General features: G+C 58.0%; 80 protein-coding genes (1 of these 80 only partly in view). 42 read left to right on the plus strand and 38 right to left on the minus strand.

The window, feature by feature from the left end; genetic code table 11:
- Window positions 1-778 carry the 3' portion of a zinc-binding dehydrogenase gene (locus SCM96_06990; GenBank protein ID MDW7760365.1) on the plus strand. It extends 374 nt beyond the left edge of the window, so only the last 778 of its 1,152 coding nucleotides appear in the window; its start codon lies beyond the left edge, outside the window; its stop codon occupies window positions 776-778.
- Between the two features lie 131 nt (window positions 779-909).
- Here SCM96_06990 and SCM96_06995 read toward each other — a convergent pair whose 3' ends face one another.
- The 10 genes from SCM96_06995 to hisG form a co-directional block, all read right to left on the minus strand.
- Window positions 910-1,317, minus strand: a complete 408-nt coding sequence (locus SCM96_06995; GenBank protein MDW7760366.1) for a PIN domain-containing protein — start codon at window positions 1,315-1,317, stop codon at window positions 910-912.
- Window positions 1,314-1,553, minus strand: a complete 240-nt coding sequence (locus tag SCM96_07000) for an AbrB/MazE/SpoVT family DNA-binding domain-containing protein (protein MDW7760367.1) — start codon at window positions 1,551-1,553, stop codon at window positions 1,314-1,316. The genes SCM96_06995 and SCM96_07000 overlap by 4 nt, the downstream gene beginning before the upstream one ends.
- A 138-nt stretch (window positions 1,554-1,691) precedes the next feature.
- The gene (hisD, locus tag SCM96_07005; GenBank protein MDW7760368.1) at window positions 1,692-2,987 is read right to left on the minus strand and encodes a histidinol dehydrogenase; all 1,296 of its coding nucleotides are present in this window, start codon (window positions 2,985-2,987) and stop codon (window positions 1,692-1,694) included.
- Window positions 2,984-4,249 carry a phosphoribosyl-AMP cyclohydrolase gene (hisI, locus tag SCM96_07010; protein MDW7760369.1) on the minus strand — a complete coding sequence of 422 codons (1,266 nt, stop codon included), beginning with the start codon at window positions 4,247-4,249 and terminating at the stop codon, window positions 2,984-2,986. The genes hisD and hisI overlap by 4 nt, the downstream gene beginning before the upstream one ends.
- Window positions 4,246-4,998, minus strand: coding sequence for an imidazole glycerol phosphate synthase subunit HisF (hisF, locus tag SCM96_07015; protein ID MDW7760370.1), 753 nt, complete (start codon window positions 4,996-4,998; stop codon window positions 4,246-4,248). Before hisF ends, hisI begins: the two co-directional genes overlap by 4 nt.
- A complete protein-coding gene (gene hisH / locus SCM96_07020) occupies window positions 4,992-5,591 on the minus strand; it encodes an imidazole glycerol phosphate synthase subunit HisH (protein ID MDW7760371.1) in 600 nt (199 codons plus the stop codon). The genes hisF and hisH overlap by 7 nt, the downstream gene beginning before the upstream one ends.
- Window positions 5,575-6,180 (minus strand): imidazoleglycerol-phosphate dehydratase HisB, encoded by a 606-nt coding sequence (gene hisB, locus SCM96_07025; protein ID MDW7760372.1) that lies wholly within the window; start codon window positions 6,178-6,180, stop codon window positions 5,575-5,577. Before hisB ends, hisH begins: the two co-directional genes overlap by 17 nt.
- On the minus strand, window positions 6,177-6,851 hold the full coding sequence (locus SCM96_07030) for an HAD hydrolase-like protein (GenBank protein MDW7760373.1): 675 nt from the start codon (window positions 6,849-6,851) through the stop codon (window positions 6,177-6,179). The genes hisB and SCM96_07030 overlap by 4 nt, the downstream gene beginning before the upstream one ends.
- On the minus strand, window positions 6,848-7,930 hold the full coding sequence (gene hisC, locus SCM96_07035) for a histidinol-phosphate transaminase (GenBank protein MDW7760374.1): 1,083 nt from the start codon (window positions 7,928-7,930) through the stop codon (window positions 6,848-6,850). The genes SCM96_07030 and hisC overlap by 4 nt, the downstream gene beginning before the upstream one ends.
- Window positions 7,927-8,778, minus strand: coding sequence for an ATP phosphoribosyltransferase (gene hisG / locus SCM96_07040; protein MDW7760375.1), 852 nt, complete (start codon window positions 8,776-8,778; stop codon window positions 7,927-7,929). The genes hisC and hisG overlap by 4 nt, the downstream gene beginning before the upstream one ends.
- A 326-nt stretch (window positions 8,779-9,104) precedes the next feature.
- On the opposite strand from hisG, the gene SCM96_07045 reads away from it, so the two are divergent.
- The 5 genes from SCM96_07045 (at window position 9,105) to hcp (ending at window position 15,811) form a co-directional block, all read left to right on the plus strand.
- Window positions 9,105-10,334 carry an aldo/keto reductase gene (locus SCM96_07045; GenBank protein MDW7760376.1) on the plus strand — a complete coding sequence of 410 codons (1,230 nt, stop codon included), beginning with the start codon at window positions 9,105-9,107 and terminating at the stop codon, window positions 10,332-10,334.
- Between the two features lie 324 nt (window positions 10,335-10,658).
- A complete protein-coding gene (locus tag SCM96_07050) occupies window positions 10,659-11,585 on the plus strand; it encodes a class I SAM-dependent methyltransferase (GenBank protein MDW7760377.1) in 927 nt (308 codons plus the stop codon).
- Window positions 11,586-11,643: 58 nt separating this feature from the next.
- Window positions 11,644-13,752 (plus strand): M3 family metallopeptidase, encoded by a 2,109-nt coding sequence (locus tag SCM96_07055; protein ID MDW7760378.1) that lies wholly within the window; start codon window positions 11,644-11,646, stop codon window positions 13,750-13,752.
- Window positions 13,753-13,762: 10 nt separating this feature from the next.
- Window positions 13,763-14,050, plus strand: a complete 288-nt coding sequence (locus SCM96_07060; protein ID MDW7760379.1) for a DUF1330 domain-containing protein — start codon at window positions 13,763-13,765, stop codon at window positions 14,048-14,050.
- Window positions 14,051-14,164: 114 nt separating this feature from the next.
- On the plus strand, window positions 14,165-15,811 hold the full coding sequence (gene hcp / locus SCM96_07065; protein MDW7760380.1) for a hydroxylamine reductase: 1,647 nt from the start codon (window positions 14,165-14,167) through the stop codon (window positions 15,809-15,811).
- 8 nt (window positions 15,812-15,819) lie between these two features.
- Here the strand turns inward: hcp and SCM96_07070 are convergent, their stop codons facing one another.
- The 3 genes from SCM96_07070 to SCM96_07080 all read right to left on the minus strand — a co-directional run bounded on the left by SCM96_07070 (window position 15,820) and on the right by SCM96_07080 (window position 25,606).
- Window positions 15,820-21,843: an alpha-2-macroglobulin family protein gene (locus SCM96_07070; protein ID MDW7760381.1), complete on the minus strand. Its 6,024-nt coding sequence runs from the start codon at window positions 21,841-21,843 to the stop codon at window positions 15,820-15,822.
- A 115-nt stretch (window positions 21,844-21,958) separates the two neighbouring features.
- Window positions 21,959-23,401: a S9 family peptidase gene (locus tag SCM96_07075; GenBank protein ID MDW7760382.1), complete on the minus strand. Its 1,443-nt coding sequence runs from the start codon at window positions 23,399-23,401 to the stop codon at window positions 21,959-21,961.
- 654 nt (window positions 23,402-24,055) lie between these two features.
- Entirely contained in the window at window positions 24,056-25,606 is a 1,551-nt protein-coding gene (locus SCM96_07080) for a M20/M25/M40 family metallo-hydrolase (protein ID MDW7760383.1), read from the minus strand.
- Between the two features lie 170 nt (window positions 25,607-25,776).
- Between SCM96_07080 and SCM96_07085 the strand changes: the two genes are divergently transcribed.
- On the plus strand, window positions 25,777-27,474 hold the full coding sequence (locus SCM96_07085) for a D-aminoacylase (protein ID MDW7760384.1): 1,698 nt from the start codon (window positions 25,777-25,779) through the stop codon (window positions 27,472-27,474).
- 20 nt (window positions 27,475-27,494) lie between these two features.
- Here the strand turns inward: SCM96_07085 and SCM96_07090 are convergent, their stop codons facing one another.
- On the minus strand, window positions 27,495-28,943 hold the full coding sequence (locus tag SCM96_07090) for a GWxTD domain-containing protein (GenBank protein MDW7760385.1): 1,449 nt from the start codon (window positions 28,941-28,943) through the stop codon (window positions 27,495-27,497).
- 149 nt (window positions 28,944-29,092) lie between these two features.
- Between SCM96_07090 and SCM96_07095 the strand changes: the two genes are divergently transcribed.
- The 7 genes from SCM96_07095 (at window position 29,093) to SCM96_07125 (ending at window position 42,602) form a co-directional block, all read left to right on the plus strand.
- Window positions 29,093-29,773, plus strand: a complete 681-nt coding sequence (locus tag SCM96_07095) for a GntR family transcriptional regulator (protein ID MDW7760386.1) — start codon at window positions 29,093-29,095, stop codon at window positions 29,771-29,773.
- A 130-nt stretch (window positions 29,774-29,903) separates the two neighbouring features.
- Window positions 29,904-32,642 (plus strand): TonB-dependent receptor, encoded by a 2,739-nt coding sequence (locus tag SCM96_07100; GenBank protein MDW7760387.1) that lies wholly within the window; start codon window positions 29,904-29,906, stop codon window positions 32,640-32,642.
- A gap of 651 nt (window positions 32,643-33,293) precedes the next feature.
- Window positions 33,294-34,778, plus strand: a complete 1,485-nt coding sequence (locus SCM96_07105; protein ID MDW7760388.1) for a S9 family peptidase — start codon at window positions 33,294-33,296, stop codon at window positions 34,776-34,778.
- Between the two features lie 172 nt (window positions 34,779-34,950).
- Window positions 34,951-36,579, plus strand: a complete 1,629-nt coding sequence (locus SCM96_07110) for a CocE/NonD family hydrolase (protein ID MDW7760389.1) — start codon at window positions 34,951-34,953, stop codon at window positions 36,577-36,579.
- A gap of 75 nt (window positions 36,580-36,654) precedes the next feature.
- Window positions 36,655-38,685, plus strand: coding sequence for a M14 family metallopeptidase (locus tag SCM96_07115; protein MDW7760390.1), 2,031 nt, complete (start codon window positions 36,655-36,657; stop codon window positions 38,683-38,685).
- The gene (locus tag SCM96_07120; protein MDW7760391.1) at window positions 38,682-40,451 is read left to right on the plus strand and encodes a M14 family metallopeptidase; all 1,770 of its coding nucleotides are present in this window, start codon (window positions 38,682-38,684) and stop codon (window positions 40,449-40,451) included. Before SCM96_07115 ends, SCM96_07120 begins: the two co-directional genes overlap by 4 nt.
- Before the next feature lie 84 nt (window positions 40,452-40,535).
- Window positions 40,536-42,602 carry a DUF5916 domain-containing protein gene (locus tag SCM96_07125; protein ID MDW7760392.1) on the plus strand — a complete coding sequence of 689 codons (2,067 nt, stop codon included), beginning with the start codon at window positions 40,536-40,538 and terminating at the stop codon, window positions 42,600-42,602.
- Window positions 42,603-42,630: 28 nt separating this feature from the next.
- Here the strand turns inward: SCM96_07125 and ppk1 are convergent, their stop codons facing one another.
- The 3 genes from ppk1 to SCM96_07140 are packed head-to-tail and all read right to left on the minus strand — an operon-like array spanning window position 42,631 to window position 47,295.
- Window positions 42,631-44,742 carry a polyphosphate kinase 1 gene (ppk1, locus tag SCM96_07130; GenBank protein MDW7760393.1) on the minus strand — a complete coding sequence of 704 codons (2,112 nt, stop codon included), beginning with the start codon at window positions 44,740-44,742 and terminating at the stop codon, window positions 42,631-42,633.
- Entirely contained in the window at window positions 44,732-46,315 is a 1,584-nt protein-coding gene (locus SCM96_07135; GenBank protein MDW7760394.1) for an HD domain-containing protein, read from the minus strand. The genes ppk1 and SCM96_07135 overlap by 11 nt, the downstream gene beginning before the upstream one ends.
- Window positions 46,312-47,295 (minus strand): ROK family protein, encoded by a 984-nt coding sequence (locus SCM96_07140; protein ID MDW7760395.1) that lies wholly within the window; start codon window positions 47,293-47,295, stop codon window positions 46,312-46,314. Before SCM96_07140 ends, SCM96_07135 begins: the two co-directional genes overlap by 4 nt.
- Before the next feature lie 159 nt (window positions 47,296-47,454).
- Between SCM96_07140 and SCM96_07145 the strand changes: the two genes are divergently transcribed.
- Together SCM96_07145 and SCM96_07150 are read left to right on the plus strand one after the other, a co-directional pair.
- The gene (locus tag SCM96_07145; GenBank protein MDW7760396.1) at window positions 47,455-48,132 is read left to right on the plus strand and encodes a histidine phosphatase family protein; all 678 of its coding nucleotides are present in this window, start codon (window positions 47,455-47,457) and stop codon (window positions 48,130-48,132) included.
- A 110-nt stretch (window positions 48,133-48,242) separates the two neighbouring features.
- Window positions 48,243-49,112 carry a CHAD domain-containing protein gene (locus tag SCM96_07150; protein MDW7760397.1) on the plus strand — a complete coding sequence of 290 codons (870 nt, stop codon included), beginning with the start codon at window positions 48,243-48,245 and terminating at the stop codon, window positions 49,110-49,112.
- Window positions 49,113-49,132: 20 nt separating this feature from the next.
- Here the strand turns inward: SCM96_07150 and SCM96_07155 are convergent, their stop codons facing one another.
- Window positions 49,133-49,936 (minus strand): polyphosphate kinase 2 family protein, encoded by an 804-nt coding sequence (locus SCM96_07155; protein ID MDW7760398.1) that lies wholly within the window; start codon window positions 49,934-49,936, stop codon window positions 49,133-49,135.
- A 182-nt stretch (window positions 49,937-50,118) separates the two neighbouring features.
- On the opposite strand from SCM96_07155, the gene SCM96_07160 reads away from it, so the two are divergent.
- On the plus strand, window positions 50,119-50,955 hold the full coding sequence (locus tag SCM96_07160) for a hypothetical protein (GenBank protein ID MDW7760399.1): 837 nt from the start codon (window positions 50,119-50,121) through the stop codon (window positions 50,953-50,955).
- 3 nt (window positions 50,956-50,958) lie between these two features.
- Here SCM96_07160 and SCM96_07165 read toward each other — a convergent pair whose 3' ends face one another.
- Together SCM96_07165 and SCM96_07170 are read right to left on the minus strand one after the other, a co-directional pair.
- Window positions 50,959-51,825, minus strand: a complete 867-nt coding sequence (locus tag SCM96_07165) for a nucleotidyl transferase AbiEii/AbiGii toxin family protein (GenBank protein MDW7760400.1) — start codon at window positions 51,823-51,825, stop codon at window positions 50,959-50,961.
- On the minus strand, window positions 51,818-52,483 hold the full coding sequence (locus SCM96_07170; protein ID MDW7760401.1) for a hypothetical protein: 666 nt from the start codon (window positions 52,481-52,483) through the stop codon (window positions 51,818-51,820). Before SCM96_07170 ends, SCM96_07165 begins: the two co-directional genes overlap by 8 nt.
- A gap of 212 nt (window positions 52,484-52,695) precedes the next feature.
- Between SCM96_07170 and SCM96_07175 the strand changes: the two genes are divergently transcribed.
- From SCM96_07175 to SCM96_07225, 11 genes are all read left to right on the plus strand, one after another.
- Entirely contained in the window at window positions 52,696-53,832 is a 1,137-nt protein-coding gene (locus tag SCM96_07175; protein MDW7760402.1) for an ATP-binding protein, read from the plus strand.
- Window positions 53,833-53,963: 131 nt separating this feature from the next.
- Window positions 53,964-57,299, plus strand: coding sequence for a UvrD-helicase domain-containing protein (locus tag SCM96_07180; GenBank protein ID MDW7760403.1), 3,336 nt, complete (start codon window positions 53,964-53,966; stop codon window positions 57,297-57,299).
- The gene (locus SCM96_07185; protein ID MDW7760404.1) at window positions 57,296-60,208 is read left to right on the plus strand and encodes a PD-(D/E)XK nuclease family protein; all 2,913 of its coding nucleotides are present in this window, start codon (window positions 57,296-57,298) and stop codon (window positions 60,206-60,208) included. The genes SCM96_07180 and SCM96_07185 overlap by 4 nt, the downstream gene beginning before the upstream one ends.
- 327 nt (window positions 60,209-60,535) lie before the next feature.
- The gene (locus SCM96_07190; GenBank protein MDW7760405.1) at window positions 60,536-62,803 is read left to right on the plus strand and encodes a P-loop NTPase fold protein; all 2,268 of its coding nucleotides are present in this window, start codon (window positions 60,536-60,538) and stop codon (window positions 62,801-62,803) included.
- A 77-nt stretch (window positions 62,804-62,880) separates the two neighbouring features.
- Window positions 62,881-63,903: an HNH endonuclease gene (locus SCM96_07195; GenBank protein MDW7760406.1), complete on the plus strand. Its 1,023-nt coding sequence runs from the start codon at window positions 62,881-62,883 to the stop codon at window positions 63,901-63,903.
- Window positions 63,904-64,264: 361 nt separating this feature from the next.
- Entirely contained in the window at window positions 64,265-65,368 is a 1,104-nt protein-coding gene (locus SCM96_07200; protein MDW7760407.1) for a hypothetical protein, read from the plus strand.
- 221 nt (window positions 65,369-65,589) lie between these two features.
- Entirely contained in the window at window positions 65,590-69,195 is a 3,606-nt protein-coding gene (locus SCM96_07205) for a DNA methyltransferase (protein ID MDW7760408.1), read from the plus strand.
- A 25-nt stretch (window positions 69,196-69,220) separates the two neighbouring features.
- Window positions 69,221-72,553 (plus strand): phospholipase D-like domain-containing protein, encoded by a 3,333-nt coding sequence (locus tag SCM96_07210; protein ID MDW7760409.1) that lies wholly within the window; start codon window positions 69,221-69,223, stop codon window positions 72,551-72,553.
- 15 nt (window positions 72,554-72,568) lie between these two features.
- Window positions 72,569-73,261: a hypothetical protein gene (locus tag SCM96_07215; protein ID MDW7760410.1), complete on the plus strand. Its 693-nt coding sequence runs from the start codon at window positions 72,569-72,571 to the stop codon at window positions 73,259-73,261.
- A gap of 535 nt (window positions 73,262-73,796) precedes the next feature.
- Entirely contained in the window at window positions 73,797-74,594 is a 798-nt protein-coding gene (locus SCM96_07220; GenBank protein ID MDW7760411.1) for a hypothetical protein, read from the plus strand.
- 262 nt (window positions 74,595-74,856) lie between these two features.
- Window positions 74,857-76,188 (plus strand): AAA family ATPase, encoded by a 1,332-nt coding sequence (locus SCM96_07225; GenBank protein MDW7760412.1) that lies wholly within the window; start codon window positions 74,857-74,859, stop codon window positions 76,186-76,188.
- Between the two features lie 62 nt (window positions 76,189-76,250).
- Here the strand turns inward: SCM96_07225 and SCM96_07230 are convergent, their stop codons facing one another.
- The 5 genes from SCM96_07230 to SCM96_07250 all read right to left on the minus strand — a co-directional run bounded on the left by SCM96_07230 (window position 76,251) and on the right by SCM96_07250 (window position 80,121).
- Window positions 76,251-77,255, minus strand: a complete 1,005-nt coding sequence (locus SCM96_07230; GenBank protein ID MDW7760413.1) for a tetratricopeptide repeat protein — start codon at window positions 77,253-77,255, stop codon at window positions 76,251-76,253.
- Between the two features lie 5 nt (window positions 77,256-77,260).
- The gene (locus tag SCM96_07235; GenBank protein ID MDW7760414.1) at window positions 77,261-77,557 is read right to left on the minus strand and encodes a nucleotidyltransferase family protein; all 297 of its coding nucleotides are present in this window, start codon (window positions 77,555-77,557) and stop codon (window positions 77,261-77,263) included.
- A gap of 367 nt (window positions 77,558-77,924) precedes the next feature.
- On the minus strand, window positions 77,925-78,167 hold the full coding sequence (locus tag SCM96_07240) for a hypothetical protein (protein ID MDW7760415.1): 243 nt from the start codon (window positions 78,165-78,167) through the stop codon (window positions 77,925-77,927).
- A 348-nt stretch (window positions 78,168-78,515) separates the two neighbouring features.
- Entirely contained in the window at window positions 78,516-79,694 is a 1,179-nt protein-coding gene (locus SCM96_07245) for a 6-bladed beta-propeller (GenBank protein MDW7760416.1), read from the minus strand.
- 235 nt (window positions 79,695-79,929) lie between these two features.
- On the minus strand, window positions 79,930-80,121 hold the full coding sequence (locus SCM96_07250) for a hypothetical protein (protein MDW7760417.1): 192 nt from the start codon (window positions 80,119-80,121) through the stop codon (window positions 79,930-79,932).
- 508 nt (window positions 80,122-80,629) lie between these two features.
- Between SCM96_07250 and SCM96_07255 the strand changes: the two genes are divergently transcribed.
- From SCM96_07255 to SCM96_07265, 3 genes are all read left to right on the plus strand, one after another.
- Complete coding sequence (locus SCM96_07255) at window positions 80,630-81,982, plus strand: ATP-binding protein (GenBank protein MDW7760418.1); 1,353 nt, start codon at window positions 80,630-80,632, stop codon at window positions 81,980-81,982.
- A gap of 219 nt (window positions 81,983-82,201) precedes the next feature.
- Window positions 82,202-83,413 (plus strand): 6-bladed beta-propeller, encoded by a 1,212-nt coding sequence (locus tag SCM96_07260; protein ID MDW7760419.1) that lies wholly within the window; start codon window positions 82,202-82,204, stop codon window positions 83,411-83,413.
- Window positions 83,414-83,730: 317 nt separating this feature from the next.
- On the plus strand, window positions 83,731-84,021 hold the full coding sequence (locus tag SCM96_07265; protein ID MDW7760420.1) for a hypothetical protein: 291 nt from the start codon (window positions 83,731-83,733) through the stop codon (window positions 84,019-84,021).
- A 12-nt stretch (window positions 84,022-84,033) separates the two neighbouring features.
- Here the strand turns inward: SCM96_07265 and SCM96_07270 are convergent, their stop codons facing one another.
- From SCM96_07270 to SCM96_07280, 3 genes are read right to left on the minus strand one after another with little or no spacing between them, the layout of a single operon-like run.
- A complete protein-coding gene (locus SCM96_07270) occupies window positions 84,034-84,336 on the minus strand; it encodes a type II toxin-antitoxin system RelE/ParE family toxin (protein MDW7760421.1) in 303 nt (100 codons plus the stop codon).
- 2 nt (window positions 84,337-84,338) lie between these two features.
- A complete protein-coding gene (locus SCM96_07275) occupies window positions 84,339-84,560 on the minus strand; it encodes an addiction module protein (protein ID MDW7760422.1) in 222 nt (73 codons plus the stop codon).
- On the minus strand, window positions 84,557-84,724 hold the full coding sequence (locus tag SCM96_07280; protein ID MDW7760423.1) for a hypothetical protein: 168 nt from the start codon (window positions 84,722-84,724) through the stop codon (window positions 84,557-84,559). The genes SCM96_07275 and SCM96_07280 overlap by 4 nt, the downstream gene beginning before the upstream one ends.
- 375 nt (window positions 84,725-85,099) lie before the next feature.
- Between SCM96_07280 and SCM96_07285 the strand changes: the two genes are divergently transcribed.
- From SCM96_07285 to SCM96_07300, 4 genes are all read left to right on the plus strand, one after another.
- Window positions 85,100-85,354, plus strand: coding sequence for a hypothetical protein (locus tag SCM96_07285; GenBank protein MDW7760424.1), 255 nt, complete (start codon window positions 85,100-85,102; stop codon window positions 85,352-85,354).
- A 48-nt stretch (window positions 85,355-85,402) separates the two neighbouring features.
- Window positions 85,403-85,636 carry a hypothetical protein gene (locus tag SCM96_07290; protein ID MDW7760425.1) on the plus strand — a complete coding sequence of 78 codons (234 nt, stop codon included), beginning with the start codon at window positions 85,403-85,405 and terminating at the stop codon, window positions 85,634-85,636.
- A gap of 3 nt (window positions 85,637-85,639) precedes the next feature.
- Complete coding sequence (locus tag SCM96_07295; protein ID MDW7760426.1) at window positions 85,640-86,266, plus strand: nucleotidyl transferase AbiEii/AbiGii toxin family protein; 627 nt, start codon at window positions 85,640-85,642, stop codon at window positions 86,264-86,266.
- A 120-nt stretch (window positions 86,267-86,386) separates the two neighbouring features.
- A complete protein-coding gene (locus SCM96_07300) occupies window positions 86,387-86,521 on the plus strand; it encodes a hypothetical protein (protein ID MDW7760427.1) in 135 nt (44 codons plus the stop codon).
- Window positions 86,522-86,700: 179 nt separating this feature from the next.
- Here the strand turns inward: SCM96_07300 and SCM96_07305 are convergent, their stop codons facing one another.
- Window positions 86,701-86,877 carry a hypothetical protein gene (locus SCM96_07305; GenBank protein ID MDW7760428.1) on the minus strand — a complete coding sequence of 59 codons (177 nt, stop codon included), beginning with the start codon at window positions 86,875-86,877 and terminating at the stop codon, window positions 86,701-86,703.
- 252 nt (window positions 86,878-87,129) lie between these two features.
- Between SCM96_07305 and SCM96_07310 the strand changes: the two genes are divergently transcribed.
- Complete coding sequence (locus SCM96_07310; GenBank protein MDW7760429.1) at window positions 87,130-87,843, plus strand: hypothetical protein; 714 nt, start codon at window positions 87,130-87,132, stop codon at window positions 87,841-87,843.
- Complete coding sequence (locus tag SCM96_07315) at window positions 87,840-88,259, plus strand: hypothetical protein (GenBank protein ID MDW7760430.1); 420 nt, start codon at window positions 87,840-87,842, stop codon at window positions 88,257-88,259. The genes SCM96_07310 and SCM96_07315 overlap by 4 nt, the downstream gene beginning before the upstream one ends.
- Before the next feature lie 65 nt (window positions 88,260-88,324).
- Here the strand turns inward: SCM96_07315 and SCM96_07320 are convergent, their stop codons facing one another.
- Both SCM96_07320 and SCM96_07325 read right to left on the minus strand, forming a co-directional pair.
- Window positions 88,325-88,747, minus strand: a complete 423-nt coding sequence (locus SCM96_07320; protein MDW7760431.1) for a type II toxin-antitoxin system VapC family toxin — start codon at window positions 88,745-88,747, stop codon at window positions 88,325-88,327.
- A complete protein-coding gene (locus tag SCM96_07325) occupies window positions 88,747-89,022 on the minus strand; it encodes a type II toxin-antitoxin system Phd/YefM family antitoxin (protein MDW7760432.1) in 276 nt (91 codons plus the stop codon). Before SCM96_07325 ends, SCM96_07320 begins: the two co-directional genes overlap by 1 nt.
- A 254-nt stretch (window positions 89,023-89,276) precedes the next feature.
- Between SCM96_07325 and SCM96_07330 the strand changes: the two genes are divergently transcribed.
- Window positions 89,277-90,422 carry a hypothetical protein gene (locus SCM96_07330; GenBank protein ID MDW7760433.1) on the plus strand — a complete coding sequence of 382 codons (1,146 nt, stop codon included), beginning with the start codon at window positions 89,277-89,279 and terminating at the stop codon, window positions 90,420-90,422.
- Window positions 90,423-90,568: 146 nt separating this feature from the next.
- Here the strand turns inward: SCM96_07330 and SCM96_07335 are convergent, their stop codons facing one another.
- Window positions 90,569-91,687: an ATP-binding protein gene (locus SCM96_07335; GenBank protein MDW7760434.1), complete on the minus strand. Its 1,119-nt coding sequence runs from the start codon at window positions 91,685-91,687 to the stop codon at window positions 90,569-90,571.
- Between the two features lie 439 nt (window positions 91,688-92,126).
- Between SCM96_07335 and SCM96_07340 the strand changes: the two genes are divergently transcribed.
- Together SCM96_07340 and SCM96_07345 are read left to right on the plus strand one after the other, a co-directional pair.
- Window positions 92,127-92,711 carry a prenyltransferase gene (locus SCM96_07340; GenBank protein MDW7760435.1) on the plus strand — a complete coding sequence of 195 codons (585 nt, stop codon included), beginning with the start codon at window positions 92,127-92,129 and terminating at the stop codon, window positions 92,709-92,711.
- Between the two features lie 157 nt (window positions 92,712-92,868).
- Window positions 92,869-94,740: a DUF4438 domain-containing protein gene (locus SCM96_07345; GenBank protein ID MDW7760436.1), complete on the plus strand. Its 1,872-nt coding sequence runs from the start codon at window positions 92,869-92,871 to the stop codon at window positions 94,738-94,740.
- 101 nt (window positions 94,741-94,841) lie between these two features.
- On the opposite strand, the gene SCM96_07350 is transcribed toward SCM96_07345, so the two are convergent.
- Both SCM96_07350 and SCM96_07355 read right to left on the minus strand, forming a co-directional pair.
- The gene (locus SCM96_07350) at window positions 94,842-95,684 is read right to left on the minus strand and encodes a metallophosphoesterase (protein ID MDW7760437.1); all 843 of its coding nucleotides are present in this window, start codon (window positions 95,682-95,684) and stop codon (window positions 94,842-94,844) included.
- 13 nt (window positions 95,685-95,697) lie between these two features.
- The gene (locus SCM96_07355; protein MDW7760438.1) at window positions 95,698-96,645 is read right to left on the minus strand and encodes a diacylglycerol kinase family protein; all 948 of its coding nucleotides are present in this window, start codon (window positions 96,643-96,645) and stop codon (window positions 95,698-95,700) included.
- A 70-nt stretch (window positions 96,646-96,715) separates the two neighbouring features.
- Here SCM96_07355 and SCM96_07360 point away from each other — a divergent pair, with 70 nt between their 5' ends.
- Window positions 96,716-96,976 (plus strand): hypothetical protein, encoded by a 261-nt coding sequence (locus SCM96_07360; protein MDW7760439.1) that lies wholly within the window; start codon window positions 96,716-96,718, stop codon window positions 96,974-96,976.
- An 84-nt stretch (window positions 96,977-97,060) separates the two neighbouring features.
- On the opposite strand, the gene SCM96_07365 is transcribed toward SCM96_07360, so the two are convergent.
- The 3 genes from SCM96_07365 to SCM96_07375 form a co-directional block, all read right to left on the minus strand.
- On the minus strand, window positions 97,061-97,609 hold the full coding sequence (locus tag SCM96_07365; protein MDW7760440.1) for an HAD family hydrolase: 549 nt from the start codon (window positions 97,607-97,609) through the stop codon (window positions 97,061-97,063).
- A gap of 139 nt (window positions 97,610-97,748) precedes the next feature.
- Window positions 97,749-97,934 carry a TrkA C-terminal domain-containing protein gene (locus SCM96_07370; protein MDW7760441.1) on the minus strand — a complete coding sequence of 62 codons (186 nt, stop codon included), beginning with the start codon at window positions 97,932-97,934 and terminating at the stop codon, window positions 97,749-97,751.
- A 66-nt stretch (window positions 97,935-98,000) separates the two neighbouring features.
- Window positions 98,001-98,141 (minus strand): hypothetical protein, encoded by a 141-nt coding sequence (locus SCM96_07375; protein MDW7760442.1) that lies wholly within the window; start codon window positions 98,139-98,141, stop codon window positions 98,001-98,003.
- 195 nt (window positions 98,142-98,336) lie between these two features.
- On the opposite strand from SCM96_07375, the gene SCM96_07380 reads away from it, so the two are divergent.
- Entirely contained in the window at window positions 98,337-98,693 is a 357-nt protein-coding gene (locus SCM96_07380; protein ID MDW7760443.1) for a hypothetical protein, read from the plus strand.
- A gap of 287 nt (window positions 98,694-98,980) precedes the next feature.
- Here the strand turns inward: SCM96_07380 and SCM96_07385 are convergent, their stop codons facing one another.
- Window positions 98,981-99,763, minus strand: a complete 783-nt coding sequence (locus SCM96_07385; protein ID MDW7760444.1) for a hypothetical protein — start codon at window positions 99,761-99,763, stop codon at window positions 98,981-98,983.
- Window positions 99,764-100,004: the final 241 nt, after the last annotated feature.

Consider the following 100,004-nt stretch of genomic DNA (forward strand, 5'->3'; position numbering starts at 1 on the left):
CGTGACCTGCGGCGCCTGCCCTTACTGCGTCCGGGGCCGCGAGCAGTTCTGCGTCGAGGGCCGGATGATCGGCAAGCACATCGACGGCGGATACGCCGAATACATCGCCGTGCCCTCCCGCAGCGTCGTCCCCCTTCCGAACGAGATCCCCTTCGAGCAGGGCGCGATCATGATGTGCTCGTCCATCACCTCGTTCCACGCCCTTCGCAAATCGCGCCTGCGGGCCGGGGAGACGGTGGCCATCTTCGGCGTCGGAGGATTGGGCCTGTCCGCCGTCCAGCTCGCCAAGGCTTTCGGCGCCCTCGACGTCTACGCCGTCGATATCCGGACGTCCAAACTCGTCCGGGCGGAAAAGTACGGGGCCATCCCCATCGACGCCTCCGACGGCGATCCCGTGGCCGCGATCCGAAACCTGACCGGAGGCCGCGGCGTCGACATCGCCATTGAGCTCATCGGCCTGCCCCAGGTGACCCGCCAGGCCGTCCAGGCGGCGGGGGTCTTCGGCCGCGTGGTCCTTGTCGGTCTCACCGACCGCCTTCTCGAGGTCGACCCCTACCGCGAGATTCTCGGCAAGGAGGTCGAGATCATCGGCGCCTCCGACCACCAGATGTCGGAATTCCCCCTCCTCATGGAATACGCCCGCCGCGGCCTGCTGGACCTCTCCGACGTTGTGACGGGGACGATTCCCCTGGAGGCCGCCGCCGTCAACGAAGCTCTGGACAATCTCGACAACTACGGCGACCGCATCCGGACGGTGATCGTTCCGAAAAAGGATTGACCGCGCTCAAATTGTCGAGCACGGCCGCTTGATTCGGTTCTCATCACGATTTTGATTCCCGAAGCCGACGAGGCGGCCGCCAAAACCGCCGCCGGGAAACTGATGGACATGCTGCTGGAAAATCTAATCGTTTAGAGATCCGCCAATTTGACTCCAAGCCGGGCGAAGTCCTTTCGGTTGAAAGTCACAACACCCGAACATTTCGCCGCCCGGCAACTCGCGGCGATATAGGCATCGGCGAATTCCGATCCGGTCGCGGATGCGAGAGTCAGCGCATCGGCGACGAGCGGGGCGTCGATGAGAGTCAGTCCGGGCGTCGCGAAGACGGCCTTTAAGATTTCGAGAACGCGGGCTTTCGGCTGTTTGTAGGCTGCCCGAAGCGTCCAGGCCAGCTCGAAGAGAACGGGAGGACCCGTAGCCAGGCGGCATTCCCCCCGGCGGGCGGCATCGAAAAGGCGGACGGCTTTCTCATGTTGGCCGCAATCGTCAACGGTCAGAAAACGGAGGAAGATGTTCGCGTCGACGAACCAGGCCGTCATGACGTCTTGTTCAGACGCTTCGCCGCGGCCTGTCTCGCCGCCCCCGTCTCGGTTTTTCGGGGCAGGGCTTTGCCCAGCGCGCCCCGGAAGTCCATCAGGTCCGGGGCGGAACGGATGATGATCGCCCCATCCCGGACTTCGACGAGAACCCGGTCGTTGGGCTTGATGCCGATCTCCCGGCAGGCCGCCGCCGGGAGGGTGATCTGACTTTTTGAAGAGACCGTGGCTGTCGTCATGGGCGTATCCTTTACATAATTATAAAGACTTTACTATATATAAATAGTAAAGCATTTATTGTCAAGGCCCAAGGCTCCGGACGATACCGCGTCGCCATGCGCCTCTCTCTTAACGACGCGCTGAAACCGGAAAGTCTCTCACCCGGCTTCAGCCATGCCTATTGACAGGCGGGTTTCGACCGAAAGGGCGTGGCCGTCGAGGCCTTCCGCGCGGGCCAGAACGGCGGCCGGCGGGCCGATCCGGGAAAGTCCCTCCCGGTCGACGCGGAGGACGTTCACGGCCTTGAGAAAGTCCCGGACGCCGAGCCCGCCGGAAAACCGCGCCGCACCGGCCGTCGGCAGGATGTGGTTGAGCCCGCTCGTATAGTCGCCGAGCGCCTCGGTTGTCAGGGGGCCGACAAAGGCAGCGCCGTAATTCCTGAACCGGTCCAACCACTTTTCCGGATCCCGGACCAGGAGTTCGAGATGTTCCGGCGCCTTCCGGTCGATGAATTCCGTCGCATCCTCCAAACATCGGGCGATGACGATCCGGCCGTTCCTTTCGATGGAGCTTCGGGCCGCATCCGATGCCTCCGCATCCCTCCCGGCCAGACGCCGCTCGATCTCCCGGCGCACGGCCTCGGCGAGTTCCATGGAATCCGTGACCAAAACGGCCTGGGCGTCGGGATCGTGCTCGGCCTGGGCGATCATGTCGGCCGCGGCCGCAGCCGGATCGGCTCCGTCGTCGGCGAGAATCAGGATTTCGCTCGGGCCGGCGACGCCGTCGATTCCGCAGTCGCCATAGACGATTTTTTTCGCCGCCGTGACATAGGCGTTTCCGGGGCCGACGATCTTGTCGACGCGGGGGATGGATTCCGTGCCGTAGGCGAGCGCGGAGACGGCCTGGGCGCCGCCGGCGGCATAGACTTCCTGAACGCCGGCGATCCGGGCCGCGGCCAAAATCGCCGGATGGGGGAGTCCGTCTCTTCCGGGCGGCGAACAGACGGCGATTCCGGAAACCCCGGCCGTGCGGGCCGGAACGACGCCCATGAGAAGGCTCGAGGCCAGGGGATGGCGTCCGCCCGGAACATAGACGCCGGCCCGGGCGATCGGCATGGTTCTTCTCTCGGCGACGACTCCGGGCTCGACTTCGATTTTGAGATTCCGCGCGACGGAAGCCATTTCCGCCTCGCAGACCCGGCGCAGGTTGTCCGCAGCCATGCGGAGCGCGGCTCGTAGCTCCGGATCGGCCGCATCCGCCGCGGCCTGAAGTGCTTCCTCCGGAACCCGGAAATGTTCGACCCGGACGCCGTCGAACTTCAGGGTCAAGGCGCGGAGGGCCTCATCGCCGCCCATCCTTACGGACTGGACAATCTCCCGGACTCCCGGAGGGTCCTCGATTTCCCGGCGGATGAAAAACTCCGGTCCGATATCCTCGATCCGCGTGATTTTCATGGCGTCCTCCGCCGCCGCGGGGCGAAACGCCGCCGTCTCAACTCCCGGTAAACATCCTCCGTCCCGACGCCCGCCTTCTCCAGGGCGACGGCCAGGAAATAGAGAAGATCGGCCGCTTCCCAGGCGACGTCCGCCGGGCCGCGGGCCTCGGCGAGCTCCCCGGCCTCCTCGACGAGCTTGGCCTTCAGTGCGGCGGCGTCGAGGGATGCGGTGTAGGATTCAGGAGGCGCCGTGTCCAGCCGGTTGCGAATCACGCCGCGGAGGTCGTCGAGACCGAACGGCTTTCCCCCGAAGCAGGACCACGAGCCGGTGTGGCAAGCCGCGCCCTTCTGTCTCACGGTGAAGAGAAGGGCGTCGCCGTCGCAGTCCGTCCGGACCGAGACGATGTTCTGGGTGTGGCCCGACGTTGCGCCCTTGTGCCACAGACTTTGTCTCGACCTCGAGAAATACCAGCCCTCCCCGGTTGCGAAGGTTCGTTCGAGAGACTCGGAATTACTCCAAGCCAGCATGAGAACCGATCCGGATGCATCCCGCACCACGGTCGGAACGAGGCCTTTCGACCAGTCGATCGATGCGGCGAAAGCCTCGGCCGGTCCGAACGCCCCCGTATACAGGGCCATGCCGAGCTGGACGTCGACGCCGAGGCGCGAAAGTTCGGCGATTTCCCGGGTCGAGGCGATTCCTCCGGCCACGGTCACCCGGAGACCGGACTCGCGGGCCAGCCCGGCCGCGGTTTCCCGGTCGGTGCCGCCCATCATGCCCTCGCGCTCGACGCAGGTATAGAGAATTTCCCCCGCCCAGGGCTCGACCTCCCGGAGAGCGGAGAAAATGTCGAGACCGGCCTCGCGGCGCCAGGCCTCGGTCACGATCCGGCCGTTCCGGGCGTCCAGGGCGACGACGACGCGCTCGCGGCCGACGGCTGCTGTCAGCTCCCGCAGAAACGCCGTGTCGGCCCGCCCTCCGGCGAAGGCCCGCGTCCCTACGACGATTTTTTCCGCGCCCCAGCCGACGGCCTCGGCCGCCCGTTCGACGCTGCGGATGCCGCCTCCGGCGCGGCACTCGGCCGCGGCGCAGAGCGCCTTTACGATTTCCTCGTTCGAACCGGCGCCCGTTGCGGCGTCGAGGTCAACGACGGCGACGGGCCCGTACCGGGCGAATTCCCGGGCCAGGGCGATCGGGTTGTCCAGCTCCAAAACTTTGTCCCGGCCCTGCCGCAGTTGAACGGCGCGGCCTCCGCTGAGATCGATGGACGGAATGATCATCGGACGGGCACTCCTTTCGCGAGCAGATATGTTTTGATTTCGGGGACGGTCAGAACGCCGTCGTGAAGAAGCGAGGCGAGAAGAACCGCTGAGGCCCCGCCTTCGACAAGGGCTGTCCGCAGGTGTTCCGGACTTCCCGCACCGCCCGAGGCGATGACCGGAATCGACACGGCCTCGGACGTCCGGCGGACGAGGTCCAGGTCGAACCCCTCCTGCGTCCCGTCGCGGTCGATGGAATTGAGCAGGATCTCCCCGGCCCCGGCCCGCTCGGCCTGCCGCGCCCAGAGGAGGGCGTCGCGGCCGGTGTCGACGCGGCCGCCGTGGGAGAAGGCCGTCCAGGTCTCTCCCGAACGCGCGGCATCGATGGACAGGACGACGCACTGGGAGCCGAAGACGGCCGCCGCCTCGCCGAGAAGATCCGGGTTGCGAAGCGCCGCCGAGCAGACGGCCGCCTTGTCGGCTCCGGCGTTCAGGGCGTCGCGAATGTTCCCGACGGATGTGATGCCGCCGCCGACGGTCAGGGGCACGAACACGCGCCGGGAGACGGCCTCGACCGTCCGGAGAAGCGTCCGGCGGCTTTTCCATGTCGCGCCGATATCGAGAAAGACGATCTCGTCGGCTCCCTGTTCGTCGTAGAGGGCGGCCAGGCTCTCCGGGTCGCCCGCCGGGCGCAGGTTTTTGAAGCCGACGCCCTTCACGACCCGCCCCTCGTCGACGTCGAGACAGGGAATGATCCGCGCGGTCAGCATCGCTCCATCCAGTTGCGGAGAAGTTCGAGCCCGGCCCCGCCGCTTTTTTCCGGGTGGAACTGCACGCCCGCGATCCGGTCGCGTCCGGCCGCGCTGCAGAAATCCCCCGTGTAGTCCGTGAGCCCCAGGACGTCCCCGGACTCGACGGGAGCGGCATAGTAACTGTGGACAAAGTAAAAATGCTCCGCCGCGCCGGTCCCGTCGAAGAGCGGGTGGGGCCGGGACGGCCGGACGGCGTTCCACCCGACGTGGGGCACCGTGCGGGCCCGGAGCCTGCGGCATAGGCCGGGAATGAGTCCCAGTCCCTTAACGCCCGGCGACTCCTCCGATGACTCGAAGAAAAGCTGGAGGCCGAGACAGATCCCGAGAAGGGGCCGCCCGGCCGCCGCCCAATCGCGAAGCGCCCGGTCGAAACCGAGAAGGCGGAGGCGTTCCGCCGCCCGGCCGAAAGCGCCGACGCCCGGCAGGACGATGCGATCGGCCCCGGCCAGGTCTTCCGGACCGCGGGCCACGAACGTCTCCACGCCCAGGAAAGCGAAGGCCTTGCGGACGGAGTTCATGTTTCCGGCGCCGTAGTCAACGACAACCAACATCGATCGCACCTTTCGTGCTGGGGACCCCGTCGCGGCCCCGGGGGTCGAGCGAGCAGGCCATGCGCAGGGCCCGCCCGAAGGCCTTGAACGCGGCCTCCACCCGGTGGTGGTCGCTCCGGCCGTAAGGCATGCGGACGACGACGTTCGCGGCCAGGCCGGCGGCGAAGGCCTGGAAAAAATCCGGCAGGAGGTCGGTGTCCATGTCGCCGCAGAAGCGCCGCCGGAACTCCGCCTCATACTGGAGGACGGGCCGCCCGCCGATGTCCACGGCGGCGACGGCCAGGGCCTCGTCCATCGGGAAGACGAAGAACCCGGCCCGGTTGATGCCCTTCCGGTCGCCGAGGGCCAGGTCGAAGGTCCGGCCGAGGACGAGCCCGCAGTCTTCGACGAGGTGATGGCCGTCGACCTCGACGTCGCCCCGGGCCTTGAGATCGAGATCGAACCTCCCGTGCCGGGCAAGGGAGGCCAGCATGTGATCGAGAAACTTGAAGGGCGTCGCGATGCGGGACAGGCCCGAACCGTCGAGAAAGACGGCGGCGGAGATTTCCGTCTCCGTGGTTTTGCGCTTGAAGCGCGCCCGGCGGCTCATCGGAGAGCCTCCGCGATCCGGTTGACATCGTCGAGAATGATGTGCGCGCCGGCCGCCCGAAGCGCGGTCTCCGTCCGGGCGGCGCCCGGTCCCGGACGAACGATCCCGACGGCCGAAAGACCGGCCCGGGACGCCGCAATCATGTCGTCCGGCGTGTCGCCGATGTACCAGCCGCCGCGGGCGCCGAGCTTTTCGAGAGCCAGAAGAATCCCCACCGGATCGGGCTTGCCGCGGTCCGGCGGCAGGTCGTCCGCGGTCACGCAGACATCGAAGGCGGCGCGGAATCCGAAAACGTCGAGCGAATGGGCCGCCTCGGGGCCCGGCCGTCCGGTGACGATCCCCGTCCGGCCCCAAGCGCGGGCCTCATCCAGGATCTCTTTATCGAGCAGCCAGGATTCATTGCGGATCAGCCCGTTGAAATCCCGTCCGACGTAGTGCTCCTGGAAGACGTGGATGATTTCGTCCTTCGGAACGCCGTTTCCGGAGTCCCGGATAATCTTCTCCGCGAGATCCCAGTCGTTGTTGAGCCCGCCCATGTCCTTGTAGGCCTGGACGACCTCGGGGCTTACGGTCCGTCCCGAGAAATGCCGGACCGTCCGGCGGACGGCTTCCCGGTAGGAAAGGGCGACGTCGATAAGGACGCCGTCCATGTCGAAAAGCAGGGCTTTCATGACGATGATCCTTCCGTTTTGTTGGTGCAGGCGGCGCGGATCTCCCGGAGGAATCGCCGGTTTTCGGCCGGCGTGCCCACGGTTACGCGGATCATGTTTTCGAGGCGCGGAGTTGCGAAATGCCGGACGAGGACACCGCGGCCGCGGAGGATTTCGAACAGGCACCGGCCTGGAACGCGGCGCGACTCGAAGAGGATGAAATTGGCCGCCGAGGGAAAGGGCCGAAGGTCCGGGATCACCGCAAGTTCCGCGAAAAGGGCCTCTCTCTCCCGGACGACGGCCGCCGCGGCGCGACGGATGAGGCCGTTGTTCTCCAGGAGGACTTCGCCGGCCGCCTGCTGGAAGATGCCGAGCGAAAAGGGCAGGCGGGCTTTCCGGATGTCCCGGACGAGGTTGTCCGGTCCGAACAGGAAGCCGAGCCGGGCCCCGGCCAGGCGAAAGGCCTTGGACATTGTCCTCAGGACGACGAGGTTTCCGAGCTTGGGGACGAGGTCGAGGACCGTCCGGCCGCAAAACTCGAAATACGCCTCGTCCAGGACGACAAGACCGCCTTTCGCTCCGGCCGCCCGGCAGAGCGGGGCGACGGCCTCCCGCGGGAACACGGCGCCTGTCGGGTTGTGCGGCGAGGCGATAAAGATGAGACGGGCTTCGGCCGCGTCCCGAAAAACGGCCTCGACGTCGAATCCCAAATCGGGCCCGAGCGGCGTTTCGATGCAGCGGGCTCCGGCCAGGACGGCGGTCCGGGAATATACGGCGAAACCGGGTTCCGCCGTCAGAACGGCGTCGCCCCGGCGGCAGACGGCGGAGGCGAGGACCTGGATGGCCTCGTTCGAACCGTTCGAGACCATGATGCCCGCCTCGGGGTGTCCCGTATGCCTGGACAGGGCGCGGACGAGGCCGCCCGCTTCCTGCGGCGGGTAGCGGTTCCAGGCCGTCCGGCGGAGACGGTCCAGGACGGCGGCCTTGAGAGCGGCGGGGACGTCGGTTGCGGACTCGTTCTGGTTGAGCTTGGCCCGGGCCGCGTCCTGCTCCACGGCGTATTCGGAGAGACCGCGCACGGCCGTTCTGACCGCGCTCACAGGATCACCTTCCGGAATTCGTATTCGAGAATGTCGGATGCCCCGATTTTCTTGAGCAGGGGGATGAGCCGGCGAACCTCGCCCTTTCTGACCGCGGATTTGACCGAATAGCCGGATTCCCGGTGGAGCGGCGCGACGGTCGGGGCCCGCATGCACGGCAGAATGCGCACGATTTCCTCGAGCTTGCCGGGTGGGATGTTCATCTCCAGCATGACCCGCTCCCGGGCGTTGAGGACGGCCGCAAACAGCATCTGCAGCTCCTCGATTCTTTCGCGTTTCCAGGGGTTGTCGAGGGCGGCCGCGCCGGCGATGAACAGAGTGGCCGAGGCCATGATCTCGGCGACGATCTTCAGGCCGTGTTCGCGGAGCGTGTGGCCTGTGGATGTGTTATCGATGATCATGTCGGCGTCCTGGGGCGGGTAGGCTTCGGTCGCGCCGTGGGTCCGGATGAAGAGATAATCGTATCCGCGCTCTTCCAGAAAAGTGCGGGAGATGCGCTCGTATTCCGAGGCGACGACGATGCGCCGGCCGCGGAGACCGTCCGGGTCCGTGGAACAGGGGACGGCGGCCACCAGCCGGACGGGGTCGAAGCCCAAGTCCATGATTTCCTCGACACAGGCTCCGGTCTCAACGACCCAATCACGGCCGGTGAAGGCGATGTCGTGGGAGCCCAACTCGACGAGACAGGCGATGTTCTGGGGTTTCATGATCTTGGCCTCGATTTCGGGGTCGCCGAGGCTGGGGATATAGGAGCGGCCGTTCGCCGTGACGGCGATTCCCGCATCTTCGAGAAGTCGGGCCGCCTGGTTGAACATGCGGCCCTTGGGGATGATGACTTTGAGTTTCACGAGAGCCTCCCGGGGTCGTCGGTGCCTGCGGGGACCCCCGGACGGATGCCGAAAAAGGGTTAGGGCCGGCCGGGGGAGGAAAAGAGGGGGCTCAGGTGCAATGCAGCGTCGAATGCACGAGGCAGTACTTGATGAAGAGTTTCTCGACGGTGCACATGCGCCGCATAATAGACAAACCCGGGAGGCTTGTCAAGCGGGTTTTTGCAGCGGGTTTGACAGCGGTGCCGAGAATTGCTATATATTCGGTATACTTTTCGGGATATGCGGTGCGGCCTGCGCCGTGCGGCCCTCCCCGAAGGAAACTGCGGAAAAGGAGAGGACCGATCATGAAAACCAAAGGCAACTTCGGACGAAGGGATTTCCTCAAGACGGGTCTGGCCGGAGCCGCCGTTCTCGGCGTGCCCGCCGCGCTGCGCGGAGTTTCTCCGGTTGGAAGCGGCAAAGCCGCCGCGACCGTCGGAGACCGGCCGTTTATCTACCGGACGCTGGGCAAAACCGGCCTCAAGCTGCCCGTCGTCAGCATGGGCGTCATGAACGCCGACAATCCCGATCTGGTGCGGGCGGCCCTGGAATCGGGCATGCTGCATCTCGATACGGCGCACGGATATCAGCGCGGCCGCAATGAGGTCATGATCGGCGAGGTCCTCAAGGGCCGGCCCCGCGACTCCTATACCATCGCCACCAAGGTTCCGGGTCCCGGACGCGACAAGAGCATGGCCGACATTTCCCCCTCCGAGCAGGTTGAAATCTTCCGGAAGAATTTCACGATCAGCCTGGAGCGGCTGGGCCTGGATTACGTTGATATCTTCTACCTCCATAATGTCGACAACACGGAATTTGCGGCCCTGGATTACATCCTCGAAGCCCTGGCGCAGGAAAAGAAAGACGGCCGGGCCCGCTTCGTCGGGATCACGACCCACAGGAATGAACCCGAAATCATCCGTGCCGCGATCGCCTGCGGCGGATATGACGTCGTCCTTACGGCCTACAATTTCCGCCAGGATCACAAGGACGAGATCCGCAAGGCCATCGCCGAAGCGGCGGGGGCCGGACTCGGCGTCGTGGCCATGAAGACCCAGGCCGGCGTCTACTGGGACAAGGAAAAACAGGATCCCATCAACATGTCGGCCGCCCTCAAGTGGGCTCTCAACGACGAGAACGTCCACATGGCCATCCCCGGATTCACGACCTTCGACCAGATGGAGACCGATCTCGCCGTCATGGCCGATCTGACCCTGACCGAAAAGGAATGGGCCGACCTCCGGCTCGACAGAACGGCGACGGCATCCGGGCTGTTCTGCCAGCAGTGCAACCAGTGCGTTCCCGGCTGCCCGCAGGCCCTGCCCATTCCCGACCTCATGCGCGGCTACATGTACGCCTGGGGTTATAAGAACATCCAGGCCGGCTATGACCTCGTGGCTTCGCTCAACGTTCCGGAATCTCCCTGCTCGAACTGCGCAACCTGCACCGCGCACTGCGTCAAGGGCATGGATATCGGCGCCCGCGTCAAGGACGCCGTCCGCCTCCGCACCATGCCCGACTCTCTTTTTGTTTAGGTTGCTTGGCTTTGGAAACTTGTTGATTTAAAATAAAATAGCGAATTCGTTTAGTTTGGAAAAACTCTTAGAGCGCTGTTTTCTGTGACAAAAACCGCTGTCTAAGTGAGTGCATCAGCCGAACTTCGCAACCCTTCACGAGCTATCCTATGCAATATGATGCAGCCCCGCCGTATGCGCCTTCAACTTTTTTTGAATATGTTCGTATCCGTTGAAGATGGGCAGGCGCGCTCGATTCGGATGCTTGTGTTTGTGTTGAAACATCTTGAATGCGGGCTTTCCAAAAGTGTAAGCCATGGGTATCGGGTATAATGTGGGGCGGATATGAGCGATTACTTCGGACTTGATCCCACGCAACTTGGCCGGGGGATGTCCGTGCGCCGTTACGCCTTGGCTGCTTTCATCCTCATCATTGCCGCGGCCGCGGCCGGGTTTCTCGTTTTCCGCTCCACACTCGACAAGACGCCTCTTGACCGGACGGTGTATGTCACCGCCCAAGCGCCGGCAAAAACCGTTCCCAGAACGACGCTTCGGAATGTCGTCCCCCGGGATGTGAACTTCACGATCGAGGCCGCAACCAAGCCGGCGAAGACATTCAGCCGCAGGCTCGAGCCCGGCGCCGTCGACAGCCTTGCCATGGATATCCCTGTCGAGATCGTCTTTTTCAACGGTGTGAGGACGGTCCGCCAAACCGTTTACCCGGATCGTCCCTATTCTTTTCGGCTCGACGAGAGCGAGCACGTAAAAATCTATCCCGGCTCGCACGGCCGGGAGGACGAGGCCGATCTCGCGCCCTTCGTTCCCACGCCAATGGAGGTCGTCGAGAAGATGCTGGATACGGCCGCCGTGACCAGAGACGACGTTCTCTACGATATCGGCTGCGGCGACGGCCGCGTGGTGATCGCCGCGGCGCGTCTTCGCGGCGCCCGGGGCGTCGGCATCGACATCGACCCGGATCTCATCGAGGAAAGCCGGCGCGAAGCCCGGCGCCAGGGCGTCGACGGCCTGACCCGGTTCATCCGCATGGACGCAACCCAGGCCCGATTCGCCGAAGCCACGGTCGTCGCCGTCTACCTCCTCCCCGAATCGCTCGAACTTCTTCGCCACAAATTCGAGACTGAACTCCGCCCCGGTGCCCGCATCGTCTCCCACTCCTATCTGATCCCCGGCTGGGAGGACAAGCTCGTCCGGACGGAGCTTTTCGATGACGCCGGCGGAAAAAGCCGCAAGATCCACCTCTACATCCGTTGAGGTTGATTTTTTCATTCCCATGGGTTAAGGTGAAAGCATCCCATTCGGAGGTCATAACATGAGCAAATTCCATATTCTGGCATGGGTTTCCATTGCCCTGATTCTGGCAGGATGTTCCCCGAAAACCGAGCCGGACGTCAATCCCTTCTTCACGGACTACAACACGCCGTTCGACGCCCCGCCGTTCGACCGCATTGACAATGAACATTATCTCCCGGCTTTTCAGGAGGCCGTCAAGCAGCATAAGGCCGAAATCGAGGCCATCGTCGCCGACCCGGCGCCGCCCGATTTCAAAAACACGATCGTCGCCTTCGACGACTCGGGCGCCCTGCTCCGCAAGGTGAATCCGGTCTACGGCGGCCTTCGCAGCGCCGAAACCAATCCGCGCCTCCAGGAGATCGCCCGTGAGGTCACGCCCCTGCTGACGGCCCACAGCAACGACATCAGCCTGAACGAGACGCTCTTCCAGCGCATCAAGACCGTCTTCGACGCCCGCGCCGACCTCGGTCTCGAAGTCGACCAGTTGCGCCTTGTCGAAAAAATCTACGAGGACTTCGAACGGTCCGGCGCCGCCCTGTCTCCCGAGGACAAGGAGGAATACCGCAGGATCAGCGACCGGATGTCCATGGTCTCCCTTCAGCTCGGCGACAACCTCCTGGCCGAGACCAACAATTTCAAGCTCGTCCTCGACGCCGAAGCCGACCTGGCCGGCCTTCCCGCCGAGGTCATCGCCGCCGCGGCCGAAGAGGCCCGCAAAGCCGGCCATGACGGCAAGTGGGTCTTCACCATGGCCAAACCGAGCTGGACGCCGTTCCTGCAGTTCTCGCCGCGCCGGGATCTCCGCGAAAAACTCTACCGCGGCTACTTCATGCGGGGCGACAACGACAACGAGCACGACAACAAGGCCCTGTTCGCCGAGCTCATGCAGCTTCGCCTGGAGATGTCCCGGCTGATGGGCTACAAGAATTACGCCGACTTCAAGCTCGAAGTCCAAATGGCCGAAAATCCGGAAAATGTCTACAGCTTCCTCAACCGCATCTGGGCACCCGCCCTGGCCCGGGCCAAGAGCGAACTCGCTGAGATGCAAGCCATCGCCGGCCGCGAAAAGGCCGGCTACAAGCTCGCCTCGTGGGACTGGTGGTATTACGCCGAAAAGCTGCGCAAGGAGAAATACGACCTCGATGAGGAGGAGCTCAAGCCCTATTTCACGCTCGACAACGTCCGCGACGGCATCTTCCATGTCGCCAACCGCCTCTACGGCCTGGAATTCGTGAAACGCCCCGAAGTTCCGGTCTATCACCGGGAAGTCGCGGCCTATGAAGTCATCGACAACGACGGAAGCCATCTCGCCATTCTCTATATCGATTCCCATCCGCGGCCCGGCAAACGCGTCGGCGCCTGGTGCGGCACCTACCGGAGCGGCGCCTATGAGAACGGCAAAAAAATCGCTCCCATCGTTACGATCGTCACGAACTTCACCCGGCCGAGCGGCGACAAGCCCGCCGTGCTGAGCTGGGACGAGACGACCACCTTCTTCCACGAATTCGGCCATGCCCTCCACAACTTTTTCGCCGACGGCCGCTACCGGAGAACGAGCCGCAGCGTGCCCAGTGATTTCGTCGAGCTGCCCTCGCAGATCATGGAAAACTGGGCCGGCGAACCGGAGGTGTTGAAAGCCTATGCCAAGCATTACGAGACCGGCGAGGTGATTCCCGATGAACTCATCAGCAGGCTTCGGAACAGCGGCAACTTCAACCAGGGCTTCCTCAACACCGAATACATCGCGGCCGCCATCCTCGACATGGATTGGCACACGGCCGAGCACGGCGACGCGATCGACGTCAACGGTTTCGAGAACGCCTCCATGAACCGCATCGGCCTGATCAAGGAAATCGTTCCCCGCTACCGGACGACCTACTTCAGCCACATTTTCGGCTCCGGCTACGCGGCGGGTTACTACGTCTACAACTGGGCGGGCGTTCTCGACGCCGACGCCTTCCTGGCCTTCAAGGAATCGGGGGATCTCTTCAATCCCGAGCTGGCCGCCAAATTCCGGAAGCACATCATGGCCGATAACGGCTTGGGCGAAGGCATGTCCCAATACGTAAAATTCCGAGGCAAAGAGCCCGATATCGACGCCTTCCTCATCCAGAAAGGACTGAAGTAGGGAGGACGCCGTGGCGGCCTATGTGATCGTCGACGTCGAAGTCACGGATCCGGTCGGCTACGAGGAGTACAAAAAAATGGCCCATGCGGCCGTCACGCAGTTCGGCGGCCGCTACCTGGCCCGGGGCGGTCCCAACGAGACTTTGGAAGGGGACTGGCGGGCCAGGCGGCTGGTCATCCTCGAGTTTCCCTCGGCGGAGCATGCGAAAAAATGGCATGATTCGCCCGAGTACGCCCCGGCCCTGGCCCTGCGCAACCGGATCGCCCGGACAAACATGGTGCTCATCGAGGGCGCATAAAACGAACGCTTGACGGAAGTCAAGGCGCGGGGGTTGCGGATGGGCGATAATGTCTCTGTCGCCCATAGCGGCGATCGTTGATTCCATAATCAAGGAGAACCGACCATGACCACGATGTTCTGTTTTCAATGCGAACAGGCCTCCAAGGGCACGGGCTGCACGCAATTCGGCGTCTGCGGAAAAGACCCCGAAGTCGCCGCCCTGCAGGACCTTCTCGTTCATGCCGCGAAGGGGATCGCCATGTATGCCCACCGGACCCGCCGTCTCGGCGTCCGGCCGGCCGAGGCCGACCGCTTCATCGTCGAAGCCCTGTTCACGACCGTAACCAACGTCAACTTCGATCCGGACCGCCTGGCCTCGCTCCTCGCCCGCGCCGCCGCCGTCAAGTCCGAAATCCGGCGGCTCTATGAAGACGCCGCCCGGAAAGCCGGGGTGATCCCTGAATCCCTCTACGGACCGGCCTGCTGGGAACCGGCGCCCGACCGCGCCGGGCTCATCGCCCAGGGAGAGGAAGTCGGCATTCCCGCCCGCCGAGCCGCGGGCAACGAGGACATCCTCAGCCTCCAGGAGCTTCTCACTTACGGTCTCAAGGGCATGGCCGCCTATGCCGATCACGCCGCGATTCTCGGACGGGAAAGCGAGGACGTTTACGCCTTTTTCGCCGAGGCCCTGGACGCTTTGACCCGCGACATCCCAGCCGGCGAACTGACAGCCCTCTGCCTCAAGTGCGGGACCGTCAATTTGAAGGTCATGGAGATGCTGGACGCAGCCCACACCGGCGCCTACGGTTCGCCAGTTCCGACGAAGGTCCGGATCGAGCCCCTGAAGGGGAAGGCCATTCTCGTCTCGGGCCACGATCTCAAGGACCTCGAGGAGCTTCTCAAGCAGACCGCCGGAACGGGCATCCACGTCTTCACCCACGGGGAAATGCTGCCGGCCCACGGCTATCCCGGACTCAAAAAATACGGGCACCTGGCCGGAAATTACGGCGGCGCCTGGCAGGATCAGGCCCGGGAATTCGACGCCTTCCCCGGCGCGATTCTCATGACCACGAACTGCATCCAGCGCCCCCGCGACGCCTACAAGGGACGGATCTTCACGAGCGGGCTCGTCGCCTGGCCCGGTGTCGTCCACATCGCCGACCGCGAGTTTTCCCCCGTCATCCGGGCCGCCCTCGACGCGCCGGGTTTTGAGGCCGACGGTCCGGACCGCTCGATCCTGGTCGGCTTCGGCCACGACGCCGTCCTCGGGCTCTCCGAACAGGTGATCGACGCCGTCCGCTCCGGCGCGGTCCGCCGGTTCTTCCTGATCGGCGGCTGCGACGGGGCCAAGAGCGGCCGCAACTATTTCACGGAGTTCGCTGAGGCCGTCCCTCCGGACTGCGTCATCCTGACTCTTGCCTGCGGCAAGTACCGTTTCAACAAGCTCGATTTCGGCGACATCGGGGGAATTCCGCGCCTCCTCGACTGCGGCCAGTGCAACGACGCCTACTCGGCCGTCCGCATCGCCTCCGCCCTGGCCGAGGCCTTCGACACCGACGTCAACGGCCTCCCCCTGTCGCTCGTTCTGTCCTGGTACGAACAAAAAGCGGTGGTCATCCTGCTGACCCTGCTCAGCCTGGGCATCCGCAACATCCGCATCGGCCCCAGCCTGCCCGCCTTCGTGTCGCCCGGGGTTCTCAAGGTTCTGGCCGAGACGTTCAACGTCATGCCGGTCGGAACGGCCGCCGAAGACCTGGAAGCCTGCCTCGCCGGACGCTGAGGCCCGGCCTACTTCACCTCCAGGGCGACGCTCGCCGAGTGGCTGTTGAACTCCGGCGCGTACATGCACTCGATGTGGGCCATGCCGTTTTGGTAGATGCCCCGGTGCTGGACCCGCAGGCTGTACTCGAAGACATACGTCCCTTTCGGCAGGTAGTCGATAAAGAAATGCGTGGCCGCGTCCCGCGTCGCCTCGTAGTAGGCCAGCCCGTCCTGGAACTTGTAGTGTGACAGGACGTTCACGGGTTCGAGTCCGCTGCCCCGGTGGTCCCGCATGTGGACATATTCCATGTCGCGGTCCGTCCGGAGCTCGATCCGGACGACGACGGTGTCGCCGACGGCGAGCGGCCCCCGGACGGGTTCGATCACGGGTCCGCTCCGGGTCTGGCGTCTGACGAAAACGGATTTTTTCAGTGTGAGCGGATTCTGCTCATGCGGCGTAATCCGGGAGATATCCTCCAGGTACTGCCAGTGGACGCCGCCCCAGGCGATTCCCGCATCCGTCTTCCGGACTTCGATTTCGCCCATGGCCGCCTTGACTTCGGATCCGGCGAAGCGCTTCTCGTAGAACCCCGTTCCGGCCTCGACCTTTTCCGGCTCGACGGTTTTTCCGCCGAGGGCCACTTCGACGATCGCGTCCGAAGCCAGGAGATCCGTTCCCCGCAGGATCAGGGCATAGACGGCCTCGGCCGTGGCCTTGGTCGTCTTCCAGTCCTGCGTCTGTTTCTGCTTCAACAGCCAGATCTTGCATTCCTCGACGGCTTGGGTGTCGTTCATGACCTCGCCGAAGGCCTCGATCATGACGGCCTGGGTTTCGATGGGCGCGCGGTACCACCACCAGGAGAGTTCGGTCTCCGCCCAGTACCGCCCCATCTCTTCGTCGAATTTGCTCCGCTCCTTCATCGAGCGCATGATTTTCCGAGCCGTTTCCTTGTCGCCCATGCGGTTTAAGCCGAGGGCGAGATGGGCCTGGCTCTGGCGGTTGTCGAGCCGGAGCCAATGCTCCGCAGCCTGGGCGAGGAAATAATCCACAGCCTTCCGGCTGCCGTCGGGGATAGGCCGCTCACTCAGATAGAAGCTTCGAGCGTAGAGATAGAGGGCGACGGTCGGGCTGAGGTTGTTTTCGTCCTGGGTTTTATATTCGAGAATCCTTTCGTAAACCTCCCGGATCCAGTTGTCCAGGCGCTCGATCGCCTTCAGGGCCGGCTCCTGGGACAGGCCGGCGACGCCGAGAGGCTTGAGGCGTCCGAATCCGGTGACGATGTACAGGGTGATAAAATCGTTCCCCCTTCCGCCCGGGAACCAGGGCCAGGATCCGTCGGCGAGCTGCATTTCGGCCAGTTTGCCCATGGCCCGTCCGATCTCCCGGTTCATGAGATTCTCGTCGAACAGCCGCCCGATCGCGCGCTTGGCCTCGGTTTCGGATTTGGCCTGGAGGACCCAGGGCGACTCCTGGAGCAGCACACTCTTCAGATCCTCGTTCTTTTCCAGGTTGGACTGCAGCGCGTCCGTTCCTTTCCACAGGTCGAAAATCCGCCGGATCCGGGGACTGGAACCGGCGATCGTCCGGGCCAGGGCGTTGGCGTAGAGACGGTTGAAGACCTGCTCGGAGCATTCGTAGGGATATTCCATGAGGAACGGCAGGGACTGGATGGCGTACCAGGCCGGGTTGGAGGCCATCTGGACCGTGAGTCCAAGATGGCGGAGCGTCGGGGATGTGTCCGATTCCGCGAGCTTGTTGAAGCGGAATGTCTTTTCGCCTTTGCCGCTGATCCAGAGAGGGATGGATTCTCGGACGAAAAGGCTCCGGCTGAGGACCGGAAACATTCCTTCCTCGCCGTCCGAAAATTCCTTCGTCGCCGCGACGGCCCGGAAACCCGCCGCCTCGATTCCGTCCGAAACGGCGAGCGGCCAGGAGAACGACCGGGACTGTTTGGCCGGAATCGCAAATGTCTGTTTCGGCGCGACATGGGCCAGAGCCTCGTCCAGGGAGCTTTCGTTTCGTGGATCGAAGAAGCGCAGTTCGACGGCGCCCCAGGCCTCTTTTTCGGTCATGTTCGTGACCTTGACCGTGAATTCGAGACGGTCGCCTTCGCGCAGAAAACGCGGCGGGTTGGGCTGGACCATGAGTTCCTTCTGGGTAACGGTCCGGGCCTCGATCGATCCGCTCATGAGGTCCCGGGTGTGGGCGAAGCCGAGAAACCGCCATTCGGTCAGGGCTTCCGGCATCGTGAATTCGAGGGTGACAACGCCGTCCTTGTCGGTCAAAAGGTGAGGGTAGAAGAAGGCCGTCTCGTTGAGGTTCGTCCGGGCCTGGACCGCGGAGAGATCGATCTCGGGTGCCGCGGCTCCGGGTTCTGAGGGTTCTCCTCCGCCTGCAACGACTCCTCCGATGACACCTCCAACGACGCCTCCGACGACGGCGGGCGCCGGCGGCGCCTCTTCCCGAACCGACATCATGGCTTCGTCGGCGACGGCTCCGGCCTCGGGCACGGCCATGGGCATGCTCCTCATGCGGTATTCGTATCCCCAGGCGTCCTCGACGACGTCCCGCGGCAGTCGGACATAAGTGGGTTCGATGAAGCCGCGGTGGACGCGGAGATTGTCGCGATGCGTCCGGAGATCTTCCCGCCGGTTCGAGAATCCGGCCGGTCCGATGGACGTCTCGCCCCGGAATATCCCCGATATCCCGGGAAAGCCGTGGCCGTAGAACTGGTCGAGGGAGACGTCATAGAGAGAAGCGACCATCTCGGCCGCATGGATTTCCGCTCCCTGCCCCGAAATCCGGAGCGACCAGGTTTCGGCCTGGCCGGGCCGGAGCTTGGAGCGGAAGCTCTGCCATTGCAGATCGAGCCGCTTGTTCGACCAGGGCACGGCCACGCGCCTCTCTTCGCGGTACAGGCGGTTCTCCTTGACCATCATGGCGATGACGGTGAATCCGCCCCGCCATTCTTCGGCGACCGGGACGCGGAGGACGCCCTGAGTTTTCGATGAGTCGTTCCAGGAGCGGCGGAGAAGCCGCCCGCGCCGGTAGATCTCGACCAGAACGGGTCCCCGCTCATAGCCCGTCCCCCAGAGCATCTCGAACGTCTCGCCCGGCTCGACGGAGTAGGTTTTCGCCGCGACGTGGAAGGGGACGGGGATCCGGAACGTTTCGGCCGACGGGTCGAGAACCAGGAAATAGTAAAGGGATTCCACGTCCGTCCCGTAGGAATCCCGGGTTTTCAGCCGGGCCTTGTAAGCGCCCGCCGGAAGATCGAAGGACAGGGTCTCGGGCTTGTCCCGGTCGGCGCGCGTCTCGAACTCCGACGCGGCGGCGCGGTCGCCCTCGGGCCATCTCCGCCAGTCCGAAGACTCGGAAAACTCCGCGTCATCCCCGGCCTGACTTTCCCGAACGGCGGTTTCTCCGATCATGTCCACGGGAACGGGACTTTCGGGTCCGCGCAGGGCGAACACCTCGACGATCCCCTTGGCCGAGGCCGGCTTGCCGTTCAGGGTCACGGTGGATATTCTGAGGTTGACCGGTTTTCCGGCTTCCTGCCATCCGTCGCTCGAAAGGTTTGCCTCGATCGCGGCGTAACCCAGGCGGACGCGGCCCCCGGCGCTCCGCGTCTCTCCGGTTCCGTCCGTGACATCGGCCGTGATGGAGAACGTGAAGACAGGTTGGGAAGATGGGGATACGGCCGGATCGGGCCGGGCCTTGAAGGCGACGACGAATTTTCCCGCCTCGTCCGTGCGGGTCGTGCCGTGGGCGATCTCCTGAGCGCTCTCGCCGGCCGACGGGCCCCTTCGATAAAACCACCAGACCGGGAAGCGGACCTGGCGGACCACCCGGTACTTGACGAGAGCGTCGTCGATCGGCGCCCCCGTGTAGGATAGGGCCTCACCCGGCACGGAGATTTCTTCGTTCAGCCGGAACTCGCGCTCCGGGACTTCGATTTTGACCTGGAACTTGGGCCGCTTGTATTCCTCGACCCGGACCGTGCACGATCCGCCGGGATCTTCCGTGGAGATGGACATGGCTCCGGTCAGCCGATCGGCCGGGGCGGTGAAGGCGCCGCTCACGGTCCCGAAATCGTTGGAGACGAGGTCGAGGGCCGCTATCTCCTGCCCGTTGGCGTCGCGGAAAACGACCCGGAGTTTCTTCCGGGGCAGGATTTTATAGTCGTCCGCCTCCCGGTCCACTCTCAGGCAAAGCCCCTTGAAATGGATGGTCTGGCCGGGGCGGTAGAGGGACCGGTCGGTGAAGAAGATCGTCCGGCTGTAAGTTTCGTTCGGGTACCGGTATGAGGGCGAAACGGAGGTTTCGGCGAGCCGGTCTCCGGACGCATCCTTGACGAGGAGAAGCGTGGTATAGGAGCGCTCGGTCTCGGAGAAGGTGAATGTGCCCTGGCTGTCCGAGCGGGTTGAAGCCTTCTTATTGAAGGCGGAGGTCCTGTGGTTGTATTCGTAGTGCGTGATATCGGCTCCGGGGACCGGGTCGCCGCTTTGATTGTCGACGACCAGGCCCTCGATCCCGGGTCCCGGACCTCCCAGGACGAGGCCCAGTCCGCTCGACCAGAACGAACCGGCCGCGATTTTGTTCTCCTTGTCGCCGAAACTCCTGTCATAACTGCCCAGGATCCGGTAGAAGCCCGGGCCGAGGGCCGGAATCTCGATGATCTCCAGGCGGCGTTTGTAGTCCGGAGTCGGCGCGAGACGTGCGGACCACTCCGCCTCCGGCTTCCGGTCGAGCCACTTTTTCATGCTTGCGTCGGTCGTCCATAGAAGATCCCCGGCGTTCTTTCCGGAGATGAGCGCGTCGAAATCCTCCTTGACGGCGCGGAAGTGGATCTCCTCGATGTTGCGGTATTCGACGACCATTCGGGATGGCCGTCCGGCCGCCGCCACGCGCTCGGTGCGGACGTCGTATTCGCGGGCCGTGATCCCCCCGATCAGGGCGTCGCAGTTTTTTCCGCCGATCGAATCCGGATGGGCCTTGCGGCCCCGGTCGGCGAGGACATAGGCCGCGACGGCATCCCCCCCGGCCAGGAGCTCCTGCGCGGCCAGGAAATCCGCCATGGAGGACATGACCGAACCGGAGTTTCTTTCGGCGATGTTCTTCAGCCGTTCGAGATAGCGGCTCGAAGCCTCCTCGCCGGCGGCCCAGTTCCTCATGGTCCGCAGGCGATGGAGGTCGGCGTCCAGGAAGACGTCCCGGTCGCCGTCGCGGCGATGGAAATCGAGAAGACCCTGATACAGAAGAAGCGCCCGGAGCTTCGGAGAATCGACATCCGTCGTCTCGGGCTTGAACTTCAGGAACTTGTCCGCCGGGCCGAGCACGGGCGAAGAGGCCTCGATCATGAAGGCGTCCTCGGGGGCGGCGGCGGCCTGTTCGCCCGACGTATAGAAATCGAGCGCCTCGAAGGCGACGAAATCGTAGAGCGTCGGACGGAGCGACGAGGGCTGATTTCCGGCCTGGAGAAAGTCGCGGTAGACGGCAAGCGGCGTTTTCTTCAGGGCGGCTTCATCCTTGAGAATATCCCGGTAGATAGTGTCGATTTCGCGGAAGAGGCGGCGGAGGTCCCAGGTTGTGAAGTCCGTTTCATCGATTCCGCCCGCGGTCGCCTCGCGCCGCATGAAGCGCCATCTGTTCCGTTCGTGGTAGTGCCGGTACCATTGGGCCAGGATGACCCGGAGCATGGTCTTCATTCCGGCGGGGGCTTTGTCGATTTCCTCCCGGATCCGGACGATCCGGGTTTCGGGTTTGTTGCCCTCGATCAGGGATTCGAGAATGAGCTGCCGGGACAGGGCCTTCAGGGCCTCGCTTTCGCGGTTGCCTTCGAGGCTCAGGGCGACAATCTGTTTCAGATGGTCGATCGCCGTTTGGGGCAGGCCGTCGCTCTCGGCGGCCTGGACTTTTTTCCAGAGCTCCTCGGTCGAGCGTTTCGTCTTGTCCTGTTTGGAATGATCCTTCATGACGCCTCCCAGACCGAAAATCAGACCGGCCAGAATGACGATCGCAAATATCAAACGAACGGCTGTTCTGTTCATGGTCCCTCCCGCAAACTCCATTTTAATACACTTGGCCTTGAAAATGCCAAACCGAAGCTCGGGAATGGCCGGTTCGATGCCGGCTCGTTCGAAAAAAATGATCCTGAGGTTACAGCTATTTTTTGGAATTCCGCCCCAGGTGTTTGTTAAACCATTTCAACACCCTGTCGGTGATGTCGACGACAAATTTCGGTTCGCGGGGACTATGCGGAGTCCTTGGGTATACGATCATTTCCGTCGGGCAGCCCTGCTGTTTCAAGGCGTTATAGAATTCCAATCCCTGTCCGATCGGGATTCGTGTGTCGACTTCCCCGTGAAGAATCTGTGTCGGAGTTGTGACGCCCTTCACATTGAACATTGCCGAATGCTTCATATAGGCTTCCAAGCGGTCCCAAGGCTGACCTCCCATATAGTCGGGAATAAAGCCCGGGACATCGGTTGTTCCCGTGAAACTCATCAGATTCGGAAAACCGGCACCGACACTTGCGGCCTTGAATCGGTCCGTCTTCGTAACGACAAATGAAGTCAGATAGCCGCCATAGCTCCATCCCATCACACAGAGCTCGTTCGGATGCGCAACTCCCATTTCAATAACCTTGTCGACTCCGCTCATGACGTCTTCATAATCGCCGAATCCCCAATCGTTGTAATTGGCAAAACGGAACTCACTGCCATATCCGGCGCTTCCGCGCGGATTCGGGCGAAGAACCGCAAACCCTTCCTCTGCGAAGACTTGGGTCGGATACAGGGAAGACTCAGCCGTATACGATTGGATATATACCCCTGTCGGACCCCCATGAATATTGAGAAGCAGCGGATACCGCCTTCCCTTCTCATATTGGACAGGGTAGGTCAGCAACCCTTCCACCTCGAGCCCGTCCCGGGATTTCCAGGTCAGGACTTCCGTTTTGCCCATCGGATATTGAGGGTAATGGGCATTGACCTCGGTCAATTTGACGGAATTCCGATCTTCCGTATCCGAAATATAGATGTCCGGGGGAAGTTCGGTTGTCTGATAGATATAAGCCATTGTCCGTCTGTTTTTGTCGTAAGCCACTCCGGAATACGCGCCGGGGCTCTTTGTGATCATACGCGGTTGACCGCCGTCTATCGGTAAGGCGAACAGGCGTTGTGATGTTTTGGATGACTCCAGATAAGTGAATTCTCTTCCGTCGGCAGACCAGCCCATGATTTGCGAAGAATAGCGGTCATGCGTCTCTGCAAGTTTTTTCGCCTCTCCGCCTTCGGCAGGCATCACATAGAAGTCCTGAAGAAAGGCATATTTCGTGTTGCCGTTATCCGAAGCAAAAACGATTTTCTTTCCATCCGGAGAATATCGAGGTTTCGAATCCACGCCTTTCCGCGAGATCATGGGCCTCACCGGTCCGCCGTCGGAAGGAACACAGGAGATATCGCTTGTCGTCCAATCTGCGGTGAGGGGAGATTCCAGGTGCTCGAAAACGATCGTCGTCCCGTCGGGGGACCAGTCGAAGGGGGGATTCGAACCCAAAAACGGGTTCGATGAAACATGGAAATCCCCTTTCGTTAGACGAGTCACCTTGCGCTCACCCCAAGCATCTTTCTCAACGGTTATCGTATAAAGATGAGAATATCTAAAATTTATATCCAGAACACGGGCATCGCGCCTTTCCCGTTTTCGTTGCGTCTCCTCTTCAGAAGGAGGATCTGTCATGGTATAGGCGATTCTCATCCCATCAGGCGACCAGGAATAGGCATTGACGCCTGAAATCGTTTTTGTCAATTGTTCGGGATCACCTCCAGAAAAACGGGAAAGCCAGATCTGGGTCTTTTTATCGCTTCCGCGCGAAGAGAGGAATGACAGATACTTTCCATCCGGAGAAAACGAAGGGCTGTAACAGGAGCTGTCTCCATATGTGAACTGATAGTTCATTGTGCCGTCTGCCGCGACGATCCAGATGTGCGTGCGATATTCTGATAATTCTCCTTCGGTTAAGGCCTCTCTGACTGTGTAAGCGATGCGTTTTCCGTCCGGAGAGACGGCCGTTCCTCCAACGCTTTTGTAACGCAGCATGGTTTCTGTCGTCCATCGTCCCGTGGATTCCTGCGCTGAACCTTGTGAAATGCACAAGGCCATAAAAGAAAGACATGCCATCATTGATAGGACATACGTCTGTTGACCAAGCTTCATTATGACTCTCCCGATTCCAGACCCGAATGAAATGACGGTCGGCTATCGATCCGCCCACCGATAGGACGCGATATAGACCAGTTTCGCGATTTCCGCCATGATATCCGGATTCACATTATAAATATCGTCGGCGGACCTGTGATAATGCAGGCCGGGGCCGTCAGACATCAGCGCCGCACATGGAATCCCCTTGTCATTAAAGGGCCGGTAATCGGAGCCGCCTCCAGGGCCGGTGATGTCTCCGAACTTCCCCAAGATACGGACATGTTTGTCGGCATCCCAGATGCTTTTTTTGAATTCCGGCGGTTGTGTTGTGGCCCGGCCTGTCGCTTTTCTTCCGTCGCCGACCATGTCAAGATTATACATCGCGTCAACTTTGGAGAACTGTTCCGGGATATGATCGACAAAAAAATGCGAACCCTTCAGTCCCATCTCTTCCCCGCCGAACAACACAAAAACAACCGAGCGTTTTGGGCGTTTTCCCGTATGGGCAAATGCCTCGGCGATCTCCACAACGGCAGCGCTGCCGCTCGCATTGTCATTGGCGCCGGGAAACAGGATCCCCAGGTGAGTGCCGTTATGGTCATAATGCCCGCCGATGACAATGCACTCCGTCTTCAGTCGAGAGTCGCTCCCCTCGATAATTCCGACAACATTATACCCTGTTCCTTCCGGGAAAAACTCTGAGACGACGCGGTAGCTGATCTTTCCGGCCAATTCAAACGAAATGGGGCGTTGATATTTAAGAAGCGTTTGCTTCAGCTCGGCAACCCGAAATCCCTTTTCTTCAAGGAGAAGATCGGCGGATTTTTCACTGAGAATCACGGAAGTAAATCCTTCGATCCAGTCCATGTTCGGATTGGAATGAGGCTCATAGATATAGAAGAGGCCAAGCGCGCCTTTTTCTTTGGCCGTTTTCATTCTGTGGCGGTGTTCATTGTGCGGTTTGAAAGCGGGATTGTCAGGGTCCGGCACCCCGCGGATGCAGAGGACGTATTTGCCGCGGACATCGAGGCCGTGATAATCGTCATAATTCATCTCAGGCGCATGAACTCCCCATCCGGCAAATACGGCTCCGGCTGCATGGTGGCCGCTGTCGGTCGGAAGCATGGGCAGGAAATCTTCTTCAGGCGTGAGCGTGACACTCCTGCCGTTTTGCAGCATGAGCGTCAATTCCGCTTCTTTGACCTTGGTGTAGGGAGCAGGGAAAGCCTGCAGGTAGCCTACGGTTTTGTTCATCGGTTCGAGGCCCCATTCCTTGAACTTCTTTGCCGCCCAGTTTGCTGCGGCGAGATAACCTTCATCTCCGGTATAGCGTCCACCGAATTCCGGGCTGACCATCTTTTTGACATAATGATAGGCATCCATCGCCCTGATGGTTTTCAGCCCCTTTTGCAAATGCGGCTCGAGGTCCTGCGCTTGGGAAAAAGAGGCAAGAAAAAGCGTCAATGCGATGACCAGGATCCGTCTCGGTTGTTTCATGAAATTCCTCCTTGGAGAGATACGCCGTGATTTCCCTTCCGATCTCGGCAAAATGGTCTTCATTGTCAACAAAGCCATGTGTGTTGTCAATTGCGGTTGCCTCGTCTCCATTCGGGATGATCCTTGATGCGGAGATCCATCCTTCCTGCCGCCTTGACGGATTCAAGCTGCGTGCTTTATACTTTTTTCTTGTTTAAGATAGTTTTGGGCACAAGAGTTTTCTGATATTTGTCGATGAGTCTTTCCGTGGATTTCGTAGGTCGAAACGATAAGGAGAGCGGATGAGCCGGCTGTTGACCAGGAGAGAATTCCTGAAGACATCGTCCAAGACGGCGATAGGATGGGCTGGGGGAGGAATCCTGCTGCAAGGTTGTGATTCCAGGAAGCCGTTTGATTTGCTGATACGAAGCGGCCGTGTGTTCGATGGAACGGGCGCGGAAGAAATCATCGCCGACATCGGAATCCGTGGAGATCGAATTGTTAAGATCGGAGGAATCGCTTCCTCTCGGGCCAAATCCATCATCGATGCGAAGGGATTGGTGGTCTGTCCCGGTTTTATCGATGCCCATGATCATACGGATGTCGAGCTGCTGGTGAATCCCCGTGCGGAAAGTCATCTTCGACAGGGGATAACCACGGTGGTGAGCGGGAACTGCGGGGGATCCGTGTTTCCTCTTTCGGATGAAACTTATAGGCAAAGACGCAGAAGACTTATGAAGCAATATGGTCTCGAGCTTGACTGGCGGGATATCAGAGGATTTTTCGGTCGATTGAAACATTCCCGATCCGCTCTCAATTTTTCGACGTTCGTGGGACATGGGTCCATCCGGCGTGCCGTCATGGGGTCCGATGACCGGCCTCCCCGGGCCGAAGAACTGTCGGCGATGAAGATTATGGTTGAAGAAAATCTTCGAGACGGCGCCCTGGGTATTTCCAGCGGTCTGGCCTATGCGCCCGGCAGTTTCGCACAACCCTATGAAATCATCGAGCTTTGCCGGGTCGCTGTGAAGAACGGTGGTATGTACGCCTCGCATCTGCGGAGTGAGGATGATTCGCTTTTGGAAGCTTTGGATGAAACCATCGATGTTGCTGAGCAGACGGGGATTCGGATCCAAATCTCACATTTGAAGACGGCCTATCCGAGAAACTGGCCCAAGATCGACGACGTCTTCACCCGGCTGGAAAAAGCTGCGGCTTCGGGAATCAAGGTGTTCTGCGACCGGTATCCTTATGTTGCGGGGGAGACCGGACTCAGCAACTTCAATTTTCCCCTCTGGGCCTGCGAGGGCACAACCGAAGAGTTTTTGGCCCGGCTCAAGGACCCCGCCTTGGAAAGACGTTTTCGGGAATATCTCCGTTTTCGGGAGGAAAAGCTCGGTTCCTGGGACAAAGTGTTGATATCCTCGATCAAAGCCGAACAAAACCGCCGTTTCGAAGGAGTCAGTGTGGCCGCCGCCTCACGGATCGCCGGGAAAGATGTGTTCGCTTTCTTAAGAGATCTTCTTATCGAGGAAAACAATCAGGCCGGCCAGATCATCTTTATGGGGAGCGAGGAAAATCTGAGGAGGATCCTGGCACATCCCCTGGTCGGGATCGGGTGTGACGGCTCTGCCCAGGCTCCCTACGGGCCTCTCGGCCATGGAAAGTCACACCCGCGAAGCTATGGGACCTTTCCCCGTGTCCTGGGGCGATATGTGCGTGATGAAGAGATCTGTCCTCTGCGCGAAATGATTCGGAAGATAACAAGGGTTCCGGCCGCAAATTTTGGGTTCGCCGGCCGGGGTGTGCTCAAGCCGGGTGCCTTTGCGGACATCGTGATTTTCGACGAATACCGGGTCGCCGATCGAGCCACTTGGACTGAACCTCAAAGATACCCGGACGGCATCGATCACGTGATTGTGAATGGCGTGCCGGTCATCAACAATGGCGAGCATTCCGGAGCCCTGCCTGGAAGAATCCTAAACCGGAGTCCGGTCTGACGTGACGGAAAGCGGCATCCTTACCGAATGATGAGGAACGTAACGTCCTTGGTCACGGCGTTTCCGGAATGAATATCCGTAACTTTCACCCTGAGGATGTAATTTCCGGGTTTGAAATTCTTGAGCATGAATGACGTGTGGATCCGGATATCCTTTTCCAAAGATTGATTCGAGCCGGGCGCCGGAATCCTCAGCAGGGATTGGCCCTGATCGAAATATTCATAGGTCACTTCAAAATCATAGGCGTCTGACTCGGGATTTTTTGTGAGATGATAGGCCTCGAAAATGAGGCTCATTTCATCGCCGGTTTTAAATGTGTTTTTGATCATTCCCATATGGCCCCGACCCGCGAGTAGATCGTCCAAATTTTCCCCGCCGTTGGAAACGTAAAGAATAACATTGCTGGTCGAAAGTCCCTGAGTGTTGAAGTCGGGGACGACGAGTTTTTTGTGGAGGGTTCCGACCTTGCCGCTGAAGTTGTCCAGCACAAGGATGTGTGCGTTGTAAGTCGCCGATTCGAGAGATATGGATGTCTGGGCGTACAAGGATTCGGTTTGGAGTGCCTCCATTTCCCCGGGCGAATGTCTGATCTCGATGTCCTTGTTTCGCTCGAGGATGACTTGGCCGAGCGCGTCGCTGACATGGATCAACACATTCAAAGAGAGAAGCGACCGGCCTTCGATCTCCTTCTGGGTGCATGCAGCGTAGGGGATGGACACAGCCAGAGGAATGAGGGATGTTTCCGCTGCGCCTTTGAAATAGAAAAATGCGGCATCAAAAGGGATCTGTTCATAGGTGACTTGCGTGGTGATGATCCCCCTCAGCTCATCCATGCGTTCGAATGGATTTTTCATGATCTCGGCCATATATTCCATGGTGTCAAAGTGGTAGTGGGAGGCATTGAGGTCTAAGGGCTGTCCGCCTTGCTCGGCCAGCCTGACATTTCTTTCCAGAACATAGTTTCCCGTTCCCAATCTGTCGATAAAGACGAATTCCAGGTTGTAGGGAAGTCGCGGGTTCGACAACCCCCAATAGTTCCAGATCTCACGGGGGCCGTGAAAGACGGAAGTGGAGAACGAAGTCGGGGTCATGTCTCTCTGGATGTCTTTAGGAGGCCCGAGAAGAATGTAGACCTTGCCCCTGTCCGTACGCCACCCTTCGATTCCAGCTTTGCCGAAAAGCTTATTGGCCTGAGCGATGCGCCTGAAGTACTCCGTCTTGAATTCATTTTCAGGTGTTTCCGGCCGGGGATCTCGTTTTTTCCAGAAACTCTCTATGAATTTCCCCCGTTCGACTTCGTTGGGAAGACTGAGAAAAAACTCCTTTTCGGCCTTCGTGATGATGTAAGGAACGACCTCATTGAGCCATACCTTGGATGATTCGCTCAAGGATTCCTGCAGAACCTTGGCCTGGATGATAGGCCCGGGTATCAAAAAGAAAAAAGCCATGATCGAAAGGAAACGGTGCATTTGACACATCCCATAATCAGTTAACACCTGCAACCATTGCCTGTCAACTGGAACGGATAAAAAAAGCTTGACATTCGAAAAGAGCGTGCGATAAACTTGCTTAAGCATAAAGCATAGAGCATCAATGACAGAGCGCAAAGGATCGTACAATGGATAAGAAAGACGGAAAGGAAAAAACCTGGGCTGATACCGTGATCGAAGCCCCTCTTACCATACGGGAGACGATCTATCGGCACATCAAGGAAGCCATTTTCAGGGGGGAATTGCAGCCCGGACAAAGAATTACGGAAAGAGAAACGGCCAGGATATTCAATGTCAGCAGCGGGCCGGTCAGGGAGGCGTTCCAAATCCTGTCGGCCGAGAAACTGCTCAACATCAATGCCAGGAAAGAAGTCCATGTCGTCTTCGCCACATTGGATGATGTCAAAAAACTGGTCGATTTCGTGATCGACCTTGACCTCCTTGCGGTGAAGAGGGCTTTGAAATTCATGGGTGATGAAGACATTGCCGATCTCAAGCACTTGACCCGGGAATTGGGAGAGCTGTGCAGCGAAAAGGACAGGCTGGATTTTTCGAAGCTGAATATGAGGATCCATGAAAAAATATGGACGGCCTCAAAAAACCCCTATCTCTATGAAGCCCTCTCGTCCAATCACGAAAAACTTCTGATCCTGGTGAATCATTTCATTTTTTCCCGAAAACCGGCGGTTTTGTCAACGTCCTACGAAAGTCATTTAGAACTGTTGAACGTGTTGGAGAACAGAGATATGAGGAAGGCCGTGAAGGTCGTCACGAAACATTGGGATTGGATACTCGACCATGTCACCTGATGACTTGAGGCGGCTCATCGACAGGGATGTTTTCCATAACCCTTTGGCGAAGAGAGGCGCATTAGCAAAGGTTTTTCATGAGCTGCCGCTCAATTAAAAGTTTCAATATTCCAATCATAAGGAGTTCAAAATGGTGAAGTTCAAAAGCCTGAACAAAGGTTTTTTCCGGGTCGGTCTTATCAGCACGGCACTGGTTTTTCTCGCCTTGAATGGATTCGCTCAGGCGACCCTCGCTACGGTGAACGGAAAGGTGACAGATGAAGAAAATCTGGCCCTGCCCGGCGTGACGATCAATTTTAAGAATGTGGAGACGGGATATGTCTTTGGCTCCATGTCGAGAGACAACGGGACCTACAGTATCTCAGGGATAGAGCCGGGTAGGTATGAGGCGGAAGTGAAACTGCCTGGTTTCGGCACTGAGCTGAGAAAAGGTTTGACGCTCAGTGTCGGAGCTCGCTTAACCATCGATTTTATATTGAAGCAGACCGCTCTTGAAGAGGAGATTATTGTCACTGCGGGAGAACCCATGGTCGAGATTTCGAAATCAGAAATCAGCGGCGTCGTGAACAGAGTCCAGATCGACAGCCTTCCGCTCCTGAATCGAAACTTCGGCGACTTGTCGATCCTGCAGGCTGGTGTTCAGATCGATCCAACCGATAGTTCGGATGTCAGGTCGAACGCCTTGCCCTTCGGCATGGGGGGCATCACCGTCGACGGCGTTTCCAATGAAGAGATGACGGCCAATTCCACGCGGACGTCCATTCCCTCCGATGCCGTGCGGGAATTCCGGGTGATGGTGAATCAGTTCTCCGCGGAATACGGATCCGCGGCAGGAGTGCTCCGCGCGGCCTCGACCCAGTCCGGCACGAATGAATTCCGAGGCCGGGCGTCCTTCTATTATCGGGATGAGATTTTTGACACGCCCAATTATTTCGTCAATCATGACGGATACAAGGGTAATGTCATCAGCGATTATGAGAAGCCGGATTTCAAACACCTGAATCCTTCGGTATTTCTCGGAGGACCCCTCGTCAAGGACAAGTTGCATTTCTTCCTATCCTATGAAGGCGCCTTCAGGGAAACGTACAGTCAGATCACATCTCCGTTGGTGCCTTCGGAAACTGTCTCAATCCCCGAAACGAGGCATTATTTATTCAGCAAACTGAACTATCAGCTCAACGAAAACAATCTCTTCATGTTTCGTGTTGTCCTGAATGACAGCAGCATCAAGAATGCGGGCGTCGGAGGTCTGAATACAAGAGAGATGGCCTATAACAGCCTTCATAATATCAGCGAAGGAGCCATGAATTGGACCTCTTTTCTGTCCAGCTCAACGATGAATGAGCTCCGTGTGCTCTATGCCTGGGAAAACCAGGAATTTGTCACTTCCGACCCGGCGCAAGCCGACGCTTTCTCGATCAGTCGGCCGGGTGGGATGTTCGGTAAAAACACCCAGATTCCCAAGACGCAATGGACCAAAAGATTTCAAGTTGTCGACAACCTCAGTATCTTCACCGGGGACCACAGCCTGAAGTTCGGTTTTGATTACAGCTATGCCCCCGGCGGCGGTGATATTAAAGCTTATAATCCCGGCTATTATATCTTCGCCACGAATAATCCCTTCAATGCGGCGGATCCATTCACTTACCCTCAGGTCTTCGTAAGAATCATTGGCGATACGGTTTTCGAGGTCCCCCAGCATATTTTCTCGCTTTTCGCCCAGGATTCCTGGGCCGCCTCCGATCGGCTGACCCTCAATTTCGGAGTCCGCTACAACTACTACACCATGGCCGATTTCGATCTCAGGCAGTTCGATTTCCCTGCAAACATCAGCCCCCGGTTCGGCTTCAGCTGGGATCCTATCGGAGACAGAAAGACATCCATCAGGGGAGGAGTTGGAACCTTCTCGGCCAACTTGTTTGGGAACACGGCCGCTCAATTCATTTACTTCAGTCAAGTGAAAATGGAGCAGCTTCTGTTTCCCGCATATCCCGATCCTGACGGGATCAATCCTTTCTGGTCGCTCTGGGAATCCATCCTGGGCTTGCCTCCCGGCTTTCTGTCGAATCAGGGCGGACCCCAGAGTCTCGGAACCTATGAACTTCGCGAAGACATGAGAATGCCCTATGCCCTTCAGGCAAGCCTCGGCGCCCAGAGAGAAGTTTTAACGGATCTTTCCTTAGGCGTCGATTTTGTCTACACGCGGGGGTATAAACTTCCCACTGTTGTCGATGAGAATCCCGTTATCCCCGGGACAGGCGGCCTGCGTCAGGATCCAAGCCGGGGAAGCGTGGAAGTCGTTGCGGATACGGGCAAGAGCGATTTCAAGGGGATGTACTTGACTTTGTCAAAGCGGTATTCCCAAGGCTGGTCTCTCGATCTGTCTTATACGTTGGGTTGGTCGAAAGCCAACACGGAGTATATGGATTCTGTGGACAGCTATGACGAGGATGGATGGGAACGCCAGTACGGCCCGACGTCCACCGATGCGCGCCACACGATCACGGCTTCAGGTATAGTCGATCTTCCGTTCGGCATACAGTTGAGCGGAATCGTGTTTTTCAGATCGGCCCTTCCATGGACGGCCTATTACGGCTTTGATGAGAATCGGGACACTCTCTTCTCCGACTACCTGGATTACTACCGGAACTCGCGCAGGGGTTTCAGCCATTTCTGGATCAACAACAGGCTTTCCAAGTTCTTCAGCATCGGATCGACGAGGCTTCATCTCTTTGCCGAAGTGTACAACCTCACCAACAAAGCCAATTTCATCAATATTTCCGCGAACCAAAATTCTCCGCGATTCGGTGAGCCGACCCGGGCGCTGGATCCCAGACAGGTGCAGTTCGGAGTCCGGTTGGATTTCTAAGGACGGAAAAATGTGTCCTGCCGGAGCGGGGGAAACTCGGCTTCGGCAGGACATATTCTCGAAAAAGGAGGACGTCTTGGCATTGACCGTGATTTTCTTTGTCGGCCCCGGCTCTCACGCATGAGAAGAATCCGGCTTGTCTTTTTTCTGACGGGGATCCTTATTGCGTGCGCCGCCGGCGCACAGGGAGAAAACCCTCCGCCGGTTCCGTCTTTTGAAGACGTGATCAGCTTGCGTTCGATCGAGAGTGCACAAATCGCTCCGGACGGTTCCGCGATCGTCTATACGGTCAGATCCACCGTCTGGGATCAAAACCGTTATGATACGGAAATCTGGCTGGCGCGCGAAGGGGAGAGACCCTTCCAACTGACATACACGAACGATGGAAGCAGCTATTCCCCCCAATGGTCGCAGGATGCGAGATGGATAGGTTTTACCGCAGATCGGGGGGAGGGGAGCCAGATTTATCTGATCAGGCCGAACGGAGGGGAGGCCGTCAAACTGACCGGTCATGAAGGAGGCATCGGCGTTTTCAAATGGATGCCCGACGGGAAACAGATCGTTTTTTCCGCACTCGATCCGGCCGGCGACAATCAAAGAAAAAGTGAAGACCTCTATGGCCGTTTCACCAGAGATGATGCGGAGCCCCGCATGATGCATCTCTGGCTGACTGATGTGGATGTCGAAAAAACGCCGGCCTCCCGAAGGCTGACATCAGGAACAGCTTTTACCGTAGACGGTTTTAACCCGTCTCCGGATGGAAAAAAAATCGTTTTCAGCCACAGACCCAAACCTTTCGAGTCCGCCTGGGGTGATTCGGATATCTCTGTTATTGATCTTGCCACGCGGACGGTGACTCCGCTTGTCGCCCAGCCGGGCCCGGATAGCAACCCGATGTGGTCACCGGACGGGACATGGATCCTTTTCAATACGGCCATGAGAAAACCGCACCACTTCTACCAAAACATCGAATTGGCGAAAATTCCAGCTGAGGGAGGAGAAATCACCGTTCTCACATCCTCCTTCGATGAATATCCGAATGCACTCAAGTGGACGCAACAAGGGATCTATTTCAATTCATCGCAAAAATCCCTGATTCATTTGTTTCAGCTTGATCCTGAGAATGGTTCCATCACAAGAGTTTTTGATGTGCCGGAAATAATTGTTGATATCAGTTTAACCGGTGATGGTCAAAAAGCGGCCATAACAGCTCTTGACCGGACAACCTTGGTCGAGGTGTATCAAACATCCCTGGATTCCTACAACCTGGTCAAAGTCACCGATATGACGGCGCAAATCGAGAACTGGCCTCTTGGAACCCGGGAGATCATATCGTGGGAGAGCCGGGACGGTACCGAGATTGAAGGCATCCTCTGGAAGCCGGAGAATTACGATTCCAACCGCAGATATCCTTTGATGGTCGTCATTCACGGGGGGCCGAATACAGCCGCGAGGCCGATGCCGGTTTCCGGATACGTCTATCCGCTGGTGCAGTGGCTTGCGAAGGGTGCCGTCATCTTGGAGCCGAACTACCGCGGATCCGCGGGCTACGGGGAACAATTCCGATCATTGAACGTGCGCAATCTCGGCGTTGGAGACGCCTGGGATATCGAGTCGGGCGTGGATGTCCTTGTCAAGACCGGTATCGCGGACAAGAACAGGGTTGGTGCGATGGGTTGGAGCCAAGGCGGCTTCATTTCCGCCTTTTTAAGCACAAATTCGAAAAAATTCAGGGCGATTTCCATGGGGGCGGGCATCTCCGATTGGACGATGTATTATGGCAACACGGACATCCATTCTTTCACCCTCCAATATCTGCAGGCGACCCCCTGGGAAGATCCGGACGTTTACGCCAAAACATCGCCGATAACGCACATTAAAAATGCCGGGACGCCGACACTCATCCAGCATGGGGAATTCGACCGGCGGGTCCCGATTTCAAATGCCTATCTGATGCTGCGGGGATTAAGGGATATGGGCGTCGAAACAGAGCTGATCGTCTATAATGGATTCGGGCATGGTATCTCGAAACCGAAAGAACTTCTGGCGGCGATGTGGCACAATTGGCAGTGGTTTGCCAAGCATATCTGGGATGAGGATGTTGAACTTCCCTTGAGTAAGAATTTGGAAAGGTGACGAAAGTCTTTGTCGACTTGCGGCACATCGTCTTTCCCGGGCTGTTTGATAGAGGGAAAACCGGAAAAATAGAGAGACGAACATGAAACGAAAATTGGTTTTTATATGGCTGATGTGTTTTTCTGTGTCGCTTTCGGCCCAGATAAGGCATCAATTTGACGTGCGGATTCCCATGCGGGACGGCATCACCTTGTCCGCGGATATGTGGATGCCTGAGCCCGAGGGGCGCTATCCCGCGATTCTCATCCGGACACCTTATGTCAAAGTGTCGAAATATCTGGCTCCATTGGGAGCGATCTTCGCCCCGGAAGGATATGTGTTGATCATCCAGGATGTGCGGGGGCGGGGAGATTCGGAAGGAGAGTTCGGGTTCTATTTTGTCGAAGGCCGGGACGGATATGATTCCATAGAATGGATCGCAGCACAGCCTTGGTGTGACGGGAATGTCGGCATGATGGGATCTTCCTACGCCGCCGCCGTCCAGTGGTTGGCGGCCCGTGAACAACCCCCCCATCTGAAATGCATCGTGCCGACCGCGGCTTCGGCGGTCTATTTTGAGGAGTTCCCCTATACAGGGGGAGCTTGGGCCATGCAATGGGCTCTGGGCTGGCTGAACGGCACGTCAGGCCGTGTCGCCCAGGGGGGGAACTTGGTCGGGATCGACTGGGAGAAGTTATTCTGGCATCGCCCTCTGTTGACCATGGATGAAGCCATGGGACGGAACATGAAGTTTTACAAGGAGTGGCTGACGCACAGCACTCTTGATGATTATTGGAAACGCATCCATTTTACGGTCGAGGATTTTCAGAATATTGATATTCCGGCGCTGACGGTTACCGGTTGGTTTGACGTGGACCAGCCCGGCGCGCTGACCTATTGGACTCATATGCGCAAGCATTCGCCGGGAAAAGACAAAATGAATCTGATCATCGGTCCTTGGAATCACGGGGAAACGTTTTTCGGCGGAGATACGAAAGAGGGCGAACTCACCTTCACCAAGGATTCCGTTCTCGACATGATGGGGCTTCATCTGAGGTTTTTCAATCATCACCTGAAAGGATCGGCTCCGGATTTCAATCCTCCCCGTGCCCGCGTCTATTCGACGGGGATGAACATATGGCGTGAGTTCGACGAATACCCGCCCGCTGATATGACGTTTCAAAAACTGTACCTGCGCAGCGGGGGACAGGCCAACACATTGCTCGGCGATGGGACACTCTCGTGGAACGAGCCGGGAATGGAACCGCCGGACAAATACATTTTTGATCCGAAGGATCCCATACGTATGGATAAAATGCCGAGCTCGGGCTATACGGACAACAGGCTGATCCAGATCAGAAAAGATGTGCTGGTCTATACAGGAGAACGTCTTTCGGAGCCCGTCGATATTTTAGGGCCCGTCAAGGCAGAATTGTTCATTTCCAGCGATGCCAAGGACACCGATTTTATCGTCAAACTTCTCGATGTTTTTCCCGATGGGAGAGCGATCGAGCTGGGGCGGTATGGCATGGGTATCAAGCGGGCGAGATATCGTTTCGGTTATGAAAAAGAAGTCCTGCTGACGCCCGGAAAGACGGAAAAAATTACGATTGACCTGTTCGATATCGGCCATACCTTCTTGGCCGGCCATAAAATTCGTGTCGAAATCTCCAGCAGCGCCTTTCCTTGGATAAATCCGAATCAGAATACCGGAAATCCGGTCGCCACCGATAAGGAATGGAAAACAGCCCATCAAACGGTGTTTCATGACAAAACATACCCGAGTCATGTGATCCTGCCGATTATGCCGCTGAAAAAATAGAAAATTAAAAAACAAACCTAAAGACGCGATTTTTCGTATATCATACTATCCATGAACATGTGGAGGTATCATCGCGTGACCCCTAAAAAATCCCTGCGTCCCATCCTTGTCCTTCTTCTGGCGGGCTTCTGGCTGAGCCAGGCGGCCGCGGCCGACCTCGCCTTCGACCGCTACCGCAACCCTCAGGAGCTGAACGCGGCCCTGGCGGAGATGGCCCGGGCCAACCCCAAGATCGCCCGCACCCACGCCCTGGCCAAAAGCGCCGGCGGCCGCGATCTCGTGCTGCTCGAGATCGGTCCCGAGACGGCCAAAACCGAAAAAACCTTTCCGGGCGTATTCATTGCGGCCAACATGGAGGGGACGGTCCCCATCTCGAGCGAAGCGGCCCTCTACCTGGCCAGGATCGTCCTTGAAAAGCCCGAGATGCGCGCCGACCGGACCTGGTACATCCTGCCCTGCGGCAATCCCGACGCGCACGCCCGCTTCTTCAAGAAGCCCCTCTATCGCGACGCCCGGAATGCCCGCCCCATGAACGACGACCAGGATGACGCGGTCGACGAGGACGGCCCGGACGATCTCGACGGAGACGGTCTGATCACCCGGATGAGGGCCAAGGATCCCGAAGGGGAGTGGATTCCCGTTCCCGGCGAACCGCGCCTCATGAAGCGGGCCGACTGGTCCAAGGGCGAAAAGGGGATCTGGAAGCTCTATCCCGAGGGCCTCGACAACGACGGCGACGGGCGGATCAATGAGGATCCTCCGGGAGGCGTCAATGTCGGGACGGCCTTCCCGCATCTCTTCAATCATCTTGCGCCCGATTCCGGCCCCTGGCCCGGAGCCGAGCCTGAGACCTTCGCCCTGTTCCAATTTTTCGATACCCATCGCGAGATCGGGCTGACCTTCGTCTTCGGCGAGTCGAACTTCTGTCTCGCCCCGCCCCGCGGCGGCCGGAGAGGGGAAGCCGATCTCAACCAGATCAAGATTCCCGAACGCATCGCGGGATTCATCAACGCCGATCCCGATAAAACCTACACCATGGCCGAGGTCATGGAACTCATCCAGCCGCTGGCGCCGCCCGGCATGGAGATCAGCGAGTCCATGATCGCCAGCTTCCTCGGCCTGGGCGCCGTCGTCAATCCCCTCGAGGACGACCTCAAGTTCTACAAGGAGTTTTCCGATCAATACAAGGAGTTCCTGAAGGCGGCCAAGCTCGACGGCAAGCGCCTCGACCCGGCCCCCGACAAGGACGGCTCCTTCGAGCTGTGGTCCTACTACCACCTCGGCCTGCCGTCTTTCGCCCTCGATTTCTGGACGCTGCCGCTGCCTCCCGAGGAAAAGAAGGACGACGCCTTCACGCCCGACAGTCTCGAAAAGATGACGAACGAGGACTTCATCGCCCTCGGCGAAGAGCGCATCGACGCCTTCCTGAAGTCGTCCGGCGCCCCCGACCAGTTCCGGGCCAAGCAGGTCATCGCCGCGATCCAGGGCGGCATGATGGACACGAAAAAAATGGCCGAGATGATGAAACAGATGCCGAAACCGCCGAGCCCGGAGGGCGCCGATCCCAAGGAAAAGGCGCTTCTCGCCTGGAGCGACAAAGAGCTCGGGGGCAAAGGCTTCGTTGACTGGAAGCCCTTCAATCATCCGACGCTCGGCGACGTCGAAATCGGAGGGGCCGTCCCGTTCACCGATAACACGCCGCCCCCGGCGATGATCGAGGGCCTGCTCAAGGGCCAGGTTCCCTGGGTTGTCGAAATCGCCAAAAAAATGGCCCGCATCCGGATCGCCGACACGGCCGTCCGGCGGCTGGGATCGAGCGTCTACGAAATCAAGGTCTGGATCGAAAACACCGGAGACCTGCCCTTCCCGACGGCCATGGCCCGGCGGAACATGAGGATCATCCCCGCGGTGTTGACGCTCGAAGGGCAGGGATTCGAAATCCTCGAGGGCAAAAAGCGCAGCCTCGTTCCCTCCGTCCAGCCCCGGAGCGCGCAGCTCGTAACCTGGATCGTTCGGGCCGACAAGCCCGTCAAGATCACGGTCAAGGCGGAGACGCAGAACGCCTGGGGCGATTCCCGCCCCGTCGACCTGGGAGGTGCCAAGTGAAAGCCACGATCAAGACGGCCGCCGCCGTCCTTGCCGTATTTCTCATCGCCGCGGTCCTGCCCGCGCAGAAGTCCGGAATCTCCGTTCCCCTGAGATTCGACCATTACTACACGCTGGAACAGGTCTATGAGGCCCTTCAGGCTCTCCACAAGGCCTATCCCGCCCTGACGACGCTCGAAATCGCCGGCAAGAGCGATGAGGGCCGTCCCATCTATGCCATGACCGTCAACAACCCCAAGACCGGCCCGGCTCTCGGAAAACCCGGCGTCTATGTCGACGGCAACATGCACGGAAACGAAATTCAGGGCGGTGAAATCTCCCTCTATCTTCTCGACTATCTCCTCGGCCAATACGGCAAAAACGATGAAGTGACCCGGGTCGTGGACAGCGTGTGTTTCTATGTCGTCCCCGTCGTCAACGCCGACGGCCGCCACTATTTCTTCACCGACCCCAACACGCCGAGCACCAACCGCAGCCTGCGCATCCCGTTTGACGACGACAGGGACGGCCTGATCGACGAGGATTTCCCCGACGACCTCGACGGCGACGGCAACATCTGCATGATGCGGATCCGGGATCCCTTCGGGGCCTGGAAGACCGACCCCGAGGACCCGCGGCTTATGGTCCGGGTCAAGCCCGGCGAGCAGGGCGAGTGGACCATCCTCGGCCAGGAGGGCATCGACAACGACGGCGACGGACTCATCAACGAGGACGCCGAAGGCTATGTCGATCCCAACCGCAACTGGGGTTTTGACTGGGCGCCGCCCTACGTCCAGACCGGCTCCGGAGAATATCCGTTTCAGGGAACGGGGCTCAAGGCCCTGGCCGAGTGGATCGTCGACCGGCCCAACATCTGCATCGGCTGGTCGTTCCACAACTTCGGCGGCATGTACCTGCGCGGACCCAGCCGGAAGGGGCTGGGAGAGTATCCGCCCCAGGACATCGCCGTCCTTGACTTCATCGGCAAACAGGCCGAGCGGATCATGCCCGGCTACCGCTACCTCATCACCTGGAAGGATCTTTATACGACCTACGGCGACTCCATCGAGTGGCTGACCTACACCATGGGCGCCTATGCCTATGTCCCCGAGGTCTTCCAGGCGGTTAGCGAATCGTTCACGGGCACATCCGAAAAACCGGCTCTCGACCCGGATGCCGGGGAAGGCATGATGGCCATGCTTTCGAGCGGCGTTTCCGACCGCGAAAGGCTCAAATACAGCGATCACCTGACCCAGGGCGAACTCTACAAACCTTGGACGCCCTTCAAACATCCGACCTACGGCGACATCGAAATCGGCGGCTGGGTCAAGATGAGCTCGCGACTCGGCGCGCCGTTTACGATCGGCGACCTCGTTCACAGAAACGCCATGGTCGTCATTTTTTCGGCCAAGCACGTTCCCGAGGTGACGCTCGAAGTGACGGATATCAAGCCGCTGGGGAAAAACCTCTTCCGCGTCCGCACCCGGCTTTCCAACGGCCGGGCCATGCCGACCGTGAGCGCCATCGCCCAGAAAATCAATCTCCACCCCAAGGACATGCTCAAAGTCGAAGGGAAGGGGGCCAAGGTCGTCGCCGGGGGATTGCTGACCGATCCCTACCACGATCAGGTCGTCTATAAGAAGCATCGGCCGGATCTCCAGTTTCTGGTCGTCCCCGGCTTCGGCAAGATCGAACACGAGTTTCTGGTCGAGGGGAAAGGCTCCATAACGCTTAAGTACGAGTCGCGTTGGGCCGCAAATACAACCAAAACGGTCGAGTTGAAGTAAAAGACCGGATGCCGGATCGGACGGGAGCCCCGTGGCACTCGTCGCGAGTTGACAGCCCCGATCCCGTCCCCTAGAATTCCTTCCATGAATCAAGAATCCGGTGGCGGCGGCCCGAATCGCCCGGCCGCAGCGCTCAGCCTGGCGGTCGGGCTTCTTCTTGTCTCGTCCCTTGCGGCCGGGCAGGAGGTCCGGACGGCCTCGGCCCTCAAGATCGACTCTCCCGTCATCGTCGACGGCGTCCTTGACGAAGAGGCCTGGGCCGGGGCCCCGGTCCTCACCGATTTCGTCCAGTTCGAGCCCGACCGCGGGGCGCCGGCTTCGGTCCGGACCGTGGTCCGCATTCTCTACGATGACCGGGCCGTCTATTTCGGCTTCGAAAACTTCGATCCCGAGCCCGACAGGATCGCCGCCCGGCTGTCCAAGCGCGACGGTGATCTCCGGGAGGACGACGCCGTCGTCATCTGCCTCGACACCCATGCCGACCGGCGGTCCTGCTACTTCTTCCTCACGAACCTGCTGGGGACGCAGTTCGACGGCCGCATCACGGACAACGGCCTGAACACGGACTCGACCTGGGACGGTGTCTGGAGGTCGGCGGCCCGCAGGACGGATGAAGGCTGGACCGCCGAGATCGCCATCGAGCTTTCGAGCCTCAAGTACAAGCCGGGACGCGACAGGACCTGGGGGCTCGGGCTGGCTCGCATCTTTCCGCGCCGTCTCGAATCCGCATTCTGGCAGGGCGTCGTGGATTCGCCCTACCGGGTGTCCCAGTTCGGCCTCCTCACGGGGCTCGATCTCGAGAAGGCCTCGAAGACGCTCCAGGTCGTCCCCCACATTATCGGCCGGCTCGATGACTGGAAGGACGGCGGGCTCGACGGCGGCCTCGACGTCCGCTACGCGTTTTCCCAGACGGTTTCGGGCGATCTCACCGTCAACCCCGATTTCGCAACGGTCGAGGCCGACCAGGAGCAGATCAACCTGACCCGGTTCGCCCTCAGCCTGCCGGAAAAAAGGAATTTCTTCCTCGAAGGATCGGAGATCTACCAGCAGCGCATCCGGCTGTTCTATTCCCGGCGCATCGGCGACATCTCCGGAGGGGCCAAGGTCTACGGGAAGGCGGGCGGCCTGGAATTCTCGGCCCTCTCCGCCCAGACCAAGCGCGACGAGGCGTCGGGCGCCGGGCCGGCGAATTTCTCCGTTGTCCGCATGAAGACCGACATCTTCAAGGATTCGTCCGTCGGCTTCCTGGCCGCGAACCGGCTGGTCGACGGGCGGAACGCCGGCACGGCCGGAATCGACACGTCCCTCAATTTCACGAACGCCTTACGCTTCACCGGGCAGTTGGCCCTGAGCTATGGGGATTTCCGGACCGGAAACGCCGCCTTCTTTCTCCGGCCGACGATCGATACCCCGACATTTCATTTCCACGTCCGTTACTCCCACCTCGGAGAGTTTTTCGCCGACAACGCCAACGCCGTCGGGTTCATCCGCGACGACAACCGCCGGGAGATCGACTCCTCCCTGGACAAAACCTTCTGGATCAAGCGGGGCGCTCTCGAACGGATCGCCTACGATTCGAACACCAACATCTACTGGGGGATGGACGGGACGCTCCGGTCCTGGCAGATCGACCAGGAGCTCGAATTCGACTTGAGAAACAGGCTCTCCCTGGAGATCGAACACCAGGAAGAGTACAAGCTCTACGAGAAGGATTTCCGGAACCGCCTGTCGGAGTTCACCCTCGGCTGGAACACCCGGGAATGGCAGTCGGCCCGGCTGTCCTACGGCTTCGGGCACAACTTCGACCGCGACTTCGAGCTCGTGACGGGCTCGCTGAACGCCAAGCTCACCCGGGACCTGGCCCTGGAATACGGCTTGACCCGCCTGGTGTTCGATCCCGATCCGTCAGGCGACAGCACCTGGATCCATTCCCTGCGGGCGACCCACAACTTCACGAACGACCTCTTTCTGAAGTTCTACGGACAGGTCAACTCGGCCATCGACAAGACGAGCCTCCAGCTTCTCTTCGTCTACCGTTTCAAGCCGCCTTTCGGCCTCGTCCAGCTCGCCTGGCAGCGCGGCTCGACGGTCTTCGGCGTGGCCGGACGCCAGGAGGACGCGCTGTTCATGAAGTTTGCCTGGATGTTCTGACGCCGGCCGTCGCGCCGGTTTTTTTCCGTCAATCCCCGGATGCGGGACGGATGGGAACGAATTCTCCGGCCCGGTCGGCGGCCGCCTTTTTTGCCGCTTCGCGGGCCTGCCGGGCGAAGACGGCCTGGCTGCGGACGGCTTTCTTCTTCCCTTCGGGCCGGACCCTGACATAGCTGCCGTCGGATCGAAGTTCCCGGGCTTTGACGTTATCCTGGAAGGTGACATCCAGGATGGATAGGAGCCGTCTCCGGCAGGCCGGATCCTCGACGGCGACAAGAAGCTCGATTCTCCGGTCGAGATTGCGGGGCATCCAGTCGGCGCTGGAGATGAAAAGACGATCCTCCCCGCCGTTTCTGAAGTGGACGATCCGGCTGTGTTCGAGAAAGCGATCGACGATACTGATGACCCTGACGGTTTCGCTGAGGCCGCGAACCCCCGGCCTCAGGCAGCAGATGCCCCGGACATTGAGGAGAATCTCCACGCCCGCCTGCGAAGCCCGGCAGAGAGCTTCGATAATTTCCGGATCGGAGAGGGAGTTCATCTTGGCCCGGATCAGGCCTTTCTGCCCCTGCCGCTGGCGTTCGGCCTCGTTTTCGATGAGCTCGATGAGCCGGGCCTTGAGGCCGAGCGGTGCGGCCTCGATCTTGTCCATCGGAACGGGCTGGGACAACCCGGCGACCATATTGAAAAAGGCGGCGGCATCCCGGGCATACTCCTCCCGGCAGGTCATGTATCCGATATCGCTGTAGAGGGCGGCCGTCTTCTCGTTGTAATTGCCCGTCCCGAAATGGATGTAGCGCCGGATTCCGGATGGTTCGCGGCGGACGACGATGCAGATTTTGGCGTGGGTTTTGAGGCCGCGGACCCCGTAAATAACCTGAGCTCCGGCCTGTTCGAGTTCGACGGCCCGGACGATGTTCCGGGCCTCGTCGAAGCGGGCCTTGAGTTCGACCAGGACGGTGACATGCTTTTCGTTTTCGGCGGCCCGGACCAGAGCGGCCGTGATGGGACTGTTTTCGCTTGTCCGGTAGAGAATCTGTTTGACGGCCAGGACGTTGGGATCGTCCGCGGCTTCCTCGACGAGTCGCCGGACGGGATCGAAACTCTCGTAGGGATGAGAGAGGAGGACGTCCTTCCTCCCGACGACGTCGAAGACGGAACCGCCCTTTTCGAAGTCCGGGACCGGTTGGGGAATCCAGGTTTCGATTTTCAGGTCTTCGAATCCGGTCATGCCGGCCGGATGCATGTTGGCCGAAAGATCCAACGGTCCCGGAACGGCGTCCACCCATTCCGAAGGAACGTCGAGAAGGGCTTTGAGAAGATCCAGGGCCGCGCGCGAGGCTCCGGCGGCGACTTCCAATCGGACGACGGAACCCAGCTTTCTTTCGACGAGGACCTCTTTCATTTCTTCAAGAAGATCGGCGGCCTGGTCCTCGCGGACGGCCAGGTCGGCGTTCCGGGTGATCCGGAAGGGCAGGCATTCCAAGATGATTTCTCCGGGGAATAAGCCGCCGGAGAATCGCCGCACAACGTCTTCGAGAAGAATATAGTCCCATCCGCCTTCGAGCGGCAGGGTGACGAACCGGGGGAGCGCCTTGGGAAGGGTGACCATGGCCGCGGCGGGAGCCCTGTCCTGTGCTCCGGACCGGCGGAAACGGATCAGGACGTTGATCCGAAGTCCGGCCGGAGCGGGAAAGGTCCGGTCCGGCGACAGCCCGATGGGTGTCAAAACAGGCAGGATCTCGCTTTGGAAAACCTTGCGGAGAAACGACTCCTGTTTGTCGGTCAGTTCTTCCTCTCTCACGCGACGGATGCCGGATTCCGCCAGCCGCGACTCGAGATCTTCAAGACAACCGTATTGATCCGCGATGAGGGCCCGGGTCATGCGCCGGATCTCCTTGAGCTGAGCCGAGGGTTTGAGACCGGAGACATCCGGCTTGTTCCGGCCCTGCTCGACGAGCTGTCTCAGACCGCCCACACGGACCATGAAAAACTCGTCCAGGTTCGACCCGGTGATGGCCAGGAATTTCAGCCGTTCAAGAGGCGGAAGAGAGGGATCGAGCGCTTCTTCGAGAACGCGCCGGTTGAAGGCCAGCCAGCTCATCTCCCGGTTGAGAAAGGCTTTCGGATCAAGTGCCATCGAGTCTCTCCCCCCGGTCCTTCCGGCCTTCCCGCAGGACGATCTTCATTCCGTAGACTTCCTCGAAGAGCGGCCCCTTCTCCTTGAGGGCCAGCCGCTCCAGGGTCAGATCCTCGGCCCCGTCGACCGTGATGACGATCTCGTCTTTGCCCACCGCGACGGACGGCGATGTGATCTGCTGCAGGTGGTTTCTGTCAAGGGCGTCCGCGACGCGCAGGATGGCGGCTTTTTTGGAAACCGTGATGCGCTTGTCCCTGTCGAGGGGCGCGTATTCGGGATGGGCCGCAGAAGGAAGGGCGCGCCTGTGATAACGGGCGATCAGGGAAATGATGTCCATATCTTCGCGGGACAGCCCGAAGATCGAACTGTTCCGGATGAGATACATCGAGTGTTTGTGGTGGCTGCGGTCGCTGATGAAGGCGCCGATGTCATGAAGCAGAGCGGCGAGGCGGAGAAGAAGCTCATGCCTCGGATCAAGATGGAATTCCCGTTTGAGCGCGCGGAACAACAGAACACTGAGATCGGCCACGTTCAGGGCGTGCTTTTCGTCGAAGTCGTATTTCCGTCCCAGTTCGACCGCCTGCCGGATGACCTCCTCGGAGAAAGCGTCGGTCCAGGATGTCCTGGAGGCCAATTCCCGGAGAAGGCCGTCGCGGAATGTGGTTTTGGGGATGACGACGGTTTCGGATTTGAATGTCCGGCCCAGGATAATATAAGCGAAAAGTCCGGGACCGAGGGTCTCCGCCTGCTCGAAGGGAAGCTTGAACCGTTTGACGAGCCGTTCCGCGGGCAGAGGGATGATCTTGTCTGCGAACGCGCAGAAATCCTTGAAATCCAGGGTCACAAGCGGTTTGTCCGGCCAGTCCGCCGCGATCTGCGATGCGGCGAACTGGGCGTCGCCGGACATGGCCACCAGGACCGTGTCGTCAACGGGCGGAACATCGCGCTTGATCGTCTCCACGGTTCTTCCGATGTGTTGGCCGAGGATCCGCTTGATGCGCTCGCTCGGCGACAGGCGTGTTTCCAGGGTTTCCCGCATCCGGAGCGTCCCCAACTGATAGGGCTTCGAGTATCGGAGGTGACCTTTCTGAAGGAGAAAAATCTCCGTGATGCCGCCGCCGACCTCAGCCAGCAGAACGTCGGCCCGGACCAGTTCCGGTTTCTTTTCGAGAACATCCTGGGCGGCCATGAACGTCAGCCGGCTCTGTTCGGACTCATCGATGATCTTCAGGTCGATTCCCGTGGCGACGGCGACGCGGTCGCGGAAGTTGTCGGAGTTCCGGGCCTCACGGACCGAGCTTGTGGCCACGGCCAGAACCGGGCTGTCCGGCTTGATCCCGTATTCCTTCAGAATGGACTGGAATCCTTTCAGGATCTCGATGCACCGGTTGATCGTTTCGTGTTCGATGCGGCCCTTGGTGAACGTGTCCTTGCCCAAAGCCACGGGCTTTCTCAGGGATTCCAGGCGGCGGATACCCCCGGTCTCGTCGATCTCGGCGACGTCCATGCGGATGGCCGTGGCCCCGATGTCGATGACGGCCGCCGGGCGCTTCCGGCCTTCGGTTTCCGTCACGTCGTCCCTCCCGATTCGGCCGCCAGGGCGGCGGCGCCCATGACGACGGCGTTGTCCCCGAGTTCCGCCGGAACGATCTTGAGTCCCTTGGCGAAGGCCGGCATGATCCGGGCCAGGACGGTCTCCCGGACTTCGCCCACGATGAGATCGGGAAGGGCTTCCACAAGACCTCCGCCGAGGACGATGACGTCCGGGGCCAGGAGATTGACGGCATCGGCCGCGGCCGAACCGATGTGGCGGGCTGCGGCGCGGACGATGTTTTCTATGGCGGCGTCGCCGCCCTTGATGGACTTGGCCAGTGTCCCGCTCTTGAAGTTGGCGATGTCCGTTCCGCCGAGAGACTGCAGGATCGGGGCCTCTCCCCGATAGACGGCCGCCGCGGCTTCGGCCGATATGGCCAGCCGGCCGGCCGTGCTTTCCAGGCAACCGCGCCGTCCGCAGCCGCACAGGCGGCCCTCAGGCTGGACTTTGACGTGGCCGATCTCCATGCAGGATCCCGTCCGGCCGCGGAGGATTCGCCCTTCATAAATACAGGCGCCGCCTATCCCCGTTCCCGGGAAGATGCCCAGGACGCAGCGGGCGCCCCGCCCTGCGCCGAATCGATATTCTCCGTAGGTTCCGGCGTCGACGTCGTTGGCGATGACCGCGGGGCATTGGAATGCTTTCTCGAGGCTCGATTTGAGATTCACGTTTCGCCAGCCCAGGTTGGGCGCGTGGAGGATGATGCCGCGGTCCAGGTTGAGAGGACCCGGACAGCCGACGCCGATCCCGGCCAGCTTCCCGGCTTCAATCCCGGCATCTTCCAGGGCGCCGCAAATCGTCGTCCGGATTCTTTCCAGGCCGTCGTTCTTCCCGTTGAGGCCCTTGGTTTTGGCCTTTCTTGACGCGAGAAGACGGAAACTCCCATCAAAAACAACGGCCATCATCTTGGTCCCGCCCAGATCGAAGCCGATCCAATGGGATGCTTTCGTTTTTTTCACGCCGTCCTCCTCCCGGGATTCCTTCCGGCCGTGTGCGATGGATCCCTCCGTTGCTTTTTTTATATCATGTCCAGGCCGCCTCTGCCAAGACGTTCAAGGGTTCAAAATGATCATAGATTATCAACGCTCGCGATGTTTGATATATAATGGATGCGACCAATGAAAAGACTCTACATCGTTCGTCATGCCACGGCTCAGTCCAAGGACGGACCGGTTCCGGACTTCGAGCGGTCGCTCACGAAAAAGGGCGAAAAGGAAGCCAAAACCGCCGCCAGGCATCTGGCCCTGAAATACCCTTCGCCGGACCTCATGATTTCCAGTTTTGCCAACAGGGCCATCGAAACCGCCCACATTTTCGCCGAAACATTCGGCTATCCTCCGCGGAAAATTCTTCTCAGGGATTCCTTCTACGGTGACCTGTCCCCGGATGCGATCCTCAAGGTCATCACCGCCAAGCCCGACAAATATCAATCCCTCATGATTTTCGGTCACGATCCGGCTTTCAGCGAACTGGCCGCAAGGTTGATCGAGGGATTCGAGGCGGCCATCCCCAAGTCCGGCGTTGTGATTGCCGATTTCCCCGTCGAAAAATGGTCTGAAATCGTCAAAGTCCCGGGACGTCTCGTCGAATATACCCATCCCGCCCGGATCAAGGAAGACAGGAAAAAGGCACGGGGCGAACTCGACGCCCGGCTGGTGCGGAGCATGATGGGTGTTCTTTCACGCATTGACAAGACCGCCGCTCAGTCCGTCGGAGAGGATATCAGGGATTGTTCAAGGAAGATCGTCAAGTCCTTTCTCAAGGCCAGAAAGGCGGTCGACCGTCCGGAAACCTGAACGCGGAAGCCGCATCCCGATCATCCGTTTGAAGACCGGCGGACAAGCCCCGCGGCTTTCCGCGGGGAGCCGGGCGTTGCGGGATCCAAGGGGTTATGACCGATATGCCGATGCCGCCGAAGCTTAAAAAAACCTATGAGGACCGGTCCGGCCTCTTTTCCGAACATCACCGGAGCGCCTTCGCGTTCGGCGGAGCGGATGCCATCCACGAAATGCGCGTTTGCCTGAAGAGGCTGCGGACGTTCTTCAATCTGGTCGAAGCCGTTGCGCCCTCTTTTCATGCCGACGAGATCTTTCGGCCGGCGCGCCGGTTCTTCCGGGCGGCGGGGAAACTCCGCCATGTCCAGGTTCTCCAGTTCCTCACCCTGAGGCTTGTGCGCGAGTTCGAGCTCGACTTGTCCGAGTATTACAATATGCTCAAAGCTGAAGAGCCGCGAGAGAGAAAACGGTTTGCCCGGGCCTGCGGCCGCTTCGATTCCCGGTTTTTCGAATCGGCCGGGGCAACGATTGCGGACCGTCTCGAATCCCTGCCGGAAGACCGGGTCCGTCAAGCGGCCGAGATGCGGCTCGGATCGCTTCTCAACGACGTCAAGGCCGGGATTCGGATCTCCCGGGATCCCGATCGGCTCCACTGGGTGAGGATCCGCACCAAGGAAGCCCGGTATACCCTGGAAATCATGGTTGAGGCCGGGCTGACCGAAGACAAGGCTGAAAACCTGGACGGACTCCTGAAAAGCGTTCACCAGCCTCTGGGGCGCTGGCGCGACGGCCTCCTGGCCCTGGAATCCCTCCGGGAGTTCGGCGCCCATCGCGCTTCCGGCGCCCTCTTCTGTTCCAAGTCCTATCCTGAAGCGATCCGGATTTTAAAGCTCGACATAAGGAAAAATCTGGGGGAATTCAAGGAGAACCGGCAGGCCCTGGCCGGATTCCTGTCCTCCATGTCTCCCGGCCCGGCGCCCGATGGGGCGTCCCGGTCATGATGCCGGCCGGGGAATCCTGATCACTCGATCACAACGCCGTCCAGGTCCTCTCCCGATTTCGGATATTCCATGTTCAATCCCTCGAGAGTCCCGGCCAGGATGCGCGCCACGGCCAGGTCCCGGTACCATTTCCGGTTGGCCGGGATGACGTACCACGGCGCGTATTCCGTGCTCGTTTTTTCCAGGACATCCTCGTAGGCCCGCATATACTCGGGCCAGAATTTGCGGTCGTCGAGATCGCCCAGCCGGAATTTCCAGTGCTTGGCGGGATTGTCGAGCCGGGCCTGGAGGCGTTTTTTCTGCTCGTCGAGGTCGATGTGCAGAAAAAATTTAAGGATGGTCGTTCCCGATTCCGCAAGCAGCCGCTCGAAATCGTTGATCTGATCGTAGCGTTTGGACCAGACCTCGGGAGGCGCCAGGTTGCGCACCTGCACGACCAGGACATCCTCGTAATGGCTGCGGTTGAAAACGGCGATTTCGCCGTTTCCCGGCGCGACCTTGTGAACGCGCCACAGGAAATCGCGGGACAGCTCCGCGGCGGTCGGAACCTTGAAACTCGTAACGCGGACCCCCTGGGGATTCAGGGGTGAGAAAACCCGGCGGATCACGCCGTCCTTTCCTCCGGTATCCATGGCCTGCAGGACGACCAGGATGCGGTGCCGGGACTGCGCGTAGAGCAGCTCCTGAAGGCTGACGAGACGTTCGGTCAGGGCGGCCGTTTCGGGCAAAGCGGCTTTTTTACCGCCCTTGAAGCGTCCGGTGCCGCCCGCATCCAGGCGGGAGAGATCGACTTTCCGGCCCGGCTTGTGAAGGTGGCTTTTCATATCATTGTCTCCTGCGCTCAAGGTTGCCTCTCGATTATAATCGCGGACCGCGTGATTGGAAAGACCTTCCGGTTCACTACGTGCGGCATGGCTGAAACAGATCGTCAGGGCGCTTGACTTTGCCCTATGCCTATCTTACGCTGATTTATATGAATGCTGATTCGAGATGTTGGAGGAATAGAATGAAGCGACTGATCAAGAAGACGGCGCGAAACGGTTTTTCCCTTCCGGTGGCGGCCGCGTTGCTTGCCGCCGTTCTGATTGCGGGACAGGCCGCGTCCGAGGTCCTGGCCAAGCTTGAGGCGACCCCCGATGAGGCCGGGCAATGCGTTCTTGAGGCGCTGGCCTACGGCAGCACCTATCATGACGGGGCCATAAAGGCTTTCAAGGCCCTTCCGGCCTCGGCCCGGGCTTCCATCGTCAAGGCCGGGCTGTCCTGGGCCAAGGCCCACACGGAAACCGCGAAATTCAAGGCGGCCTACCTCGAGAGACGGGAAAGCGAAAAGCCCGAAACTTATTCCGAAGGTCTTTCGGCCGATGAGGAAATCAAAACGCAAAAGGCCGAGTTCGAAAAACAGGTCGCCGAGATGCGGAAAGCCCTGCCCGGCATGGATCCCGAAACGCGGAAGGCCATGGAGGAAGCCATCAAGGAGATGGAAGCCCAGATGGCCGAGATGGGGAAAGATCCGGAACAGATGGCCATGATGCGCGAGATGATGGAGATGCAGAACGCTGAAGACCGTGAGCGCCATGAAGAACAGGTGCGGGAATGGGAAGAGAACTTCCCCGCCGATCCCCGGATTCTGATCCGGAACCGCATCCGCGAGTTCCTGGAGACGAGCGCCGACGTCGACTTCTCCGCCAAGCTGGTGCGGAGCGGATCCGTGATGCGTTTTGCGGACTCGGAATATGAGGAGAAGTCCCCGGATTGGAAACTCTGTTTCCGGGCCGGCAAGGAAGCGACGGAGGCGGCCCGGGAATTCGCCAAAAGCTGGCTCGCGGAACTGGAAAAACTGTAGCCGCTAGGAGGCCGTGATCCGGAGGGCGACGTCCCTGAAGAATTCCTTCGACCAGATGGAGAGGGATTCCGGGTCTTTCACGAAGGGCTCGACTTCCCTCCGGATCTGATCGATGTCGACGCGATCGATCCTCTGTGCCAGCAACTCCCGCAAGTCCGCTTCGGACAAGGATGCCGGCCTGGCCCAATGCCCCGTCTGACGCATCCTCTGCTCGAGGTGCCGGAGGTGAAGCTCCGGATGACGGGCCGCGAACCAGACGAGATCATACCAGTCCCGGCCCTTGACCCGGCTCTTCCATCCCCGGCAGAGGACGGCGTGCATCTTCCCGGCGAAGAGATCGGGCAGGCCGAACGTTCTGACCGCGAACGGGATCGGCCGGAGGAGATAACGGGACTCCGTTGAAAAGCCGGGCGGCGGGTCGGTGTCGACCTCCAGTTTGATCTTGATCACCTGGTTGCGGGGAATCCGCCGGACGAGCTCCGGCTCGAACTCGACGGCGATCATTTGGGTTCGCGTATCGGCTTTGAGAAACGCGGACCGGATGGCCGTCCGGGCCGTCCTCACCCCGGCCGTGATATCGACCGAAAATCCGAAGGAAGCGAGTTCCCTTTTGAGGAAATCGCCGTATTCGGACGGTTCGAAGCCCTCGCTCTTCTCCAGAAGCGAGAAATCCAGGTCCTCGGAAAATCTGTCGAGGCCGTGAAGAATCCTCAGCGCGGTGCCGCCGTAAAACGCCGCTTTCTCGAAGAACTTGCCCCTCCAGAGACCAAGAAGCGCGATTTCCTGCATGATTTCCCTGAGAGCCCGAAGCGATTCTTCCACGGAGCGGATCTCGTAAGCGGCCAGGATTTGACGAACGGCTTCATTCATGGGAGCGGGCCTCCTTGGACCCTCGGAGCCGTCGCAGAAGCCCTCCCAGTTTCCTCAGCTTCAGCGAGCGGTAGCGCCCGGCGAACTCGTCGATCGATTCGGCGGACAGGGACCGGAGCGAGCCGGGGTCGATCCTCAAGTCCTCCTCGAGGAATCGACTCATGTCCACGACGGAGGAGATGCGGGCGCCGCGGACCGAGACGATCTTGTCGGCCAGGGCTTTTTCCGGCGAGGCGATCAGATACGCCTGCCCGTGACTCCCCTCCGCCCGGACGGCGCCGGCCTCGTAAGCGCGGGCCGGGATCCGCCTGTAGATGAAGAGTCCGACCGGCGTGCCGAACCTGCGCGAACGGCTGAATGTGACCGATGTCAGAGCCTCGACGCGCTCGGGAATGATCCCGTAATAACCGAGCGCATAATCGAGAGAGACATAGGAGGGCCCGTAGACGAGATTGGCGAGAAGCTCCTTTGAATACGGATGCTTTCGATATTTGTCGCTGAAAACATAGAGGCCTTTCTTGATCCTGACGATGATCCCCTGCCGGAGCATGTCCGTGATCTTGTCTCTTGGGGATAGCAGACCCTTCAGGGCCTCGGTCAGGGTTTGATAATCGAAAATTTCCGCCCGGATGCGATCCCTGACATCAAAAATCTTCATGATATGTACCAGTATGTCGACATATTGTCGACATAGTATGCCAAAATAACAATATTGTCAAGCTACATATCGCTTGCTTTGGCTGCTGGAAGTAATTTCCAGCAACCAAAGCAGGATGAGAAACAGGATAGAAAATACTAATAATATAATGATTATTAGGAATATTTATCCTCATTATTGACATAATAGTCGAACTGTGCTATCTTTCAGTCATGAGATTACCCAGGTTTTATTCGGATCTGGATCCTTTTCTGAAACCCAATAAGGTTCTTGTGATTTACGGACCCCGGCAGGTGGGCAAGACCACCCTCCTCGAGGACTTTCTCGCGAAGTCTCCGATGAAGCATCGCCTCGACTCCGGCGAAGACGTGCGCATCCAGGAGGTCCTCGAATCCCGGGACTTCCGTGCCGTCAGGGAATATGCGGCGGGCTATGAGCTCCTTGCGATCGACGAGGCCCAGAAAGTCCGGGGGATCGGCGAAGCCCTGAAGATCCTGGTCGACCAAGTCCCGGGAATCCGGGTCATTGCCACGGGCTCCTCCTCGTTCGACCTCGCCGGTCAGGTCGGCGAGCCGTTGACGGGAAGAAAGATCACCCTGACCCTGTACCCCGTCGCCCAAATGGAGCTCGCCGGGCTCTTCACCCCTTTCGAGCTCCGCGAACGGATCGAGGACTTTCTCATCTTCGGCGGATATCCGGAGGTCGTGGCGACTCCCGAAAAAAAAGAAAAGACAAGGCTGCTCACGGAAATCTCCTCCTCCTATCTTCTGAAGGACATCCTGGCCTTCGACCGGGTCAAGAGCTCCAAGGTTCTGCTCGACCTCCTGCGGCTCCTGGCGTTCCAGATCGGCTCCGAAGTCTCGCTCAGCGAGCTGGGCGGGAAGCTCGGGCTGGACTATAAAACCGTGGGCCGCTATCTTGACCTTCTCGAAAAGAGCTTCGTGATCTTCACCCTCCGCGGCTTCAGCCGGAACCTGCGCAACGAGATGACCAAGAAGGCGAAATACTACTTCTTCGACACCGGAATCCGGAACGCCCTGATCGCGAACTTCAATCCCCCGGCCTTGCGAAACGACATCGGGCAGCTTTGGGAGAACTTCCTGGTCATGGAAAGGCTGAAGAGCCAGGCTTACCGGGCCGTGCCGGTCAATCATTACTTCTGGCGGACCTGGCAGGCACAGGAGATCGATCTCATCGAGGAGCGCGAGGGCCGGCTTTTCGCCTACGAATTCAAGTGGACGGGGCGGGGCCGGGCGCCCGGGAAATTCCGGGAGGCCTATCCCGAAGCGGCCTTCGAATCGATCAGCCGAGACAACTATCAGCCGTTTGTGGGCGCATCAAGACCGTAATGCGCCGCCTCTGCTTTGGCTGCTGGAAGTTATTTCCAGCAGCCAGAGCAGGATGAAACGGGCGGGTAGGTTGACTTCGACCTGTCTGCGGTTTATGATCGCCTTCCCGAAGGAACGGGGGACCACCCGAAATGACCCGAGCGCCGAAGACCGCAGCAAAACGCATCCTTGACCGCGACCGGGACATCCGCTTTCCGGAGTTCCTGCTTCTCAAGGCCTCGGCCGGCTCCGGCAAAACCCACGCCCTGTCGCTGCGCTTCGTCCAGTTCCTGCTGAGCCCGGCGATTGCGGCGAAAAGCCCCGCCGACCTCCGCAACATCCTGGCCGTGACCTTCACCCGGAACGCGGCCCGGGAGATGAAGGCCCGCATCCTGTCCTGGCTCAAGCTCTGCCGCTTCGGCGACGCCGAGAGAAGCCGCCAGATTCTGGACGTCGTCTCTCTCGACGCCGCCGATCTCGCCCGCCGCGCCGAGGAGGTCCTCGAGGGCATCCTGTCCCGCTACACCGACTTCCAGGTGGAGACGATCGACGGCTTCATGGCCTCGGTCTTCCGGACATCGGCCCTTGACCTGGGCTTCCCGCCGCACTTCGAAATCGTCCTCGACAACACCGAGGCCGTCTCTTACGCCTTCTCCCGCTATATGAGGCGCGTCATCCCCGGGACGCCGGACGGCAAGGTCTTCGAGCAGATCGCCGACCTCTCCTCTTCTCTCCGGAAGGGCGAGACCGCCTTTCCCTGGGATCCGACCGCTCTCATCCTGGAGAGCCTCCGCAGCCTCTACAGAGGGCTGGCCGCCCGGGACCTAGAACCCGCCGACGAAGATCTGGACGCCTCCATGAGGGAGGCGGAAAAGGCGATCTCCCGCAGGGCCGCCGCGCTTCGGCGTCTCATCGAACAAAGCGGGCTCGAACGGAGCGCCCGGGAGTCGTTTCACTCGAAAATCGAGCCCGCCGTCCGCGAACGGCGCTTCATCGATCTCATCGGGGCGAGCTTCAAAACCGTCCCCGTCCGAAAGCCGCGCCCCTCCGATCCGGGGAGCGCCGCCGCCTCCTACGATCGGATCGTCCGCGCCTGGGAAAGCCTGGAATCCGCCGTCGCCGCCTTTAAGTCCCTTTATGCCCGGCACCACTTCCGTCCCGTCGTCCTGGCCTACAGGGCCTTCGCCGAAACCCTCGAAACCTTCAAGCGGAGCCGCGAGACCGTGTTCATCGAGGATATCCACAGGCGCCTGGCCGGATGCATCGAGGCGGGCGCCGTCCCCGACATCTACTTCCGCCTCGGCGACCGGATCTTCCACTACCTCATCGACGAGTTCCAGGACACGTCGCCCATCCAGTGGACGAACCTGCTGCCGCTTATCGAAAACTCCCTCTCGCTCGGCGGAAGCCTCTTCGCCGTCGGCGACACCAAGCAGGCGATCTACGGTTTCCGGAACGCCGACTACCGGATCATGAAAGACCTCGAGGCCGACCCCGCGGCGGCCTTTCCCTCCGTCCCGCCGGAAAACGCCGCCGTCCGCGAGCTCGAGACGAACTACCGGAGCCGCGGCATCGTCCAGGACTATGTCCGGCGCCTCTTCCTGGAGCGCCTGCCGGCCTCGGAGGATCTCGGCCCGGCCGGGGCGCTGAGCGGACTTACGGACTTCAGCCAGGAGGCCGAGGCGCGGAACCGCGGCCGCGGCTATGTCGAGGCCGTCGTCCTCGAAAAAAACGAGGACGATCCCCCGGAAAAGGCGGCCGTCCAGGACCGCGTCCGCGATCTCCGGGCGCGCGGCTTCGCCTGGTCCGATATCGCCGTCCTCACCTACCGGAACGACTCCGTCGCCGCCGCCGCATCCTGGCTCAACGAGATCGAGGTTCCCTTCATCCCCTACAGCAACCTCGACATCCGGACGCGCAAGGTCGCCTCCGAGATCCTGGCCCTCCTCCGGTTTCTGGACTCGCCGCCCGACGACCTGGCCTTTTCCGCGTTTCTTCTCGGGGACGTCTTCGCTGCAGCGCTCCGCCGGGACGGCTTCGGTGGGGACGCGGCCTCCGTCCGGGACTTTCTCTTCGAACATCGAGCCGCCGATTCCCGCCCGCTCTACACGGCCTTCCGGCGCCTGCGGCCCGAACTCTGGGAGCGCTATTTCGAGCGGCTGTTCCGTTCGGTCGGCTATTATCCCCTTTACGACCTCGTCGCCCTGGCCTACCGCGTCTTGGGCGTCTTCGATCTCTTCCCCGGCGAAGAGGCGGCGCTCGTCAAGCTCCTGGAGTCCGCCAAGACCTTCGAAAGCCCGGGCGCGGCCGATATCCGCGAGTTCCTGTCCGCGGCCTCCGACCCGGAAAAGCCCGACCCGGCCTGGACGATCGACGTCCCCCGGACGATCGACGCCGTCCGGGTGATGAGCGTCCACAAGGCCAAGGGCCTGGGGTTTCCGGCCGTGATCCTCCTTCAGTACGCCGAGCCGTTCATCCCGCCGGAGTTCGTCCTGGCTCCCGGCGACGATGCCGTGCGCGTCCTCAAGCTGACGAAGGACCTGGCCGCATCCGACCCCGAACTCGCCGCTCTCTACGAGGACCACCGGATGCGGGACACCGTGGACCGCCTGAATGCCCTGTATGTGGCAATGACCCGGGCCGAGGAGGAGCTCCACGTCATCGGTGTCAAGGGATCGCGGGGCGGATTTCCCTTCGAGCTTCTCGACGGCGACGCCCTCGGCGTCTTCGGCGAGAAAACCCGGCGCGAGCGCCCGGCGGAAGAGCGCCCGGAGGACAAGGCCGGAACGCACAGGCTTGCCGAGCCCTTCGACCTGCCGCCCAACACGCGCCCGGTCCGGAATTTCGCCGGCGTGCGGCGGGGGAACCTCATCCATGATGTCCTGTCGCGGACCGTGTATATAGAGGAAGGATGGCGCGCGCGGATCGAGGCGGCGCTCCGGGAGGGCGGCGAGGGTGCAGGAGAGGCGGCGGAGACTGCGGCCGCGAAGACGGCGGCTGCGCTCGAAAGGCTTTTCTCTGTGCCGCCGCTTTCCGGGCTTTTCTCGCGGGCGGAGGGGAGGCGCATCCTCAACGAGTTTACAGTTTGCGACGCCGCCGGCCGGGCGCTTCGCATGGACCGCGTCGTCCTCGATCCCGGCGCCGCGACCGTCATCGATTATAAGACGGGAGGGTCGCCTAGCGGAGAATCGTCGGGAAGCGAACGGCCCGACGGCGAATCTTCGGAAGCGAAATCGCCTGGGGAAGAATCGGTGGTCGGGGATAGATCAGGCGGAAAATCGTCCGGCGCGCCGACCGTCATCGACTATAAGACGGGCGGGTCGCGCAGTGGGGAATTGCTGGAAAGTGAACTGCCCGGCGAGGACAGGATCGCGGCTGCGCATCAAGTGCGCGAGTATATGAGGATTCTGCACGAACTTTACCCGGGACATACCGTCCGGGGCCTTGTCGTCTGGGTCGACCGGGGGGAGGCGGAGGAGATCGCGTGAGAATCGAACTTGTCTCTCCTCGGTCCGGCCTCGTCTCCGCCGTCGCTGCGCGGCTCCGGCCCGAGGGACGCGATTATTCACGGACCTGGATCGTCTTCCCCGAAAAGCGTCCGGCCTTCTACCTGCGGAGAACGTTGGCCGAACGCGAAGGCGCGCCTTTCGTCCCGCCCCGCACGGACTCCCTGGACGGCTTCGTCGACAGCCTGTTCAAGGATATTCTCGGGCGTCCCGAGAGGCCGATCGACCCGCTTGACGCCGTCGCCCTCCTTCTCGAGATCCACCGGGAGTCGCCGGTCGACGGGGGCGGCGGGGGCTTCCTCTCGCCCGACGCCTTTTTCCCGCTGGGCGCGAAGATCTACGCCGACCTCGAGGAGCTGACGCTGGCCCTGGCCGATCCCGGGACAATCGCCGGAATCCAGCCCCTTCTCCACGAGACCGTGCCGGCCGAAAGCCTGGCCCGGCTGCAGTCGCTTTCCCGCTTCCACGAGCGGTTTTATGCGCGGCTGGCCGAACTCAACCTGTCTTCGCCCGCCTCGCGTTTCCGGGCCGTCCTCGATGCGCTCCGTCCGGAGCTTTTCTCCGGTTTCGACGAGATCGTCTTCGCCGGGTTCTTCCCGTCCGCGCGGGCCGAGCGGCGGCTTCTCCAAACCATGCTCGGTTGGGAGATGTGCGCGCTCGTCGCCGAGAGGGGAAGGGGCCTTTCCGCGGCGCTCGAAGCCCTCGGCGTCCCGCCCGCCGAGATCCCTGCCTCACCCGACGACGGCGGCCCGGATCCGGAGATCGAGCTCATCCGCGCTCCCGACACCCACGGGCAGATCTTTGCACTCAACGCCTGTCTCGCCTCGCGCCTCGACGATCCGGCCGGGTTCGACGAGAGGCAGGCCGTCGTGCTTCCGGCGGCGGAGAGCCTGTTTCCGCTCTTCATCCAGACCCTGGCCGGGCGTCCCGAGGAGGCCTTCAACATCTCTCTCGGCTATCCGCTCGCCCGGACTCCGGTCTACGCCTTTTTCGACCGGCTGATCGAGGCCCTCCAGTCCCGCGACGCCGAGGGGCGCTTCTATGCCCCCCACTACCTGAGGTTCCTTCTCCATCCCTACACGAAGAATATCTATATGCCGGGGCCGGGACGACGCTCCGACCTCACCCGCATCCTCGTCCACGCCGTCGAGGATGCGCTCACGGGGCGCAGAATGAAGGCCTTCTGGTCGCTCACCGAGATCGAGACCGACCCCGGCATCCTGGAGGCCGCCGGCGAAAAGACGCGGCGCGTCGAAGGCGCCCCCGATCCGGCCGCCCTCATCGAACACCTCCGGTCGATCCACGCCCGGACGCTGGGGCTTTTCGACGCCGTCGCAAACGCCGGCGACTTCGCCGGGCGGCTTGCCGCGGCGCTCGAATGGATCGCCTCCGAAAGCACGGCCCGCCTCCATCCCTTTTTCCATCCCTACGCCGAGGCCTTCCTGGAGCGGCTCGAGGCGCTTCGCGGATCGCGGCTTGCGCCCGCGGTCTTCCGCGACGCGGCGGGCTATGCCGGGCTTTTCCGCAAGATCGTCCGGGCGGGGACGGTGCCGTTCCAGGGGACGCCGCTTCACGGCCTCCAGGTCCTGGGATTCTGGGAGGCGCGCGGCCTGCCGCTCGACGAGGTCTTCCTCCTCGACGCCAACGAGGGCGTGCTGCCGTCCTTCGCCAGGGGGGACACGCTCCTGCCCCACGCCGCCCGCCGGGCCCTGGGCCTGCCGGTTATCGAGGACCTGGAGCGGCGCATGGCCTATTACCTGGACACGCTCCTCAAGGGGGCGCGGACGGCGCGCCTGTTCTTCGTCGAAAGCGCCGATAGCGAGCGCAGCCGCTTCGTCGAGAGGATCGTCTGGGAGAGGCAGAAGCGCGACGGCGAGCCGCGGGCCGAGTCCTGCGTGCGGACGGTGGACTACCGCGTCGCCCTCCGGTCGGAGGGGCCGGGGCCGGTCGAAAAGACGCCCGGGATCGCGGACTTTCTGTCGACGTTCCGCTTCTCGGCGACGGCGCTGAACACCTACCTCAATTGCCCCCTCGGCTTCTATTACGCCTATGTCCTGAAGCTGGCCGAGAGGGAAGACGTCTCCGAGGTCATGGACCGGCGGGACATCGGCTCTTTCGTCCACGCCGTCCTCGAAGACCTTTTCCGGCCCCACGTCGGACGCCCCCTGAAGGCCGCATCGCTCACGGCGCGGGCTCTCGACCGGGCCGTCGAGGCCCGCTTCCGGGAGTTCTACGGCGGCGACCGGACGGGAAGCGCCTGGCTCCTGGAGCTCCAGGTCCGACGCCACCTCCGGGATTACCTGACGCGCGTCCAGACGCCGCTCATCAAGGCGTTGGAGAAGGAGGGCCGCGCCCTCGTCGTCGAGGGTCTCGAAAAGCGGGTGGACGTCGAGATGGCCGCTGACGGGCGGACCTTTCCGGTGACGGCCCGCTTCGACCGCGTGGAAAGGCGGGGAGGGGAGCTTTACGTCCTGGACTACAAGACGGGCGCCCATGAGAAGAGAGTGGGCATTGCGTTCTGGGACCCCGAAGGCGATGAAAAAAAGAACAAGAACAAGCTGAATCCCGATGATCGGCAGACTTGGAGCAAGGCGATCGGAAGCCTCCAGGGCCCCCTTTACGTCCTCGCCGCCGCCCGCGCCTACGGCCTCGAGCCCGAGAAGGTCCGCTGCCGCTTTCTCATGCTGGGGAAAAACGTCCTCGGCCCGTCGATCGAGTTTTCGCCCTTCGACGAGTCCGATCCCGAGGTGCTTTCCGAACAGATCCGCACCATGGAACACGTGATCGGCGCCATTGCCGCCGAGATCCTCGATCCCGCCCTGCCCTTCGAGCCCGGGGGCGACGGCGGCCGCGACTGCCGCCTGTGCCCGTATCAGGGTTTGTGCCGGTAGCGCCGCGTTTTTGCTTGACATCTATCTGAAAAGAAAATAGATTTACCTTATCTCCTCTTTGCTTTGGACGGTTTATTGTGGGTGATCGCTGGTGTCTTCAAGAGAAACCATGTGCCCCTCTGCGAAGTTTTTATGTGGATTTTTGTGCTCAAGTTTTATATTGCGATTTTGTAGCCTAAAGGTATTATTAATAAACAATATGTTTATTGTTTGGAGGACGCGAGCCGTACAGGTATCTAATGGAGAATGAATCTGTAAGTACTGTAACTGCCAAGCTGTCATTCCACCCGATCCGGACCTCCATATTTCAGGACCGGTGATGATTCCGTGAGCGCGAACGAGCCACTCGAATTCTCGAATGATCGGCCTCTCACTGACAAGCAGCACGACCGTCTGAACCGCAGTGCTTTCGTCAACCGAATTGCGGGAGTGCTGCGCGGACTCCCGAACGGCTCAAGCCTGGTTGTTGGCATCTACGGCCCCTGGGGCGAAGGCAAGACGACGGTCCTCAATCTGCTTCGCTCCGAACTTTCCAGCAGTGATGCAATCGTGGTTCGTGACTTCAACCCGTGGCGGCACACGGACGATGATGCGATGCTTCGCGGGTTCTTCACGGTGCTCGCAGAGGCGATCGGTGCGTCTCTGTCCACCAGATTCGAGCGTGCGAAGACGGGAGCAGGCAAGTGGACCAACCGTTTTAGGTGGTTCACTAAGCCCGCTGGGTGGCTATCAAAGTCCGCCGAGACACTGGACGACCTACTTGCGAGGTTCGGTGAGGTCGCTGCAACCGGCGATTCCGTTGGGCTTGAGGAACTACGTGGCCGAATCATCACCCGCCTCGAACAATCTGCGATGCGCGTGGTGGTTCTGATAGACGATCTCGACCGCTTGGACAAGCACGAGTCGCACATCCTGTTCCGGCTCATCAAGGCATGCGCCGACTTTCCCAACGTTTGCTATGTCCTCGCGTTTGACGATACGGTAGTCGCCAAGGCACTCGGCGAGCGGTACGGCGGGGGCGATGAGCCCTCGGGCCGTGCCTTTCTTGAGAAGATCATCCAAATACCGCTCAAGCTGCCGGCGGCGGCCAAGGAAGACCTTCGCGGGATGTGCTTCGAGCAGGTAGACCGGGCTCTCACAGCGACCGGGATTGAGCTCACCAAAGACCAGATTGGCGAGTTTATCGCCGGCTTTGACCGTGGCGTTTCGGTTCGGCTGACAACGCCCCGCGGCGCGAAGCGATTTGGGAATGGGCTGATGTTCGCCTTGCCCATGCTCGTAGGCGAAGCTAATCCGGTAGACCTCCTCCTGGTTGAGGCGCTTCGAGCATTCTTCCCAGAGGTGTACGATATTGTGCGGGACAACCACTCCGAATTCTCTGGTGTTGAGAAAGACCAGCATGGGGGCGGAGATGGCGGTCCTCGTTCGGCAGAACTGCTACAACCGAAGTTGGCGGCAATGCCGAAGGAGCATGCCTTGGCGGCGCAGGCACTTCTTGTCGATCTCTTCCCGCGAATGAGCGGCGTTTTCGGGCACAGCAACTACGGAAGCGATTGGCTTTCGCGCTGGTCGCGCGAGCGGCGCATCAGTGCGCCGGAGTACTGCGCACGGTATTTTACTTACACAATACCGCGCAACGATGTGCCTGATGCCGCGGTTGCTGCGATGCTTGATGCAGCGAGTCAGGGCAACGCCGCAGCGGTCGAAACCTACCTCACTACCTACCTTACCGGTTCGACGGCCCGGCGCGTTATCGAGAAGTTGCGTGCTTTCGAAGCGACGGTCGATCCCATATCGGCGGAGACGCTCGCAATAGTAATGGCAAAGCTAGGCAAGAACATTCCGAACCCACCCGCTTTGTTTAGCTTTGCGGAACCTCCGTCACAAGCCGCGATATTGATCTCGCATCTGCTTCGGCGGATTCCTAACCGCGCCGCCAGGATCTCTGCTGCAAAGCGTGTTGTGGAGATCGCCGAGCCCCTGTGGTTTGGTGTCGAGTGTGTCCGCTGGCTCTACGTCAGCGATAAACCAGAGAAACAAGACAGCAACACGCTCACCAAGCAGGAGACGGCGGATATGCGCCAGGTGCTTGTGGAACGCATTAAATCCCACGCCGCAGCGGGTGCGCTACTCTTCGATCCCGAACTGCCACAGGAGGCCTCACTGCTCTTTGAGTGGTGGCGCGCTGAAGGCCGCGATCCGGTCCAAGCGCACCTCATCGCCGTGTTCACGAAAGACCCGAAGCAGGTCGCAAGGTTCCTGCAGTCCCAAGCACCACTTGCCTGGAGCGAAGGCGATGTTATGCCGCACATCAGTGAGCTTGACGCGAACCAGCTCAAGAACATGAGGCTCATCATTGACCTCGACACTATGGCGGATTGGATCAGAGAGCACTGCCCTGGCGACTTCGATAATCCCGAGTGGTTTCCCGATAAAGATAATCCTCTAGAGCAGAGGCTGGCCGAGCAATTTATGTTCGTCTACAACAAGTGGAAGAAAGACGGCGAACCAGAGGGTGTCGGCGGCATGAATAAAATCGAACCGGATGAAGAGAAAGGCCTCGGCGAAGCTGCTGATGAGGATAGGAACGATTAAGCTGCAGAACAAGCCGATGTAGCGGGCCTGCTTTCGGCCGGTCGCTGATCGGCAAGGTTAGGCTTAGGAGAGAATAGATGAAACGCTCCGTTATGGCAGTCAATATTTCTTGGAATCCCTACAACTGGCAAAAACCATATACTGACCCTCGTGCCGGTCACTCATACGCTAGAAAATTCCCAGGACATGAGTCGGTAAACTTTCATTTCAATAAGCCTGGCATTGATACAGAAACAGAAGTATACGGTTATTCCCAGTGGCAGTATTATCCAAAAAACTTCTTAAACGGCGGCTACGTGCTTTTTTTTACCAAGAACCTCGACACTAACCAGCCTCAAATCGTCGGCTTATACGGAGACGTTACGATTCTGAACCCTCAGCAACAATTTCATTACGATAAATTTGAGAACAACAAATTGATGTGCAACATGAAGGCAGCAAAGGCATTGTCTCTTCAGCTACCTTTGCCTCTTGATGCAAATAATTATTCTTCTGGTCGAATGGTTGGGCAAATTGGCTTTACATACTACGATGAGAGTACAGTCCAAAAGGTAGTTTCAGATGAGTATAGCTTGCTCGAACACGCTGGCGGATTTCCAGGCACATCATACGCTGTCTTAAACAGAATCTACGACCGGCTAACCGGAAATCCGCTCTCGAAAAAAAAATATTGTGATACCGAGCAAAGTGATTTCAACGAGCAAAATGAGCTAGAAAAAATAGAATCTCAATACGACATTTTAAAAATTCTCGATGACCTAAGAAATGTCAAAGCAACCGATTCGGAGCAAGTAGAGATTCACGGTAAAGCCTACAAGAGAGACAACAAGACAATCGCTCAACTGAAGATTGTTCGTGGGCATAAGTGCCAAATATGTAGTCATAGCATTAAAAAGAAAGATGGATCTCTCTATGTTGAAGCGGCTCACATCACTCCCAAGAAGAATAAAGGGACGGAGTTACCGAGTAATATTATCATTTTGTGTCCAAATCACCACAAGGAATTTGACCTAGGGAAAATGGAAGTAGAGGAAAGGACTGCTGAAACCTTAGTGGTAATGGTCAATGAAAAAAAGTATTCCATTGATCTGCGTATTTGAAAAGCTGTGCATAATGGAGCTGAATCCGCTTGTAGTTCCTTTCCGCCCACCCCGGATAAGCTCGATTTTTAGACATTTAGGAGCTATTTTAAAATGCCAAACCCATTCATCTGTTATGCTATATGCAATCGTGCCAGACCTAGCCATTGCGAGAAGCGCAACTATGAAGTTCATTAAAACACCGAAACAATATACTGCCTTTCAAGAGCGAATTGCATCAATAGCTGCACAGGCCCAACTACCTCCGATATATTACGATATACTTGCATGGAATATGCGCAGCGATGCGAACAAGCATCCAAAGCGGACCGCAGGACACGCGATCGCTGAGCTGCATGCGAAAAACGAAGGAGACTAGTAAATGGCATACTTCATCGATCTTTTCTCTCCGGAAACATACGCGGCGTTTGCGCGGTCAACACGGGATATCTCTGGGTTCCGTCTGCACCACAAGAGAATGGCCGAGCGGATCAAGCCCGGTGACATCTTTGTGTGTTACCTCACTCGTTTGTCTCGGTGGTTTGGGCTGCTCGAGGTTCTGGACGGTCCGTTTATTGATAACAGGCCGATCTTTGTGCCAGAGGGTGATCCGTTTGTCGTTCGCTTCCGCGTCCGCTCTACGGTCTGGCTGGAAATCAAAAATGCGATTCCGATTCACGATGATAAAATCTGGAGCGGACTCTCGTTTACGCGGAGACTGGAAAAGGGATCGATCGGATGGACCGGAAAGGTCCGAGGGAGTCTCGTACGCCTGGATGACGCGGACGGGAAATTTCTCGCCGAAGAATTGACTGCTCAAGCGACCAAGCCCAGGGAATACCCCCTTGATGAACAGGAACTCAGGAAACTCGCTACGCATACTGTGAATCGCCCCGACAAGGTCGTCACGGTGTCGGTTCCTGAGGATTCTGGGGTAGCGGAGAAAGTATCGCCTGCGAAGGATGCTGAGGCACGGGAGTCCATTCGGATTCAGGCGCAACTCGCCCAGGTCGGCGCCCGAATGGGTATGTCGATCTGGATTCCACGCTCGGACCGAGCAGGAGTGCTCAAGCAGTGGAAGGACGATAACCGGAACCTGCTAGAACGTCTTCCACTCAATTACGATGACACCACACTCCGCACGATTGAGCAGATTGATGTGCTTTGGCTCCGTGGTCGATCAATTGTTCGCGCATTTGAGGTCGAGCATACGACCGCAGTCTACTCAGGTATCTTGCGAATGGCCGATCTGCTTGCGCTTCAGCCCAATATGGACATCAAGCTTCATATCGTCGCCCCCTCGGAAAAGCGCGACAAGGTGTTTCAGGAGATACGACGGCCAGTCTTCTCGCTTCTTGAGAAGGGACCCCTGGCTGAGAGTTGCACGTATCTGTCCTACGAGAGCCTTCGAGAGTTGGCTGTGCAGAAACACCTCGCGCACTTGGCAGACACCGTCATCGACGAATATACTGAGGAGGCGGAGTAAAAAAGAGTGAATCTTTCTTATCCTGCAACATCTTTGGCTTGCCGGGAGCCATCCACACTATCGTCAGTTAGCCGCTTAATCTATTAGCCCATGAATTCTTTTCAAAGATACGTGGACAGAACTGCCCCACCGTTTTTTGGACCAGGAGGATTTATCCCGCATCTTGCGCCTTATCCGACTTTTAAGTAATATTCGGCTAGTCAAATAGGCGCGAGGGTCGCATGTCCATGCAAAGGGCCGATAAAGTCCATTCCATCCTCACCAATCTTAAAAGCCTTGATAAACTCAAGGAGCTTTTCTGGACCGAGCTGAATTACGAACAGGTCAATCAAACCCTTTCACGGAGGAATTGGAATACGACAGCCACAGAAGCCCTCGACGATGATCCTCTTCTTCTTGCCGCGGCCGGAATGGGTAACGGCTTCCACGTGATTTATTGCCGGTTGGCCGACGACCGGCTTCACTACAGCAAGGAGCGTCCGGTAGTCGCCCGGCTTATGAATGATCATCAATATGCCCTCTTCATTTTTTCTGATCGCAACCGGAACAGTTGGCATTTCATCAACACAAAATATGATGACGAACCAAAGCGCCGCCGACTGTTCCGCCGCATAAGCGTCCAGCCGGGAGATCGGCTGCGCACGGCTTCCGAGCGGCTCTCTCTTATAGACATTGAATCCATCGGCAAGAATGTGCTTGATCTTTCGCCTCTTGAGATACAAAAACGCCATGATGAAGCCTTCGACGTCGAATCGGTTACAAAAGAATTCTATAGAGGATACGAGTCGGTTTTCAGGGCTTTAGAAAAAACGCTTCTGGGACAAGACATCGGCCCCGCCCATGCCCATGATTATGCTCTCCAATTTCTCAACCGAACGATGTTTCTCTATTTTATTCAGCGTAAACGCTGGCTGGCCGACGACACGGAATTCTTGGGGACGTTTTGGGAGTCATACAGAACTTCCAGCCAGCCGGCGGATTCATTTGTAGAAAAATGGCTGAATGTCCTGTTCTTTGAGGCCTTCAATCAGAAGTCTCCGGCCTGCCATAGACATTTTCCTCCGAAGATCAACAAAGCTCTCGCGCTTGCTCCTTACCTCAATGGCGGCCTCTATGCCGAAAATAAGCTTGATCAGACCGTCCGCGCCAACATTACCGACTCTTGTTTCGCGCAAATATTCAGCTTTTTTGAAAGATACAATTTTACGATCACCGAAGACAGCCCTCTAGATAAAGAAATTGCCGTCGATCCGGAGATGATCGGAAAAGTCTATGAAAGTCTGGTCAATGTCTCTGCCGAAATCGACGCCCGGGGAGAAGCCGGGATTTTTTATACGCCGCGCACGGAAATTGATCTCATGTGCCGTCTTTCTCTTTCCGATTATCTTTCGAATCATCTCCCGGAAACTTTGAAAGACCTGCTCAACAGCCTCGTTTTTTCCCTTTATCCCGATGATAAAGCTGATGCGGACAAATCAGTCACCAATGCCGGCATTTGGCCGAGAATCAAAGATCTTCTTGGGGAAGTAACGGTCCTTGACCCGGCCTGCGGTTCAGGTTCATTTCTGGTCGGGATGCTTCACATTCTTGATGACCTCATAGAGAGGGCCAATCGTGCGCTCAATATTTCTGATGATCCCTTCACGCGGAAGAAGAAGATTATCGGCGAATCCCTCTACGGCGTCGATGTCATGGAATGGGCCTGCCATGTTGCCGAGCTGCGCCTATGGCTGGCTATGATCGCCGATTATAAAGCGTCGCCGGGCGATCTGCGATTCCGAAATGCCCCACTCCTGCCTCATTTCTCTTTCAAGATCCGTTGTGGAGACAGTCTTGTTCAGGAAGTAGGAGGGATCAACTTCAGCCACAGGAGAAGCCGCGGAATCATTCCGAAATCATTCGAGAATCGAATAGACCTGCTGAAGTCCGAAAAAATCAAGTTCTTCAACAATGTCGAACCCCGAAAACTGCGCTCGCTGGATGATCTCAGAATTGAAGAACGCCGTCTCTTCCTGGAGATCCTGGAGTCGAGAAAGAGCGAAATCCATCGGGATATCGATTCCACCCGACAAGTATCGTTGCGGGTCGAAGAGAATAAGGCCCTGTTTGGAAGTGATGTGGGAGAGCCGGATCCATATCCGGTCTCTGAAGATGAAACGATGACTCATCGCATTGAGGATCTGGAAGCCGAGTATGAAACCGCGAGTCGTGCTTATCATCTTCTTAGGGGCGGAGGTCAGGCGCCTTTCGTCTGGGATATAGCGTTTTGCGAAATCTTCCGGAAAAACAAAAACGGTTTCGATATCGTGATCGGTAACCCACCTTATGTACGGCAGGAGGACATTGCCGCTCCGACTGTTCAAGGACTGAAGGTCACTCCGGTTAAGAAGGAATACAAAGGGAAGATCGCCCAAGCCGTTTATCGGGCTTTTGAAAAGTTCTTCGGGTTCAGGGAAAAAACCCAATCCGTTAAACACAAAATCGACGCGAAAAGCGATCTCTATATCTACTTTTTCTTTATCGGACTATCTCTTCTCAATCCCAAAGGCTCTTTCTGCTTCGTCACGTCGAATTCGTGGCTTGATGTCGGTTATGGAAAGGATCTGCAGGAATTTCTTTTAAAGCATGCCCATGTGAAATTCATCTTGGACAACCAGCTCCGACGGTCCTTTGAAGGCGCCGACATCAATACGATCATTGCGCTGATTTCTTTCGCTGATGACGCGAGAGAATGGGGGTTGGACAAAACGGCCCGCTTCGTGATGTTTCGTGTGCCTTATGAGCTTGTGATTTCGCCCGTGATTATTGATGAACTTGAGGAATCGCACAAGCCACGGACAATTCAGGAATACCGGGTTTTTCCCATTTTGCAATCTCGGTTGCTTGAGGATGGCTCCGCCGTCCCAGGAGAAGATGAGGCCGAGAATCGGAAAGCCGTCGGGCCCCTGATTAAAGTTGCCCGCTATATAGGAAATAAGTGGGGCGGGAAGTATTTGCGGGCACCTGACATCTATTGGACGATAATGGAAAAAGGACGAGACAAGCTTGTGCGTCTGGGCGAAGTCGCGGAAGTGAGATTCGGCATTAAAACTGGCGCAAATGAATTCTTTTATCTGAATGATTCCAGAATTCATGAATTGTGCATCGAGCCGGAATTCCTCAAGCAGGTCATAAAAAGCCCTCGCGAATGCAAGAGGATTCTGATTGATCCGGCGGATCTCAAGTTCAAAATATTCTTTTGCCATAAAAATAAGGAGGAACTCAAAGGAACAGCCGCTCTGGAATATATCAAGTGGGGCGAATCTAAAAAGTTTCACTTGCGCCCCAGCTGCTCGAATCGCGCAAGATGGTGGGATGTTGGTGAAAGAAGATATGCACCAATCATTAGCCCAAGCAGTGTGACTGAGTTGCCAAGAACATTTCTTAATAGCCATCAAGTATTAGCTGACAAGCGACTTTATGAAATCTACCCGAAAATAGACACCGAATCTGTACTATTTGCGACGAATACTATCCTATGTAGCCTGTTTTTAGAGCTAGGATCTAGGACTGGCCTCGGAGAGGGACTTCTTGATCTAACAGTTTATGAGCTTGCAGATTGTCTTATTATTCCTCCCTCAAGTACGCCAAGTATTTTAGAAATCCTTACTGATACAGAAAAACGAGAGATATTGCCACTACGACAAGAAATTGCGAATCATAATCGAAAACAAATAGACGAAATTGTTTTTGACATTCTTCAGCTTACGAAAGATGAAAGATCTGCTGTTTGCGAAGCGGTCATCAACCTTGTTGAATCGAGATTACAAAAAGCTCAGAGTTTATAGATTGGAATAACGAGCAGGAGCGAGAATGCCGACACATGACATCATTGACAATCGACGGGAAATTCTCGTCGATCATATCAATAGAATACTGGATTCAACTGAAATGGCCCGGTTTGCCGTTGGATATTTTTTTCTATCGGGACTGACGGGAATTGCCGCAAAGCTTAAGAATGTCAAAGAGCTTCGTCTTCTCATCGGCAATACAACAAACAGGCAGACACTCGAACAAATGGCCGAGGGGTATAAAAGGCTGGAGTTGATCCAAAAAGCCGCCGAAGCACAAACCTACCCCAAAAAAACTGATGCCAGGCGAATGGCTGAAAAAACGGCCGAAGATATCCGGTCCAACATGGAGACCATGGACCAGACGGACGAAAGCGAAGGCCTTGTCTGTGAGCTGGCCCGATTGATCGAGGACAAGCGATTGCAAGTCCGTGTCTATACAAAAGGAAGGCTTCACGCAAAGGCTTACATCTTCGATTATGGAACCGTTTATGATCGAGGCGGGCTGCCGGTTGAGCGCCATGAGAAAGGCATAGCCATTGTGGGATCGTCCAACTTGACATTGTCCGGCGTGTCCCACAACACGGAGCTTAATGTCATTGTTCAGGGAAACGACAATCATGCCGAACTTGCCCGCTGGTTCGACGAGTTGTGGAATGAGGCCCAGGAATTTGACGAATCCCTATTCCACGAACTCAGACAATCCTGGGCTTTGGCTGTCGTCAGGCCTTATGACATCTACATGAAAACGCTATTCGCCCTCGTCAAAGACCGGCTGGAAGGGGAGGACGACCGAGACTTTCTATTCGAGACGGAGATAAAACGACAGCTCGCAGACTTCCAGAAGACGGCTGTCCGCCAAGCCGTTCAGAACATTCGTGATTACGGCGGGGTATTTATCTCGGATGTCGTGGGATTGGGTAAGTCTTTCATTGGGGCGGCGATCATTAAGCAATTAGAACTAAGCTTTCGAGCTCGACCCCTGATCATATGTCCTGCTCCGCTTGTCGAGATGTGGGAAAGATACAACGAGAGCTATGATCTCAACGCTCAAGTTCTGTCCATGGGATTTCTCCAAGAGAAGGCCGAGGAGCCCGCCGATATCCTGATGAAGGATGTGAAATACCGGGACCGCAATTTCCTTCTGATCGATGAGAGCCACAATTTCCGGTATCCGGACACCCAACGCTATAAAATTGTTCAGCGATTCCTTTCGACCGGGAAAAAATGCTGTTTCTTGACCGCCACGCCCCGCAATAAAAGCGCCTGGGATATCTATCACCAGATGAAGCTTTTTCATCAAGATGACAGAACCGATCTTCCCGTGGATCCCCCCGACCTCAGACAGTATTTCCGTCTAGTAGAAAAAGCAGAACGGAGTCTTCCCGGGCTGTTGTCCAATATCCTGATCAGGCGAACAAGGCGGCATATTCTTCGTTGGTATGGATTCGACGCCCAAACTCATCAGCCTGTGGATCCTGTGGGTTTCGACGCATATGCAAGCGGAGAAAAACGGGCTTATGTTATTGTCGGCGGGCAGCGCCAATTTTTCCCGAAAAGGGAACTCGATACCATTGAATACAGCATCGAGGAGACATACCAGGGGATTTATCAGGAGTTGCGCGGCTATCTGGGGAAATCAAAATGCAGTTATAGAGGCGCCCCGAATCCCGGCGAGCTTTCCTATGCCAGATATGGTCTTTGGCATTTCGTCGCCAAGGAGAAACAGAAGCAGGAACCGTATGCCGGGTTGCATCGGGCTGGAGTCAATTTGCGTGGGCTTATTCGGGTGCTGTTGTTCAAGCGTTTTGAATCGAGTGTGTTTGCTTTTAAAGAGACGATAAGACGCCTTCTCCTCGTTCATGAACGCTTTCTGACTGCTCTCGATTCGGGGGTTGTCCCGGCCGGTGACGATGCCCAGCTTATCCTTTACGAGCCGAACCAAGCCGAAGAGCAGGATCTCATGGACGCGTTGAAGAAAGCATCCGGCCGGTATCAAGCCGCAGACTTCGATATGGATCGATTGCGAAGTCATGTGGAGCATGATATCGGCTTGCTGAAAAAGATCAGCGATCTTGTCTTCCCTATTACGCCGGAACGGGATGCCAAGCTTCAGGAACTTTTAAAGAGAATCAAGGGAAAACCTCTGAGCGAAGGGAAGCTATTGATTTTCACGCAGTATGCGGATACCGCCAAATATGTTTATGAAAATCTGAATCCGGACGAAAAGAGGCCCGATATCGAAGTTATTTTCAGCGGTGATAAAAACAAGACAAAGGTTGTCGGTCGATTTGCGCCGAAAGCCAACCCTGAATACCGTTTCGCCGCAGGCGAGAGCGAAATCACCCGACTCGTTGCCACGGATGTTCTTGCCGAAGGTCTGAATCTTCAGGATTGCGATAAGATCATAAACTATGACCTTCACTGGAATCCCGTTCGTCTTATCCAGCGTTTTGGACGCATCGACCGGATCGGATCCCGTCATGATGTGATTTATGGATTCAATTTTCTGCCGGAAACGGGAATAGAAAAAAATCTTGGCCTCCGCCAAAAACTCAAAAACCGGATCCAGGAAATCCACGACACAATCGGTGAGGATGCGGCTATTCTTGATAAGTCCGAGATGCTGAATGAAGAAGCCATGTACGCCATTTATGAAAAAAAGGGCGGGCAATTGAATTTGTTCGATGATGAAGAAGAGATTCTGGATTTGAACGAAGCCGAAGAAATGCTTCGCCAGCTCAAGCGTGAAAAACCGGAGGAGTATGAACGGATAGCCGGGCTCCGAGACGGAATCCGTGCCGCCAGGCCGTCTGTTCGGAAAGGGCTTTTTGTGTTCTGTCAATATGGCCGTTTCCAGCAGTTGTTTCTTGTGAATGAAAACGGCAATATCGAAACAAGAGATGTCCCGAAAATATTGGGCATTGTTAAATGTGGTCCGAAACTCGAAGGAATGCCGGTGCCCAAAGGCTATAATGAACAGGTGATGCGGATAAAACGGATTTTCGTCGAGGAAGTGAAACACCGGGAGGCTGAGCGCGACTTTGTTCAATCCCTGACTCAAGGCCAAAGGTATGTTCTGAGGGAATTGAGATTGATATTCGGCTCGACGAAAGATATTGACTTGAAATCACAGATCAATACTCTGGAAGCGGCATTTCGGGGATCTTTGACCCGGGCTCTGATTCAGGAGCTGAACCGGATCAGGCGGAATAACCTGGTTGGCGACGTGCTTCTCAAACATCTAACGGAATTGTATTACAAGCATAACATGAGGGAGTCATTGGATCGAAGAGCAATGCAGCCCGAAACCCCGATTGTGCCGGTGGTGGTCTGCAGTGAGTGGTTGGGGTAGCTAAAGGAGATGCTAATGAAACATCCGAGAAAACATATTATCTGCGATTCAATTCAAGAGCTGAAGCCGATCCTAAAGAAGTGGTGTGATCTAAATAGAGAATACACAGAGAAGACAAAGTCGGATTGTTCATGGTGGTATGGCGAACGTGCTGCCATAAGTATTCTTGCCGCTGCGGTTTGGAAATCGGGAAATATTGCTCTCGAAGAATATTCTACTGATAAGCGTGGCGACGAGTTCTCGGCGTCGGTTAAGGGACGATGCGACTTGAAAATTGTGATTGGTGATAAAAAATTCTTGTTTGAAGCAAAACAAATACGGCCAAGATTAAGTAAGAAAAAAGAGTATGACGCTCTATCTAAACCATGTGAAGGTATCTTGAATAAGCTAATTAGTGCCTGTCGAGGAGCTGGAAGACTCAAATCGAGAGAAGGGATGCGCTTTGGAATCTGTTTTGTCTCTCCCCGGATATCAGAATCGGAAGCGGATCATTTGGGGGAAAGAATTGACAAGCTCATTAATTTGCTCTTAGAAAAAAGCAGAAAATATCATGCAATAGCCTGGTACTTTGCAAATAACTGGGATGATCTCAAAGAGAAGAAGAACATTTATCCGGGAGTCATATTGCTGATTAGAGAAGTAAAAAAATTCAAGCCAAAAAAGAGCGGTCAATCCCGGCGATCCAGGAAATCGCGTGTCCTCCGATGAATCCTGGCCGCGTATCGCATGGTATTTTCCAGATAATCCAGTCAACCCGGCCGCTGAATCCGGTTCAAAATGGCCACGGATCGATGATTGACAGCACAGGATGATCACTCTTCGTCCTTGTTCCGGAAAGAAACAGCAGATCAATCTCAGAGATCACATTTTCAGGGAAGTTGCGGCAAATATTCTCATCCACTGTGGATTCCTGAGTCCTTATCCGGCAAATCTCGTTATTGAAATCCATCGTCTGTTTACCGAAAACAGCAATAAGCCCCATTGACAGCTGCCCCGGAGGCTGTCCCTGAAGCTCCCCCCAGGCTACCCCCCAAGCTACCCCCCAAGCTAGCCCCCAAGCTACCCCCCAAGCTGAAAAAGTGGCCGGCATACTTGGTTTTGTCAAACCCCCCGGACCAGAGAAGAGATTCAGGTTTTCATGAAGATAAAGGACAGAGGTATGGTAAGATGCGCGGTATGGGGAAGACCAACGAGGCAAGATTCGTAATGAAATTGGCTGCCGGAGCGCCTCGGGAGGCTATCGATGAGTTGGAAATTCAACCCAATGAACCCGAGCGATCTGAATGTCGACCCGATCGAACACGAGTTCTTTGCCACTGAAGCACTCGGTGGTATCACGGACGCTCTTGTGCGCGAGGCGATCCAGAACTCCCTGGACGCCGCTGAGGAAGCGAATGTGGGGGTGCGTTTCTACCTCGGGCGAACAGATGCCGTGACGAGCGGGCGCTACCTTGACAGCCTATGGCCTCATGCAGAGGCTTCCCATCACGGGAGTGCCATCCTACCGGGCCGCGGAGATCAGACCGGAGAAGAGATTACGGCTGAGGGTCTGCTTGAGTCCGTCTTGCGCCACTACTTCCATCCCCTTGTAGAAGGAAAGCTCGAGGTCGAGATTGTGGAGAAGGATGGGGCCACTTTCCGTCTTCGTGAGAACGACTTGGAGCACGAAATCCGCCGCAGAAATCAGTTGCGCCATCTGCTCCCGTTGATTGAACTCGCGCGCTGGGGACGGGATCCGGAGGAGGAGGCCGTTGCGGTACTCAACGCTCCCGACGCCGGACATGCCCCCAAACTTACGGAAGACCTCTTCAATGCCGCCGATGTCGTGCGCCTGCGGAGGCGTTTCGACGAATGCCGACGATTGGCCCTGAACGTTCGGCTTCCGATCGAGCCGGTGGGCGATGTTTTCGTGGTTCACGTGCGTGAAAGCGACGTCAAACCGGTCCAGTGCGGCGAGGGTTTCTTCTGGCGTCAGGGTGCTGTGACACAGAAGCTCAAGGATCAGAAATTCCTTTTCGATCGTTCCCTTCAACCATCTTGAGGGAGTATAAAAGCAAGTCTGGGCAGTGTCAATGACGGTCGGGAGGGTCGGCCTCCCAAAGGAGCTTCTGGAAAGCGGCCTGAGGCGGTGGGGGCCTCTCGGCGACAAAGATGAGCTTCAGGTGGTCGATGATCCGGTCCCATACGCCTTGATATTTCGCCGGATGAGCGATATTATGCCTTGACATATTTATAGATAACCTTGCTTTATGCCTTGACATTTCTTTGGATAATGGTGTAATCCTTATTTGAAGGTGGTTTTCATGAACAGAAGAATTGATGTGGAATTTCAGAATTGGCACAGGCAGCCATCCAGAAAGCCATTGCTGGTCAGAGGGGCAAGACAGGTCGGCAAAACATACTCGGTCAGAGCCTTCGGGAGAGAATTCTCTTCTTTTGTGGAAGTCAATTTCGAGGAATTTCCACAGCTTGGAATCTTTTTTGAAAACGACCAAAATCCCAAAACAATCATCGAGAAATTGTCCCAGTATGTGGGGGAGGCCATCGTTCCCGGCAAGACCCTGCTGTTTTTAGACGAGATCCAGGCTTGTCCCAATGCGCTGCGGTCCCTTCGTTTTTTTTATGAACAGATGCCTGATTTGGCAGTCGTTTCGGCTGGTTCGCTGCTGGAATTCGCCTTGGCTGAAATCCCTTCCTTTGGTGTGGGGCGTATCTCATCCCTGTTCATGTACCCAATGAGCTTCTTTGAATTCCTGGATGCCGTTGGGGAAGGACTTCTGGGCGATGCCATTCGCCAGGCGGATTGGCATCAGCCGCTGGCCCAGCCCCTGCATCAGAAGGCGATGGCTTTGCTGAGGACGTACATGGTACTGGGGGGACTGCCCGAAGGGCTGGCTTATTATGCTGAGCATTCGGATGCACTTGGAGTTCAGAAGATTCTCGACGAATTGCTTGTCACCCTGATGGATGATTTTGCCAAATACAAAGGGAGAATATCCACGGACAGGATGGATGCGACCTTCAAGGCCATCACCCTTCAAATGGGTAGAAAGTTTTCGTTCAGTGCCGTGGGCGAGGGGTCGACGACAGGTTTTTCCACGGCTTTGGACTTACTCGTCAAGGCCGGACTGGCCATCAAGGTCTATCATTCCTCCTGTCGGGGTGTTCCTCTTGCCGCTCAGATAAAACCGAGCAGATTCAAAGTCTTGCCTCTTGACTGCGGCCTATACCAAAAGGTTATGCGCCTCGATTTGCAATCATATCTGGTCGGTAGGGATATCGATTTGGTCAACAAGGGCCCCCTGGCGGAGCTGTATGTTGGGTTGGCTCTGCTTTCGACATTTCCCAACCATGTTCGGCCGGAGCTACACTACTGGCATCGGGAGCAACGGGGCAGCAATGCGGAAGTTGATTATGTTTTTGAGCATAAGGGGCGTGCCTATCCCGTTGAGGTCAAGGCCTCAAAGCGTGGCGGAATGCAAAGCCTGCGGCTGTTTTTGGCGGAAAGAGGGCTTGATCATGGTATCCGTATCGCCGGAGAAGCCTTTGCAAGCTATGAAAAAATCCGGGTGGTCCCCCTTTATGCAGCAGAAAACCTGCGCATCCTCCTCGACAAGATAGAGGCGGATCGCTGATTTTCCTGAATTCAAAGCCTTGAGGCGGCCGGCTCAATGGCTTCGCTTGAGGTTCTTGCCGGCTAAAACGGCCTCACGAGCGAGTCCAGGAATGTTTTCATTCTGAGAAAGAACGTTCGGGAAAGCTCGCTGGTCTCGATCTCTCGGGCCTTGTCGATCAGCGAAGATCGGAGGTCGGAAACCTCGAGCCTGTCGATCTCAGTCCAGAGCTCTTTCCAGCGCCGAAATCCTGCCCTGATCTCAACGTCGTTCCAGACGAATCCGACGAAGCCGCGGGCATCATCACGATCCGACCAAAGGCCGCCAAACCAATCGAAATATTCCCGGGCGTAATCGATCCTCATCAGGTTATTGGAGTGCCAGATCGGAAGGACCTTGGGCTTTCGGCCCAAGACGAGCGGCAAGAGGTAAGGATTGGCGAAGAAAGCCGAGCGGAATCGCATCGCAGCATCCTCGAATTGTCCCGCCATGTAGGACGCCAGCCCCCAATTCAAAAGGAAGTGGGGATCCGGGATGTCCTCCGCGTAATGGCGCTCGAACCAGTCGAAGGCTTCGATGGCCCCTGGAAGGTCATCCTTCAAGAGATAGGTCGGAGCGACAAGATAGCGGACACCTTGGTTGTCGTTGGGATTCCGCGCCAGAAGGTCCTCAAACAGAGCGATGGCTTGCTCGTAGCGCCCCGTTGTGAGGTAGAGCAATCCCAGCCCGTGACGGGAACGCATATACGGCCGGGTCTCGAGTTCGCCCCACCAGCCAAAAGCATTCCTGGCTTCGGTTCCCAAGGATGCCTTGGCCTTCTCATAGGCCGTCAAATAGTGCTTTTCGGCGGCTGCCATGTCGCCCTTGGCCAGGGCCACTTCGGCAAGCCCGTTATAGGCGTCCGCCATTCCCGGATCAAGCGCGATGGCTTGGCTGAAACATCTCTTAGCCTCGCGGGCGTCAAAGGCCAGAATCTCCCAGCCGTCATAGACAAGCTCTTGAGCGGCGTCGAGCCTCTCTATCAAGGCTTTAGGAACGCCTTTTTCAACGACACGCTTGAGGGCGTGCGCCTTCTTATTGCGCTTCAAGTTTATCAAGCTGCATAGACAACCCGGCGTTGGCTGAGGATCTCGCTTTTGCGGATGGGATTGCGAAGCGCCTCCTTTTCCACGAGATCCACTTTTCGCCCGAATATCTCCTGAAGTTCATCGATCATATCGAAGAATTCAAACAATCCCCATGAGGTTCCGTCGTGGAAGGACACCAGGATGTCGACATCGCTTTCGGAATGACCGTCGTCTCTTATAGACGAGCCGAAAATTGAAAACTCCCGAACGCTCCACTTCAGGCAGAAATCGTGAATTTTGTCATAGGGGATTTCGATGCACATCTTTTCCTCAAATCCATTCTGATAATAAGGCGGCCGGCATCGGAAGTCAACTTGGGTTTGCGGGAATCATCCATTTACCAACGGCAACAGGCGGGCAGCGGTCGTCGTCGCGACTGAATTGGGCCTTAAATGCCTTCTTTGGCGCGGCATTCATTGCTTGATGCGCGCTAATCAGGGAATATGACAAGCATGGATCGGAACCGGTTCGGCAGGTTAGGCTGGGGGCTGAATTCCTTGGAGTTCTCGTTTGGCGAGGACGGCGTGGCGGACGGCTTCCGGGCCACCGGAGGGCGGGTCCGGAACCTGGGATTTGTCGAGCTTCTTCAGATACTTGAGGCTTGTTTTGCTGAGAAAGACAGGCATGCGTTCAGAGACCGAGGGACTTCTTGGCGTCTTCCAGGGAGATGAACTCATCGGTCTCGAGGATCCGAAGGACCCTTCGGGCGTCTTTCTCCGACAACAGAAGTTCAGTCTTCACATCGATGTTTGCGGACAGCCATTCGCGAAGGGCGTCGCGGACGATCCCGGAAAGACTCTTCTTCTTCACGAAGGCGACGACTCGTGCTTTGTCGTAGAGGTCGGCCTCGAGAATAACATTGACCCTTTTCATGGGCTTCTTTTCCATACATGCATCATTACACATCTACACATATATTGCAAGATTTTCTATATTCTGGCCGCGGATTCCGGTTCAAAACGGCCATAGCGATGTCCCCTGGCTGACTACGGAAAACGGTAAGGCGATCGAGTACGAGGCCGTATTTTACAGAACGCCGGCTTATTCGGTCCGGGAGTATGATGACGCCGATTAGAGAGATCGTCCGCCTGCCCGAATTCGAACAGGACATGAAAAGGCTCTAATATGCCGGCTTTGAGGAAAAAGATCGAATCGAACTTATAGAGATTTTCTATAAGGGAGATAAAGAAAACGAAGACAGAGAGAGAATTCTTACGCGCTTCAGCCGGACTTCTGCCTGCTCAGGCGGAAGCGCTTGACGTCCAGGAACTCGTCCTCGGTGCGGAAGACGCCGTAGCCTTTGTCGCCGCGGACGAGCATCAGGTTCCGGGGCACCCGGACCTGCCTCAGGTAGATGCCCTCGGGCGTGAAGACGTCATAGGCGAACTCCTCGTCTCCCTTCTCGACGTACTGCTGCAACCACAGGTTCCCTTCCTCGTCGAAGAATTTCCGCCAGTCGGAGAAGGCCGGGTAGAATTCGGGGTGGGCGCCGTCCGGCTTATAGTGAGGATGCCGGATCGGCGTGAAATCCCGGCCGAACCGGAAGAGAAGGTTCCATTCCGGGTCATAGACGTCGAGCCGGTAATCCTTGTTGTAGCCGAGATAGACACGATCATCTGGACCGACGAGCCAGGAGGTGCGGTAGGACTCGCGCGAAGAAAAGCTCTGGCTGCTGAGCCCTTCTCCCGATTTCTCGACTTTTCTCAACATGGTGACGTCCGGATACTCGCCGAGCTTGGTCGTCTCCTGCCCTTTCTCATCCGTCCTGATCAGGGCCATCCGATTCTGGATCAGTTGAAAATCCCCGCCGATCTCCCCGGCGTCCGGCGCCAGCATCTGCGAGGAATAGACCCGGTTCGAGCGGTCGACGGCCAGGCCGCTGCAGAAGCCGGTCACAGTGAAGCTAGAAATGAAGTTTCCCGCAATGTCCAGGAGGGAGATCCGTCGTTGGCGCCCGGAGAGCAGGAAGATCCGTCCGTCGGCTGACAGGATGAAATCCGCTGGAATATCGAATTCCCCCGGCCCCTGGCCCTTTCGGCCGATCGTCCGGAGCAGCCTGCCGTCCGGACCGAATACCTTGATGTCGACGTCGCCCCAATCCAGGACGTAAACGTTTCCCTGGGCGTCGACCTCGAGGCTGTACGGCCGGTTAAGAACGGATTCCGTCCCTTCTCCCTCCCCTCCCATGACCAGCTCTTCTTCGAGCGCGTAATGGACCACCCCTTCTTTGGGGAAGGCGGGATTGAGGATCGTCCTGACCCCGTCGACGACCTCGATCTTCACCGGATAATCCCCGGCTCCGGCGGTTTCCTCCCTGTCCTTTGACCCGCAGGCCTGGAAGACGGCGATGACGGCCAAAGCGACGACGACCGTGGCGGCCTTTTCAACGGTTTTTCTCATTTGAACCTCCCTGATGGCCGGCAACCCCGGCCGGGCTAGCCACTCAACAATCTATTATAAACCCATCATGCAATTATTATGAACGGCTTCCTGTCCGTGTACGAGGGGCGACTTGAGTCGCGGGACGCGCGGCTTGCGCCCGTCCTGTCACGACATGCGCCCGGAGGGGTGGGGCGAATGGTTCGTCACCAAGTTGGTTTTCTCTCGGAGCCGGGATATCCTATCCGTTCAATTGTTATTTTTTGAGTTCTTCAAGGGTGAGATATTCCCCTCGCTCGATTTCTTTGATGGCGGCTTCGATCTTGGTCCATTCCCAGGCACTCGCCTTCACGCTTGGCAGCTCCTCCTTGATAAGCTTCCGGATGAACTCCCTGATCTTTCCGGTCTTGCTGTATCCTTTCTCTTTGCAGATCGTATCGAAAGCCACATATTCCTCATAAGAAAGACGTAAACACAAATTTTTATTCTCACTCATCACCGCTCCTCAAACACTTGATATGTTAGTGGCATTAATATGCATTAATAATAATGCAAAATAAGGCTTTTGTCAATCCATTTTGACATTGCCCGAGAGAGGATGAAATTCGTCACCAGGGCTGTGCGGAGGCACCGGAGCATAAGTCAATGACCATGAAAATTAGTTGCTTGATGCGGGATTTTCATTGAATATGACAAGCATGGACCGAAACCGGTTCGACCTGTTTGGCTGGGGGCTGAATTCGGTGGAGTTCTCGTTTGGCGAGGACGGTGTTGCGGACGGCTTCCGGGCCACCGGAGGGCGGGTCCGTAATCTCCGGTTTTATAGGGTGGAGGAGAGAGGGGGAGAATCCGGTGCTGCGGGAAATATCACATTTTATCGATTAAAAAATGAAAATATTTCACATTTATTTGATATAAAACTTGATAAATTTCACATAAATCGTTATCTTATTGACATGAAAAGAGATCTATACGCCAGACTTCTTGCTTGGAGGCGACAGGAGGGGCGGAAACCCCTTCTCCTCCGGGGCGCTCGACAGGTCGGGAAGACTTATCTTCTCAAGCAATTCGGCCGGAACGAATTCGAAAATACGGTCTATCTGAATTTCGAACAAAACCGGGCGCTCGGGGAGCTTTTTTCGGGAAAGCTCGACCCTCGGCAGATCATCGAAAAACTCTCCCTGTATTTCGGCGTTGAAATCCGGCCCGAGGCCGTGCTGATCATCTTCGATGAGGTTCAAGAGTGTGCTGAGGCTCTCGGCAGCCTGAAATATTTCCAGGAGGAGATTCCTGAGTATGTCCTGGTTGCCGCCGGATCGCTTCTGGGTTTGAGTCTCAACAGGCCGACGGCGTTTCCCGTCGGCAAGGTCACGTTTCTCGATCTCCATCCGATGAGTTTCGGCGAATTTCTCGAGGCGACGGGGAAGTCCGGTCTTCGCCGACTGATCGCTCATAAACCCGACTTCGAGCCTCTGGAATCCGTCTTCCACGACGAACTCATGGACCTTCTGAAAAAATATTATTACGTGGGCGGGATGCCGGAAGCCGTATCAAGGTTTGCGGCCGGAGGAAATATGCGGGAAGTTCGGGCGGTTCAAGCCGATATCCTCGAAGCTCACAAACACGATTTTCGAAAACACACGGGGAAATCCGAAGCCGTTCGGCTGGCCAGGGTTTGGGACTCCGTCCCGGCCCAGCTTGCCAGGGAAAATAAAAAATGGCGGTTTTCCGAGGTTGCCAAACACGCCCGGGCCCGCGATTATGCCGACACCGTGGAATGGCTGGCTTTGGCAGGGCTCGTCCTGCGGTGTCATCGCGCGAGAGCGCCGCGGGTGCCCCTCGCAGGCTATTGCGACGAGGGCGCCTACAAGCTTTATCTTCTCGATGTGGGGCTGCTTGGGGCGCGGTTGGGATTGAGCGAGAGGACGATCGTTTCCGGAAACGATCTTTTCGTTGAATATCACGGCGCTTTCGCTGAAAATTTCGTCGCCCAGGAATTGACCGCGTCGCGGAGCACGGTTTGGGAAAGGGCGGAGAGTAGCGGGCCGGCGGGGAGGGAGGGATTGTTCTACTGGGTCAGCAACGGCCTCGCCGAGGTCGATTTTCTTGTCGAAGAGGAAGAGAAAATCTATCCTCTTGAGGTCAAAGCGGGAGCGAGCGCCAAAAAGAAAAGTCTCCTCGTCTATGGGGGCAAGTTCGCGCCGCCGGCATTATCGAGGGCGACGGCGATGAATTTCAAGAAGGACGGCCTGATATTCAATTATCCGCTCTACGCCGTCTCGCGTTTTCCGACATTGGCCAGGCGTTAAAAAGGCTGGTATCGAAGCTTATGTCCTGGATGAGCCAGCGGAAAAACTCTTCCCTGCGGACAGAAGCCGGTTCGGCAGGTTCGGCTGGGGGCTGAATTCCCTGGAATTCTCGTTTGGCGAGGGCGGCGTGGCGGACGGCTTCCGGGCCACCGGAGGGCGGGTCCGGAATCTCTGGTTCCTTAGGGTGGAGGAGTGGAGCGGAGGCGGGAGGAGGCTTGAATGAAGACAATTCGTGTGATGTATTTCGTGTTTCTGGCGGCGGCCCTTGCCTCCGCCGCCTGCGGACGGGGAGGCAGGGAATCCGCGCCCGAACACGTCCGGACGGAAATCCACGAAGGAGTCGTTTTCGTGCACAACGGCGCGGTCCCTGTTCATCCGGAGAAGACGGTCCGTTTCGAAAAGGAAATCGATTTCGGCGGCTCCGAGGGAGAACCGGGGGAGGTTTACAGGCCGGGCCCGTTTACCGTGGATGAGGCCGGGCGGGTTTATATCGTCGATCGTTCGGACCAGTCGATCAAGATATTCGAGTCCGACGGTTCGTTCGCCCGCAAGTTCGGACGGTCGGGGCAGGGTCCCGGCGAATTCCAGTCGATCTCCCATCTGGCCGTCCGTCCCGACGGGCGGATCCTGGTCCTGGACGCCCAGGCGAGGAGAACGACGATTCTCGAACCTACGGGCGAATTCGTTTCCAGCCACCCCTGGACGGCTTCGATGGGCACACTGCTTGTATTGTCCGATGTCTATATTGTCCTGGAATCTGCACGAACGGATTCCGAAACCGAAATCCGAGTCAAAACCTATGATTATGAAGGACGGGAAATCCGGAACTGGGGGAAATTCGTCGCTCCCGCGTTCAGATCGGTTACCCGAAAAATGGGTGAAAGCATGGTAACGGTGGGAATCTCCGTTCCCTACTCCCCCCGGTCGGTTTTCGCGGGAGACCCCTCGGGCCGTCGGCTTTATCACTGTCTGAACGACGCCTATGTCATCGAGGTCTACGATGACGGAGGAAAGCTCATCCGGAAAATCCATCGGTCCTACGAGCTCCTGCCCGTCACGGAGAAAGACAAAACGGACTATCTGAAGCGGTTCGATTCCTCGCCTCAGGCCAGGGAACTCCGGGAAGGCATGCCGTTTCCCCAGGTGAAGACCGTCACCGAAAACATGTTTGCGGATGACCGCGGATTCCTCTGGGTCGCGACGCCGGTATCCCGAACCGAGGGGGATCCCAAGCTGACGGCTTTCGATATCTTCGACGAGGAGGGGATTTATGATGCCCGGGTCTGGTTGGACAAGGTTCCCGGAAGGGTTTTTTCGGGCAACAGGATGTATCGGCTGGATGAGGATCCGGAATCCGGACTGAGTTGTGTCGCCCGGTATGCCGTCATCTGGGACGAATTGGAATTCAGGGACTTGGATATGACTTTTTAATGCGTGTAAAAAAGCCCGGCTGGTTTTTCTTGTTCTTGTTTTAGTTTCCGCGGCATCGATGTCATGCGGAAAACAGGAGTCTGCCTGGAAAGGACAGATCACGGAACGAAAAGGTCCAGGCGGCGTCGGCATCCCGGCCGGGACCAGGTCGAGACCGGGTCGAGACCAAGTCAGCACCCGGCTACCCCTCAAGTACCCGACAAGTACCGCACAAGTACCGCACAAGTACCGCACAAGTCTCCGTACTTCAAGCTGCACGAAAACCTAGATCGCGCGGGGAGCTACAGGATCTTTGTGATAAAGGGAAAAGGGACAGAATGATCAAACGGAAATGGACAGAAAAATCGTCAAAAATACCCATAAAAATCGTGGAGCAAGACCCCAAAAACCATGTAATCGCCCGATTCTTCAAGGAGAAGCGAAATATTCATGAACTTGAGAGGATTCGTCGGATGCCCTGGTCCGGATTTCCCGAGAAGTGGGGCGCCGGATCCCTGGAACGAGAATCGTTCCCAACCGGCTCAAGGGAACCGAAATTTGGAGATGAAAGCAATGAATTCCAAACGACCGGGCCGACAGGTGCGCGGCAGGTTCTCCGCACATCTTAGTCCAGCCCGATGTTAGGCGATCCTGCTTTTCCAGTATCCAGGTTTGCGTCGGCCGTGGGCCAAAGCAATGATTTCAATTCGGCCGGCGGTTTCTCGATACACCAGATAAAAAGGGAAGCGATGGAAGACATAGCGCCGCGTTCCATGCACATAGCGCGGCCACATCTTGGGGTTTTCGGCTATCGCTTCAACGGCCATATCCAGCTCGGCAAGATAAGTCTCCGCGGCTGAAACACTTCTTTCCAGATACCAGCGGCTTGCCGCTTGTGCCTCGGCGATTGCCTCAGGATGTATGTCTACATGTCGTGAGGACACGACTATTCTGCAATTCTCGCTCTGGCTTCGGCCCAGGGAATGAGAGGGGCTTTCCCTTCGTCAATCTCCCGGATGCGAGAGGCTATTTCAGCCGCCCACGCTGACTCTGCTTCGCTGTCCAAAGTTTCGTCAAGGCTGTCAAGCAAGGAGCCTGCAAGGGCAGCCCGTGCCTCCGGGGGGAGCCTCAAGGCCTGTTCAAGGATATAGGCGATATTCTCTTTCATGGCTTGATTCTACTCCATTCTCTGACGAAAATCCAGGAGTCGAACAGCTGTTTTTCGCCAGGAACGTCCGGCAATTCTTCAAACAAGCGGACATGACCTGCCTTCTCGCCAAGGGGACTGATAAGGTCCACATTCTCGACCGCAAGGACTTCGACGGCGGCCACCCCTCCGGGACCCGACAAGTACCCGACAAGTGCCCGACAAGTCCTGGCTGCCTTGGCGAAAGCTGGAGAGCCCCTTACAAGAGCCGCCTTGCAGGAGGCTTCGGGGCCGTGGCGATGGGGGCCGGACAGCGCGTCTATCAAGAGCCGCCTTGCAGGAGGCTTCGGGACTGCGGGACCGTGAGCATTTCGTCAACCAGTACCTAAACCCCATGGTCAACGCCAACATGATCCAATTGACCATCCCCGATAAACCCCGCAGCAGCAAGCAGCGTTATCTTCTGACCGACGCAGGCCGCGCATACCTGCAGAAGCACAAGGCGGCCTCGAAAGATTCATCTTGACATCGTCTTGCTTGATGCGGGATATTCATGGAATATGACAAGCATGGACCGGAACCGGTTCGGCAGGTTCGGCTGGGGGCTGAATTCCGTGGAGTTTTCTTTCGGCGAGGGCGGCATGGCGGACGGCTTCCGGGCCACCGGAGGGCGGGTCCGGAACCACCGGTTCCTGCGCCTCATGCCTGTCCTTGACGCCTCCCGGGCTTTCCCATATGTTCCTCGTAGCAGTCGGTTGAGGCCGCTGGAACGACAAAAGAAATTTTGCCTCCATCTTGCCCTGGCTTATCTCTGATCTTGAGGGCATAAAAGGAGGTCAAGTTTATGCTATAATAACATCACAATGAAAGCCGACGGCATCCCCCGAGAGCTGTTTTGGGACACCTGCGTCGACCGCCTCGATCTTCAAGAAAACAAACGCTATATCATCGAACGGGCCCTGGAGCTGGGAGACGAGAAAGCCGTCGAATGGCTGTTTTCGACCTATGCCCGGACCGACATCAAGAACGTCCTCCGAAAAAGCAAAAACCTGTCTCCCAAGAGCTCCCGTTACTGGGTGCTCATGCTGGGGAAGTGATCCGTGACCACGGCCGTGATCGGAGCCGAAGCCGAAAAAGCGCTCAGAATCCTTTCCCGGCTGAATTTCCTGCGGTCGTTCTATCTTGCCGGAGGGACGGGTTGCGCTCTCCACATCGGGCATCGGCTTTCGCACGATTTCGATTTCTTCTCGCCGGACGAGTTCGACGTCTTCACGGTACAAAATACCCTTCGGAACCAGGGCCGGTTCGTGATCGACTATTCGGACGCCGACACGATGACCGGCAGATTCGAGGGAACGAAGATCAGCCTTTTCCGGTATGCCTATCCCATGCTCGAAGAGCCCGTCGATCACCTGAGCGTGCGTCTGGCCTCGCTCGCGGACATCGGCTGCATGAAGATCGACGCCATCTCTTCCAGGGGCACAAAGCGTGACTTCGTAGACCTCTTTTTCATCTTAAAAAACCTCGGGCTCGACCTGAAGGCCTTTTTCGGGAGTTTCGAGCGGAAATACGGGCCGTGCGGATTCAACCGTTATCACGTCCTCAAAAGTCTGGTCTATTTCGACGATGCCGATAAGGAACCCGAGCCGGAAATGCTCGTCGATTTTTCCTGGAGCGCGACGAAACGCTTCTTCGTCGAGAGTGTCAGGGCCTTCGGTCCGCCCTGATCCATGGCGCATTTCTCCGCTAACCGGACTGCCCTTTTGCCGTGGTCGCTGAAAGCTGACGTCTGTCGGTCATAAATCTCCCCCGCGGACCGGAACCGGTTCGGCTGGGGGATGAATTCCGTGGAGTTATCGTTCGGTGAGGACGGCGTGGTGGCCGGCTTCCGGGCCAACGGAGGGCGGGTCCGAAACCTTCGGTTCCATAGGGTGGAGGAGTGGAGCGGAGGCGGGAAAATCAGTGAACGCACCGGCGGATAGATTTGTTGCGTTCAGAGGCCGATGGACTTCTAGGGTGAAATCCGTCACATGGGTTTTAGATTCTTGTTAAGTCTGTCTACAATTTTTTCAAAATCCCTCTGCCGGGCTTCCTCGGTTTTAAATGAAAGGTATCTTCGCCTCGGTCGGAATGACGCTCAGCGTCGTGAGGGAATCGTAAATCACAATCCCCGAACGCGGCACCCGATCAGCAACAGCGCGAATCCGATGATCCAGGACCACGATGCGACGGGCTGGTCGATCCTCACCAAGCCGAAGTGCGCGACCAGCGCGACAATGAACAACACGAGGGAAATGACCCATGTCACCAGCGTGGGGGCTTTGCCTGAGAATTTCATTTCATCCTCCTTCCTGTCAGTCACGATGTGACGACATCCGCCTTGACTTATAGGGAGTATAAAAGGAAGGTTGGGAGGTGTCAAGAACGGCCGAAGGCGACGAGTCCACTGATTCCGGCTGTTTTTTTTCTTGACATCCATCTACGAAGCGAGTAAAAATTCAACTTACTTTTGGCCGGGGGATGAAACGACGCCCGCGGCTGCGCCATGGCCCGTATCGGGATTTGTGCCGGTAGAGAGGGAGATGGTGTCATGCGAATGAAGATCAATCTCTCGACGATATCTCTTGCCGTCATTCTTATCGGGGTTTTTCTGGCGACCTTTCAATTCTTTTACAACCGGAGTCTCTGGCACGATGAAGCGGCCCTTGCGCGGAATCTCGTCGGCATGGATTTATTAAGGCTCTTGAAGCCGTTGAAACACGAACAGTCGGCCCCCATCGGGTTTCTTATCGTCGAGAAACTCGCTCTCGGGCTGTTTGGAAAGAATGAATATGCCCTGAGGCTCTTTCCGCTTCTCAGCTTTTTCGTTTCCATCCCTCTTTTTTATCTGTTCTTGACGAGGCTGCTCGTCGGCAGGACCGTCGCTTCGATCTCGACGGCGATCTTCAGCATCAATCGAAACCTCCTGGATTATGCTACCGAGGTGAAACAGTATTCCGTGGATGTCGTCTGGACCTTGATGATCGGATATCTCTCTCTGACTCTGAAATGGCGGAACAGGTCCGCCCTATGGGCTTATGCCGCCGTCGTCTTCTGGGTGAAGAATCGGAAATATGGCTATCTTTATCTCTGTCTTTTTCCCATTGGGACCCATCTGATCTTGTCCGGATTGAAAATATATCCTTTTGCCGAGAAATTTCTCTTGTACGCCGCCCCGCTGATGATTTTCGTTTTTACGAGCGGGTTGGTTGTTCTCTTTGAATTCGCAAAAAAACAATCGCCTGGCTGCCCCGCCTGGCCATGATCATTCCCGTGCTTGTGCTGTTTTATCCGGTCATTTCAAAATTTCCCATGGAGAAGCAGGAAATCAAGCAAAGCCTGGATTTCATTCAAGAAAATATCCAAAGCGATGACGGGGTGTATGTGTATTATGGGGCTTCCCATGCCTTCGCCTTCTATGAACAGACGAGCCGCATCGGCGTCATCGCCGATTATCCCATCATGCACGGCAAATGGCACGGCCTGGAAAATGCTCCTTATGACCGGGAGATATCGGACTTGCGGGGAAGAGTCTGGCTTTTGTTTTCACACGTCATCCAGCCGGCGGACGGCGAAAGTCATGAACGCTACATGGTGGATTTTCTTTTGCGCAACGGCGCGGAATTGTTGGCCGAGCAAAAGTTCGCGGGAAGCAGCGTGTATTATCTTGACGCGAAATAACCCGGCGTCCCGGCCCTGGCCGTCTCTGAACTTCTTCTTCAATGGACCAAGATCCGGGGGACAGGTCAAGCGAGCCAGTTCTCGATGCGCAGGCCCGGTATTCCCTGGAAATGGCGGACGTTGCCCGTAACGACGGTCAAGCGGTGCCTCAGGGCGATGGCGGCGATCTGCAAGTCCGGTTCGAAGCGAGGGCGGCCCTTGCGTTCGAGCGCGGCTTTGAGCCGGCCGTAGGCCCGGGCATCCTCCGTCTCGAAAGGCAGGACCGTCAAGCGGGCGAAAACCTGTTTTTCGTAGAACTCCAGGAGAGCGCGGGGAGCGCCCGCACCGCTTTCGCCTTCAAGCCTGAATAGCCCGTGGAAGATTTCGGCGACGTTGACGGCCGTGGTGAATTGGGCCGCGCGGGGTGTCCCGGCCAGCCTGGCCATCAGCCCCTCCGGCCGGCGTTTCTTGGCGAGTGCGCTGAGGGCGTCGGTGTCGAAGAGATACATCAGAGGGCGGGCTTCCGGGCTCGGGCCTTTGTCCGGGCTTGGTAGATCTTGTCGACCATGGCGTCGATCACCGCGCTGTGGTCCTCGGCGGGCGGCGGGACTGAGCCAAGTCCGTCGGCCTTGGAAACCTCGATCTTCTCCCACTCCTCGTAGGGGATGAGCGTCGCGACAGGCTTGCCGTGCTTGGTGATCATGATGGGCTCCTTCAGATTGATAAGACGCTCGATGAGTCCCGAAATTCTCGCTTTCGCTTCGGTCATGGGGATCGAGATCACGGCGGCCTCCATGTCTTGTTGGGGATGCTCCGGCATCCATAATATGGTCAAAATGACCAGAAAAGTCAAGGATGAGGCCCCTTTTTATACTCCCTCAAAATGGTTGAAGGGGACGACCGCAGCGATAACGCGGCCGGGAAAACTGCCCGCTGAAAAGGATATTCTTGCCCCTCTATCCGGCAATATAATCCCGGCCTGATTCCCGGCCAGGCTCAGTGTCTTTAATCGTTCGAATTTCAGGACGATCGTTCACAATGGAGGACGATCCGACCCAGGAAATTCAGCATGAGGCCGTAGCCGTCAACATCGAAGTCCCCGTGCGGGTATTTTCAGGAGGCGAAATCGTTGATGACCTGACCATCGAAGATTTCGAACTTTTTGAAGACGGCGAACCTCAAACGATCGACGCCCTCTACTTTGTCCGGCATTCGAAAATCAGCCGGGCCGAAAGCAGGGACGAATCATCCTCCGAAGAAATCTCCGTCAGGCCCTCGACGCGCCGTCACTTCGTCCTCATCTTTCAGATGATGACCTATCTTCCCGAAGTGGGGGACGCCGTCGATTATTTCTTCGAAGAGGTCCTCCTGGACGGGGATTCCCTCGCCGTCGTCACGCCGGAAAAGACCTACCGCTTCAGAGAGGAGGCCCTGCAGAGAATCACCCCGGAAAACATCGCCGATCAGCTGAAAGCGAAAATACGGACGGACGTTTGGAAAGCCGGCTTCGAATACCGGGCTCTCCAGAAACATCTGCACGATTTACTTATTCAAACAGGCGAAGAAGATTACGTCATAAAAAATGATATGATCATCTCCCTGCTCCGCCGGATGAAGGATCACATCTATCTCGATCCCGCCAAAGTGAAGAATTTTGCGGGGTATTTGAGCAGTCTCGACGGCCAGAAGCACGTCATCCTGCTCTTGCAGAACGAGCTGATGCCTTTTCCGAAAGCCGAGTTTGACAAAGAAGACACCTCGGAATTGGATCTTCTGAGAGTGGAAATGCAGCAGGATTTCCCCATGCATCTCGAGGATGTCCGCAAATTCTTCTCCGATTCCACGATCCACTTTCATTTTTCATACATCACGCGGCGGGAAAACCAGATCCTGGACATTACGCGGCAGCTGTCCTTCGAAGCCCAGAAGATCGATCTCGTCGAATTCAAGCAGGAGCTCATTTCCGTATTCAAGGACATCGCCGACACTACGGGCGGCGTTACGGATACCTCCTATAACGCCCGCGCATCCTTCAGGAGGGCCGTAGAAGCGGTGGAGAATTATTATCTCCTCTTCTACACGCCGAAGGCCTACAAGCCCGACGGTAAATTCCACACCATCGAGGTCAAGCTGAAGGCTGGAAATTACCGTCTGGCCCACCGCCGGGGCTACGTCGCGGACTGAGCTGACGGCCGATTCGGCCGGAGCGCTTCGCGACCGCGTTATCGCTGCATTCGTTCCCTCCAAACACCGAGAGGGAGGATAAGAGGGAGTTTGTGTCAAGGACGGCCGGGAGGGCCGAAAGGCCGTCCGAATCAATGACGGCCGGTTCAGGAGGCGCTCTTGGGCAACGGAGAAAGGAGATATTCGGCCGGTCGCCGCAGGAATTCGTGGGCGGCGACCATTTCGACGCGCCCCGACTGTTTTTTCCTCTTCAAGCCGGGAACGATCTGCACCGCCCGCGTCCCCGGCAGAAACCCCTGGAAGTGGAACAGGGATCTGTCGAAGCTGTCCTCTCCGGCCTTGACCTCGACCATGAGCGCCGGGCGGCCGTCGATGACCGCCAGGAAATCTGTCTCCCTTTTTTCCTTGTCCCGGAGATAGTGGAGGGCCGTTTTTCTGCCGGTCGTATCCTCGATGAGGTGCAATTCGCGGAAAAGTGCGGCGGCCGTGAGATTCTCCAGCCGGGCTCCGGCATCATCCTTGACGGCGCCGACATCATAGAAGTAATACTTGGGATCCTTGAGCAGGCTCCGGGCGATATTGCGGTGGTAGGGACGCACGGAAAAGACGACGCACAACTGCTCCAGGATCTGAAGCCAATGGCGGACGGTGTGCGGAGATACGCCGAGATCTCCGGCCAGGGAGGCCATGGATATCCGCGAACCCACGCGGTCCCGGATCAGATCGACCAGGATTTCCAGGGACTTCAAGTCCCTCACGTTTTCCAGATCCAGGATGTCCTGGCGGATGATGGAATCCAGGTGGGTTCTCCTCCAGCGCCTGGCTGCATCCTCGTCCTTTGCGAGATAGGGCTCCGGAAATCCGCCGAAGCGGAGAAGGTCGCGGAGCGCGTCTTCGGGTTTTTCCGCAAGGAACTCGCAGATCTCGCGGACCGTGAGCGGATGGAGCCGATAGGAGATGTCCAGGCGGGCCGAACCCGTCACGAGAACGGCCGGGGGAATGCCCTCGGTGTCGAAAACGCCCTTGAGCCAGGATTTCCATTTCTTCATTTTGTGCAGCTCGTCGAAGACGACCAGGGAAGTCGAGCGGTCCCATTCGAGCTTCCGGATGGTCTCGCGGTCCGGTCCGGAATCGAAGTTCAGATACACATGGGATTCGATCAGGCTTTGGGACAGTGTGGTTTTCCCCACTTGGCGCGGGCCGGACAGGATCACGATTTTTTTCGCGAGATCCTTCCTGATCGGATCTTCGAGGTAGCGTCGCATATGACTATTATGCATACTGCTGCAATTTAGTCAAGACTTTTTTGCAGTCTACTGCATTTTGGTCAGTAACCTTGTCCTCCGGATGAACTCCCTGATTCTTCCGGTCTGGCCATAGACTTTTTCTTTGTAGATCGAATCGATTTCCGAATCAATCCACCTTGACATTAAATCTTCTTCAGGGCTTCTTCGGCGTCGGATTGTGGGGGGGGCAATGTGAAGTGGATGCCATCTTCCCCGCGGACCGGAACCGGTTCGGCAGGTTCGGCCGGGGGCTGAATTCCCTTTCCGGGCTACCGGAGGGCGGGTCCGGAACTTCCGGTTCAGCGCCTCATGCCCATCCTTGACGCCTCCCCGGGCTTTCCTATATGCTCCCCGTGACAGTCGGTTGGGACCGCTGGAACGATTTCATGTGCACACAATCTGAGAGGAAGGAGATGAGATGAGGCGCCTGAAGGCGCTGATCGTCCTCGGGCGGTTCCACTTCGTGTTCGGCGGGCTGCTCCTCTATTTCCTGGGGTATCTGCTCGCGGTTTCATCCGGAAGCCCCTTTGCGGCGGATCGGTTTTTCTGGGGCTACGCGATCCTTTTCTTCGCCCACCTTTCAGTGTCCTACAGCAACGACTATTTCGATGCGAAAGGCGACAGGATATCCAAACCCACGTTGTTCAGCGGCGGAAGCGGCGTTCTCGTCAGGCATCCCGAGCTTGCCGGAACGGCGAAAAAGATCGCCCTCTCCTTGATTGCCCTCTCTTTCCTGGCCGCCGCCGGTTTCTTCGCCGCCTACGGTTTCTCTTTTCTCCTTCTCTTGTATGTCCTCATAGGCAACCTCTGCGGATGGTACTACAGCGCACCTCCCCTCAGGTTCTCGCACCGGATCTGGGGCAACCTGGTCTTTGCCCTCACGCTCTGCATTCTGGTCCCCGGATTCGGGAATTATATCGCCTCGGCGACGATCTCTTACGAGATGCGGCTCTTCGCCATCCCCCTGCTTTTCTACGGCTACGCCTTCACAATCGGCGTCTAGATCCCTGACATCGAGGCCGACCGCAGGAACAACAAACCGCGTCCTCGGGTCCGGATGGAGACCGGCGTCCTGGACAAATTTTTTATTTGTGCCTTCCTTTATTTTTTGACATGAGGTAATTTTGGATACTCGAAGAAATTTAAGAAAGAGGAGTGAAATGAAAAAGAACAGATTGTTTTTCGCGGCCGTGTTGTCCCTGATTCTGGCTTTTTTCCTGTGCGCGCCGGACATCGCGGCCGCAGCGGGACAGGCTGACCGGAAACCTGTAACCACCAACAAGGACACGCTTCTGACCATCGCGGTCCAGGGCCAGATCGCTCCGGCCCAGCCTTCCCGGTCCTACGCCGTCACCTGGGACGGAACACCCAAGGTGCTGGTTGGGACCGGCGGAATCAATTATAACCTGAAAATCGGCGACCCGATTTTCGGATGGGCCAGCGGGGACAGGGCGACCATGGGTGTTGCGGTCGAAGGCAATGGCCCCGATGACCGTGCCCGGGGAGCCTGGGTTCCTCAGGTATCCATCGGGAACGAGGTGAAGCTGCTGTCCGGCGCGGCCAAAGGAGAAAAAGGATTGATCACGGGCAAGTTCCGCGGTTTCGCCCTCGTTCATTTTGACGACGCCGTGTTGGACAAGCTGTCCATCGGCGATGTCATGCTGTCCAAGTCTTTGGGGGTTGGGCTGAAGATCGACGGGTTTGACGATGTCTTTGTTCAAAATTTATCACCCGAAGTTCTGGAAAGTCTCGTCTCTCAGACACCGGACGGCCGTCTTGAAGTTCCTGTCGTCAAGGAGATTCCCGGGGATATTATGGGTCGGGGATATATTCAGACTTGCTACCCTCCCGACATTGAAAAATACGGGCTCAAGGATCTTCGCTTCGGGGACATTGTCTACCTCGAGGATGTGCAGAGCACCTACGGGAGCGGTTATTACGAAGGCGGCGTGACCATCGGCGTTGTCTGTTCCGGCCCGAGCGACATGGCCGGTCAAGGCATCGTTGTCACTCCGATCCTCTCTACGAAGGAGGGACGGCTTTCCGCCCGGATCGACCCCGAGGCCAATATCGGGAACTTCCTGGGCATCGAGATGAAGACGAAAGCTCCCCGTCCGAGCTCCGTCCCCGAACCGGGCGTTCTGAAAACCAACAAGGACAAACTGATCACCACCGCTGTCGAGTCCGTGCCCATTCCGGCACGCGGCGCAGGCTATAACGTCTCGTATGACGGAACGCCGAGGATCGGCATCGGCATGCATTCGATAAACTACACGGTATCGATCGGAGACTCCGCCTCCGGCTGGGCGAGCTCCGATCATGTGGAGCCCGACGTCTCCACTTACGGCCGCGATGCGGACAGCGCCGCCGAATGCGCCGTCGCCATCCTGTCCGGGATCGGCAATCCCGCCAAGGTCATCACCGGCGAAGCCAAAGGCGCTGAGGGATACTACATCGGCCGTCACTCGCCCGCGCGCGACCTGATCTGGTTCCCCAAGGATGTGCTGGATAAACTGTCCCTGGACGACAAGTTCCAGGTCAGGGCCAGGGCGGTCGGCCTGAAAATCGAAGGCTTCGAGGATGTCCGGGTGAACATGATCTCTCCGGAACTTTTGGAAAGGATGGGGATTGCCATCCAGGACGGCCAGCTGGTTGTTCCCGTGGTGATGGAAATTCCGGGCCGCATCATGGGTTCGGGATTGGGAGCCTCGTTTGTCGAAACCTCAGATTACGACATCCAGACGACCTGTCCCGAGACCGTGAAACGCTATAATTTGGAGAAGCTTAGGCTTGGGGATGTGGTGGCCATCCGCGACCATTATAACGCCTTCGGCACCGGCCGGCATAAAGGGGCGGTGACAATCGGCATCATCTGCCACGGTTGGAGCTATTCGGCGGGACACGGCCCGGGAGTCAACACCGTATTGAGCGCCCTGCCGGGCCGCATCGAACCCCGGATTGACCCCCACGCCAACGCGGCCTATTACCTCGGAATCCGGGAGAAACCGGACGCTGCCTCTTCCTGGCAGTAGAGCATCGTAAGACCGTCAGAGATGATCCTGAGGCCTGCGCCGGCAGTCCTCATGTCATCCCGGAACGGCCCCTCATGTCATTCCCGGAGCGCAGCAGATCCCTATTGCGGCACCTCGGTCGGATCGGATGTCTTGCCCTCCGTCTCGGTGAAGATCCTGCCGCGGCTTCGGGGAAAGCTGCGGATGCGGTCGAAGTGCGGCGCCGCGAAGATCTCCTCCTCCGGCTGCCACAGGAAACGCTGGATCGAGATCGACTCCGTTTGGACCTCGATCAGGTTGAAGGCGTTGTCCTCGCGACGCACGCGCCGCGACGTTGCGGTGCCGGCGTGCACCGCCAGCAGTCCGGGATACGGCGAGTTGGTCCAGGTGTGGTGGCGGTGTCCGGTGAGCAGCAGGTCGACTCCGACCCGGAGGAATACGGGCAGCGCCAGCTCGGCCCGGCCCACCCGATCGGTGAGGGGCTCATCCTCGGGGAGGACGAAGGGATGGTGGGCGACGACGATCCGCAGGGCGTCGGGCGGACTCAGCTGAAGGACCTGTTCGATGCGCGCCAGCTGCTCCCGGTTGATGCGGCCGTTCTTGATGGTCAGGGAGCGCGCGGTGTTGACGCCGACGATCGCGACCTCGTCATTGGAAAATGCCGGATAGGGATCGGCGGTCACGTAGCGGTCGAAGCGACGAAGCGGCGCCACCAGGCGCCGCAGGATGTCCCACAGCGGGATATCGTGGTTGCCGGGAACGGCGATCACCGGAGTCGCTTCCGGGAGACTGGATACGAAGTTTCGGGCAAGCTCGAACTGGCGCTTCCGGGCCCGCTGGGTGAGGTCGCCGGAAATCACGATCACCCCAGGCTCGAGGTCGAAGATGACGCGCAACAGGGGCTGGACTGTTTCCCGGGTCACGGCGCCGAAGTGAAGATCGGAGAGATGCACGATGCGAGTCATCGCAGCCGCCTCCCTACTCTCGTGTCCGAGTCGTGTCCGGCAACCGAGGCACACGAACCGTGCAGATCTTGGGACGGATGCGGATGGACAGCGGCGATTCGAGCTTGATGACTTCACCGTCGACCACGGCTCGGTCGTTCGAGGAGATCCGAATATAGGCTCGTTCGACGATGTGGACCGTCAACGCATCGACCCGGTCCGGTCCGAAGACGACCGCCCTCACGAGGAGCGCGGCGAGCGACAACGGCCGGATGGTTCCGGGCACATACACCGCCAGCCGGCCGCTGTCGAGGCGTCGGGCCTCCGCCAGCCTCGGCAGGGGGTTGTTGGCGACGATCAGCAGCGGGACGCGGTGCTCGAGGTGGCGGTCGTCGAGCTGCAGCTCGAGACGCTGCACCCTCCACGATCGCAGGATGCGCCACAGCGAGCTGATCGTGTCCGCAATCCACCGCAGCGGTGCCGGCCATCCGGGGTGCCGGAGGCGGCTACGGGCTTTCAATCGCGCCAACTCGGCATAGACGCCGAGCACGCAGGCGTTGAAGAACAGCTCGCCGTTCACCTCGCCGGTGTCGATGGTGCGGTCATCGCCGCCTGCGAGCACCTCGACCGCTCCGGCGAGATCGAGGGGGATCTGCAGGTCGCGAGCGAGGTGGTTGATGGTTCCGAGCGGCAGTATGCCCAGGGTGTGCCCGGTGCCGACCAGAGCGCGGGCGATGGTGCGCACGGTCCCGTCTCCGCCCCCGGCGACCACCAGCGACGGTTGCGGTGGCAATCCCGTGCTGAGTGTCGCCTCGATGTTTCCGGGCTCAACCGACTTGACAGTCGCCTCCAGGGACCGCTCCTCCAGCAGCTCCCGTAGCTCGGCCAGTGTCGACTCGCCCTGGCAGCGCCCGCTGGCGGTGTTGACAAAAACCACGCAGGGCGATGGATAAGAATTTCTTTTTTCGTTCCCTTCAACCATCTTGAGGGAGTATAAAAGGGAGTTTGGGAGGTGTCAACACGCCCTTCTGCTTGGGATGGGCGGCCCGAAAATGGATGCGGCGGGCGCCATCCTTCACAATGTCGACACCCGTCCGGATGACGGAGTGGGGGGATGCCGGACGTCGTTCGTGATGGCCATGGACGATGTCAAGGACGTCCGCGAGATCAGGGGGCACCACAAGGTCCTGACATACGGCCGGCACCTGCATGCGGTCAAAGCCTGGGCCGGGCTGTCCGGCGTCGGGTTGGAACATATCACGGGCGACCCGATTCGGTTGCTTTGGCTGCTGGATATTACTGATAACAAATGAATTAGAGAGAAAAAGGCCGTTTTTTCGGCTGAAAAAATTGTAAGTTGTTTATTATCAGCTAAATCCAGCAGCCAAAGCAGGCTTTTAACATTCGAGGATGAATTCGACGGCTTCGTGGATGCCGGCGGCGATCGCCGTGCCTTCGGCGACTCCCTCCAGGTGCTTGAGCCCGTGTCCCGTGAGGACGTAGATGCCCGTGGCTCCCCCGGCCTTGGCGAATTCGACGTCGTGGGGATGGTCGCCGATGACGAAGGAGCGCCGAAGGTCAATCCCGTGCTCCGTTTCGGCCTTGAGGAGAAAAAAGGGGTTCGGTTTCATGCAGAGGCAGCCGTCCCGGCGTTCATGGGGGCAGACATAGGTTGCGGCTATTTCGATCCCGGCCTCGGCCAGACGGGAGAGAACATGGGCGTTGATGCGCTCGACATCCCGGGCGGAGATCGTTCCCTTGGCCACCCCGGACTGGTTGGTGACGATGAACAGGACGAAGCGCCCGGCCAGGCGACGAAGCGCCGGGATCGTATCCTCGAAGAATTTGACCTGGGACGGGTCATGAAGGTCGCCGTGATCCTCGATGATGGTTCCGTCGCGGTCCAGGAAGACCGCCGGACGGAGCCGCTTTTCTTGTTCACTCATTCCGCGGATAACATAGGCCGGAACTCAGAGCGGTGTCAAGGTCGGGCGGCGCAATCCGTCAGGCGTCCCCGGAATTGAGATACCGGAAGGCGACATCCATGTCCCTGTGGTTGGCCACCAGGATCAGGGTGTCTCCGTCCTAGACCTTGAAATCGCCGCCGGGGCTGGTGAAGAACTGTTCGCCCCTGACGACGGCCAGAATCGTCGCTCCGGTCTTTTCCCTGAGGGCGATGTCCTTGAGATTCGTGTCCGCCGTCCACGCTCCCTTTCCGATGTAGTAGGTCTCCGCCGTCCCGGCGCTGAGCAGGTCGGTGATCTTGTCCATGGCCGGCCTGAAGGCCCGGCATGTTCCCCTGAGGATCCCATAACATTCGCTCCTCAACACGGCGACCTAGGCGTCGATGACGTTCTGGGGGATGTGGAATCTGTCGAGGATGCGGGTGAAGATCTCAATGGATGTCTCGAACTCCTCCGGGACGACGTCGTCGGCGCCCAGGACGACGACGATCTCTCCGAAGACGGACAAATTCATGATATTTCCGCTCCGTTTATAGCACGATCGTTTTCAGGCGGTCAACGGCCCGGAGAATATCGGCGCCTGTAAAATTGACTATCGCCCTGGGGTGGGATATCCTGTCAATGTCATGAAATGCAAGGGAGGAGATTCCCGGAGATCCGGAAAAAGACCCTCGTCAAGAGATAACGGGGAAAGGCGGCGGAGGCCCGGATGAAAAACAAATCAGGCGAAAGCAAGCTGTTGGGCGTCGGCCTGACCGCCCTGCTGATTGTGTTTGCCGTGTGGCTTGTTTCGCCCTTCCTGACATTTGATGCCGCAGACGCCGCACGGGCCCGGACGTACGGCTACCGCCTGGCCCTCGGCCTGACTCTACTGCTCGTGTTCGTCGGGAAGTGGTTTTATGACGTCCTGGCCCCGCAGGGACTGGCCCGAAAAGTCTCCACAGTGAAGGCCGTCGCCGTCATGACCCTCGGTCTCGGCATTCTGGTTTTTGTCATTTTCATCATCGGCCGGGCCGTCTCGCTCTACCTCGGGGCCGCCTGGAGCGAGACAACGTTCAATTATTAAACGCCCTTCTGCTTCGGCTGCTGGAAGTTACTGATAATAGATAACATATAAAAAAAACCCAAAAAAACAGGGCGAAAAAAGCGTAATTTATTGGATGGAATGAAGATCAATCTCTCGACGATATCTCTGGCCGTCATTCTCATCGGGGTCTTTCTGGCAAGCTATCAATTCTTTTACAACCGGAGTCTCTGGCACGATGAGGCGGCTCCGGCGCGGAATTGCTGGCCGAGCAATAGTTCTCGGGGAGCAGCGTGTATTATCTTGATGTGAACGGCCCGCGTTCCAGCTCACCACAGCCGGACTTTGGGTGCGTAGGTCTTGTCAAAGGCCCGGTTGAACTCGCGAGCATCGACGGACAGCTCGGGAAGCGAGACATGGGGTCGCGCGTAGATCCAGAGGCGGGGTTCCCCCTCGGACCAAACCGCGATACGCGGCACGAATTCCCCCGAGGCCTCGACAAAGGCGGCCTGTTCGGGTTCACAGATGATGACATCCATCCGGTGTTTTTCCTCCTCGAACACGAGCCGGGTCTCTTCCAGCAAAAGGTCGTAGTATGCGGTTTCTTCCCGATCGAAATAGTAAATAAGATTCAAAGGCTCGATGTTCCTGTGAATCGCCTGAACCTCGGCGTCCGGATCGAGGTGACGGCGCAGGAGATATCCCGCTGCTTTGGATCCCGGATCGGGGGACATCCCGCCCCTTTCGATCTTGACCAGAGTTGGATCGAACAGGCGGTCACGTCCGAAAATGCTCTCGGCGGTTCCCCAGAATGTCGACAGAAAACACAGAATTGCGACGGCGGCGGCCGCCCGGGGACGGCGACCTGCCCAGGCGTCCAGGCATAAAACAGCGGCGATCATCAACAAACAGGAGCTGATCAGCATATAGCCGCGAACGACGGTAATTCCAGGAGGGGTCCCGAAAACCAGGGGGGCCATATAGAAGGCCGCCGCTCCGACAAGCAATAGAATATCCCTCCGCCGCTCTCTGGCGACGTCGATGAAACCGAACGCGGATATCATGAAGAGAACGACGACGCCCAATCCGATGTTGCCGACGAATCCCGGCAAATGGTCGAATAAATAAAACCCGAAACTTGACGGTTTTCGGATGGTATGGGCAAGAGGATAAAGGCAAAAGGGCAGGGCCAGGACCGGAAAGATCCAGACACCCCGGCGGAAGAGAAGCGCGATGCTCGATGGAAGTCTCCCGAGACGAACCCGACTTTCGCCAATATTCCATGAGCCTCCTATAACTTAAGCAAAATCAAAAACATACGCAGCTGCCAACGTAGCACCTAACTCTAAGTTG

The sequence above is a fragment of the Acidobacteriota bacterium genome (assembly GCA_033549365.1).
Taxonomy (GTDB): domain Bacteria; phylum Acidobacteriota; class Aminicenantia; order Aminicenantales; family Saccharicenantaceae; genus JAWSUF01.

What these genes read in the sequence shown, in the direction of transcription:
- SCM96_07310 (MDW7760429.1), top strand. Translation starts at nt 87,130, where the DNA reads ATGCGAATGAAGATCAATCTCTCGACGATATCTCTTGCCGTCATTCTT.
- SCM96_07145 (MDW7760396.1), top strand. Translation starts at nt 47,455, where the DNA reads ATGAAAAGACTCTACATCGTTCGTCATGCCACGGCTCAGTCCAAGGAC.
- SCM96_07150 (MDW7760397.1), top strand. Translation starts at nt 48,243, where the DNA reads ATGCCGCCGAAGCTTAAAAAAACCTATGAGGACCGGTCCGGCCTCTTT.
- SCM96_07305 (MDW7760428.1), bottom strand. Translation starts at nt 86,877, where the DNA reads ATGAAATTCTCAGGCAAAGCCCCCACGCTGGTGACATGGGTCATTTCC.
- SCM96_07375 (MDW7760442.1), bottom strand. Translation starts at nt 98,141, where the DNA reads ATGAATTTGTCCGTCTTCGGAGAGATCGTCGTCGTCCTGGGCGCCGAC.
- SCM96_07275 (MDW7760422.1), bottom strand. Translation starts at nt 84,560, where the DNA reads ATGAAAGAGAATATCGCCTATATCCTTGAACAGGCCTTGAGGCTCCCC.
- SCM96_07210 (MDW7760409.1), top strand. Translation starts at nt 69,221, where the DNA reads ATGCCGACACATGACATCATTGACAATCGACGGGAAATTCTCGTCGAT.
- SCM96_07100 (MDW7760387.1), top strand. Translation starts at nt 29,904, where the DNA reads ATGGTGAAGTTCAAAAGCCTGAACAAAGGTTTTTTCCGGGTCGGTCTT.
- SCM96_07200 (MDW7760407.1), top strand. Translation starts at nt 64,265, where the DNA reads ATGGCATACTTCATCGATCTTTTCTCTCCGGAAACATACGCGGCGTTT.
- SCM96_07235 (MDW7760414.1), bottom strand. Translation starts at nt 77,557, where the DNA reads ATGTGCATCGAAATCCCCTATGACAAAATTCACGATTTCTGCCTGAAG.
- SCM96_07320 (MDW7760431.1), bottom strand. Translation starts at nt 88,747, where the DNA reads ATGTATCTCTTCGACACCGACGCCCTCAGCGCACTCGCCAAGAAACGC.
- SCM96_07180 (MDW7760403.1), top strand. Translation starts at nt 53,964, where the DNA reads ATGACCCGAGCGCCGAAGACCGCAGCAAAACGCATCCTTGACCGCGAC.
- SCM96_07000 (MDW7760367.1), bottom strand. Translation starts at nt 1,553, where the DNA reads ATGACGACAGCCACGGTCTCTTCAAAAAGTCAGATCACCCTCCCGGCG.
- SCM96_07370 (MDW7760441.1), bottom strand. Translation starts at nt 97,934, where the DNA reads ATGGACAAGATCACCGACCTGCTCAGCGCCGGGACGGCGGAGACCTAC.
- SCM96_07285 (MDW7760424.1), top strand. Translation starts at nt 85,100, where the DNA reads ATGACAAGCATGGACCGGAACCGGTTCGGCAGGTTCGGCTGGGGGCTG.
- hisI (MDW7760369.1), bottom strand. Translation starts at nt 4,249, where the DNA reads ATGATCATTCCGTCCATCGATCTCAGCGGAGGCCGCGCCGTTCAACTG.
- SCM96_07260 (MDW7760419.1), top strand. Translation starts at nt 82,202, where the DNA reads ATGAAGACAATTCGTGTGATGTATTTCGTGTTTCTGGCGGCGGCCCTT.
- hisF (MDW7760370.1), bottom strand. Translation starts at nt 4,998, where the DNA reads ATGCTGACCGCGCGGATCATTCCCTGTCTCGACGTCGACGAGGGGCGG.
- SCM96_07380 (MDW7760443.1), top strand. Translation starts at nt 98,337, where the DNA reads ATGAAAAACAAATCAGGCGAAAGCAAGCTGTTGGGCGTCGGCCTGACC.
- SCM96_07165 (MDW7760400.1), bottom strand. Translation starts at nt 51,825, where the DNA reads ATGAATGAAGCCGTTCGTCAAATCCTGGCCGCTTACGAGATCCGCTCC.
- SCM96_07290 (MDW7760425.1), top strand. Translation starts at nt 85,403, where the DNA reads ATGAAAGCCGACGGCATCCCCCGAGAGCTGTTTTGGGACACCTGCGTC.
- hcp (MDW7760380.1), top strand. Translation starts at nt 14,165, where the DNA reads ATGTTCTGTTTTCAATGCGAACAGGCCTCCAAGGGCACGGGCTGCACG.
- hisH (MDW7760371.1), bottom strand. Translation starts at nt 5,591, where the DNA reads ATGTTGGTTGTCGTTGACTACGGCGCCGGAAACATGAACTCCGTCCGC.
- SCM96_07030 (MDW7760373.1), bottom strand. Translation starts at nt 6,851, where the DNA reads ATGAAAGCCCTGCTTTTCGACATGGACGGCGTCCTTATCGACGTCGCC.
- SCM96_07045 (MDW7760376.1), top strand. Translation starts at nt 9,105, where the DNA reads ATGAAAACCAAAGGCAACTTCGGACGAAGGGATTTCCTCAAGACGGGT.
- SCM96_07265 (MDW7760420.1), top strand. Translation starts at nt 83,731, where the DNA reads ATGATCAAACGGAAATGGACAGAAAAATCGTCAAAAATACCCATAAAA.
- SCM96_07240 (MDW7760415.1), bottom strand. Translation starts at nt 78,167, where the DNA reads ATGAAAAGGGTCAATGTTATTCTCGAGGCCGACCTCTACGACAAAGCA.
- SCM96_07340 (MDW7760435.1), top strand. Translation starts at nt 92,127, where the DNA reads ATGAGGCGCCTGAAGGCGCTGATCGTCCTCGGGCGGTTCCACTTCGTG.
- SCM96_07175 (MDW7760402.1), top strand. Translation starts at nt 52,696, where the DNA reads ATGAGATTACCCAGGTTTTATTCGGATCTGGATCCTTTTCTGAAACCC.
- SCM96_07195 (MDW7760406.1), top strand. Translation starts at nt 62,881, where the DNA reads ATGAAACGCTCCGTTATGGCAGTCAATATTTCTTGGAATCCCTACAAC.
- SCM96_07095 (MDW7760386.1), top strand. Translation starts at nt 29,093, where the DNA reads ATGGATAAGAAAGACGGAAAGGAAAAAACCTGGGCTGATACCGTGATC.
- SCM96_07125 (MDW7760392.1), top strand. Translation starts at nt 40,536, where the DNA reads ATGAATCAAGAATCCGGTGGCGGCGGCCCGAATCGCCCGGCCGCAGCG.
- SCM96_07315 (MDW7760430.1), top strand. Translation starts at nt 87,840, where the DNA reads ATGATCATTCCCGTGCTTGTGCTGTTTTATCCGGTCATTTCAAAATTT.
- SCM96_07105 (MDW7760388.1), top strand. Translation starts at nt 33,294, where the DNA reads ATGATGCATCTCTGGCTGACTGATGTGGATGTCGAAAAAACGCCGGCC.
- SCM96_07070 (MDW7760381.1), bottom strand. Translation starts at nt 21,843, where the DNA reads ATGAACAGAACAGCCGTTCGTTTGATATTTGCGATCGTCATTCTGGCC.
- SCM96_07360 (MDW7760439.1), top strand. Translation starts at nt 96,716, where the DNA reads ATGGATGCGGCGGGCGCCATCCTTCACAATGTCGACACCCGTCCGGAT.
- SCM96_07335 (MDW7760434.1), bottom strand. Translation starts at nt 91,687, where the DNA reads ATGCGACGCTACCTCGAAGATCCGATCAGGAAGGATCTCGCGAAAAAA.
- ppk1 (MDW7760393.1), bottom strand. Translation starts at nt 44,742, where the DNA reads ATGGCACTTGATCCGAAAGCCTTTCTCAACCGGGAGATGAGCTGGCTG.
- hisB (MDW7760372.1), bottom strand. Translation starts at nt 6,180, where the DNA reads ATGAGCCGCCGGGCGCGCTTCAAGCGCAAAACCACGGAGACGGAAATC.
- SCM96_07205 (MDW7760408.1), top strand. Translation starts at nt 65,590, where the DNA reads ATGTCCATGCAAAGGGCCGATAAAGTCCATTCCATCCTCACCAATCTT.
- SCM96_07170 (MDW7760401.1), bottom strand. Translation starts at nt 52,483, where the DNA reads ATGAAGATTTTTGATGTCAGGGATCGCATCCGGGCGGAAATTTTCGAT.
- SCM96_07365 (MDW7760440.1), bottom strand. Translation starts at nt 97,609, where the DNA reads ATGAGTGAACAAGAAAAGCGGCTCCGTCCGGCGGTCTTCCTGGACCGC.
- SCM96_07050 (MDW7760377.1), top strand. Translation starts at nt 10,659, where the DNA reads ATGAGCGATTACTTCGGACTTGATCCCACGCAACTTGGCCGGGGGATG.
- SCM96_07330 (MDW7760433.1), top strand. Translation starts at nt 89,277, where the DNA reads ATGGAGGACGATCCGACCCAGGAAATTCAGCATGAGGCCGTAGCCGTC.
- hisD (MDW7760368.1), bottom strand. Translation starts at nt 2,987, where the DNA reads ATGAAAATCACGCGGATCGAGGATATCGGACCGGAGTTTTTCATCCGC.
- SCM96_07215 (MDW7760410.1), top strand. Translation starts at nt 72,569, where the DNA reads ATGAAACATCCGAGAAAACATATTATCTGCGATTCAATTCAAGAGCTG.
- SCM96_07090 (MDW7760385.1), bottom strand. Translation starts at nt 28,943, where the DNA reads ATGCACCGTTTCCTTTCGATCATGGCTTTTTTCTTTTTGATACCCGGG.
- SCM96_07345 (MDW7760436.1), top strand. Translation starts at nt 92,869, where the DNA reads ATGAAAAAGAACAGATTGTTTTTCGCGGCCGTGTTGTCCCTGATTCTG.
- SCM96_07055 (MDW7760378.1), top strand. Translation starts at nt 11,644, where the DNA reads ATGAGCAAATTCCATATTCTGGCATGGGTTTCCATTGCCCTGATTCTG.
- SCM96_07350 (MDW7760437.1), bottom strand. Translation starts at nt 95,684, where the DNA reads ATGACTCGCATCGTGCATCTCTCCGATCTTCACTTCGGCGCCGTGACC.
- SCM96_07155 (MDW7760398.1), bottom strand. Translation starts at nt 49,936, where the DNA reads ATGAAAAGCCACCTTCACAAGCCGGGCCGGAAAGTCGATCTCTCCCGC.
- SCM96_07220 (MDW7760411.1), top strand. Translation starts at nt 73,797, where the DNA reads ATGAGTTGGAAATTCAACCCAATGAACCCGAGCGATCTGAATGTCGAC.
- SCM96_07245 (MDW7760416.1), bottom strand. Translation starts at nt 79,694, where the DNA reads ATGAGAAAAACCGTTGAAAAGGCCGCCACGGTCGTCGTCGCTTTGGCC.
- SCM96_07085 (MDW7760384.1), top strand. Translation starts at nt 25,777, where the DNA reads ATGAGCCGGCTGTTGACCAGGAGAGAATTCCTGAAGACATCGTCCAAG.
- SCM96_07225 (MDW7760412.1), top strand. Translation starts at nt 74,857, where the DNA reads ATGAACAGAAGAATTGATGTGGAATTTCAGAATTGGCACAGGCAGCCA.
- SCM96_07255 (MDW7760418.1), top strand. Translation starts at nt 80,630, where the DNA reads ATGAAAAGAGATCTATACGCCAGACTTCTTGCTTGGAGGCGACAGGAG.
- SCM96_07080 (MDW7760383.1), bottom strand. Translation starts at nt 25,606, where the DNA reads ATGGAGACGAGGCAACCGCAATTGACAACACACATGGCTTTGTTGACA.
- SCM96_07160 (MDW7760399.1), top strand. Translation starts at nt 50,119, where the DNA reads ATGAAGCGACTGATCAAGAAGACGGCGCGAAACGGTTTTTCCCTTCCG.
- SCM96_07110 (MDW7760389.1), top strand. Translation starts at nt 34,951, where the DNA reads ATGCGGGACGGCATCACCTTGTCCGCGGATATGTGGATGCCTGAGCCC.
- SCM96_06995 (MDW7760366.1), bottom strand. Translation starts at nt 1,317, where the DNA reads ATGACGGCCTGGTTCGTCGACGCGAACATCTTCCTCCGTTTTCTGACC.
- SCM96_07355 (MDW7760438.1), bottom strand. Translation starts at nt 96,645, where the DNA reads ATGGTTGAAGGGAACGAAAAAAGAAATTCTTATCCATCGCCCTGCGTG.